The sequence below is a fragment of the Streptomyces spinoverrucosus genome (assembly GCF_015712165.1).
GTDB lineage: Bacteria > Actinomycetota > Actinomycetes > Streptomycetales > Streptomycetaceae > Streptomyces > Streptomyces spinoverrucosus_A.
In genome coordinates this window covers 7087501-7202843 of sequence record NZ_JADPZX010000001.1, presented here as the reverse complement: position 1 = coordinate 7202843, position 115343 = coordinate 7087501, and the positions used below count along the sequence as shown (strand labels likewise).

Genomic DNA, 115343 nt, shown 5'->3' with positions numbered 1-115343 from the left:
CCGCGGGGACCCGGCCGATGATCTGCTCGTCGGCCGGGTTCACCACCTCGATCACGTCCTGACCTGCGGCGGGGCGCCAGGCGCCGTCGATGTACATCCCGTCCCGGGCCTTCATGGCCTACCTCCCGAACTGCGGCGTCTTCGGCACCCAAACTAGCGGCGATAGTTTTTCCGCGCCAGGGCCCGCCGAGAGGGTACGGCAACGCCGCCGACCGGCTCAGAAGTCGACGCGCACCCGATCGTCCACGCGCCCGACCGACTCCTGCCCGAAGGCCTTCTCGTAGTCCCGGCGGATCTCCTCGATCTTCCGGTCACTGACCGCCGCCTCGCCCACCGGATAGAGCAGGATCAGCTCGTACGACCGCTCCTTCTCGATCGTGCCGCTCGCGTCCCGCCACTGCCCGCGCCCGCTCTGCACGGTCAGCCCGTCCGGGAAGTCCGGGGTCACCTCCTTGTCGACGAAGGCCATGAACTGCCGGTCCGTGACGGCCGGTCCGCCGTCGGGCCGCGCGGTGCCGAAGAGGAGCCGGGTCTCGGCGTACGCCTCGCCGCGCACCGGCGTGGGAGCGGCGACGGGGGCCTCCTCGCCCAGGGTGGCGTACGCGGTGGGCGCTCCGACGGCGAGCAGCGCGGCGGCGGTCGCCAAGGCGACACGGGTGCGGGTGAGTTGAAGAGTCATGCCCCATCCCTTACCGGGCTCGGCTCCTCAGGATGCGGCGACCGCGCCGAAGGACCGGAATCCGTTGGCTGTATGGGAGCGCAAGGGGGGCGCGTGGGGTGCGGGCGGGGGCGCTCGGGCTGTGGGCGGGGGCGCGTGCGGTGGGGTCGGGCGGGGCGCAGGCCGTGGGGTCGGGCGGGGCGCAGGCCGTGGGGTCGGGCGGGACGCAGGCCGTGAGGCCGGGCGGGACGCAGGCCGTGGGGTCGGGCGGGACGCAGGCCGTGAGGCCGGGCCAGGCGCAGACCATCGCACCGGACGGAGCGCAAGCCGTGACGCCCGGCGGAACACAGGCCATCACACCAGGCGAGGCGCAAGCCGTGACGCCGGGCCAGGCGCACGCCATCGCACCGGACGGAGCGCAAGCCGTAACGCCCGGCGGAACACAGGCCACCACACCAGGCGAGGCGCAAGCCGTGACGCAGGGCCAGGCGCACGCCATCGCACCGGACGGAGCGCAAGCCGTAACGCCCGGCGGAACACAGGCCACCACACCAGGCGAGGCCCAAGCCGTAACGCCGAGCCAGGCGCAGGCCATCGCACCGGACGGAGCGCAAGCCGTAACGCCCGGCGGAACACAGGCCATCACACCAGGCGAGGCCCAAGCCGTGACGCCGGGCCAGGCGCAGGACGTGAGGGCGCTTTCGTCCGCGAAGCGGAGCACTGCGAAACGCCGCTAAGCCGTGGCGCTTCGGCGCCGTCAGGTGCTGTTCCTGCCCCGCCCGCGCGCGGCCGGGCGGGATGGAGGGCGTCGGTCGGTGGACGGCGTGTCCTCGGACCTTCGCGTCGGTGAGCGCAGCGCGACCCCCGCCGACGCCAGCAACAGCCCGCCGAGCATCACGAACGGGGCCGCCACTCCGGCCACGCCGGCGATCAGGCCGGCCGTGGCGGGGGCCGCGACCTGGCCCAGGCGGTTGCCGGTCAGGCGGAGGGCGAGGGCGGTGGAGCGGGCGCCCTCCGGGGCGGCCTGGACGACCGTCGTCATCGAGAGGGGCTGACCGACGCCGAGGCAGAAGCCGAGCGCCGCGAGGACCAGAGCCAGCGCCCACACCGGCAGCGGCAGCGCGATGCCGGCGCACAGCAGCGCCGCCAGCAGACAGCTCAGGGTGAGCAGCAGGGTGCGGCCCAGCTTCAGCAGCGGGGTCAGCACCAGGCGGCAGGCGATGGTGGCCGCCGCGCGCAGGCTGAGCAGCAGGCCGATCACCGAGGGCGCGATACCCCGGTGCTCGCCGACCACCGGCAGGTAGGCGGTGAGCACGTCGGTCGCGGACAGCACGGAGAGGCTGATGAGGATGCCCGCGGGCACGCCCCGGGAACGCAGGATGCGGTGGACGGGGACGCGGTCGCCCCGCGCTGCCGCGGACTTGGGCGTCGTACGACGATCCTCTATGCGCCACAGCGACGTGAACGCCACCGCGGCGCCCGCGCCCGCGACGAGCAGGGCGAGCGCGCTGCTGCTCGCCATGTCGTGCCCGCCGATCAGCGCACCGGCCGCGATCGGGCCGACCAACTGGCCGAGGGAGGCGCCGATGGTGAAGTGGCCGAAGTTGCGGTCCTGTTCGTGCGGCGCGGACTGGCGGGCGACGAGGGACTGCGCGCCGATGACGAAGCTGAGGTGGCCGAGGCCCATCACACCGCTGCAGGCAGCCATCGCCCAGAGGGAGTCGGCGAGGCCGCTGAGCGCGCAGCCGCCGGAGATGAGGACCACTCCGACGGGCAGCAGGGGCGCGCAGCGGCCGTGGTCGGTACGGCGGCCCAGCGGGACGGCGACGAACAGCGGGAGCAGGGCGTACACGGCCGCGATCACACCGACCGCCCGTTCGTCCGCGCCCAGCGCGAGGGCCCGGTAGGAGACGGCGGGCCGGGCCATCGACACCGCCCCCTGCGCGAAGCTGAAGGCGATGACGAGGCGGAGCAGCCAGCCGCGGTTCCCACCGGGCCCCATGGTCGTGTACCTCCTGACGGAGTGGTCGTATGCCGACGGGTCAGATGATGCCGAACAGGATTCCGGCGCCGAGAATCACCAGGCTCGTCATGGCCGCCCACTTCACCACGAACCGCGTGTGGTCGCCGAACTCGACCTTCGCCATGCCGACCAGCACGTACACGGCCGGGACCAGCGGGCTCGACATGTGCAGCGGCTGGCCGACCAGCGAGGCGCGGGCCATCTCCAGCGGCGTGACGCCGTGCGCCGCGCCGGCCTCGGCGAGGACCGGCAGGACACCGAAGTAGAAGCCGTCGTTGGACATGAAGTAGGTGAGCGGGAGGCTCAGCACACCCGTGACCAGGGCCATGTGCGGGCCCATGCTGCCGGGGATGATGTCCACCAGCCACTTGGCCATGCTGTCGACCATGCCGGTGCCCTGCAGGACGCCGGTGAAGACGGCGGCGGCGAAGACCATGCCGGAGACGTTGAGGACGTTGTCGGCGTGCGCGGCGAGGCGGGCCTTCTGGTCCGGGATCTTCGGGAAGTTGACGGTGAGCGCGAGGGCGGCGCCGATCAGGAACAGCACCGGGATCGGCAGCACCTCCATGATCATCGCGGTGAGCAGGCCGACCGTGAGCAGCACGTTGAACCAGAGCAGCTTGGGCCGCAGGGTGGCGCGGTCGGGGTCGAGGCCCTGGAAGTCGTCGTCCTCCTCGGGGACTTCCGCGTCGGTGCCGGAGCCTCCGGTGGCGGTGGAGCCGTTGCCCTTGTCGAGGCGGACCTTGCCCGTGGCGCCGTCGGAGCCGTTGCCCACGAGGACCGTCTGCTTCTCCTCGACCGACTCCTCCTCCAGCACCTCGTCCAGCGTCAGCACACCGAGCCGGCGGCGCTCGCGCAGACCGAGGAAGTACGCCAGGACGATGACGAAGACCAGGCCGACGGCGAGGGCCGGGATCATCGGGACGAAGATGTCGCTGGCGTCCAGCTTCAGGGCGGTCGCGGCGCGGGCGGTCGGACCGCCCCAGGGCAGGGTGTTCATCACGCCGTTGGCGGTCGCGGCGACACCGGTCATCACGACCAGGCTCATCTTCAGCCGCTTGTACAGCGGGTACATCGCCGAGACCGTGATCATGAACGTGGTCGAGCCGTCGCCGTCCAGCGAGACGATCGCCGCGAGCAGGGCCGTACCGACGACGATCCGCATCGGGTCGGCCTTGCAGAACTTCAGGATGCCCCGGACGATCGGATCGAACAGACCGACGTCGATCATCACACCGAAGTAGACGATCGCGAACATCAGCATCGCCGCGGTGGGGGCGAGGCTGGAGACTCCGTCGATGACGTAGTCGCCGAGGTGCGCGCCCTTGCCGACGATGACACAGAACAGCGCGGGGATGAGCACGAGCGCCGCTATCGGCGACATCTTCTTCATCATGATCAGGACCAGGAAGGTCGCGATCATGGCGAAGCCGAGGATGGTCAGCATGAGTGGATACCTAACGTTCGCCCTTGAACTCCCACCAGGGCCGGCGGTGCGACGACGTTAGGTCCCGTCAAACGGCGTTAACAAGACGTTGACGTGCGAGCAATAAGCGCAAAACTCCTGGTCACAGCTTTGCGGAGGTCAGCGCGGTGAGCTTTTCGGTCACCGGGGCCACCTCCACCGGCACTCCGTTGAGGACCGCGTTGCCGGAGAGCGGGTCGAGGAGGCTGCCGTCGAGGAGCTGGTTGACGTTGACGCCGGGGTCGGTGGCGGCGTGTGTGAGCCGGGTGCCGGGACGGTCGTGCCCCCAGCCGTGCGGCAGGCTGACCACGCCGGGACGGACGGCGTCGGTGATCTCGGCGGGGGCGGTCACCTCTCCCCCGGCTCCCTTGATCCGCACCGGCGCCGCGCTGCGCACGCCGAGCCGTTCGGCGTCCTCGGGGTGGATGTGCAGGGTGCAGCGGTTGGTGCCGCCGGTCAGGGCGGGGACGTTGTGCATCCAGCTGTTGTTGGACCGCAGATGGCGGCGGCCGACGAGGACGAGGCCGTCGGCGCGCTCCGCCATGGCCTGCCGCAGCCGCGGCAGATCGTCGGCGATGGGGCGCGGCAGCAGCTCGACCTTCCCGCTCGCCGTCTTCAGCGGCTGCGGCAGGCGGGGCCGGAGAGGGCCGAGGTCCACGCCGTGCGGATGGGCGAGCAGCTTCTCCAGGGTCAGCCCGTCCGGTCGTACGCCGAAACCGTCGCCGTAGGGGCCGAGGCGCAGCATCATGTCGAGCCGCCGCTCGGGGCCGTTGTCGCCGGTGAGCTGGGCCGCGAGCTGCTTCGGGTCCCGGCCGCGCACCGGTGAGTGGGCCTCCTCGACCGCCTTGCCGAGGGTCTGGTCGATGACCATCGCGTCAACGGCTCCGGGGTCGGCTCCGTGCATGCCGGAGGCGGCCAGGACCAGCCGGGCGAGGATCTCGGTCTCGGCCATCCGGCCCGGCTCCAGCGGGACGGCGGGGCGGGTGTAGCGGACCTGGTTGCGCACGGCGAGGGTGTTGAAGGCGAAGTCGTGGTGGGCGCTCTGGGACGGCGGGGGCGGCGGCAGCACGACGTGGGCGTGGCGGGAGGTCTCGTTGAGGTAGGGGTCGACGCTGACCATGAAGTCGAGCGAGTCGAGGGCCTTGTCGAGCCGGTCCCCGTCGGGCGCGGACAGCACCGGGTTGGCGGCGATGGCGATCAGCGCCCGGATCGGCTCGCCCTCCTCGGTGGCGGTGTCGATCTCCTCGGCGAGCGCGGAGAGCGGCACCTCGCCCTTCGCCTCGGGGTGCTTGCTCACCCGGGACTGCCAGCGCCCGAGCGCGAAGCCGCGGCCGGGTCCGGCCGGGCGGGGTGTCTTGTCGGTGGCGGCCTGCGGGAAGAGGGCACCGCCCGGCCGGTCGAGGTTGCCGGTGAGGATGTTGACGACGTCGACGAGCCAGCTGGCGAGCGTGCCGTGCGGGACCGTGCAGCTGCCGATGCGGCCGTAGACGGCGGCGGTGGGGGCGGCGGCCAGTTCCCGGGCCAGGGCGCGCGTCACGGCGGGTTCGACGTCACAGGCGTCGGCGACGGCTTCGGGAGTGAAGTCCCGTACCGCTTCCCGGAGTTCGGCCAGTCCTTCGACGTGCGGCGCGAGGTCGCCGAGCGCGACCAGGTCCTCGTCGAAGAGCACCTGTGCCATCGCCGCGAGCAGCAGGGCGTCCGTGCCGGGCCGGATGGCGATGTGGCGGTCGGCGAGCTTGGCGGTGCGGGTGCGGCGCGGGTCGATCACGGTGAGTGTGCCGCCGCGCGCCTTGAGGGCCTTCAGCTTGCCGGGGAAGTCGGGCGCGGTGCACAGGCTGCCGTTGGACTCCAGCGGGTTGGCGCCGATGAGCAGCAGATGGTCGGTGCGGTCGAGGTCCGGCACGGGGATGGCGTTGGCGTCGCCGTACAGCAGCCCGCTGGAGACGTGCTTGGGCATCTGGTCGACCGTGGACGCGGTGAACACGCTCCTGGTGCCGAGGGCGCCGAGCAGGACGGGCGGATAGAGCGCGCCGGCCATGGTGTGCACGTTGGGGTTGCCGAGGACGACGCCGACGGAGTTCGCCCCGTACCGCTCGACGACCGGCCGGATCCCGGCCGCCACGACGTCGAACGCCTCCTCCCAACTGGCCTCCCGCAACTCCCCGTCCTCGCGCACGAGCGGTCCGCGCAGCCGGTCCGGGTCGCCGTCGACGGCTCCGAAGGAGGCGCCCTTGGGGCAGATGAACCCCTGGCTGAACACGTCGTCGCGGTCACCGCGGGCCCCGGTGACCCGGGTCCCCTCGATGGTGAGCGTGAGCCCGCAGGTGGCCTCGCACAGGGGGCAGATTCGCAGGGCGGTGCGGGACACGGGTCCTCCCGGGGTCTGGCGACAGCGGTGACGCACGGACGGGTCGAGCATACCGACCGGTATGCACGGAGGGGAGTCCCCGCGTGAAACGGATCCCCGACCCGTCAGTCCAGCACCCGCCCCAAATAGGCCCGCAGCATCTCCCGCATCTCCGCGATGATCGCCTCGTCCCCCTCCGGATCCACCCGGAACGCCAGCTGCACCAGCGCGTCCGCGGTCTCCACGGCGATCAGGAAGGCGCGGCGCAGTTCGGTGTCGGGTTCGCGGGTGAGGTAGTCCGCGAGGAGGGCGGTGAGCCGGTCGGCGACCCGGTGGTTGGGTTCGGCCTGGCGGGTGCCGACGGGGATCTGGTTGCCGAAGTCGACGAGGGAGAAGCCGGGCGCGGTGCGCTTCATGGCGAGGTACTCGTCGAGCACGGCGTCCATGGCGGCCCGCCAGTCGCCGCGCCGCGCGCCCTTCAGGCGTTCGGTGACGCGCTCGGCGTAGCGCTCCAGGTTGCGCTGGGCGAGCGCGTCGGCCATCTGCCGCTTGTTGCCGAAGAAGCGGTAGACGGAGCCGATGGGCACACCGGCGCGCTGGGCCACCGCGCGGGTGCTCAGGGCGTCGTAGCCGACCTCGTCGAGGAGGTCGGCGCAGGCATCGAGGATGCGGGTGAGGCGTTCGGCACTGCGCCGCTGGACGGGCGCACGGCGGAGGGTGGTCGGATCGGGCACGGGCTTCATGATGCCTTTCCGCCGGGATCGGGTGAACCTCGACCTCCAGTACGCACATCCGTGGCCGGTGCACTCATCGTGGCGGTCGACTCGCTCGGCTCGCTTCCCGACGCGGTGATGTCGGCCGTCGACTCGACGGGCTCGCCGTCCACCGCCCAGACGGTGCCGTCGTCGGCGTACAGCCGCGCGGTGACCTGGTGCGTGCCGCGCGGGACCAGTCCGGTGGCCAGGCGGTGCTCGGGGGCGCGCAGTTCGGCGACGGGGCGGCCGTCCAGGAAGAGGCGGGCGACGCCCCGGCCGGGCGACGCCTTCCGTGCCGTACCGGCCGGTGAGAGGCGGAAGTCGCGCAGCGTCAGCCGTACGTCCCACCCGGCGCCGGAGGTGTCGGGCTGCACCTCGACGCCCACCTCGGGCGCGTCCTCGCCCCGCACCTCGCGGTAGGGCCGCCCGGCCTCGTCGGTGTCGTCGAGCAGCCGGCCCACCGCCGGCGGCGACTCCCCGTTCTTGCGCTCTCCCGCATCACTGGTGCCGCAACCCGCGACTCCGGCCGGCAACAGGACACAGGCCACGAGCGCGGCACCAGATCGACGCGTCCACGACATGCCGAGGAGCGTAGAACACCGGTACGACACCTCGAATCCCCCTGGAGTCTGGTTCTCGTCCGCCCTCCGTCGTCCGTCGAGAGGAGGCCGAGAGGGGGCCGGCCGATACCGAGAGGAGGCCGAACATCCCCTTGCGCGACGGCAACCGCAATCCTACGGTGAACCATAGGAATCAGCGTGCAAGGGAGCAGCGATCATGAGCGCGGACGCCCGGAAGACCGCCGAACGGCTGGCCTACCTCTGCGGATTCGGCAACGAGCACAGCTCCGAGGCCGAGCCGGGCGCACTGCCCGAGGGCCGCAACTCACCGCAACGCGCCCCCCTCGGCCTGTACGCCGAGCAGCTCAGCGGTACGGCCTTCACCGAACCCCGCGCCCACAACCGCCGGTCATGGCTGTACCGCATCCGCCCCTCGGCCGCGCACCCGACGTTCACCCGCACCGACAACGGCGGCCTGCGCACGGCCCCCTTCGCCGAGACCGCGCCCGACCCGAACCGCCTGCGCTGGAACCCGCTGCCCGAGCCGCCGCCCGGCACCGACTTCCTGGCCGGCCTGTGGACGCTGGGCGGCAACGGCGACGCGGCCCAGCGCACCGGCATCGCCGTGCACCTGTACCACGCCAACGCCGACATGGACCGCGTCTTCAGCGATGCGGACGGCGAGCTGCTGATCGTCCCGGAGCGCGGCGGGCTGCTGCTGCGCACCGAGTTCGGGCTGCTGGGGGCGGAACCGGGGCATGTGGCGCTCGTTCCGCGCGGGGTGCGCTTCCGGGTGGAGCTCCTCGACGAGTCGGCCCGGGGATACGTCTGCGAGAACTACGGCGCCCCGTTCCGCCTCCCCGACCTCGGCCCGATCGGCGCCAACGGCCTCGCCAACCCCCGGGACTTCCGGGCGCCCGTCGCCGCTTACGAGGACGTCGAGGGCCCGGTGGAGGTGGTCAACAAGTTCTGCGGCAACCTCTGGACGGCGACGTACGACCACTCACCGCTCGACGTCGTCGCCTGGCACGGCAACCATGTGCCGTACCTCTACGACCTGCGCCGTTTCAATGTGCTCGGCACCATCTCGTACGACCACCCGGACCCGTCGATCTTCACGGTCCTCACCTCGCCGTCCGACACCCCCGGGCTCGCGGGCGTCGACTTCGTGGTCTTCGCGCCGCGCTGGCTGGTGGGCGAGGACACGTTCCGGCCGCCGTACTTCCATCGCAACGTCATGTCCGAGTACATGGGCCTCGTCGAGGGCGCGTACGACGCGAAGGCCGAGGGTTTCGTGCCGGGCGGCGGCTCGCTGCACAACATGATGTCGGCGCACGGCCCGGACCGGGAGACCTTCGACCGGGCGAGCGCCGCCGAGCTGCGACCGCAGAAGGTGGACGACGGGCTGGCGTTCATGTTCGAGACGCGCTGGCCGGTGACCCTGACACCGCAGGCGGCGCGCGCGGAACACCTGCAACAGCGCTACGACGACGTGTGGCAGGGCCTTCAGCGGCACTTCCGCCCGTTGTGACGGTCGCCCGCTTCTCAGGCGCGCCTTGCACTGACTCGTTCCTGCCGGTACGGATGGCCCCGTGACCTCCTTCGCCCCGGACTCGATCGTCCTGAACCGCAAGCTGCCGCTCTGGTACCAGGTGTCGCAGTCGCTGCGCGCCTCGATACTCGGCCGCTCGCCCCGGGACCCGCTGCGGCTGCCGACCGAGGAGCAGTTGGCGGGGCACTACGGCGTGAGCGTGCTGACCATGCGGCAGGCGCTGAAGGAGCTGGAGGACGAGGGCCTGATCACCCGGCACCGCAGGCGCGGCACGTTCATCGAGCCCAGCGCCAGGCGGGGCGCTCCGGTGCGGCTGCTGGGCTCGGTGGACGCGATCGTGGCCCAGCAGTCCGGCATGACCACCGAGCTGCTGGACCACGGCCACGCGCCGGTGCCCGCGGAACTCGCCGAGTACTTCCCGGACCTCGGCGAGGTGGCCACGTACCACCGGCTGCGCAGCGACGAGAAGACGGGCGAGCCGACCAACCACGCCCACAACCACGTCCGCCCCGAACTGGCCGACCGGATCGACCTGGACGATCTGACCCGCTGGCCGATGACCAAGGTGCTGCGGGACGTCGTCGGGGCGGACATCAGCCGCATCACGGACACGGTGGAGGCCCGGCTCGCGGACCCGGAGACGGCACGGCTGCTCAACGTGCCGCTGCTGAGCCCGATCCTGCACTACACGGGCGTGACGTACGATGCGTCCGGGCGGGTACTGGACGTGGCCGTCATCCACTACCGGGGGGACCGCTTCTCCTTCACGGTGACGCTGGACGCCACTTGACCCCCGTGGCCCCGACGCCTGTCGGCGGCACGTCGTACGATGCCCGGCGTGACGCACGACGACGCTCCGCTGTTGGCGGACCTCATGCCGTGGTCCGTCGCACCGCCGCGGCTCGGCCGGGGGTGGCCGACGGCCCCCGACCCGTCCTGTCTCAAGGCCCGCTGGGACGCCCTGATGAAGGCCGAGGGCGCGGACCGGGAGGCCCTGTTCGAGCCGACGCGCTCGCGCACCCTGCACTCGGCGGTCGGGCAGCTGCCGGGCCGGTCCACCGGAACGGAGAAGCTGCTGCGCGCGCAGGGCCCCTGCCCCGAGCCGGTCCGCGTGCTGTTGTCCCCCTTCGACGAGCAGTGGCTGATTCCGGACCACCGTCTGATCGACGCGGCGCGGCCGGAGTTGTGGCGGGTGGCCGACGAGCGACAGGTGTTCGTGGTCGAGAACCCGGAGGGCGGCGGCCCCCACCTGCTGGCCACCTCCCTGCTCCCGCTGCTCCGCCCCGGCCGCGTCCGCCCCCTGTTCCGCCGCCCCGGCGGCGCGGAACCGAACCTCGCCCCCGGCCTGCTGGAGCACCTGGCCCCGCGCCTCGGCCAGGCCCCCGACCCGGTCGACGTCCTGGCCTGGATCCTGGTCGCGGTACGGGCGGACCTCACCGTCCCGCTCACCGACGACCCCGGACTCTGGTCGCACGGCGTCGAGACGGGCCGCCGCATGCTCTGGCTGCTGCGCCGCGACGGTGACCGCCCCAAACTGCCCGGCGGCCGCCGCCCCTACGTCCGCGCCCCGCTCCCCGCCCGCCCCCGCACCCTCCACTACGACCGCGAGGAGGAGACCCTGCACCTCGACGAGGGCCGCATCTCCCCGGTGCCGTCCCCGGCCTGGGACTTCGAGGCGGGCGGGATCCGCGTCCTGGAGCAGTGGTTCGCGGCGCGCACGGCCGAGGGCGAGCCCGGCACGCTCCTCGCGATCCGCCCGGCGACCTGGCCCCAGGCGTGGACGTCGGAGCTGCTGGAGCTGATCACGGTCCTCACGCTGCTGGCCGAACTTCCGCCGGTGCAGGCGCAGTCGACCCTCACCGCGACCGACCTGCGCAGCGCCGGCGTCCTGCCGGTCCCGGCTTCCGCCCGCCGCCCCGCGTCGGTCCTGGACCACCACGAGGAGGGCCCGGAAGGCCAGTTCGCCCTGATCTAGGGCCTGTTGCGAAAGTGGCCTCGTCGCCCGGAGGGCGGCCGCGCGGCGTCCGGTGCGTGCTCTCGGCGTGCCGCCCGGAAGCCCTCGTACTGGGGTACTCGGGCTTTCGGGCGGTGCGCCGAGAGTGCGTGCCGGGCGTCGCGCGGCAGAGGCCACTTTCGCGACAGGCCCTAGGTGTGCTTGGGCCCGAAGGCGTCCAGCACCCGGGCCAGCGCCAGCTCGAAGACGGCCTCCAGATCGATCGGGCCCGGGTCCTCGGCGAACGCCGCCGCCATCCGGGGGTAGGCGCCACTCGCCACCTGGCTGCCCAGATAGGCGGCCCGTACCGCGTGCTCCTGCTCCTGCGACCACGGCAGCGACCGGGTGCGCTCGGCGGTGGCCAGTTCGTTCGCCACGTACGTCGTCACGACGCCGTTGAGCATCCCGATCAGCTGCATCTTCATGCCGTACGTCATGTCCAGCGGATCCAGACAGGCCAGGCAGTGCTCCAGATAGCGCAGGGCGTTGGGGCTGAAGCCGTGGACCGGCGACATCAACCTGGGCAGCCAGGGGTGGCGGTGCATCAGCGCGCGGGTCTGGCGCCCCACCCGAACCATGTCTGCCCGCCAGTCGCCGCTCGGCTCCCACAGCTCGTGCTCACCGCTGACGGCGTCCACCATCAGCTCGTGCAGGTCCTCCTTGCGGGGGACGTAGTTGTACAGCGACATCGTGCCGCAGCCCAGCTCGGCGGCGACCCGCCGCATCGAGACCGCGTCCAGTCCCTCGGCGTCCGCGATCCGCACCGCGGCCGCCGCGATGTCGGCGCGGCTGTACGCCGGCTTCGGCCCACGCCCCGTCCGCTCGGGACGCGCCCAGATCACTTCGGGTTCGGCCGCTCGGCCCGCCATCGGTCATCACCTCGGCCACCATCCTAGTTACGTACAGCGTACGTAGTGCGCTATGGTCACCCCATGACTTCTACGTACGCTGTACTTAGTGAAGGTCTGGAGAAACGCTTCGGGCAGATCCGTGCGGTGCGCGGCCTGGATCTCGCGGTGGCGACGGGGACGGTGTGCGGGGTCCTCGGACCGAACGGGGCCGGCAAGACCACGGCCGCACGCCTGCTGACCACGCTGCTCCGCCCGGACGCCGGCTCGGCGCGCGTCGCCGGGCACGACCTGGTGCGGGAGGCCGACGCCGTACGCCGCCGGATCGGTGTGACCGGGCAGTACGCGTCGGTGGACGGCGACCTCACCGGACGCGAGAACCTGCGCCTGTTCGCACGGCTGCACCGGGTGCGCGGCGCGGCCGCGCGCGCCGCCGAACTCCTGGACGACTTCGGGCTGACCGAGGCCGCCGACCGGCCGGCGTCCACCTACTCGGGCGGTATGCGACGGCGGCTGGATCTCGCGGCGAGCCTGGTCCGCCGCCCGGACGTGCTGTTCCTGGACGAGCCGACGACCGGGCTCGACCCGTCGGGCCGGAACCGGATCTGGGAGGCCGTACGGCGTCTGAAGGCGGACGGCACGACCGTGCTGCTCACCACGCAGTACCTGGAGGAGGCCGACCAACTCGCCGACACCGTCGCCCTGGTGGACGGGGGGCGGGTCACGCAGACCGGTTCACCGGCGGAGTTCAAGTCGCTCGTCGGGGCGTACGCGGAGGTTGTGGTCGCGGACGCGGAGGCCCTGCCCAAGGCCGCGGCCGTACTCGACCAGTTGACCGGCTCGCAGCCCGCGTTCGACCACGAACGGAACACCGTGGGCGCGGTCACCCGTGACGTCACCCTCACCTTGCCCCGGTTGGTGCGTGAACTCGACGCCGCGGGCGTGGCGTTGCTCGACGCCGGTCTGCGTCCGCCCACTCTCGACGACGCATTCGCCCGGCTGACGGAGCGTGCCGCATGAGCATGCTGGCGTACGACGGGACCGCGCTGCTGGGCCGCCAGTTGCGGCGGATGCGGAACAACCCGGGGCTGCTGATCCTCACCCAGACCATGCCGATCACGATGCTGCTGTTCTTCGCGTTCGTCCTCGGCAGCGCCCTGACGATGCCCGGCGCGGAGTACCGCTCGTACCTGGTGCCGGGCCTGCTGGTCGCGACGGCCGCGAACGGGATCATGACCGGCATGTTCCAGGCCGCCCAGGACACCCACCGGGGTGTGACGGACCGCCTGCGCAGTCTGCCGATCAGCCGGGCGGCGGTGCCGCTCGGGCAGGCGGTCGCGGACCTCGTGGTCACGGCGGCCGGGACCGTGCCGTTTCTGCTGGTCGGGCTCGCGGTGGGCTGGCGGATCGAGGGGAGCGCACTGGGGGCGGTGGGCGCGGTCGGCCTGTTGCTGCTGTTCCGGTTCGCCACCACCTGGGCCGGGATCCTGCTGGGCCTGCTCACCCGGAACGAGGAGGCCGCGGGGCAACTGGGCGGCGCCACCTTCGTGCTGCCGCTGCTGTCCAACGCCTACATCCCCACGGACGGCATGACCGGCTGGCTGCGCACGGTCGCCGAGTGGAACCCGGTCAGCGCCGTGACCACGGCCCTGCGGGACCTCTTCGGCAACGCCCCGGTGCCGGACGGAGCCGCCTGGCCGGTGGCACATCCGATCGCCGGGTCACTGGCCTGGTGCGCCGTGCTGTTGGCGGTGTGCGTCCCGCTCGCCGTCCGCCGGTACGCGCACGGTGAGGGCTGACGACCACGCCCGCTGACAAAGCGGCCGGGCTCGGGACATGATCCACCCCATGGATCGTCTCCCCCTGCCCCTGGAGGGCATCACCGTCGTCGCCGTCGAACAGGCCGTCGCCGCCCCCTTCGCCACCCGGCAGCTCGCCGACCTCGGCGCCCGGGTGATCAAGGTGGAACGGGTGGACGGCGGCGACTTCGCACGCGGCTACGACACCGCCGCGCGCGGCCTCGCCTCGCACTTCGTGTGGTGCAACCGCGGCAAGGAGTCCGTCGCTCTGGACCTGAAGGACCCGCGCGGACTGGACGTCGTACGGCGGCTGGTGGCCGACGCGGACGTGTTCGTGCAGAACCTCGCGCAGGGGGCGGCGGCGCGGCTCGGGCTCGACGCGGCCACGCTGTGCGCCGCGCACCCGCGGCTGATCGCCGTGGACATCTCCGGATACGGGGCATCGGGTCCGTACGCGGACAAGCGGGCGTACGACATGCTCGTGCAGTGCGAGGCCGGGCTGGTGTCGGTGACGGGGACGCCGGAGCAGCCGGTGAAGGCGGGGATCCCGGCGGCGGACATCGCGGCGGCCATGTACGCCTTCTCCGGCGTGCTGGCGGCGCTGGTGCGGCGCGGCGCCACCGGGCTCGGCGGGCCGGTGGAGGTGTCGATGCTGGAGGCGCTCGCGGAGTGGATGGGGCATCCGCTGCACCATGTGATGCACGACGGCACTCCCCCGGCGCGCACGGGCCTCGCGCACGCCGTCATCGCGCCCTACGACGCCTACGCCACGGCGGACGGCGGGCGGGTGCTGCTGTCGGTGCAGAACGACCGGGAGTGGCGGCGGCTCGCCGAACAGGTCATACGGCGGCCGGAGCTGGGGACTGATCCGGCGTTCGCGACGAACGCGGCGCGGGTGGCGAACCGGGAGCGGACGGACGCGGAGGTCGCGCGGGCGCTGCGGGCGCTCACCGCCGATGAGGCGCAGGCCCGGCTGGAGGGTGCGGGGATCGCGTGCGCCCGGCTGCGGGATGTCGGGGAGGTGGCGGAGCATCCGCAGCTGGCGGCCCGGGAGCGGTGGCGGGAGGTGGGCTCGCCGGTGGGGCCGCTGAGGGCGCTGCTGCCGCCGATCACCTGGCCGGGTGGGGAGCCGGCGCGGAGCGGGGACGTACCCGCGCTCGGGCAGCACACCGAAGCTTTGCTGCACGCCGTGGGGATGACGGACGGCGAGATCGCAGCGCTGCGCCGGGACGGTGTGACTGCCTGAGCGCGGGCCCTCGAAGGGTGCGTCGGGAGACGCTCGTGCGGGTCAGCGCCCGCCGAACAGCGAACGGCGCAGCCGGCGCAGCGGCGCGAAGAGCGAGACCCGGCTCACCCGGCGGCCCCGGTCGCTGCGCTCGTGCGCGGTGTCACGTGCAGTTATCTCGCGCATCAGCGAGGTCGCCTCGGCCGCCTCACGCTGCGGGACGGCAGGGCCCGCCAGCACCGAGAGATGGCGGTCGAGGCGCGAGCTGGTCGCGCTGCTCCCGCAGGTGATCGCAGGGACCCTTGCCCTGCTGCGCACTGTTATCTGTTCCATGTCACTCCCCACCCGTACGAGTCCACCCGGCCCGGGCAGGGTAACCCTATCTCCCCCTTGGGGCACGCGTGTATCGCGGTCTCAGGATTCACCTTCCCCGTAAGGCCGTTGACCATCCCTCGTCGATCACTCTCCGAATCCGACCGATTCCAGGGCGAGTTGGACAACCGGTTGAGTGGTTGGCTGGGCTGACCCGCCGTCGGGCTCGACGGTCACTGCGAGTGACGTGGCCGCCGTGTCCAGGCCGTTCGCGACGAAGGGCGTGTCGTCGTCGAGAAGACCCAAGGAGCGCGGTTGCGCCTGGGGGCGCATGAGCCACAGTTGGTGCACACGTCCGTCCGGCGGGTCGTCGTACCCGTTCAGCGTGACGATCGCACGCCCCTCGGAAGCGGAGGCGATCACTCCAAGCGTCCGTCCCTCGGCGTCCTTGCCGGTGGCCGCGCGGGCGTCGGGAGCGGCCAGGACGTGGGCGATCTCACGTGCCCGGTCCCGCTCGGCGGCCAGTTGCCGCTCGCTCCGGTCCGCCTGGACGGCGAACAGGGCGGCGACGACGAGGGCCGCGGCGGCGGTCGCGGTGGCGAACGGGACGAACAGGGGGCGCGTGCGGCGCGTACGGGTGCGCGCCGGTGGCGGCTGGGTGCCCCACACATGCGGGGGCAGCCGGTTCTCACGCGCGCGCGGGGGTTCCTGCGCGGTGGTGCGTACGGCGGCCAGCACCCGGTCGCGCAGGGCGGCCGGCGCGGGAGCGGCCGTGGACCAGGCGAGGCGCACGGCGTCCTCGGAGAGCGCCCGCACCTCCTGCGCACAGCGCGCGCAGCGCTCCAGGTGCTTCTCGAAACGGGCACGCTCGTCGCCTTCCAGGGCGTCGAGCGCGTAGGGCGCGGCGAGGCTGTGCGGATCGGCGCGGCCGGTGAGACGGTCGAGCAGGCTCATGCCGCACCCCCTCGGCCCTCGACCTGCGGACGGTCGAGCAGGCTCATGCCGCACCCCCTCGGCCCTCGATGTGCGAACGGCGGTCCAGGAAGCTCACGCGACTCCTCCGAGGCACTCGCGCAGCCGGGTCAGTCCGTCGCGCATCCGGGTCTTGACCGTGCCGAGCGGCAAAGAGAGCCGTTCGGCCACTTCACGGTAGGTGTAGCCGTCGTAGTAGGCGAGGGTGACGGACTCCCGCTGGAGGGCGGTGAGCCGGTCCAGGCAGCGGCGCACCCACTCGCGTTCGAGTCCGGCCTCCACCTCCTCGGCGACATGGTCGAAGGCGGGCGTCCCGGCGCGCAGTGCCTCGCGCTGCTCCCGCTCGCCGGCCGCGCGGGCGCTGCGCACCCGGTCGACGGCGCGGCGGTGAGCGAGGGTGAGGATCCAGGACAGGGCGCTGCCGCGGGCGGGGTCGAATCGGGCGGCGGACCGCCACAGTTCGAGCAGCACCTCCTGGGCCACCTCCTCGGACTGCGCCGGATCCCGCACCACGCGTTGGACGAGCCCGAACACCGGTCCGGACACCAGTGCGTAGAGCTCCTCGAACGCCATCTGGTCCCCGCCCGCGACGCGGATCAGCAGTCTGTCCGCCTCCACGCGCTCCCCCTCTCCCCGGCCGCACCCGGGCCGTCCCGTCACACCAGACATTCGCAACGCACGCACCTCCGGATGGGGTTACGGATCAGCGTGCCGAAAACGCGGGTCGAACAGGCGGGAAATCATTTTTCCCGACCGACCAATCCGGTCCGCCGTCGGCGCCGAATCCCGGGTGTCAGGCAAGTTGGCACTGAGGACGGACGGCATGACAGCTATCTCCAAGCGCGGCGCGGGACTCAGGAGCGTCGCCACCCTCGTCTGTGGTGCGCTGGCCGCCGGGGGGCTCGCAGCCGCCGGCGTGACCGCGCTGGAACCGGGGGAGGCGGAAGCCTCCAGCCACCGGGAGGCCCCGCTGATCTCGGGGACCCCGCAGTTCGACAACACCGACGTGTACGCGTTCGTCAGCCCGGACAAGCCGGACACGACGACGATCATCGCGAACTGGATCCCGTTCGAGGAGCCGGCCGGCGGACCGAACTTCTTCACGTTCGCCGAGGACGCGCAGTACGACATCCACGTCGACAACAACGGTGACGCGCAGGGCGAGCTGCTGTTCCGCTACACGTTCAAGACGCACGTCAAGAACAAGAAGACGTTCCTCTACAACACGGGCCCGGTCGAGAGCCTGGACGACCAGGACCTCAACGTCACGCAGACCTACGACATCGATCTGCTGCGGCTGAAGAAGCAGCACCTGGTGTCCCGCACGAAGATCGCGGACGATGTGCCGGTCGCGCCCTCCAACGTGGGCAAGGCGTCGATGCCGGACTACGCGGGGCTGCGCAAGCAGGCCGTGCACGAACTGGCCGGCGGCGCCACGACGTTCGCCGGGCAGGCCGACGACCCGTTCTTCCTGGACCTGCGCGTCTTCGACCTCCTCTACGGCGGGAACCTCTCCGAGGTCGGCAACGACACGCTCAAGGGCTACAACGTCAACTCCATCGCCCTTCAGGTGCCCAACCACCTGATCCAGGAGTCCGCGGACCAGCCGATCGTCGGCATCTGGTCGACGACCCAGCGCAAGAACGCCCAGGGCCACTTCCGGCAGGTCTCACGGCTCGGCAACCCGCTGGTCAACGAGGTCGTCAACCCGATCGAGGACAAGGACACCTTCAACGCGTCCGGGCCGTGGGACGACGCCCAGTTCCTGGACAACGTCACCAACCCCGAGTTGCCGAAGCTCATCGAGGCGATCTACAAGATCCCGGCGCCCAAGGAGCCCCGCAACGACCTGGTGGACGTCTTCCTCAAGGGCGTACCGGACCTCAACCAGCCGCCGCACGTGACCCCGTCCGAGATGCTGCGCCTGAACACGTCCATCGAGCCGGCCGCCGAACCGAAGCGGCTCGGCGTCCTGGACGGCGACAACGCGGGCTTCCCCAACGGCCGCCGCCTCACCGACGACGTGATCGACGCCGCACTCCAGGTCGTCGAGGGTGAACTGCTCGGTGCCAAGAACGACCTGGGCGACGCGGTCGACAAGAACGACAAGGAGTTCGAGAAGGCCTTCCCGTACGTGGCCCTGCCGACGGAGGGCTCACGCGGCCCGCTGGCCAAGGGCACCTCGGGCGGCAACGACGTCCGCAGCCAGATCGGCGACGCCCTCCAGCCCGCCGGCACGGACGACACGACCCTCATCGCCGCCTCCGCGGGCGCGGGTGCGGGCGGAATCCTGCTGATCGGCGCCGCCCTGATGTGGTGGCGCCGCATGCGCCGCCGCGCGTACTGACGCCCCCACCGACCGGCGCGGCCCGCACCTCCCCATCCCCCACGGCGCGGGCCGCGCCCCCCTACCGACATCCAGGCACACCGAGGAGAGGCATGGTCCCGCGTACGAACGACGACGACCCGGAACGCGAGAACGGCCGGAGGCCGGACGCCGGGGAGTGCGGGGTGAGGGAGGCTGCCAACAGCCCGGACACGACCGAGGCGGACGCCGACGAGCGGGTCGCCGCCCTGCGGCGGGTCTCGGCGGCCGGCCGCCGCTGGCGCCGTTCGCAACTCGCCGCGTGTGTCGTGCTGTTGGCCGTGGCGCTCACCGGAGGTTCGATCGCCCTCGGCAACACGCGGGACGACGGCGGGCCCGCCCTGGTCACGACGGGCGGCGGCACATCCCCCGCCGCCCTGCTCGGCAGCGGCGACCTCGACGCGAGCGTCTCCGCGCTCCAGGCCCATCTCCGCGCCCAGCCGAGGGACTTCGGCGCCTGGGCCACCCTCGGGCTCGCCTACGTCGAACAGGCCAGGGTCGACGGCGACCCCTCGCGCTACCCGCAGGCCGACAAGGCGCTGGACCGCTCCCTCGACCTCAGGCCCCGAGGCGACCAGGCCCTGGCCGGCCGGGCCGCCCTCGCCGCCGCCCGCCACGACTTCCCCGGCGCCCTGGACTTCGCCGACCGAGCCCTGAAGCAGAACCCCTACAACGAACGCGCCCTGTGCAGCCGTATCGACGCCCTGCTCGAACTCGGCCGGTACGAGGAGGCGGCGCGGGCCGCCGACACCGCCGACTCCCGGCGGCCGGGCATCCCCGTCTTCACGCGGTACGCGTACGTGCGCGAGCTGCGCGGCGACGTCGGCACCGCCCGCCGGGTCCTGGAGCAGGCCCTGGGCGCGGCCGCCACGCCCGCCGACACCGCGTACGTCGCCACCGCGCTCGGCCAACTCGCCTGGAACCAGGGCGACCACGACACCGCCCTGCGGCACTACGCCCGCGCCCTCGCCGCCGACGACGGCTACCTCCCCGCGCTGGAGGGACGCGCCCGGGCACAGGCCGCGAGCGGTGATCGTGCCGAGGCGGTGCGCGGCATGGAGGCGGTCGTCGCCCGCGCCCCGCTGCCGGGCACGCTCGTGGCTCTCGGGGAGCTGTACGAGGAGGGCGGCGACAAGGCCAAGGCCCGTGATCAGTACGCCCTCGTCCACGCCTGGACCGCCCTCGCGCGCACGGGCGGCGTCAACGTCGACCTCGACACCGCCCTCGCCGCCGCCGACCACGGCGACGCGCGGCTCGCCCTGCGCGCCGCCCGCGCCGAGTGGGACCGCCGCCGTACCGTGCACACCGCGGACGCCCTGGCCTGGGCGCTGCACGTCAACGGCCGCGACAAGGAGGCCCTGCCGTACGCCCGCCGGGCCACCGCCACCGGGTACCGCAACGCCACCTTCCTGTACCACCGCGGCATGATCGAGCTCGCCACGGGCCGCACGAAGGAGGCCCGCGCCTCGCTGACGGCGGCCCTGCAGCTGAACCCGGGCTTCTCCCCCGTGGGCGCCCGTGAGGCACGTGCCGCGCTGAAGACCCTGGAGGCGGCCGAGTGAAGCTCCCCCGTCTCCTCGCCGTCCTGGCCGCCACCGGCGCCCTGCTGCTCGTCCCCGTGGGCACCGCGTCCGCGCACCCGCTCGGCAACTTCACCGTCAACCACTACGACGGCCTGGTCGCCGCCCCCGGCGAACTCCGCGTCGACCACGTCGAGGACCTCGCCGAGATCCCGGCGACCCAGGCCGGACCGGACGTCGAACGGCTCGGTCTGCGCGCGTGGGCCGAGGAGCGGTGTGCGACCGCCGCCCGGGACAGCGAGGTCACCGTCGACGGACGCCCGGTCCCGCTCCGTCTCGCCGACAGCCACGCGCGCGTGCGGCCCGGTCAGGCGGGACTCGACACCCTGCGGGTGGAGTGCCGACTGACCGCTCCCCTCCCCGAGGGCGACTCGGCGACCGTCGGATTCCGGAGCGCGGGCGCCGACTCCGGCCCCGGCTGGCGGGAGGTCACCGCGCGCGGGGACCGTACGACGCTCACCGCGTCGGACGTGCCCAAGGAGTCGGCGTCGCGGGAACTGACCGCCTATCCGGAGGAGTTGCTGTCGTCCCCGGCCGACACCACCTCCGCGACCCTGCGTGTGCGGCCCGGCGGTCCCGTCCTGGCCGAGGAGCGGGGCGACGCGCCCGCCGCGTCCGTGCTGCCGCGCGGCGCCGACCGCTGGACGCGCGCCCTGGACTCCCTGGTCGCCCGGCACGACCTCACCGTCGGTTTCGCCGCCCTCGCCCTGCTCATCGCGATCGGCCTGGGCGCGATGCACGCCCTCGCACCGGGCCATGGCAAGACCCTGATGGCGGCCACCGCGGCGGCCCACGGCGGCCGGGCCCGCATGAAGGACGTCCTGCCCCTGGCCGCCTCCGTCACGGTCACCCACACCCTCGGCGTGGTCGCCCTCGGCCTCCTGGTCACGGCCGGCTCGGCGGCGGCCCCCTCGGTGGTCGCCTGGCTCGGCATCGCGAGCGGCGTGCTGGTGACGCTGGCGGGGGCGGGACTGGTCCGGCGGGCGGTGCGCGGTCGGGGACGCGTCCAGGCGCACGTACACACGCACGGCCACGACCATGGGCACAGCCACGAGCACGCGCATGCGCACGACCACCGCGACCACCGCGACCACCGCGACCACCAACACGAACACGACCACGACCACGGGGGGCACGATCATCCGCACCCGCACGACCACAGGGGACACGGCCACGGACACACGCACACCCACGGCGGCCACACCCACACCCACCCCATCGCCCCCACCTTCCGCGACACGATCCTCATGGGCTTCGCCGGTGGCATGGTCCCCAGTCCCTCCGCGGTCGTCGTTCTGGTCGGCGCCGCCGCCCTCGGGCACGCGTGGTTCGGGCTGCTGCTCGTCGTCGCGTACGGCGTCGGTCTGGCGCTCACCCTCACCGCGGCCGGTTTCGCCGTCGTGAGGTTCGGCGCCGGGGTCAGCCGCGCCCTGGTGCGGCGGCCGCGCTGGACCGCCAATCCACTGGCCGGGCTGGTCCGCCGCACCGCGCCGGTGGGTTCCGCGTTCGTCGTCGTGGCCCTGGGTGCCGGATTGGTGCTCAGGGGGGCGGCATCGGCATTCGGGTGAGCTACTTTTGGGGAGAAATCAGACGACACATCACTCGCGGCTGCGAATGGGGGCGCCCGTGTCCGTGCATCCGGGCAGTGAACGCGTGATCGCCGGCCGCTACCGCCTGCTGTCCCCGCTCGGCGAGGGCGGGATGGGGACGGTGTGGCGCGCCCGCGACGAGGTGCTGCACCGCGAGGTCGCCGTCAAGGAGGTGCGCGCCCTGGCCGGGCTGCCCGCCGCCGACGTGGAGCGGATGTACGCCCGCCTGGAGCGCGAGGCCTGGGCGGCGGCCCGGGTCGCGAACCGCAACGTCGTCACCGTGTACGACGTGGCCACGGACGAGGGCCGGCCCTGGATCGTGATGGAACTGGTCCGCGGTGTATCCCTCGCGGACTCGCTGGACGCCGAGGGGCCGCTGCCGCCGCAGCGCGCGGCGCACATCGGCGCCGAGGTGCTGTCCGCGCTGCGCGCCGCGCACGAGGCCGGGGTGCTGCACCGGGACGTCAAACCGGCCAACGTGCTGCTGTCGAACGACGGCCGGGTCGTCCTCACCGACTTCGGCATCGCGACGGTCGAGGGCAGTTCCGCGCTGACGATGACCGGCGAGGTCGTAGGCTCGCCCGAGTTCCTCGCGCCGGAGCGGGCGCTGGGCCGGACGCCGGGTCCGGAGTCCGACCTGTGGTCGCTGGGCGTGCTGTTGTACGCGGCGGTCGAGGGCCACTCCCCCTTCCGGCACGACACCCCGATCAGCACCCTGCGCGCGATCGTCGACGACGAGTTGCCGCAGCCGCACCGGGCCGGCCCGCTCACCCCCGTCATCGAGGGGCTGCTGCGCAAGGACCCGGTCGAGCGGCTGTCACCCCAACGGGCCGAGCAGGACCTGCGGTTGATCGGCGCGGGAGGCACACCCCGTGCGGACACCGCGCCGACGACGCCCTACGCCCCGTACCCGCCGACGATCGCCGACCACGAGCAGCCGCGGTCCCCCACCCCACCGCACCCTGTCCCGGCCGCGACCACGACGACCACCGAGCCCCACCGGGACCGGCGCACCCTCACCGTCCTGATCGCGGGCGTCGCGGCGCTGGCGCTGGCCGTCGGCGGGCTGACGTACGCGCTCCTGAACAACCGCGACGGCGGCGGCACGGCGCGCAGCACCGAGACGCCCGCCACGGAGACGGCACAGACGACGGAGACGACTCCGCAGGAGGAGACCACGGCACCCGGCGGGGAAGGACCCACCACCCCGACCCCGAGCGAGACCCCCACGTCCACTCCCCCGCCCCAGACGGTGACGGTCAGCCTCTCCGGTGAGCGCACCGACTACTCCGGGCCGTGCCCGCCGCAGAGCGGCCAGGCTCCCACGTTCACGGCGACGTTCACGGTGGGCCGACTGCCGGCGCAGGTCGACTACCGGTGGGTGACCAGGGACGGCGAGGTCGAGAGCTGGAAGACGCTGTCGTTCCCCGAGGGTGGGGAGCGGACCAGACAGGACCGGGTGATCCTGACGACGTACGAGGAGAGCGGGACGCTGGAGAACGAGCTCAGCGTCGAGGTCCGCGACCCGGTGCGCACCACGTCCAACGCGGTGCCGTTCTCGGTGACCTGTGTGACGGAGACCCCGACGGGCGGGGCCTCCGCTTCACCTTCGCCTACTCCCTGAGGTCAGGCGACGTTGCTGAGCACCGGCAGATAGCCGCCGGACTGTCCGTTGGCGGTCGGGTGGTACGACTCGCCGATGTTGAGCCAGTTGACGCTGTGCAGCCAGGAGGCGCCGGAGCAGATCTCATGGCCGGTGAAGGTGGAGCGGACGTCACCGAAGGTGAAGCCGTGGTTCAGGGCGCGCTTCTCGATGGCGGTGTTGAGGTGGTCGGAGGCGTCGTTGATGGCCTTGCGCTTCGTCTCGGACAGGCCCAGACAGGACTGGCCGAGCTTGTAGAAGCGGGGGTAACCGAGGACGACGACGTGAGCCGAGGGGGCCTTGCTGCGGATCGCCGAGTACACGTTGTCGAGCTTGCCGGGGAGCGTGGTGTCGACGTACGCCCGCGCGGTGTTGATGCGGGACACGCAGGCGCTGTCCGACTGGAGGACGCACGTCGTCATGACGTCCGCGAAGCCGGCGTCGTTGCCGCCGACGCTGATCGAGACCAGGCCGGTGCTCGTGTTGAGAGGCGCCAGCTGACTGGCGAGAACTTCATCCGTTCGGGCGCCCGAGCAGGCCGTGAAGTTGAAGGACGAGGGTGAGTTGGCGGCGGCCCAGAGGTACGGGTACGCGCGCGTGCTGCGCTTGCAGTCGCCGCTGGAGCTGATGTAGCTGCCCGCGCCGACACCGGAGGAGTAGGAGTCGCCCAGCGCCACATAGCCGGTGGCGGCGGCTTCCGAGGCCTGCGCCGAAGCGGCGCCGGTCAAGGCGGTTGAGGCGGCCAGGAGGAGTGAGCCGAGGAATACGACAATTCGGGAACGTCTCATGGAACCTCCCTTTAGCAGGATCTCTGCCTCAACCGTCGTACCAACTACGCGTGTTGAATGGAAGTGTCCATGCCAAGACTTTTCATCCGTCAACCGGATGGATCCTGTGAGTTCGCCATGCGTTCGATTACGTGCTCATGACAGATTTGTTGACAGCTGTTCAACTCCCTTGTTCTACCCCCGTAGAGAACCCAGGCTTTACCGCAGCCTCGGGCGGTACGCGACGCCCGCCGGCCGTGTGCGCGAAGACGCGCGCACCCCCCACACGCGCGCGCCCCCGACCAGGGGCGTGCGCCGCCTGGAGAGGACTCCCTCGCAATGGCACAACTGCGTAGCAGCAAGGTCCGGTTCGCCGCGGCGACGGGCCTTGCGACCGCCGCCCTCGTGGGCGGGCTCACCGCACTGCCCGCCCAGGCCGCCCCGGCCGAGGGCAGGGTCCTGGCGGCCGACTCCCCCACGGCCGTCAAGGACAGCTACATCGTCACGCTGAAGAAAGGCGCCGGCCTCAAGGCCGCGTCCAGCGCGGGCAAGAACCTCGTCAAGGAGTACGGCGGCTCGGTGAACCGCACGTTCGGCAAGGCGCTGAACGGCTACACCGCCACCCTCTCCGCGACCGAGGCGAAGAGACTGGCCGCCGACCCCGCCGTGGCGTCCGTCGAGCAGAACCAGCGCGTCCAGCTCGCCGCCACCCAGACCAACGCCCCCTGGGGCCTGGACCGTATAGACCAGACCTCACTGCCGCTGTCCGGCACCTACACCTACCCGGACAGTGCGGGCTCCGGCGTGACCGTCTACGTCATCGACACCGGCGTCCGCATCACCCACGCGCAGCTCGGCGGCCGTGCCACCTACGGCTACGACGCGGTCGACGGCGACACCACCGCCTCCGACGGCAACGGCCACGGCACCCACGTGGCCACCACGGTGGCGGGCACCACCTACGGCGTCGCCAAGCAGGCGAAGATCGTGGCCGTCCGGGTGCTGAACAACAGCGGCTCGGGCACCACGGCGGGTGTGATCGCGGGCATCGACTGGGTGACGCAGAACCACTCCGGCCCCTCGGTCGCCAACATGTCCCTCGGCGGCGGCGCGTCCGCCGCCCTGGACACGGCCGTACGCAACTCCATCGCCAGCGGCGTGACCTACGCCGTCGCGGCGGGCAACAGCAACACCACCGCCTCCTCGACCTCCCCCGCCCGGGTCAGCGAGGCCATCACGGTCGGCGCCACCACCAGCACGGACGCGCGGGCGAGCTACTCCAACTACGGCTCGGCGCTGGACCTCTTCGCCCCCGGCTCCTCCATCACGGCCGGCTGGCACACCGGCGACACCGCGACCAACACCATCTCCGGTACGTCGATGGCGACCCCGCACGTGGCGGGCGCGGCCGCGGTCTACCTCGCCGGCCACACCTCGGCCACCCCGGCCCAGGTGGCCTCGGCACTGACGAGCGGCGCGACCAGCGGCGCGGTCACCAGCCCGGGTTCGGGCTCCCCGAACCGACTGCTGAAGCTCGTCCCGTGACACCCATGAGCCTGATGTGACAGGCCGTTCCCCGGAGGCCGAACGCCGCCTCCGGGGAACGCTCGTTTGGGCCGCGAAGAGCGCATTCCCCGTCTTGACGGCCCCCGAGGGCTGCGCGACATTGAAGCCCGGCATCCGGCGCTTCGGGGGGCAAAGTCGCCAATGCAGACCATCCGTGGCAAGACAGATGCATCAGACGCACCAGACGGCGCCGAGCGGACACGGCCCGGTTCGGGGAGGGACCTGGGCTTCGTGCTCGCGGGCGCCGCGACCGCCGTCGGGGGGATCGGCGCGCTGCTCGCGCTCATCGAGTCCGACTCTCCGCTGCGCGGTCCGTTCACGCTGTTCTTCCTGCTGGCGGCGCCGGCCGTGGCCATCGCCGCCGCGCTCGACGGGCTGGATCCGCTCGGCCGCGCCATCGTGGCGCTGGCGGGCGCGATCGTGGTCGACATGCTGGTGGCCCAGGGCCTGCTGGCCCTGCACCTGTGGTCGGTACGCGGCGGCATCGCGGTCGTGACCGTCCTCAGCGCCCTCACTCTCCTGCTGGTTCTGGTACGGCGCTCCAGCGGCCGCACCGCGAGAAGACAGGGCTTGTGACGTGGACATCAGTGTGTACCGCCCCGGCGAGCTGACCGCCGCCGACCGGGCGGCCTGGACGGCGATGCAGGCCAAGGCCCATCTGCACGGTTCCCCGGAGCTGGCGAACCCGTTCCTGTCCCCGGAGTTCGCACTGGCCGTGGGCCGGTGCAGACGCGGCGTGCGGATCGCGGTGGTCCGCGAGGACGGCGAGCCCGTCGCGTTCCTCCCGTTCCAGAGATCGGCCGCCGGCGTCGGCCGGGCCGTCGGTCTCGGCGTCTCCGACGCGCAGGGCGTGGTACACCGCCCCGGGTTCACCTGGGACGCCCGCGAGCTGCTGCGGGTCTGCGGGCTCGCCGTATGGGAGTTCGACCACCTGGTGGAAGGCCAGCGGCCGTTCGAGGCGCACGCCTCCGGCACCTTCCCGTCCCCGGTCATCGACGTCGACGGGGGATTCGACGCGTATCTGGCCCACTTGCGCGACCAGGCGCCGAAGTTCACCAAGTCCACCCTCGCCAAGGGCCGCAAACTCGGCCGTGACGCCGGCGAAGTGGTGTACGTCCACGACGAGCGGGACCCCGCCGCCCTGCGCACGCTGATGGACTGGAAGTCCGCGCAGTACCGCAGGACCGGGCGCAGCGACCGCTTCGCGCACGACTGGATCACCCGGCTGGTGCAGCAGCTGTTCCACACCCGCTCCGAGCCGTTCGCCGGGATCCTGTCGGTGCTGTACGCGGGCGGCAGGCCGATCGCCGCGCACTTCGGGCTGCGCACCGAACGGGTGCTGGCCTGCTGGTTCCCGGCGTACGACCCCGCCTACTCGAAGTACTCCCCGGGGCTGGTACTGCATCTGCGGATGGCCGAGGCGGCCGCCGCCGACGGGATCGCGTATCTCGATCTCGGGCGTGGCCAGAAGGAATACAAGGACTCCCTGAAGACACGTGAGATCCACGTTTCCGAAGGGTGGGTGACTCGCCGTCACCCGGTCGCGTTCGGGCATCGCGCCCGGCGCGCGCCGGTGCGCGCGCTGCGCAATGTCGTGGTGTCCCGACCGGAACTGTTCGAGCCTGCGGACAAACTGCTGAAGCAAATGGGCAGGATCCGGTCAGGCCGAAAGTAACGGCCAAACCAACTAAAAGGTGAGGGCATGTCTCAGGTCTTGCCATAAGGAGTGATACGTCAATACCGTCATACATCTCATCCGCACCGGACCATCACCACAGCGGAACCAGGGGAGGGCTCAGGGCCCGCGGTGGTGTGACCGGAGCGGCGCGCGGTAGGGGGGTGCCGTGCTCGTTGACGTGTGCTGTGGCCCGCGTGATCGAGCCGTTCCGCGCAACCGGCTGCCCTTTTCGGGGCCGGTGAGCTTTGCCAGTGACAAACCCCCCTTTCGAACCGGACCAAGAGCCGAACCGCCCGGGGGTGGGCGGTCCACCGGACGAGAGGGACCAGACTCATGAGCTCTGTTCTGGGCTCGGCGACCACCGACCAGAATCCGACCACGGCCGGCGCCTACCGGCCGATTTCCACGCACCTGGCGATCACACCGCCGGTGAGCGTGGTGATTCCCGCCATGAACGAGGCGGAGAATCTCCCCTACGTCTTCAAGACCCTTCCGGACTGGATCCACGAAGTGGTTCTGGTGGACGGCAACTCCACCGACGACACCGTCGACGTCGCCCGTGAACTGTGGCCGGACGTGAAGGTCGTCGAGCAGCGCGGAAAGGGCAAGGGCGACGCGCTGATCACCGGGTTCGAGGCATGCACCGGCGACATCATCGTGATGGTCGACGCGGACGGCTCGGCCGACGGCAACGAGATCGTGTCGTATGTCTCCGCCCTCGTCTCCGGGGCGGACTTCGCCAAGGGGTCCCGGTTCGCCAACGGCGGCGGAACCGACGACATGACCTTCATCCGCAAGATGGGCAACCGCGCGCTGTGCGCGGTCGTCAACCGCAAGTTCGGGGCCCGCTACACCGATCTGTGCTACGGCTACAACGCCTTCTGGCGGCACTGCCTGGACAAGATCGACCTGGACTGCACCGGCTTCGAGGTCGAGACGCTGATGAACATCCGGGTGGTCAAGGCCGGGCTGAAGGTGCAGGAGATCCCCAGCCACGAGTACCTCCGCATCCACGGCACCAGCAACCTCAGCGCGGTGCGCGACGGGCTGCGGGTGCTGCGGGTGATCCTGCGCGAGCGCTCCAACCGGCGTGCGCTGCGCCGCCGCACCCAGCCCTCGCCGATGCTCGACACGGTCCGGGGAGAGGTGTCTTGAGCGGTCCCGACATCTCCGTCGTGATCTGCGTCTACACCGAGGACCGCTGGGAGGACATCCTCGCGGCGGTCGCCTCGGTGCGGGCGCAGTCCCGGCCGGCCCTGGAGACGCTGCTGGTCGTGGACCACAACCAGGCCCTCCTGGACCGACTGACCCGGGAGTACAAGGAAGCCAACGGTGTGCGGGTGCTCGCCAACGCGGGCCCTCGGGGCCTGTCCGCGGGCCGCAACACCGGCATCTCCGCCGCCCACGGTGACGTGATCGCCTTCCTCGACGACGACGCCGTCGCCGAACGCGACTGGCTGCGGCACTTCGCCTCGGCGTACGCCGACCCGCGCGTGATGGCGGTCGGCGGCCGCACGGTGCCCGTCTGGGCGTCGGGGCGCCGGCCGGTGTGGTTCCCGGAGGAGTTCGACTGGGTGGTCGGCTGCACCTACCGGGGTCTGCCGCCGGGCCTGGTCCGGGTGCGCAACGTCCTCGGCGGCAACGCGTCCTTCCGCCGCAGCGCGTTCGACGCGGCGGGCGGCTTCGCCACCGGCATCGGGCGGGACGGCGACAAGCGCCCGCTGGGCTGCGAGGAGACGGAACTGTGCATCCGCCTCACCCGCGCCCTGCCCGAGGCGGTCCTGCTGATCGACGACCGCGCGGTGATCCACCACCGGGTGCCGTCGGGCCGCGAGCGGTTCGGCTACTTCCGTACGCGCGCGTACGCCGAGGGCCTGTCGAAGGCGCTGGTGGCCCGGAGCGTGGGCGCGGAGAAGGGGCTGGAGTCCGAACGCCGGTACACCACCCGTGTCCTGCCGGCCGGGGTGGCGCGCGGCCTGCGGGACGCGCTGCTGGCCCGGCCGGGCGGTGCGGGCCGGGCGGGGGCGATCGTCGCGGGCGTCTGCGCGGCGGCCGGCGGCTACGTCGTGGGCAGCGTGCGGACCCGCAGGACCGGTACGACGTTCTCGGTGGCGCCGATCGAGGGGGACGGCAGACGTGACTGACACGCGCGTGCCGATACTGATGTACCACGCGGTCGCGACCGACCCGAACGAGCCGACTCGCGCCCTGTCGGTCACCCCCGAGGCCTTCGCCCGGCAGATGGAGGTCATCGGCGACCTGGGCCTCACCCCGGTGACCACGGCCGACCTCGCGGGGCGCTGGCGCTCCGGCCGTCCGCTGCCGCCCCGCCCGGTCCTGGTCACCTTCGACGACGGCTACGAGGGCGTCCACCGGCACGCTCTGCCCGTACTCACCAAGCTCGGCTTCCCGGCGACGCTGTTCGTCTCCACCGGCTGGATCAAGGGCGCCCACGACACCGGGGGCGCCCTCGACCACATGCTCGACTGGGACCAGGTGCGCGAACTGGCCGGGTCGGGCGTCGAGATCGGCGGCCACAGCCACAGCCACCCGCAGCTCGACCAGCTCGACGACGACGCCCTGCGCTTCGAGCTGACCCGCTGCCGGGACATAGTCGCCGGTGAACTGGGCGACCTGCCCGTGTCGTTCGCCTACCCGTACGGCTACTCCAGCCGCCGGGTCCGCGAGGAGGTCCGCAGGACCGGATACGCCCAGGCGCTCGCCGTCGGCAACGACCTCGCCCGGCGCGCCCAGGGGCCGTACGCCCTGCGCCGCGTCACCGTGCGCCGCAGCACCGGGATCGAGGAGTTCGAGCGGCTGGTCGAGGGCCGCGCGATCACCCGCACCTTCGTCAGGGACCGCACCCTCACCAAGGGGTACGCGATGGTCCGCCGAGCACGTCAGGTCCGCCGGAAGGCCACCCGTACCCGTGTCTGACACGACGACCACAGCACAGGCCGAACCGACCGGGAAGGAGGCCCCGGAGCAGCCCCGGCGCCGGCTGCGGCTGCCCGGGCTCGGCCGCTCGCCCGGCGGCGGCCAGCTGCTGCGCAACGCCTACGCGCTGATGCTGAACACCGGCATCTCCGCCGTACTCGGCCTGGGCTACTGGCTGCTCGCGGCCCGCTACTACTCCGAGGCGGCGGTCGGCCAGGGCTCCGCCGCGATCGCCGCGATGAAGCTCCTCGCGGGGCTCACCGCGGTCACACTCACCGGTGCCCTGGCCCGCTTCATCCCGGTCGCGGGCCGCGCCACCGGGCGCCTCGTCTTCCGTACCTACGCGGGCAGTTCGCTGGTGGTGGCGCTGGCGGCGGGGGTGTTCCTGCTGACGCTGGACGCGTGGGGGCCGTCGTACCGCTTCCTGCACTCGCCGCTGCCCGCCGCCGGTTTCGTGGTGGCGGTCGTCGCCTGGAATCTGCTCACCCTCCAGGACGGGGTGCTCACCGGGCTGCGCAGCGCGCTGTGGGTGCCGGTCGGGAACACCGTGTTCTCCGCGGTGAAGCTGGGGCTGCTGATCGCGTTCGCGGTGGCGATCCCGATGACCGGGGTCTTCGTGTCCTGGGTCGCGGCGATCGCCACGTCGGTGCTGCCGCTGGGCTGGCTGGTGTTCCGGCGGCTGGTGCCCCGGCATGTGGCGGAGACCGAGGAGCACGCGCGGCCGCCGACGATGAGGGAGGTCGGGCGGTTCCTGGCGGGCGACTACACCGGGTCGCTGTTCTCGCTCGCCGTGGTCTATCTCGTGCCGGTGATCGTGGCCGCGCAGGTCAGCGCCGAGGACAACGCGTACTTCTACATCACCGCCACCATCGGCGGCACCGTCAACCTGCTCGCCATCAACATGGGCGCCTCGCTGACCGTCGAGGGCTCGCACGACCCGGGCCGGCTCGCCGCCAACACCCGGGCCGCGCTGAAGCGGATGGCCCGGATCATGCTGCCGGTCGCCGCCGTGCTGTTCTTCGGGGCGCCCTGGATCCTCGGCGTGTTCGGCGCCGGGTACGCGGACGCCGCCACGCCGCTGCTGCGCTGGTTCGCGGTCGGGGCCGTGCTGCGGGTGGTGATGGAGACGTACTTCGCGGTGCTGCGCGCCCAGAGCCGTACCGCCGGACTGGCCTGGCTGCAAGGCCTGCTGTGCGCGCTGGTGCTCGGCCTGACGCTGGTGCTGCTGCCCCGGATGGGCCTGACCGGCGCGGGCGTCGCCGAGATCGCCAGCCTCGCGGTGATCGTGGCGATCGCCGCGCCCAGGCTGTACCGCACCGTCCGGGGCGCCGCGTCCGCCGACGTCCCGCCGGGCGCGGCACCCGACGGGGACCTCGCCGACCTGGCGCCTGTGCCGGAGGCGTCCGGGCCGGCTCGCAGGCGCGGGCCCGCCTGGGCGCTCGACAGCGACACCCTCGCGCTGGGCATCCCGGCCGACCTCGACCACCAGGAACGGCGGCCGGACGTCCGGCCGGGGCCGGGGACGCCGCCCACGGGGGTGCCCGTGGTGGCCGCGCCGCCGGTCGCGGTCGCTGAGATCGCTCCCCCGGAACTCCCTTCGCGGCAGCGTCCGATGCCCACCCGTCTCGGTGTGATCCTCGGCTGTCTGCTGGTCGCCGCGCTCCTGCTCTACTGGGTCCCGGCGTCCCGGCTCGGCGAGGCCGACCTGGACCGCATGGGCGGGCTCGGCCTGATCTCCGTACTGCCCACCCCGACCCTGGCCGGCGCCGCGCTGCTGGTCGTGGTGTTCGCCTCGCTGCTCTGGCTGAGCCGTGAGCACCGGACGTTGCTGCTGGTCACGCTGTTGGCGACGGTCGTGTCGCTGCACGCGCTGCCCGCCGTGATCGAGACCGAGCCGCGGTTCGCCACGGCCTGGCAGCACCTCGGCTTCCTCGACTACATCGACCGCACCGGCACGGCCGTACCCGACCTGGACGCGCGCTGGAGCTGGCCCGGCTTCTTCGCGGTGGCCGCCTTCGTCGCCCAGGCCTGCGGGGTCACCGACTTCACCGAGGTCATCCGCTGGTGGCCGCTGACCGTCCAACTGCTGTACCTGGCCCCGCTGTTCCTGCTGACCCGCGCGCTCCGGGCGAGCTGGCGCGCCAAGTGGACCGGCGTGTGGATCTTCGTGCTGAGTGGCTGGGTCGGCCAGGACTACTTCTCCCCGCAGGGCTTCACCTACCTGCTGTATCTCGTCCTCGTGGCGATCGTGCTGGTCTGGTTCCGCGCCCCGCGCGTGATCTGGACGAGGTTCCGCCCCGGAGAGGCGGAGGTGGAACCGGCGAACCGGCGGCAGCGGGTGGTGCTGCTGCTCGTCGTGATCGGGCTGTTCGCGGCGACCGTCCCGGCCCACCAGCTCACCCCGTTCGTGATGCTGGGCGTGCTCGCGGTCCTCGTCCTGATCGGCAGGTCCGAACTGCGTGGCCTGCCCGTGCTGTTCGGTGTGATGGTCGCGGCCTGGATCGGCTTCATGGCCGAGCCGTACTGGTCCGGGCACTTCGACGAGCTGTTCGGCGGGGTCGGGGGCGTCGGCGGCAATGTGTCGTCGTCGGTGTCCGGGCGGATCGAGGGCGGCAGTTCGACCCACCAGCTCGTGCTGTACGCGCGCGTGGCGCTGGCCGGCGGGGTGCTGGCCTTCGCCTGCTGGGGCTGGTGGCGGCGGCGCGAGCACAAGTACCGCGAGCGGTCGCTGCTGGTCCTGACCTTCGTGCCGTTCCTGGGCTTCGGCATGCAGTCGTACGGCGGTGAGATGGCGCTGCGCGTCTTCATGTTCGCGCTGCCGGGCGCCGCCCTGCTGGCGGGGCTCGCGCTGTTCCCGCGCACCGGCGTCACCGCCGAGGAACGCGACAAGGACCGGGTGAGCCTCGCCCCGCTGGCCGCGCTGATGGCGGGGCTGGTGCTGATGGGCGGGTTCCTGGTGGCGCGGTGGGGCAACGAGCCGTTCGAACGGGTGCGGCCCGGCGAGGTCGCCGCCATGGAGTTCGTGTACGCGCACGACGATCCGAGCGTGCGCCTGCTATGGCTCAGCGACGACCCGTTGGAGACCGTGACGCCCGCGATGCCGTGGGGCGCCCGGGACATGGAGAAGGTGCAGTACGTGCCGACGCTCGCGCCGACCGACCCGGTGCTGGTGGCGGGGCTGGTCAAGGAGTTGAAGGACGCCGGGCCGAACTCGTATCTGATGGTCAACCGCGCTCAGGTCACCTTTCTCCAGATGGATGTGGGCTACCCGGCGACCTGGGAGCCCCGGCTGATCCGGAACCTGGACCGGCGGCCCGAGCTGCGCAGGGTCTTCGTCAACGCGGACGTGACGCTCTACGCCCTGGCCACACAGCCCGCCGGGCCCGTCCCCGAGGCCGATCCCGGCCCGCCGGGGCCGCTGGTGACCTGGACACCCTGGTCGGTCGTCGGTGCCCTCGCGGCCGTCGCGCTGATCGTTCTGCTGTCGGCACGGGAGCTGGTCCGGGTGGGGATGCGGCCGAGCGTGCGGCGACTGCGGTGGCTGCAGAGCGGTTTGTGGTTCTCGCTGCCGCTGCTGGCGGTGCTGTGCGCGGCGCTGGTGCAGCGGTTCCTGACGATCAAGTAGCGGTCACCGCTCGATCCACTTCACGTCGTACGCCTGTAGGTCGACCCGCCTGCCGTCGACGTGCCCGCTGATCGCCCGGTCGCGGATGTTGACGACCAGGAGGGTCCGGTCGGTGGCGAGGACGCGTACGTCCGCCGGGGCGGCCACGGTCTCGTACGTCGTCCCCGGCGGGAACTCGGCGTTGAATCGGGCGACCAGGTCGTACATGGGCAGCTTCGCGCCCCCGCCCCCGCTGTCGGTCGGTGTCCACAGGCAGCCGGGGCAGCCGGGGCCGGTCTCCTCCTCGGGGTTCCAGTAGAAGCCGGAGGAGGCGCCGCCCTTGGTCATGGCGATCATCGCGGCGGCCTGGACGGCGCGGCGGCGGGGCTCGGACCAGCCGTGCCGGTCGTCGTTGCCGTCGGCGGGCTCGACGTAGTACTCGGCCCACCACAGCGGCAGGTCCTCGCCGGTCTGCCGCCGCACCCACGCTCCGACGGCCGTGAACTTGTCGGTGGCGGCGAACTCGTCCGGCAGGAGCTCGTCGTCCTTGGTGTAGCTGGAGCCGTCCACGACGACGAAGTCGGCGCCCGCCTTGTGCTCGTTCCAGTAGGAGAAGGCGTCCAGCACCCGCTGGTCGAGGGCGCCCCAGGGGCCCTTGAGGGTGGTGGAGGCGATCTCCGTGCGGCGCGGGTCGACGCTGTCCATCACCAGGTAGGGCCCGCCGACCATGATGTCCTCGTCGACCTTCTTCAGCGCCCGGTGGACGAGGTTGTACAGCTTGGTGTAGCCCTCGTAGTCCCAGCGCTGCTCGGCGTCGTTCCAGAACCCCTTGAACTCGTTCCAGACGATGAAGTGGCGTACGTCGGGATAGCGCTTGGCGACGGTCGCGGCGAGGGCGGCGAAGTCGGCGTAGTGCTCGGGCCGTGGGGCGGTCTCCAACGCGGCCTGGCTCCAGTCGGTGGCGCCGGCGCCGGCCTTGCCGCCCTTCATCCAGTCCGGGGCGCAGCACAGGGTGATGACCGGGGTACCGCCGGAGGCACGGACGAAGTCCACGCGGCGGTCGAGGGCGGCGAAGTCGTAACGGCCCTTCACCGGCTCGGGGTTGTCGGCGCCCCAGCCCATGATGTGCTGGTTCTGCGGCAGCGCCGACTGCCTGAGGTCGGCCCTGACGCGCCCGACGGCCGCGGCGGCGCCCACGTCGGCGCTGAACTGGGTGTGGGTGAAGCCCCAGCCGACGTCCGGTCGCGGCTCCTCGGGCGGCGTGGCGGGCGTGCCGTGCACCTTGTCGCCGTCGGGCGAGGTGCCGGCGGTGCTCGCGCCGCCGCCGGGAAGTGTGCTGACCAGGGTCACCACCAGGGCCACGAGGGCCGCCGACACGCCGAGCAGCGCGGTGAGCCGCCACCGCCGTGCCCCCGTACTCCACCCATGACGTCCCATCGAGGGCAACAGTAACGGCGGGGGTGGGGGTTGGGGCAGATGTCGTACATGTACGGCCCGGAAACAGGGCGTAGCGGGGCACAGCGGGAGGAGGGGCGTGCAGCCGACACTCCGCGCGCACCTCGGAAACCGGGTGCACGTGGCGCCGGTGTGCCCGATCATGGCGGCATGTCTGCGAACCCACACGACGCTCTGCCGATCCGGCTCCACGTCGACGACAGCGACTCGCCGTCCGACGTCGTCGACGCGCTGTTCCTCGGCCGCTTCGCGACGGGCGAGCAGCCGTACTCGCACGCGGCGAACATCGACCGCGTCCGCTCCGGGGCGACGCTGCTGCCGCCGGAGGCCCGGGTGCTGCGCGTGGCCCGCGACGACGACCGCAGCGCCACGCTCGCGGAGGGCGACGGCTGGACGCTGCTGGTCTCCCGCTGGAACCGGGGCGCGGACGTCACGGTGACCGCGACCACCGCCGACCTGGCGAAGAAGGTCCTCGACCAGGCGACGGACGGCGCTGCGGACGAGCCCGAGCCGCAGCCGGAGAACGTGACGATGGGCTTCTGGTACGTCTCCCCCAGGCGCGGCCCGCACCGGACGACCCGGCAGATCTCGGCGGGCACGTGGGACGAGGTGCGCGCGAACTACACGGCACCGGTCGCGGACGCGATGGACCGGCTGATGAAGACGACGCCGGAGGACATCGCGGGCCGACTGCTGCTGCTGCACGGCCCGCCGGGCACGGGCAAGACGTCGGCGCTGCGCACGCTGGCGCGGTCCTGGCGGGACTGGTGCCAGGTGGACTGCGTCCTGGACCCGGAGCGGCTGTTCAGTGACGTCGGCTATCTCATGGACATCGCGATCGGCGAGGACGACTCGACCGGCAAGGGCCGCTGGCGGCTGCTGTTGCTGGAGGACTGCGACGAGCTGATCCGCGGCGAGGCCAAGCACACGGCGGGGCAGGCGCTGTCGCGGCTGCTGAACCTGACGGACGGGCTGCTGGGCCAGGGCCGCAACGTCCTGGTGGGCGTGACGACCAACGAGGACCTCGAACGCCTCCACCCCGCCGTCGTCCGCCCCGGCCGCTGCCTGGCCCGTATCGAGGTGGGGCCGCTGACCCGGCGGGAGGCGGTCAACTGGCTGGGCAGCGAGGAGGGCGTCGGGCGGGAGGGGGCGACGCTGGCGGAGCTGTACGCGCTGCGCCGGGGCACGTCTCCGACGGCGCTGCCGGAGCCGCGGGGCGGGTCGGAGGCGGGGCTGTACCTGTAGGGGCTCGCCTGCGGTGCTTTGATGGACGTATGACCCTGTTCGTCGGCACGTCGGGGTGGCAGTACAAGGACTGGCGGGGGCTGCTGTACCCGGAGGGCTGCCCCACCCGGCTGTGGCTGGAGGAGTACGCCGAGGGGTTCGCCACGGTCGAGATCAACAACGCGTTCTACCGGCTGCCGACGCGGGAGAACTTCGAGGCGTGGCGGGAGCGGGTGCCGGACGACTTCGTGGTGGCGGTCAAGGCCAGCCGTTATCTGACGCACATCAAGCGCCTGAAGGACCCCGAGGAGCCGGTGCACCGCCTGATGACCCACGCGTCCGGCCTGGCCGACCGCCTGGGCCCGGTCCTCCTGCAGCTCCCGCCGAACCTGCGGGCGGATCCCGAGCTGCTGGACGCCTGCCTGGCCTGCTTCCCCTCCGGCACGAGGATCGCGGTGGAACCACGCCACGACTCCTGGTGGACGCGGGAGGTCGAGGAGGTCCTGCGGTCGCGGGGTGCGGCGCTGTGCTGGGCCGACGTGCAGGCCCGCCCGGCGACGCCGCTGTGGCGTACGACCGACTGGGGCTACGTCCGCTTCCACCAGGGGCGCGCCCGGCCGTGGCCGCACTACGGCCGCCAGTCGCTGCAGACGTGGGTCCACCGGATCGGGGAGGCGTTCTCCGACAGTCACGATGTGTACGCGTACTTCAACAACGACCCGGGTGGGGCGGCGGTGGGGGACGCGGTGACGTTCGCGGAGTTGGCGCGGGGAACGGGGTGGAGGGTGACGCGCACACCGAGGGAGCTGTCGGCCCGACGGTGACACGTCTTGACCGACCTCGCCCTACTGCAAGGGCGTGCCTCCCTGCTGCGGGGGCGCGCCGACCCGATGTCTCCGCTCAGCCGACCTCGCCCTACCGCGGCGGCGGCCGACTGGATTTCTCCGCCGCGACGGCGCCCAGCCGCCACGGAGCGGCCCGGCGGTGCCGAACTCCCTCAGCCCCGCTCCCCGTACGCCGCCCGCAGCGCATCCCGTACGGCATCCAGCGCCGCCTCCTCGCCGAGCCCCAGCCTGCGCACCCGCTCGGCGTAGGCCTGCGCAGCCCCCGCCGCCTCCCGATCCGCCGCCGGCCCCGCCGCGGCGACGAACGTCCCGTTGCGCCCCCGCGTCTCGATCACGCCGTCCGTCTCCAGCGCCCGGTACGCCTTCGCCACCGTGTTCGCGGCCAGCCCCAGCGACTCGGCCAGCCCTCGCACCGTCGGCAGCCGATACCCCACCGGCAGCACCCCCGACCGGGCCTGTTCGGAAATCTGCGCCCGCACCTGCTCGTACGGCGCCACCGCGGCGCTCTCATCAATGTGGATCTTCAAGGTCACGGCCCGATTGTCCCGTACCCGCCGGAAAATGAGAGGCATCCCGTCCCGTCGTCCGCGTAGCGTGCGCCCCCATGACAGTGATCATGCGCGACCTCCGCCCCGACGTCCGGACCGACCTGGAGGCTTTCGCCCGTGTGCGCCGGCTGGCTCTGCCTTTCATGCTGGCCACGCCGGAGTCCGTCGCCCACCATCTGACCCGGACCCACCCCGACGCCCACTTCCGTTCCCTCGTCGCGGAGGAGGACGGCGAGGTGGTCGGGACCGCACAGGTGAGCCTGGCGCACGACAGCCCGGAGCCCGGCCAGGGCTCCCTGAACGTCTACGTCCACCCGGAGCGGACCCGCCGTGGCGCCGGCTCGCTGCTGGTACGGGCGGCCGAGGAACACCTGGTGGCCCACGGGGCGACCAAGCTCTACTCCTGGGTCCTGGACGAGCCCGCCAACCGCGCCTTCGCCGAACGCCACGGCTACGGCGCGAGCCGCTCCGCGCACTTCCTCCGCCTCGACCTGGCACACCGCGCCCTGCCACCGCTCCAGGACCCGCCACCGGGTGTCGAACTGCGCACGGCCGCCGACTACGCGGACGACCCGCGTCCGATGTTCGAACTGGACGCGGAGACGACATCCGACGAACCCAGCGACATCGACACGGAGTTCACCGACTACGAGGCATGGATCGAGGAGACCTGGAAGCACCCGCTCCTCGACCTCGGCCTGACCTCGGTCGCGGTCGTCGACGGCCGCCCGGCCGCCTTCAGCATCGCCTACACGGACGGCACCCGCTACAGCACCGCCATGACCGGCACCGCCCGCGCCTTCCGCGGCCGGGGCCTGGCCAAGCTCGCCAAGAACGCCTCCCTGCACCGCGCCCGCGCCGCCGGGTACACGGAGGCGTTCACGGGCAACGACGCCGGCAACGGCCCGATGCTCGCGATCAACAAGTGGTTCGGGTACGAGATCTGCGCCACGGAGGTGCGCCATGTCCGCGAACGCGTCTGAGCCGGGCCGCCGGGTGGACGTCGTCCTGCTCAAGGCGGGCCGGACCAAGATCCGCTACCCGGCGGAGCTGCTCCGGGACGACGGCACCCGGATCGTGGTCCGCGCCCCCTTCGCGGGCACCGGCGTGCGCGACTTCGGCTTCGTACGCTTCGAGCCCGGGGACATCTTCACCGAGTACTACTGGCGGGACCGCTGGTACGCGGTGATGGAGGTGCGCGACCCGTCCGGTGTCCTCAAGGGCTGGTACTGCGACATCGCCCGCCCGGCGACCTTCTCGGGCACCGAGCTGGTCGTCGAGGACCTCGACCTGGACCTGTGGCGCTCCGCCGACGGCACGGACGTACGCCGCCTGGACGAGGACGAGTTCGCGGAGAGCGGCCTCACCGAAACGGACCCGGAGGCGGCCACCACGGCACTGGCTGCCCTGGACGAACTGGAGATTCTGGCCCGCGGCGACGACTTCGCGTCCCTGCTCGGCGACTGACCGTCACACCTGGGCGACGACCGCGTACCGCTCGTCGTCCACCCCCCTTCCCCACAGCGCCGCGTCCTGCGACAACCGCTCCACCCGCACCGACCGGGCGACGGGCGCGAGAAGCTCCCGAAGCCGGTCCGCCGCGATACCCACCGGCGCGACCGTCCCCCACACCCCCTCGACCAGCACCAGCCGCCCGCCGGGCCGCAGCAGCCCACGCCAGTGCCGCAGCGCCCGGCCGGGATCCGGCAACGTCCACAGCACATGCCGTACGAGCACCACGTCGAACCGCCGCTCCCCCACCGGCGGTGCCGCCGCGTCACCGAGCAGGAACACGGCGTCGTGTCCGGCGAGCTTCGCGCGGGCCAGTCCCACCATGGCCGGGGACAGGTCGACGCCGGTGACGCGATGTCCCTGCTCGGCCGCGAGGAGCGACAGGCTGCCGGTGCCACAGCCGAGGTCGAGGACGTCGCAGGCGGCGTCGGGCAGCCAGGAGCGCAGCCGCCGCGCCCAGGCGTCCCGCACGTCGGGATCGCGCAACCCGTGGTCCGGCTCGTTGTCGAAGGCGGCGGCGAGCGCGTCCCAGTCCTCGCCGTCCGCCGAGGTCAGAGCATTGCTGTCAACTGTCATGCCACTCAGGGTGACACCCGCCACTGACAGTCGAATGGTGACGGCCGCCACAGACATATCGGCAGCGATGAGGAACTCTCCCCGAAATGGTCTACCTCCGTGAGAACACGGAACCCGGTAGGCACTGAAGGAGGCAGCCATGCGCCGAGTCACAGTGCACAAGCCCCCGCGGAAGACGGAAGCCCGCCGACTCCGCGAGGAGACCGACGAGCCCACCTACGAACGCCGGCCCGAGGTGCGCAGGGACATCGCCCGCACCTGGTGGCCGGCGAACTGACCGTCCGCCTCAGCCCGACCACTTACCTCAGCGCAGTCTGAGCAGTCCCTTAAAGGGACCATAAGGATCTCCCTCAACCGCCTTCAGCAGGCGATTTCACGGTCGCTTCGGGCTAGCTTCTGAACGCCCCCCCACGGGATCACTTCCGGGATCAACCCCCGGATCAACCCAAGTGACCGCTACGAGGAGTTCCCCCATGCCCGCACGCCGCAAGGCCGCCGTCGTCGCCGCCGTCGGCATCGCCCCGCTCGCCCTGACCGCGCTGTCCACCGCGCCCGCATCCGCGCACGGCTCGATGGGCGACCCGGTCAGCCGGGTCTCCCAGTGCCACGCGGAGGGCCCGGAGAGCCCCAGGTCCGACGCGTGCAAGGCGGCGGTCGCGGCGGGCGGCACGCAGGCGCTGTACGACTGGAACGGCGTCCGCATCGGCAACGCGGCCGGGCAGCACCAGACGCTGATCCCGGACGGCAAGCTGTGCAGCGCGAACAACGAGGCGTTCAAGGGCCTCGACCTGGCCCGCGCCGACTGGCCGGCGACGTCCGTGAGCAGTGGGTCGTACACCTTCAAGTACCGCGTGACCGCCCCGCACAAGGGCACCTTCGAGGTCTATGTCACCAAGCCCGGTTACGACCCCGCCCAGCCGCTCGGCTGGGACGACCTGGACCTGGCGAACCCGGTGGCGACGGCCACCGACCCGGCCGCGTCGGGCGGTTTCTACACGTTCTCCGGCACCCTTCCGGAGCGCTCCGGCCAGCACGTCCTGTACGCGATCTGGCAGCGCTCGGACAGCCCGGAGGCCTTCTACTCCTGCTCCGACGTCACCTTCGGCGGCAGCAACAGCGCCGGAAACGACGGCGGAAGCGGCTCTGGCGACAACGCCGGTGACAGCGGCGACGACAGCGGCAGCAGCAGCGAGGACAGCGGCAGCGACAACGGCTCCACGGCCCCCGTTTCCGCCCCCACCGCCTCCGCCCCCACCGACGAGCAGATCGAGGCCGCCGCCGAGCACTCCACCATCGAGAACCACGGTCACGGCGACAACGACCCCAGCACGTCCGCCGCCCCGGACGCCCCCACCGCCAACCAGCCGAAGGCCGCGGCCGCCGGGACCTCGGAGAACCTCGCCGAGACCGGCGGCGACAGCAGCACCACGTACCTCGCCGTCGGCGGCGCGGCCGCGCTCGCGCTCGGCTCGGCGGCCCTGTTCGCGTCGGTCCGCCGACGTGCGGCGAGCGGCGGCCGGCACGGCCGCTGACCAGGGTTCCGGGGCCTGACGGGCGGCTCAGGCCGGTCAGGCCCCGGCGATGCTCAACTGAACACCGAGGCGCAGGTGGTCGGCCTGGCCCGCGCCGGATCGAGGGCGTTGGCGACTTCATGGAAGGCGATCCGGTCGAACAGGCCGATCGCCAGATGCTCGGAGAGATCGACCGGACACAGGTCCTGGAGCAGCACGTTGCGCACGTCCGGTCCGTCCAGGTACTGACTCCGATACGGCGTGACCACCTGGTCGTACTTCGTCGCGATGACCGTGTAGCGCACACCGGGCACGGTGTCGCCGCCCGCGTTGAGCTTGGTGAGGAAGGCGGATCCGGCGATCTGGTCGGCGAGGGCCGGGGTGGCGGTGGAGAGGAGTTCCTCGGCGCCCGGGAAGTACGGCAGCAGGTGGGTGAGGCCAGACAGGGTCGTGCCGTGGTTGTCGGGGGCGATGCCGACGAGGGCGTTCACCTCGGCCGCTCCGCCGAGGAACTTGAGGTAGTAGCGGGGCATCATGCCGCCCTGCGAGTGCCCGACGAGGTCGGCCTCGGCGGCGCCAGTCGCGGCGAGCACTTTGTCGACGAACGCGTCGAGCTGTTCGGCCGACTTCTCGATGGGCCCGAGGCCGTGGAAGAACGGGACGCCGGGCAGTTGGCCGTAGTCGAGGGAGAAGACGCAGTACCCACGCTTCGTCAGATACGGGGCGAGTCCCAGCCAGTTGTCGACGGAGTTGCCGAACGTGCCGTGGACCAGGACGACGGGGCGGGGATGAGCGGCTGACGGCTTGCAGGAGTAGTCGTTCCAACCGCTGCTGGGAGCGGTGGCGGAGGCGTTGGCGGCGTTGGCGGTGGTGGCGGCGGGGAGGGCGGCGATGGCGGCGGTCAGCAGCAGCGCGACCACGGGTCTGAGCACTCGTTTCCAGGGCAGCATCGGGTGATCTCCTTGCGGCTCAAGGGAGTTGCGAGGGCCTTACGCCCTGTGATCCGGATCACGAGGATGCTGTTCACTCGTCAAGTTACGGACGAGTAGTTCAAGTGGGAAGTTACGTGTCAGTAAAAACTTCCAGTGATAACCAGGAATGGGTGTAAAGCCCCTGGCACATCGTCACCAGACGGGCTTGACGGGACCATCGGGCGCAATGCGCACCAACCGGTCACGCAACGCCCGCACCTCACTCTCACCGAGCAGCTCCACCCAGCCCCGCACGGCGTCCGCCGCAGCCTCCTCCGCAGCCCGGGTAGAGGCCCACCCCCGCTCGGTCAGGACGATCAGCCGTGCGCGCGCGTCGCCGGGATGCGGCCGCCGCTCGACGTACCCCTTGCGCACCAGCTCGTCGACGAGCTGACTGGCGGCCTGCTTGGTCACGCCGAGATGGACCGCGAGGTCGGTGACCGTGGCGCCGCCCGGGGCGAGCCGGGTGAAGGCGAAGCCATAGGCCGGCCGACCCTCGAACCCCCGGGCGACGACACCGTCGTTGATGCGCTGGGTGAGCTCTCCGGCAGCGGCGAGCAGGGCGGCGGACAGGGACAGGGCTTCGGAGTTCTGCACGCCCGCATTGAAACACCTTGACGAACTGGTCAAGAAGCTTGACCATGGGCCTATAGTCAAGTTACTTGACCATTTGATTTCAGGGGGACCGCTCATGCCCGTCATCCGCTCGTCCGAAGCCGTGGTCCACGAGATCCACGGCGCCCGCTTCGTCTCGTACGCCACACCCCTCACCGGCAGCAAAGAGCTGTGCGCCTGGCGCGGCGAGGTTCCGCCGGGGACCAAGGCGCCGGCGCACACCGTGAACAAGGAGGAGATCCTGCACGTCCTGATCGGCACACTGCGCGTCACTCTGGACGGCCGCACGGACGACGTGGCGGCGGGCGACACGCTGATCATCAACCCCGGTTCGACCCTCGCCGTCGAGAATCCGACCGATCAGACCGCGCTGACCTGGGTCACCACGTCCATCGGCCTGGAGGCGGAACTCGCCGACGGCACGCGGATCACTCCGCCGTGGGCCAACTGACCGACACCGGCAGCAGTTCGGAGCGGATCAGCTCCAACAGGCGGCCGACCCAGCACCTCGGCCGGCTCGGGGTGCTGGGTGAACTTGGCGCGCAACAGCCCGCCCATGACCGCGAGACGCAGCTCCGGCCAGCCGTCCCGGCGCTCGGCCCGGCCGCCCAGCTCCTGCGCCTCGTCCGGGGTGGCGGCGGGCCCTGGTACACGCTCACGCCGCCAATGACCCCGGAGTCACCGCTCGCGGCCCGAACTTCGCCCGCGCGCGGTCCGCGACCTCCTCGATCCGGCGGACCTTCTCGTCCACGGGGTCGAAGGTCAACTGGTGGGAGACCTGCTCGGCGGGCGTGAGCCCCTCCGCACGCAGGGCGATCGCCCGAACCCGGGCGCGCTGGAGGCCGAGCGCCTCGTACATCCCGTACGCCGCGCGCGTCAGCGCCGGCGAGTGCGCGGTCGGTTCTTTCAGGGTGCGGCTGCGGGTGGTCGAGGAGCGGTCGGCGTAGCGGACGGTGAGGGTGAGGGTGCGGCAGACCTTCTCCACGGCGCGCAGCCGGGTGCCCAGTTCCTCGGCGGCCGAGAGCAGCGCCCGGCGGTGCCGTTCGGGGTCCAGTTCGTCGCGCGGGAAGGGGCGTTCGGCGGCCAGCGAACGGGACACGGCGTTCGGGACCACCCGGCCGCGGTCGATGCCGTTCGCCTTCTCGTGCAGCTCACGGCCCGCCTTCGCGCCGATCAGCCGCTGCAGCGTGGACAGCGGCGCGACAGCGACCCGGCCGAGGGTGTCGAGGCCGTAGTCGCACAGCGTACGGGCGGTCGCGGCCCCGACGCCGGGCAGCACGGCGACGGGCTTGTCGGCGAGGAACTCCGCGATGGCGTCCGGCTCCTCCGGCACCACGCAGGTCACCCCGGGTTCGGCGTATCGCAGCGCCACGCGGGCCAGCATCGGTCCGGGCCCGGCGCCGATCGCGCAGTCGACACCGTGGTGGGCGAGCGCCCGGACCCGGATCACCGACGCCAGCTCCACGGCGCTGCGCCCGAAGTACCGCTCGGCGCCCCGCAGATCGGCCAGCGCCCCGTCCGGTGGCAACGCCTCGACGACCGGCGTGAAGTCCTCCAGCAACCCCAGCAGCTGGGGCAGGGCCGCCTCGTACATCGGCGGCAGCTGGAAACGTACGCAGAGGATGGTCATCCCGCACTCCCCGGACTCTGGTGCCACAACTTCCTTGCCTTCGAGGGCCCTTGTGAGGCCTCTTCGCCCGCCGGACGCAGATCGGCCCACGGATGCATCTCGTATCCGGTGGGCATACGGATCCGCCGCCCCTGCGTCGGATCGCCCCCGGAACCGCCGTCGCCCCTGGATTCCCCGGAACCGCCGTCGCCCCGGGAGTCCCCGGAACCGCCCGAGCCGTCCGCCCCGTCCGCCGCGGGCTCCGGCCGCCCCGCCCCCGTCTCGGCCAACCGCGTCGCCACCACGTCGAGCCCGCCCTGCGCACGCAGCTCGACCAGCTCGGCGAGGTTCCAGGCGGCGGACCCCACCACGCTGAGGCTGCGCGGCCCGCGCCGCTGCACCACTCCGCGCACCAGCAGCAGCCAGGAGTGGAAGACGGTGTGCGCGCAGGCGTCGTGCGAGTCGTCGAAGAAGGCGAGGTCGACCAGACCCGTACCGTCGTCCAGCGTGGTGAAGATGACCCGCTTGCCGGACCGGATCGGTGGCGTCTGGGTCGCCGCCTTGGCGCCCGCGACCAGCACCGTCTCACCGTGCCGGGCGTCGCGCAGCCGCCGCGCCGACACCACGCCCAACTCGTCGAGGAAGGCGCGGTAGTCGTCCATCAGGTTGCGTGAGGCGTCCATGGACAGCACGCCCAGCTCGGCGCTGAGCCGCTCCGCCGCGGAGAGGTCGGGCAGCCCGGCCGACGCGGTCTTCCGCCCGCCGGACAGAGGGAGTTGGGCCCCGCCCCGGCTCCGGGCGACCCGGTGCAGCTCGGTCAGGTGCAGTTGCAGGTCACGGCGGTTGGCGCCGAAGGAGTCCAGGGCGCCGACCTGGGCCAGCCGCTGCGCCAGCGGCCGGCTGGGCCGCGCCCGCTCCCAGAAGTCCACCAGTGAGGCGTACGGCTGCCCGTCCGCGACCCGCGCCGCCTCGGCCTCGCTGATGCCGTGCACGTCGGAGAGGGCCAACCGGAGCCCCCACACCCCAGATTCAGACACCAGTTCGATCCGGTGTGCGACCCCCGACTTGTTCACGTCCAACGGCAGGATCGGCACCCCCCGCCGCCGCGCGTCCGCCAGCAGCAACCGCTTCGGATACATCCCGGGGTCGTGCGTGAGCAACCCCGCGTAGAAAGCGGCGGGGTGATGCGCCTTCAGCCACGCCGACTGGTACGTCGGTACGGCGAAGGCGACCGCGTGCGCCTTGCAGAAGCCGTACGAACCGAACGCCTCGACGATCTCCCAGGTGCGCTGAATCGTTTCCGCGTCGTAGCCACGCGCCGCCGCGTGCTGTGCGAACCACACCTTGATCCGCCCCTGCGACTCCGGGTCGGACAGCCCGCGCCGCACCCGGTCCGCCTCGTCGCGCCCGCAGCCGGTCATGATGTCGACGATGTGGATGATCTGCTCGTGGAAGACGACGACTCCGTACGTCTCCCGCAGCGGCCCCTCCAGGTCGGGGTGCGGATAGCGGATCGGCGCCCGCCCGTGCCGCGCCTCGATGAACGGCCGCACCATGTCGGCGGCGACCGGCCCGGGCCGGAAGAGCGAGATGTCGACGACCAGATCGTGGAAGGTGGCGGGCTGCAGCCGCCCGACCAGGTCCCGCTGCCCCGGCGACTCGATCTGGAAGCAGCCGAGCGTCTCGGCGGAGCGGATCAGGTTGTACGTCGCCGGGTCGCCGTCCTGCACCGCGTCCAGGTCGATCCGCTCCCCCGTCGCCCGCTCCACCTCGGCGACCGCGTGCGCCATCGCCGACTGCATCCGCACCCCGAGCACGTCCAGCTTGAGCAGCCCGAGGTCCTCGACGTCGTCCTTGTCGAACTGCGACATGGGCAGCCCCTCGCCGCTGGTCGGCATGACCGGCGTACGGGACAGGAGGGAGGCGTCGGACAGGAGCACCCCGCAGGGGTGCATGGCGACCCCGCGCGGGAGGGCGTCCAGGGCCTCGACCAGCTCCCACAGCTTCCCGTAGCGCTCCCTCTCTCCCGCCAGCTGCTTGAGCTCGGGCAGCTCGTCGAGGGCGGCGCGGGCGTCCCGCGCGCGGATGTGCGGGAAGGACTTGGCGATGCGGTCGATGTCGGCGGGGTCCATGGACAGGGCGGCGCCCACGTCACGGATGGCGTGCCGGACGCGGTACGTCTCCGGCATCGCGACCGTCGCGACCCGCTCGGCGCCGAACCGGTCGATGATCGCCCGGTAGACCTCCAGACGGCGCGCGGACTCCACGTCGATGTCGATGTCCGGCAGGACCAGGCGGCGCTTGGACAGGAAGCGCTCCATCAGCAGCCCGTGCTCGACCGGGTCGGCGTGGGCGATGCCGAGCAGGTGGTTGACGAGGGAGCCGGCGCCGGAGCCGCGGGCGGCGACCCGGACGCCCATCCTCTTCACGTCGTCGACGACCTGGGCGACCGTGAGGAAGTAGGAGGCGAAGCCGTGGTGGGCGATGATGTCCAGCTCGTCGTGCATCCGCTCCCAGTACGCACGTCGGCCGGCGTAGCCGTGCAGCACCATTCCCGCCGCCGCCCGGGAGGCGAGCACGCGCTGTGCGCTGCGCCGGTCCGCGCCGACGAGATGCGGCTCGGGGAAGTGCACGGTGCCGATGCCGAGGTCGTCCTCGGGGTCGACCAGGCACTCGGCGGCGGTCGCCTGCGTCTGCTCCAGCAGCCGGTGCGCGGTGTCCCGCCGGAAGCCCGCGGCCTCGACGACCCGCTCCGCCACCCCGAGCATGGCGCCCGCGTTCTTCAGCCAGGCCTCGCCGGAGTCCAGTTCCTTGGTCGGGTCGATCGGCACCAGGCGGCGGGCGGCGTCCAGGACGTCGGCGACCTGTCCCATGCCGGGGTCGGCGTACCGGACGGCGTTGCTGAGCACGGGCCGGATCCGCTGCTCGGCGGCGAAGCCGACGGTGCGGGCGGCCAGGCGCAGGGAGCCGGGACCGGTGCCCTCGCGGCCGTGCCAGACGGCCTCCAGGCGCAGGGCGTCGCCGTAGATCTCCCGCCAGGGGACGAGGAGCTTCGCGGCGCGGTCCGGGCGGCCCGCGGCGAGGGCGCGGCCTACGTCGGAGTCGGGGCCGAGCAGGACGGTGAGGCCGTCGGCGTGGTTGGCGGACCAGGGCAGCAGGGGCGTGCCCTCGCTCTCATGCGCCGCCGTGACGAGTCCGCACAGCTCGGCCCAGCCGCGAGCGCCGTCCCGGGCGAGGAAGGTGACGCGCGGTGTCGACTCGTCGATGAAGGCACCGCCGCGTACGGGGGTGCGGCGTCGCCGGTCCTGCCGTACGCGGTCGGGCTCGGGGGGCCCGTCCACCGCCAGCTCCGCCCCGAACAGTGGACGTACGCCCGCCTTCGCGCAGGCCTTGGCGAAGCGGACGGTGCCGGCGAGGGTGTCGCGGTCGGTGAGCGCGAGGGCGTCCATGCCCCGCTCGGAGGCGCGCTCGGCCAGCCGCTCCGGGTGCGAGGCGCCGTGGCGCAGGGAGAACCCGGAGACGGTGTGCAGATGCGTGAAGCCCGGCACACGCACCTCCCGCACTCGCGAGCCCGAACAAGCTCTCGAACATCAGTTCCCAACTCTCCCACCCCCACCATAGACCAATTTCCGAACGTCTGTGCGACATCTGTTCGGGCGCGTCCCACCTGCGCAAACGCGCCTCTGCCGGACGGTGGGGACATGACACGGACAGGGCGCGGCGCGGCACCCCAGGGGCGTTGTCAGACCCGTCTGTCAGCCTGGACGCATGATCCGCACTCTCGCCGTCGAGAACTACCGCTCCCTGCGCCGCCTGATCGTCCCCCTGGAGAGACTGAACGTGATCACGGGGGCGAACGGCACGGGCAAGTCGAGCCTGTACCGCGCCCTGCGGCTGCTCGCCGAGTCCGCGCGCGGCGGCGCGATCGCGGCGCTGGCCCAGGAGGGCGGCCTGCCGTCGGTGCTGTGGGCCGGGCCGGAGAAGATCAGCCGTGCGGTGCGCGAGGGCCGCCACCCGGTGCAGGGCACGGTCCGCTCGGGCCCGGTCAGCCTGCGGCTGGGATTCGCGGGGGACGAGTTCGGCTACGCCGTCGACTTCGGCCACCCGAGCCCGGCCGGCGGTCCCTCCATGTTCGACCTCGACCCGGAGATCAAGCGCGAGTGCATCTGGAGCGGTCCCGTGCTGCGCCCCGCCGCCGTGCTCTCGGACCGCGCGGGCCCGGCCGTGAAGCTGCGCGGCGCGAGCGGCAGCTGGTCCCGGGCGCACGGGGCGCTGCGGCCGTACGACAGCATGCTCGGCGAGCTCGCCGACCCACAGCACGCGCCCGACGTGCTGGCGGTGCGGGAGTTCATCCGGTCCTGGCGGTTCTACGACCATGTCCGCACCGACGCCCACGCGCCGGCCCGCGCCGCCCGCATCGGCACCCGCACGCCGGTCCTCAGCGGCGACGGCTCGGACCTGGCGGCCGCGCTCCAGACGATCCGGGAGACGGGCGACGCCGACGCGCTGGACGCGGCGGTCGACGCGGCCTTCCCGGGCAGCCGGGTCACGGTCGCCAACCACGGCGGACGCTTCGAACTCGCCCTGCGCCAGCACGGCCTGCTGCGCCCGCTCACCGCCGCCGAACTCTCCGACGGCACCCTGCGCTACCTGCTCTGGGCGGCCGCCCTACTGACCCCGCGCCCTCCGTCCCTCCTCGTCCTCAACGAGCCGGAGACCAGCCTCCACCCCGACCTGGTCCCGCACCTCGCCGACCTGATCCTCACCGCCACCCGGGACACCCAGATCATCGTGGTCACCCACGCCCGCCCACTCGCCGAGGCACTGGCCAAGGGCCAGATACATCACCGTCTCGACGTCAACTCCGTCGAACTGGTGAAGGAGTTCGGACAGACGGAGGTGGCAGGCCGGGAGGGCCCACTGGACGAACCACTGTGGCACTGGCCAAAACGCTGAACGGACGGAACCGCACGCCGGTAAGGAAACGGCGCGGAAAAGCAGGCGGGACCGCACGCCGATAAGGGGCGCGGGGAACTGCGCGGCCAGCCCACGACCACCCGCACCGAACCCACCGCGACAACCCCCACGGCGAACACACCCCACCGCCACGCCCCCGCACGCAAAAGTCCCGCCCCTCACACCCGGGGCGGGACTCCAGCAGAACCCGTAGCGACGGATCAGCCGATCTGCGTACCGGTCACCGACAGCGCCTCGGTCACCGGCTGGAAGAACGTCTCCCCGCCGGACGTGCAGTCACCGCTGCCGCCAGAGGTGAGGCCGATCGCGTTGCTGCCGGAGAACAGCGAGCCGCCACTGTCCCCGGGCTCGGCGCAGACGTCGGTCTGGATGAGCCCGTTGACGATGTCGCCGTTGCCGTAGTTCACGGTGGCGTCCAGGCCGGTGACCGTGCCGGAGTGCACCTGCGTGGTCGAACCGCTCCGGGTGACCTGCATGCCGACGGTCGCCTCGGCCGCGCCGGTGATCTGCTGCGTCGAGCCGTTGTAGAGGTTGACCTCGCTCGGGTGGTCGACGTCGGCCGTGTACTTGACGAGGCCGTAGTCGTCGCCCGGGAAGCTGGAGGCCTCGTTCTCGCCGATGACGTTGCCGGACGAGTCGGACCAGGTGGAGATGCCCTCGGTGCAGTGACCGGCGGTCAGGAAGAACGGCTCGCCGCCCTTGACCACGTTGAAGCCGAGCGAGCAGCGCCCGCCGCCGCCGGTGATCGCGTCACCACCGGCGATGAAGGGCTTGAACTCCCCCTTGGTGCGCTGGAGTTCGGCCGTGCCGCCGAGCCCCTCGACGACCTGGGTCAGCTTCTTCCACTCGGCCGCGGAGACGGTGCGGTCGGCGGTCACCACGACCTTGTTGGTGGTCGGGTCGGTCACCCAGGCGGTGCCGGGGATGGTCGCGTCCTGCGTGAGGGTGGTACGCGCGCTCTTCAGCTCGGCGAGGGAGTTCTCGACGATTCTCGCCTTGGCTCCGGCCTCCTCGACCAGCTGGGCGGCGGCCTCGTCGAGCACGTTCACCACGAGGCTCTTCGCCTTGGCGTCGTAGAACGTTCCCGCCGCGTCGGCGCCGAGGTCCCGGTCGAGCGTCGAGGCGAGCTTTCCGGCCGCCAGGGCCGACAGCGTCTTGACCTCCGGGGTGTCCGGGGTCTCGCTGGCGTTCGCACTCTGGAAGGTCACTCCCGCAGCGACCAGTGCGGCGATGCCCGCACCTGCCACGGCGATCCGCCGCCTGGGTATGCGTCGGTGCTTCAACTCACGTCCTCCTGTGGGGGGTTGATCCGGGGAGGTAGTGGGGACCTCACGGATCAGAAGGTCTGTGGACTGGGCGCCCACTATTCCGAGACCCACAGGGAGCACACAAGGTCGACTTCAGGACGCGCGTACGACAACTGACGTGCGCCCCCTACGCCTTGCACCACCTTGACTGTCCACGGTCACCGCCGGAATCTTCGCACTGCAAACACTACGTGCGAGTAACCGGTATGCGGTCCGTGAGGTCTAGTCCTGTCTTGAAATCGCCCCTAGGGGCCGGATCCAGCCAGGCGCACACACGGATGTGCCCCCGCACACCAATCGCATGCGGGGGCACATGTAATGCCGATTGCGCCAACGCCCTCAAGGGGCGCGGGGAACTGCGCGACAAGCCACAGACAACCTGCGGCCGCCCACAGCCCTCACCGACGCGGCGCTCAGTACACGCTCACGCCATACGCGCTCAGCGCCTCGGTAACAGGCTGGAAGAACGTCGTACCACCGGAGGTGCAGTTGCCGCTGCCGCCGGAGGTCAGACCGTACGCGGTGCCGTTGCTGCCGTAGAGCGAACCGCCGGAGTCACCGGGCTCGGCGCAGACGTTGGTCTGGATCATGCCGTAGACGATGTCGCCGCCGCCGTAGTTGACGGTCGCGTTCAGGGCGGTGACCCGGCCGCTGTGCGTACCGGTGGTGGAGCCGTCACGGATGACGGTGGTGCCCACGCTCGGGGTGGCCGCGCGGGTGATGTCCACGCCGTTGGCGGTGCCGGGCCGGCTGACGGACCCGCTGTAGCGCACGATGCCGTAGTCGTTGGTCGGGAAGCTGGACCCGGCGGTCGAGCCGATGACCTGGGTACGGCCGGAGTTGGAGTACCAGGTGCCGGCGCCGTCGGTGCAGTGACCGGCGGTCAGGAAGTACTGGTTGCCGCTGCTGTCCTGGACGTTGAAGCCCAGCGAGCAGCGCCAGCTACTCGCATAGATGGCGTCGCCGCCCTGGATGAACTTGCTGAACTTGCCGGGGGTGCGCTTGATCGTGAGCGCGTCGGCGTTGACCCCGGCCTGTTCCTTGATCTTCGCAATCTCCGCCTGGGAGACCGTGCTGTCGACGGTGAGCAGCACGCGGTTGGTCTTGCTGTCGACGGCCCAGGCGGTGCCCGGGACGTCGGCCTTGAGCACCGCGTTGCCGGCGCTCTTCAGCTCGTTGGCGCTGAACGTGGTGACGTCGGACGCGTTGGCGCTGGGGACCGCGAACGCGGCTGCGGCCGCGAGGCCGGAGGCAACGGCGATCAGCCGGGTCCGTCTCGCGATTCCGCTGCGGGGGGTGGTGCGCTTGATCCTCACTTTTTCGTTCCTCCACATGGGAAGTCGGGGGGCCCGCGTGGGGTCGGGGCCCGTGAGGCGCAGCCAGTGGCACTGTCGTCCGGATTCCGAACGCGTCGTGCCCCTGACAAGCGCTGAGGGGGAGTATTCGGCCGCGCGACCGACGGGCGCAAGGGCGCCTTTCGGCCGTCAAGTTTTGAACCAACTGTGCGGAATGGCCGAGCCTGCACCAACGCCCCTGAGGGACGCGGGCCGTATCGACAGGCCGCTCCGCCGCTTGAGCACGACAGGCCACAGCCGACCCGCGGCCGCCCGCGGGCCACCGCGGCATCGTCGGCCACCCACGACCCGGCATGTCCGGAAGTCGCCCTCCGGATGGGCGTCGAGCCAGGCGGCGCTGACGCCCCCTCAGCAGTTGCACCCGCAGTCGCACCCATCGCACCCACAGCTGTCGCAGCAGTCACAGCAGTTGCAGCCGCAGTCGGCGCAGTCGCAGCTGTCGCAAGGCCCCTGCTTCCGCTCCCGCGTCCACGGGTCCTCGTAGGTGCCACAGCACAACTGGCACGTACAGGCCAGCCCCAGCCACACGGCGCACCCGGCGAACAGACCGCGCCGGTCGCGGCGCGGCGGCCCGGGCGGCAGCGGCGCGCCCGGACCTGCCGGTCCGCCGGGCGGCGCGTAGGGCCCGGCGAGTTCGGGCCGATGCCCGCAGGAGGCGGTGCCGAAGGCACGGTCGACCGAGGCGGGCAGCTCATGCACGAGCAGCCGGTGCGCCAGCCGCCCGTCCGAGAACTCCACCTCGCGCAGCGCGAGCCGAATCCCGTGCACGGCGTCGTCGGCCAGCCGCCGCGCCTCCGGCACGGAGGTCCCGGTCGCGGCGAGCGGGTTCCAGGCACCCGATGCGGCGTCGGCCTCCCGGTCCTCCACGGCGTCCAGCAGATGCGCCAGCCGTCCGAACAGCCGCCCGGCCTCGGCGAGCGGCTCGGCGTTGGCCGGCCGTCCGGCCAGGACAGCGGTGTGCGCGAAGGCGGCGGCGGTCGCGGTCTCGGTCGGCTCGGTGACCGCGAGGACCGGCGTACCGGGCCCGGCGAGCGCCTCGATGCCGGCCTGCCGGTCCACGGCGTCGACCAGCAGCGCCGTGTCGAAGCCGACGACCGCCCCGCCACGGGCCCCCGCGCGCCCCCAGCTGTCCGCGACCCGGCGCGCGGCGAGCGCCACGGGGCGCCGGGCCAGCAGCCCGTCCCCGTCGGCCACATGGTCGCGCACCTTGGCCGAGGCGAGCACGAGCGAGACGGCGGCCGCCAGCCGCGCACCCTCACCCCGCGCGACGGACGCGGTCCGCATCCCGCGCAACGGGCACGGCCCGGCCGTACGCCGCCATCCGTCCCGCCCGGTGCGTTCGGCCTGAGCCTCCGTCAAAACGGAGACCAGCAGCCCGTCGTAATTGGTGACCACCCGCGCGAACTGCCCGTGGTCGCCGCGCAGGGCGAGACACAGCCCGCACAAATGCGCCATCCACTCGTTTCTGAGCCGCTCCCCCAGCCGATGCCGGCACGGCCTGACGATTCCGAACACGACGATCCCCCGTGATACACGCGTTGTTGAGCGGCCGCATCGTATCGCCGTCGAACACCTTCCCGGATCGACGTCAGATTGACGTCAGATCGGCGTCGTATCGACTGATTTTCACATCGGCTTGACCGTCACGGTTCACCCGTACGCCCCGCCGCTCACCCGTACGCCAGGAAGAATCATATTTCACTCACAGTCAGCAGCTGTGTATGGCAACACCCTTGGGGTATCCGGGCTCTCGACGTATCCGCCGTGCACCAGTACCGTCACAAACCCCCCGCGCGGCGTCTATCCACTTGGCGCGCCGTCCGCATCATGGATGACCATAGGGATGCGGAAAGCAAAAAAGACCGCTGTGAGAGGAGGCGTCCATGGGATCGGTGCGCAAGGCGAGTGCGTGGCTCGGCCTCGTCGACGACAACGATGACGAGCGTTACTACGACGACGAGTACTCCGAGGGGACCGAGTCCGGCGACGCCTGGGTCACGGACCCGCGGGTGAAGGTGGCCGCGGACACGGCCGAGCAGAAGGAGCGCCGGATCGCCACGGTGACCCCGGACAGCTTCCGGGACGCCCGTGCCATCGGCGAGCTGTTCCGGGACGGCGTCCCGGTCATCATGAACCTGACGGCCATGGAGGCCGCCGACGCCAAGCGTGTGGTGGACTTCGCGGCCGGCCTGATCTTCGGGCTGCGCGGTTCGATCGACCGCGTGTCCAACCGGGTGTTCCTGCTGACCCCCGCCGACACGGAGATCATCAGCGGGGAGCCGGCCGCCCACCGAACGGACGGATTCTTCAACCAGAGCTGAGGCAGGGCCGCTCACCGGAAGCCGCCCCCGCGCGCGGGCTACCGGAAGGCATCGAGTCCGGTGAGCGCCTTGCCCAGCACGAGCTGATGCATCTCGACGGTGCCCTCATAGGTGAGCACCGACTCCAGATTGGTCGCGTGCCGCATCACCGGGTATTCCAGTGAGATCCCGTTGGCACCGAGGATCGTCCGGGCCGTACGGCAGATCTCGATGGCCTCCCGTACGTTGTTGAGCTTGCCGAAGCTGACCTGCTCCGGCCGCAGCCGCCCGGCGTCCATCCGCCGCCCGAGATGATGGGCGAGCAGAATCCCCTTGTGCAGTTCGACCGCCATGTCGGCGAGCTTGGCCTGGGTGAGCTGGAATCCCCCGATGGGCCGCCCGAACTGCTCCCGGGTCTTCGCGTAGTCGACAGCGGCCTCGAAACAGGCCCGAGCCGCGCCCATGGCCCCCCACACGATCCCGTACCGCGCGTGCGACAGACAGCTGAGCGGACCGCGCAGCCCGATCACCTCCGGCAATACGGCATCGGCGGGCAACCGCACGTCATCAAGCACCAGTTCGCTGGTGACACTCGCCCGCAACGACCACTTGTGCTTGATCTCGGGCGCCGAGAACCCGGGGACGTCGGTGGGCACGACGAACCCACGAATCCCCTCCTCGGTCTGCGCCCACACCACGGCCACCCCGGCCACGGACCCGTTGGTGATCCACATCTTGCGCCCGCTCAGCACCCAGTCGCCGCCGTCCCGCTTGGCGTACGTCCGCATGGAGGCCGGGTCGGACCCGTGGTCGGGCTCGGTCAGCCCGAAGCACCCGATGACCTCCCCGGCGGCCATGGCCGGCAGCCACCGCTGCTTCTGCTCCTCGGAGCCGAACCGATGGATGGCGTACATGGCCAGCGACCCCTGCACGGACACCAGCGACCGGATCCCGGAGTCGGCGGCCTCCAGCTCCAGACAGGCGAGCCCGTACTGCACGGCACTGGCCCCCGCGCACCCGTACCCGCTGAGCGACATCCCGAGGGCCCCGATCCGGCCGAGCTCCCCGGCCAGCTCCCGGATCCCCGGCAGCTCGCCCGCCTCGTACCACTCGGCGACGTAGGGCAACACCCGCTCCGCCGCCCACCGGCGCACGGTCTCCCGAACGGCGAGATCCTCGGGCTCCAGCAGCTCGTCGATCCCGAGCGGATCCGACGGATCAAAGGGGGGCAACTTCGAGGCCACGGACACCCTCCGACGACTCAAACTAGCACCGCTAGTCACGGACTGGGGGTGACGCTACGACGCGGGAACCCGCGAGGCAACCACCCGCGGCCGCCGACGGCGATCACCCCCACAGGCGACGCCCACCCCTCAACGAACCCGCACGGGTGGTGCGTGGGTCGGAGACCCGACGCCGGCACGAGGCGACGGCACCTCCAAGGCAACGTCAGCCTCACACTGCATCACCCGAGGCAACCGCAGCGCCATAACCGCACCCAAAAGCAGCAGCCCCGCACTCACCAGCAACGTCACATGCAGCCCATGCACAAAACAGTCCCGAGCAGCCCGCCGCAGAGCAACCCCCGCCGACCCCCCGAGCTCCCCGGCCACGTCATACGCCTCCCCCAGCGAATGCCCAGCAGCAGCCGAAGCCGACGCCGGCACACCGGGCACGGAGGACAACCCAGGCGTATACGCCGCGTTCATCACAGTCCCCAGCAGCGCGATCCCGATCCCCGCCCCCAGCTGGTACGAGGTCTCACCGATCGCCGCCGCACCCCCCGCCTGCTCCGACGGCGCCTCGCTCAGCATGGACTCGTACGCCCCGAACAGCGTCGTCTCCAGCCCGAACCCCAGCAGCACGAACCCGGCCAGCATCAACGGAGCGTTGTCCTCCCGCCCCAGCGCCGTGAGCAGCACGACCGCCAGCGCGGTCAGACAGAATCCCGCGCAGACCATCCGCCGGGGCCCGAACCGCCGCAGCATCCGCGCCCCGAACAGCCCCGCCGCCATCGCCGCCACGGTCAGCGGCAGCAGCCTGAGCCCCGTCTCCAGCGGCGACAGCCCGAGCACCAGCTGCAGATACTGCGCAGCGATCAGCTCCAGCCCCACCAGGGCGAGCATCGCCAGCACGATGCACCCGACCGACGTACTGAACGCCGGCCGCGCGAACATCCGCAGGTCCACCAGGGGATGCTTGCGCCGCCGCTGACGCCGTACGAACAGCGCGAGCAGCACCGCACCGGCCACGAGCGGCACCACGGTGAGCACGCTCCCGGCCGGTTCCCCGCCGCCCAGGCGCTTGACCCCGAGCACCACTCCGAACAGCCCGCCCGCGGCCATCAGCGCACCGACCACGTCCCAGGGCCCGTCCTCGCTCCCCGTCGACTCGGGCAGCAGAAGTCGCCCCACCGGCAGGCTGACCAGCATCAACGGGATGTTGACGAGGAACACCGACCCCCACCAGAAGTGCTCCAGCAAGAAGCCGCCGAGCAGCGGGCCGACCGCCGCGCCGACCGCGGCCACCGCACTCCAGACGCCGATCGCGAGCGCCCGCTCACGCCGGTCCGGAAAGACCTGCCGCAGGATCGACAGCGTCGCGGGCATGATCATCGCGCCGCCGACACCGAGCAGCGCCCGCGCCAGGATCAGCAGCTGCGGATCCTGAGCGACGGCCGCCAGGGCAGAGGCGACGCCGAAGAGGGCGTATCCGAGCAGCAGGATCCGTCTGCGGCCCACCCGGTCACCGAGGGTGCCGAAGAGGATCAGCAGCGAGGCGCAGACGAGCGGGTAGGTGTCGACGATCCAGAGCAGCTCTATCGCGCTGGGCTTGAGGTCCTCGGTGACGGCGGGCACCGCCACGTGCAGCACGGTCGCGTCGACCGCGACCAGCAGCAGGCTGGTGCAGAGGACGACGAGAACGACCCAGCGGTTGGCACCGGCCCCGGCCGCCCGACGGCGCAGCCCGACGGCGGCCGTGGTCGTCCCGGACATGTACGTACCTCCCAGATGTTCCCTCGCGTTCGGCGGGCTCACGGGGGCGGGGGACCTCCCGCGACTCGGCCGGAGAGGAGCGGTGGTCTCCGGCCCGCGCAACGACTGGCGAGTGACACGTCAGCGTACGCGAGTTCCCGCCGGGGTCGCGTGGCGGACCTCTCATACGAATGGCGGAACAGTGTGGCGTGTGCCACTACCTTCCCCTTCCACCACGCCGGGTCCGGCGGCCCGGTTGCGCACGCCGTCGATAATCGAGCCCGTGACCGATCTTGAAACACGCGTGGCGTCCCCGGGTGTCAGGAGGGCGGCCCCCGCCCTGCTCGGGTACGCGGCCGTCCGCGCCCTCGGCCTGCTCGTACTGGCCGTGTGGAGTGCCGCGCGCGACAAGAGCGCGTACACGCTGCTGACCGCCCGCTGGGACTCCCTCTGGTACACCAGGGTCGCCGAGCTGGGCTACGGCTACGAGGTGCGCCTGCCGAACGGCGACGTGCACTCCAACCTCGCCTTCTTCCCGCTGCTGCCCTGGCTGGAGCGGCTGCTGCAGGCGGTGAGCCCGCTGTCGTACGCCGACGCCGGCTTCGTCGTCAGCCTGCTCGCCTCGCTCGCCGCGGCCTGGGGGATCTTCGCGGTCGCCGACCGTCTGTACGGGCGACGGGCGGGCCTCTGCGCGGTGCTGCTGTGGGCCGTGCTGCCGGTGGGGATCGTGCAGTCGATGGCGTACAGCGAGTCCCTGTTCACCGCGCTGGCCGCCTGGTCGCTGTACGCGGTCCTCACCGGCCGCTGGCTCACCGCGGGCACGCTGGCGCTGCTGGCGGGTCTGACCCGGCCCGTGGGGCTGGCGGTGGTCGCGGCGGTGTGGGCGGCCGGCATCGCCGCGTTCGTACGGGACCGGCGCCTTGGCACTGCTCCGTCCGCGCACCACCGCAGCACGACGCCCACCCCCGGCGCGCACCCGGCCGAACACGCCCCCTTACTCACCCGGCACCCGGACCACGACGGCGCACCGGCCTGGCGGCGCGCCCTCGGCATGCTCCTCGCCCCCCTCGGCGCCGCCGGGTACGTCCTGTGGGTCGGCCATCACACCGGCAGGGGTCCGCTCGGCTATCTCGACGTCCAGGCGGGCTGGCGCAACGGCTTCGACGGCGGGTACGCCTTCGCCCGCTTCGTCGCCGAAAAGTTCACGTCGTTTCCGTCGGCCCTGGCCGGCCTGGGGCTCGTCACCGGAGTGGCCCTGGTGATCTGGCTGTACATCGTCTGTGTCCGGCAGCGTCAGCCGCTTCCGCTCCTGGTGTACGCGGGGGTAGTCACCGCCCTCGCACTGTGCGCGTCGAGTTACTTCGGCTCGAAACCGCGCCTGCTGCTCCCGGCGTTCCCGCTGCTGCTGCCCCTCGCCCTCGCCCTCTCCCGGCTGCACACCACCACGTCCGCGCTGGTCGTGGGTGCTGTCGCGGTGGGGTCGGCGGTGTACGGGGCGTTCTGGCTGAACGGCTCCGGCCCGCCGTGACCGCTTCGGGCGCCGGATGAGCAAGCGGAGAATTGCACCCCTTGATCGGGTGAACGATTCCATAAGCGGGCCAAAACACTACCCTTGGAATGATCAAAGGAATTGAAGGGAAGGGGCGCCGCCTATTGCCGGATTCCTTGGAAATAAACCGTTCCTGAGAGCAATCCCACATCACATCGTCATTACAACCCCGGTGATTCGGCGGGGAACAGAGCTCACTCGCTGTAACGTCGATTGCGTGCGTACCGAACCAAAGCTGACCCGGCTCGACCGGATCTTCGCCCGGCTGGACCGTGAACCCGAGCGGCCGGTCCTCGACGTGCCGCGTATGACGCGGCACCGGGTGGTGCTCTTCGGCGCGACGCTCGCCTTCTACCTGACCATCGTCCTGGCCGTGGTGACCACCTCGTGGCTGGTCCGTTTCGACTGGCAGGCGATGCTCTTCCGGCCGTACCAGCAGTGGCCCGAGATCCACGCCTTCCTGGACTACTGGGTGGTCCTGGGCCAGCGCGGGCCGACCGCCGTGATGGTCGCCGCCTGGCTCGGCTGGCGCTCCTGGCGGCAGCACACCCTGCGGCCGCTGCTGGCCTTCGGTGCGGCGCTGCTGTTGCTGAACGTGAGCGTGGGCGCCGTGAAGTACGGCCTGGGCCGCTCGGGCCCGCACTACGCGACCGAGGTCGGCTCCAACGAGATGTGGCACTGGTTCCAGGCCGGCAGTGACATATTTCCCTCCGGACACACCGCGAACGCCGTCGTGACCTGGGGCATCCTCGCCTACCTGGCCACCTCGCCGCGGGCCCGGCGCTGGCTGTCGGCCCTGTCGGCCGTGCTGTCGCTCAGCGTCGGCCTGACCACGGTGTACCTCGGTACGCACTGGCTGAGCGATGTGCTGCTGGGCTGGGCGGCGGGTCTGCTGATCCTGCTGGGGCTGCCGTGGTTCGAGCCGCCGATCGCCCGCGCCGAGGCCTGGCTGCTGGACCTGCGCGAGCGCTGGCTCGCGGGCGCGAGCCGTACGACGCCGCAGGCCACGCCGGTACCGGCCGCGGCGCCGGTCGCGGTCACCCCGCTGGCGGCGGCCGCGGAGGAGGTGCCGTCGCGCGAAACCGTCTCGTCGCGCGAGACCGTCTCCCAGTCGGCGGCCCGCGCCCCGCGTGCGCCGGTCTACCTGGCGCCGGGCCCGCACACCACCCGCGCGGAGCGCACACCGGTCACCCCGGCCGGCAGCCGCCGTCCGCCGTACCCCGAGCGCGTCACGCGCGGCTCGGCCCCGGCGGCCCGCCCGCTCACGGGCGGCTGACCAGCACGGACGCACGGCGAAGGCCCCGGTTCCCACTCCAGGAACCGGGGCCTTTCGCCGCGTCGCCTTCGGTCAGCCCTTCCAGGCCCGTGTCACCGTGCCGTCCTTGACCTCGAAGTTCAGCCGACCGGCCCGGTACTCCATCGTGATGATCGTCCCCGGCGCCAGCGAACGCACAGTCGTCCAGCCGTGTCCACGCGCGCGTTCCTCGGCGTCGGCCTGGGCGAGGCCGACGTAGGTCTCGGGGTCGTCATCGGGTTCGGATGTCGAGAACGGTGCCATGCCGCCACGCTAGGCGCTGGGCGGCGGACGGGGAAGTGGAAGCCGTGCACGGGCGGTCACCGATCCCTCTCCGGTCACACTTCTGTCACAGGATCACGACACGCGTTTCAGTGGAACTCCGTCACACGGATGGACGGTTCCGTGCACCATACGGACGTATTCGAACGCAATTCCCGCGCGGCGGCGCGGCGCTCCGAATTGCCCGCCGGAAAGCCCGCACAGAACTGTCGCCGGACGCCTTTTCCTTCCCATTCCGGACGGGCTCGCGAGATGCAGGAAACGCACAGGAAATGCACGCATCCGGCACAGAATCCCCGTACGCCCTCTGTCGTCACCGCGGCCGCGCGAGCATCATGGCGCGGCATGGGGGTGGTGTGGGCGCACCACATGTTCGCGACCGCTCCGACTCCCCGGCGTTCGACCTGCACCACCCGGAGTACGCGGAGCGCCATGTCGTTCGGGAGCCCGGCGTTCCAGAGCCCGGCTCAGTCGGTCCCGGGCGGCCGTGATCGCCTCGGTCAGCTCGGGCGGCTCCAGCACCTCGAATTCGAAGCCCAGCAGCGTCACGTGAATGACCATCACGTCCAGGCTCCCCGCCCCGGTGCGCAGGATGCAGGCGTCGTCGCCGTCGGGCTCCAGCGTCCCGTCGGACGGCGAGATGTGGGCGGCGGCCTCCTCCAGGGGCACCAGCAGCCGGACGACGGCGTGCGTGGCGTACACGCGCCGGGAGACTCCGTCCGAGACGTACGCGGCCAGGTCCTCGGCGGGCGGCGTACGCGGGGTGAATCGCGGGCCGTGCGGCGGCCTGGGGGTGATGCGATCGACGCGGAACGTCCGCCAGTCGCCCCGGTCGAGGTCCCAGGCGACCAGGTACCAGCGGCGCTCGGTGCACACCAGGCGGTGCGGTTCGACGGTACGGCGGCTGGCGGCACCCTCGTGGTCGAGGTACTCGAAGCGCAGCCGCTCGGCGTCCCGGCACAGTCCCGCCAACTCGGTCAGCAGGGCCGGGTCGACAACGGCCTGCGGCCCCCTGAGCATCGGCACCGTGAAGGCGTTGAGCGTGCCGACCCTGCGGCGCAGCCGGTTCGGCAGCACCTGCTCCAGCTTGGACAGCGCCCGCACGGAGGACTCGCCGATGCCCTCGATGCCCTGCCCGGCGGCCGTGCGCAGGCCGACGGCGACCGCGACGGCCTCGTCGTCGTCCAGCAGCAGCGGCGGCAACTCGGCGCCCGCGCCCAGCTGGTAGCCGCCGCCGGTGCCGGGGCTGGCGTTGACCGGGTAGCCGAGCTCGCGCAGCCGTTCGACGTCCCGGCGCACGGTGCGCGGGGTGACACCGAGGCGTTCGGCCAGCTCGGCGCCGGACCACTCACGGTGGGCCTGGAGCAGGGACAGCAGGCGCAGGAGGCGGGCGGAGGTTTCGAGCACGGGCTCGAGTATCACCTACTGGGACGCCGGCTCAGGTCCGCGCCGACCAGTCCCAGCAGTTCGTCCTCCAGCACCGGGGTGAGCGCCTCGACGTAGTCGTCGGCGAGGTGACCGGCGTCTCGGTAGACCATGGTGTTGCCCACGAGGACCGGGCAGGTGCCGGAGGGCGCGCAGACCCAGGGGGTGGGGTCGACCACCGGCACGTTCTCGGCCTTCGCCGCCGCCTTGATCGCGCTGGTGACGGCGGCGTTCTTGTCGGCCTCGGAGCGGTCACGGGCACACGAGCTCAGGTTCTCCGGGTTGGACACCGCGCAGTCCACCGCGTTGTTCTTCGGCCAGGGCTGTCCAGCAGCGTCAGCACCCGGGTACTGCCCTGCCGCAGCATCCGGTAGGTCTCGACCTGGCCCTCGCCCCACGCCTTCGGCAGGCTGCCGCCGCCGTACAGCCAGCCCGAGTTGGCGTTCGCGGTGATGACGAGGTCGGGCTCCAGTTCCCGGATCCGGTCGATCGTCGCCGCCCGCCACTTGTCGCAGGCGGCGTAGGGGCCGCCGTTCTCGGCCCTTGTGGTGATCTGGGTGATCTTGCAGGCGTTCTTGGTGTACGAGTACAGCCGCCAGTGGTGCTTGCGGGCGATCGAGTCCAACGCCGGGAACCACTGCGCGGCATGCGAGTCGCCGAACAGGACCACCGTACGGCCGGCATCGGTGTCGCCGTACAGACAGGGATGCTTCTGTACCGACTGAGGGATCGCCAGGGCACAGCCGTCGGTGTACACCTCGGAGCGCTCGTAGGCGGTGTCCCGCATGCTCGGCTCGAGGTTGGCCGGGACCTCGTCCACCGGCTGTTCCAGCAGCTCGGTCAGCGCGGTGCGCGGGTCGGACGCGGCGGCGAGCGTCTCCTTGGTGTCCTGCCGTGTCCCGCCCGAGGCCAGGCCCGGCGGGAACTGCACGGCGACCAGCGCGGCCGCGGCCGCGACCGCCGACAGGCCGAGGCCCAGGGCGAGTCCACGGCCGGCCCGGGCCTTGAAAGCGCGGTGGAAGCGCATCGGGTTCTCGACCAGGTGCAGCGTCAGCCAGGCCAGCGGGACACCGCACAGCGCGGCGATCAGCCTGAGCGGCCCGTCGTGCTCGCCGAAGCCCGCGGCTGCCGGGACGATCAGGATCAGCGGCCAGTGCCACAGGTACCAGGCGTACGAGATCCCGCCGATCCACACGGCCGGGCGCAGTGAGAGCAGCGCGCCCGCGCCCCAGCGGCCGCCCGCCGACCCGCAGGCCAGCACGGCGGCGGCGCCGAGCACCGGGATCAGCGCGTTGTGGCCGGGGAACGGGGTGCTCTCGTCGAAGACCAGCGTCGCGTACCCGATGGCGGCGAGCCCCGCCCAGCTGACGACCGCCGCGACCGGGCGCGGAATGTCGTCGAGCCGGTGCGCCACCACGGCGAGCAGGGCGCCGACCGCCAGCTCCCAGAGCCGACCCTGCGAGCCGAAGTACGCCCAGGAGGGGGAGCTTTCGGTCAGGTGCAGGTTCACCGCGAACGAGGCGGCGGCCAGGGCAAGCAGCGGAATCGCCAGCAGGGCCCGGCGCCGGAAGAGCTTGAGCGCGACGATCAGCAGGACAGGCCAGATCAGGTAGAACTGCTCCTCGACCGCCAGTGACCAGAAGTGCTGGAACGGCGAGGGCGGCACGTCCGTGTTGAAGTAGTCGGTCCCGGCCTCGGCCAGCCGGAAGTTGACGACGTACCAGGCGGAGGCGATGGCGTCCTTGGCGTAGTCCGCGAAGCGCAGCGGCCCCAGGAAGAGCCAGGAGCCCGCCAGCGTCGCCAGGACGACGAGGGTGGAGGCGGGCAGCAGGCGCAGCGCCCGGCGGGCGTAGAAGCGGCCCAGTGAGATCCGGCCCTCGCGGCTCCATTCGCGCAGCATCAGCGAGGTGATGAGGAACCCGGAGATGACGAAGAAGACGTCCACGCCGATGTATCCACCGGCCACGTAGGGCACCCCGGCGTGGGAGAGCACCACGAGCGAGACGGCCACCGCGCGCAAACCCTGGATGTCCAGTCTCAGTCCCGCACCCTCGCTCCGTTTCGGAACGGCCGGGAGGTCGTCGGAAGCAGGCCGCGTGGGATGCACGAGGTGGCGGACGGGCACCGTGAAAATCTCCTTGCTCTGGCGGCGTCACCCGGCTGGTGCCGGTGATCGTCCCGGAGCCGGACGCTCGAACTTACCCTCGACCGGGTCCGCGACTGATGACATTGTCATTACGTAGCCATAACAAGCAAATGGATCAGGTTTGAACAGGGAGTGAAGCAGGGGTTCTACGGCTCATAGGGCAGCTGCGGCACCTCGAAGCAGTTCGAGGTCATCTCCCCCTGCGTCACCCAGCCTTCGCCGTCCTGCCAGCGCGCCACCGACAGGCAGTTCCGCCGGGTTTTCGGCGGCTCGGGCAGCGGTTCGAACGTGACGGGGAGGAGCAGCCCGCCGGCGGTGTAGCCGTCGCCGCGGCGCACGAAGCCGTCGACGCACGCGCGCGTGATGCCCGTGTCGGCACAGGACCGCGCCGCGTCCGTGAACCATTGTGCCGCCGCCCAGCCCTCCAGCTGCCACTGCGAGTGCGCCGGCAGTCCCTCGGTGGCGTCCCGGAACTCCCGTACGGCCCGGTGGCCGGTGTCTTCGTAGTTGCGGCTGGACCCGGTGGCCCACAGGGCGTTGCGGCAGCGCGGGGCGTCCTTGTAGTCCTCGGGGACGGTGGACGTCCAGTTCTGGACGTTCGTCACCTTGGCGATGACCTCGGCGCCGACGTCGTCCATCGCCTGGCAGAGCCGGGCGTTGCCGTGCGTGTCGATGGCGTCGAAGACGAGGTCGGCGCCCTGCTGCTTCAGATCGGCGGCCACCGCACGGAAGTTGGGCAGCGCGAAGTCGACCTGCTCGCTGACGACCTTGTACCCCTCGGCCTTCAGCCCCCGCTCCACCAGGCGCGCGTAGGCGGCGGAGGCGGCCTGGTTGTACGAGACCACGGCGGCCGTACGGGCCCCGTGCTCGCGCCTGAAGTAGCGGTAGACCTCCGTGCCGCCGTAGAGCTGCCCGCCCCAGCCCGGCGTGCCGTCGCGGGGCGCCTGGCTGCCGTAGATGCCGTACAGGTGTGGATGGGTGTCGTAGGCGGCGCCGATGGGCTGGCCGCCGATGTCGGGCACGCGCGCGTGGGAGATGCGGGAGGCGCCGGCGTAGTCCAGGGCGGAGGTGGCGACCAGGGCGACGACCTTGTCCTCGTCGATCAGCCGGTGCACGCACTCGTTGTTGCCGACGCCGCTGCCGCCGTCGTCGCACAGCCGCACCTCGACGCGGCGGCCGTCGATGCCCCCGCGCGCGTTGAGGCGTTCGAAGTAGGCCCGGGCGCCGTCGCGCGGGCCGGTGAAGGCGTCGCCGCCGACCGGGCTGGTGGCGCTGGTGATGATGCCGACCCGCACCGGCGCGGCTGCCTCCGTCGGCGTGGTCGTGCGCCCGTCGTGCTCGAAGTCGCTCTCCGGGAGGCGGCTGCCGCAGGCCGCGCCCAGGAGGGCCAGCAGCGCTGCGGCGGCGGCCTCAACAGCCCGGCAGCGGCGTCGCATCGCCGGTCTGGTTCAGCGCGACCAGGCCGCACAGGGTCTTGACGGACACCTTCCAGGTGCCGTCCTGCTCGACCGCCGTCCCGGCGGCGTCCGGCAGCGCGGTGGCACCGTTGAGGGTCAGGGTGTACGTGACGTTCGCCTCGGTCGGTGCGGTGAACTCGACCTCGGCGACCCTGGCCCCGACCTGCGATCCGCGTTCGTCGCCGCTGAAGGCCTGGAGCACCGGGGCCATCCGGTCGCCGTTCTCCAGGTAGTTCTCCTTGTCCCGCAGAGAGGTGGCGGGATCGAAGAACTTCTGCCAGTTCTGCCTGACCTCCCGCTCGGCCGCCGCCGGGTCGGCGGGTGCCGTGGCCGCCGGGCCGCTGGTCTCCTCCACGCTCGGCGTGGGAGGCGGGCTGTCGCCGCCACCGCCGGCGTCGTCGCCGCACGCGGCGAGTGCCGGGGCGAGGAAGAGCAGCAGGGCGGCCGCAACTGCCGTACCGCGTCCCGTGTTCCTGCGCCCGAGGTCGCTCCCGAGAACCATCTGGCTCACCACCGGATGTCGGTCCGGGCGGTGCGCGCCCGGAGGTTTCAGGGTCGGCTTCCAGAAGGCATAGTGCAAGCCATCGGCTGACACAGCCAGACGCGCGACGTGTGGGAGCCATCGATGCGGACGTCCCGACTGCGATCCGTGCACCCCGTCCTGTGGGCCGGCTGGGCCGCGCTCGCGGCGGGCGCGGTGCTGTGCGTGCTCGGCTGGTACGGCGTCTCCGGCGAGCGGTTCGCCGAGCGGCAGTTGCCCTACCTGGCCTCCTGCACGATCCCCGGCGCCGCGCTCGTCGTCGCCGGGGCGGTGCTGCTCACCCACGGCCGCACCACCGTCGCGGCGGCGCGCGTGGAGGAGCTGTACGGGCTGCTGGTGGCCGCCGAGCCGGCCGACGCGGACGAGCCGGGGCAGGCGGCGGCCGTGCCGGTCGCGGTCGGCGGGGAGTTGCTGATGGTGCCGGGCGGGACGCTGTTCCACCGCGCGGACTGCCCGCTGGCGACCGGCAAGGCGGAGGCCGTACCGGTGGACGCCAAGCTGCTCGCGGGCGGCGAGTTGGGGCCCTGCCCGATCTGCGAGCCCGCCGAAGCGGCCCCCTGATGTCCTCGCTCACCTACGACCTGACGCTCGCCGGGCTGTCGGTGGGCAGCGCCGCCGCGCTCACCGGGATCGGGCTGATCGTGACCTACCGCGCGACCGGCGTGCTCAACTTCGCGCACGGGGCGATCGCGATGGTGTGCGCCTACGTGCTGCGGCAGTGCGTGGTCGAGTGGGACTGGCCGTTGTGGTCGGGCGCGGTGGTGACGCTGGTCGTGGTCGCTCCTGCCCTCGGTGTGGCGCTGGAGCGTTGGGTGTTCCGGCCACTGGCAGTGCTGGGCGGCGATCCGGCGCAGACGCTGGTGGCGTCCATCGGCGTGTTCGTGCTGCTGGTGGGCGGTGCGGCGCTGCTGTGGGGGCAGGGGGCGCGGGACGACGCGCCGGTGCTGGTGCCGGACGAGCCGTGGGGGCAGCTCGCGGTCGTGGTGGTGCTGGCGGCCGGGGTGGCGGCCGTGATCCGGTGGACGCGGTTCGGGCGGGAGCTGCGGGCGGTCGTGGACGACCGGCAACTCGCCGTGCTGGGTGGGATCGACGCGGACCGGGTGGCGGCGGCGGGGTGGGCGTTCGGGGCGTGCACGGCGGGTCTGACGGGCGTGCTGCTGGCGCCGTACGTGCGCCTGGACCCGTACGGCATGCCGCTGCTGGTCATGGAGGTGGTGGCGGTCGCGGTGGCCGCGCGGATGCGCGGTCTGGCGGTCGCCGTGGTGGTGGCGCTGGGCATCGGGGTGGCGCAGGCGCAGCTGACCCGGCTTCATCCGGGAGGCTGGGGCGAGCCGTTGCTCCAGGCGGTCGGCGCCAACCTGTTCGTGGTCGCGCTGCTGGTGGCCGCGCTGGTGCTGCCCGGCGTCGGCACCTGGGACGCGCTGCCGCGCACCGCCACCGCGCGCGTGCCCACGCCGGCCGGCGCCTGGATCGTCGCCGCGGTGCTGTTCCTGCTGCCGCTGGGCTTCGCGGGCCGGGACCTGCACACGTCGGTGCAGGTCCCGGCGCTGGGCGTGGTGCTGCTGTCCCTGGTCGTCGTCACCGGACGCGGCGGCCAGATCTCGCTGGGGCAGGCGGCGTACGCGGGGCTGGGCGCCCTGTTCACGGCCCTGCTCGCGGCCGGCCGTTTCCCGGGCCTGCCCCGGCTGCCGGAACTGGCCGCGCTGGCGGTCGCCGTCCTGCTGGTGGCCCCGCTCGGCCTGCTGACCGGCTGGCCCGCGATCGGCCGCCAGGGCCTGGCCCTCGCGCTGGCGACGTTCGCGGTGGGCGTCGGGGTGAGCCGCTTCGTCTTCGACCAGCCGTACGCCACGGCGGGCCTCTCCCTGGGCCGTCCCGCGGGCTTCGAGGGCGACCGCGCCTACTACGTCCTGGAACTGGCCCTCCTGGCCGCCGCGCTGCTGGTGACGCACGCCCTGCGCCGGGGCCGCACGGGCCGGGCCCTCGCGGCCATGCGGGACCACCGGGGGGGCGCGCAGGCGGCCGGGGTCCGCGTCCCCTCCCTGAAGCTGCTCGCGTTCGTCGCGGGCGCCGCGCTGGCCGCCCTCGGCGGCGGCATGCTCGGCATGGGCCTGCGCGCCTTCGACCCCGCCGCCTACGACCCCGTCCGGGGTCTGATGTGGTTCGCCGCGATCGTCGTCCTCGGCGCCGACAGCACCCTCGGCGCGCTGACCGCCGCCGCCCTCCTGGTCGGCCTCGACGCGGGCACCCGAGGCGGCGTCGCGGCCGCCCTGATCGGCCTGCTGGCCGTCCTCGTCGGCCGTTTCCCCGGCGGCCCGTACGACGCCCTGCGCAGGGCCGCGACAGGGCTGCGGCTGCGGCGGAGGGCGAGGCTGACGCCGTTGGGGGCGCGGGTGCGCGAGCGAATACGGCCGCCGGAACCGGCGGCCGCCCCCGGCCCGAGGACTGCCCTGGCCCGCCCGGCCCCGCACCCTCCGCCCGCGAAGACCGCCACCGCACCGACGCTCCGGGCACGCGGTCTGCACGCCCGCTACGGCGGCTTCACCGCCCTCGACGGCGTCGACCTGGACCTCCCGCCCGGACAGGTCACCGCGATCGTCGGCCCCAACGGCGCCGGAAAGAGCACCCTCTTCCACTGCCTCGCCGGAACCCTGCGCCCCGCGCGCGGGCGTGTGCTGCTCGGCGGGCGGGACATCACCCGGCTGCCCGCCCACGCCCGTACCCGGCTCGGTGTCGCGCGGACCTTTCAGCAGCTGGCCGTGTTCCCCTCGCTGACCGTGGCCGACAACGTGCGCGTGGGTGCCGAGCAGGGGCGGATCGCCGATCCGGGGGCCGTGGAGCGGTCGCTGCGGCTGTTCGGGCTGGACGGGCCGGTACGGGCGCTGCCCGCCGCCGGGCTGCCCACCGGCACCCTGCGCCGGGTCGAACTGGCCCGGGCGTTCGCGGGCGCCCCGCGCGTGCTGCTGCTCGACGAGCCCGCCGCCGGTCTGGACAGCGCCGAAGTGACCGCGCTGGCCCGCGTACTGAGGGCGCTCGCCGCCGACGGCACCGCCCTGCTCGTGGTCGAGCACGACCTCGACCTGGTCGCCGGCCTCGCCGACGTCGTGCACGTGATGACAGCCGGACGGATCGTCGCCGTCGGCCCGCCCCGCCACGTCCTCGACGCCCTCGACGCGCGGGAGGCCACCTCGTGACCATCGCCCTGCGCCACGCGCGCGTGCGCTACGGCCCCCTGGAAGCCCTGCACGGCATCACGCTCGCCGCCCCCTCCCCCGGCCTGACCGTCCTGCTCGGCCGCAACGGCTCCGGCCGTACGACGGCCCTGCGCGCGCTCGCCGGAACGGTGCCGCTGTCGGGCGGCTCGGTCGTGTGGGACGGCGCCGACGTGACCCATGCGCCTGCCTTCGAGCGAGCCCGCCGGGGACTGTGCCTGATACCCGAACGACAGGCCGTGTTCGGCTCGCTCACGGTGCGGGAGAACCTGGAACTCGCCGCGCCGTCCCACGACACCGCCCTCGCCGCCTACCCCCAGCTGGAGCCCCTGCTCGCGCGCCGCGCCGGCACGCTCTCCGGCGGCGAGCAGCGGATGCTCGCCCTCTCCCGGGCCCTGTCGGCACGCGCGCGCGTGGTGCTCGTCGACGAACCCGCCCAGGGCATGTCCCCGGCGATCGCGACGCGGACGTACGAACTGCTGGCGGCACTGGACGCGTGCGTGGTGGTCGCCGAGCAGCGGATGCCGCCCGCGCTGCGCGGCCGGCCGGCACTGGTGTACGAACTGAGTCGTGGTGCCGTCGTCTTCGGCGGCGAGGCGGGCGAGCTGCTCACGGGGGAAGCGGGGGGCCGAACTCCGCGGGCGTGCCCTGTTGACGGGCGGGGTTCCCGGGGATGACCAGCGTCATACCGACCTCGATCAGCCCCGGACTGGGCCCGATGGTGTGGCTGTTGGCGTTGTAGAGGGCCTTCCAGCCGCCCGCGGTCTCGTACTTGCGGGCGATCGCGGACAGCGTGTCGCCGCGCTTCACGGTGTACCAGCGGCCCTTGAGGCCGTACCGCTGCGCACAGACCGGCCAGGCCTGCCAGCCCTGCGCGGCGACCACCTCGCGGGCGACCGCGATCTGCTGCTCGCGGGTGGCGAGGTCCGCGCGCTTGGCGTACTTCAGGCCACCGTAGGCCCGCCAGGTGGGCTGCGAGAACTGCAGGCCACCGTAGTAGCCGTTCCCGGTGTTGAGCTTCCAGCGTCCGCCGCTCTCGCACTTGGCGACGCACCCCCACGGCCACTGGTCGTCGACGCACGAGGCGGGCGCGTGCCGGGCGGACGGTGCGGGGGCCGAGGGCGGAGGTGCCGCGTGGGCGGCGGCGACGGGGGTGAGGACGGTGAGCAGGGCGGCGGTGAAAGCGACGGTGAAATATTTACGGTGCATCGGCTCACGCTAGGCGGCGCGCCGCGCGTGCCGGTCGAGCCGCGCCCGGTACGCCCGAGGGCCCCACCCGGTCGGCGGACCGGGCGGAGCCCCTTGGTGCGTTCGGGAGGGAGCGGCTCAGAGGACGAGGCGCTGCCCGGGCACGATCACGTCGGGATCACCGCCGATGACGGCCTTGTTGGCGGCGTGGAGCCGCTGCCAGGTGGTGCCGTTCTGGGCCGCGATGCCGCTCAGCGTGTCGCCCTGACGGACGGTGTAGTCACCCCGGGACGCGTCCCGGTCGGTGTGCCCCGACTCGCGGACCGGCTCCTGCGCGGGCTGCGACGACCGGGGCTGGGGCTGGGCCGACTGGGATCGGGACGACTGCGTCGGGGCCGAGTTTCCGGCGGACGCCCCGGATGCGGCCGGCGCGCTGCCGTACGCCCCGGCACGCGCGGAACAGGTCGGCCAGGCGCCCCAGCCCTGGGCGCGCTGGACCTTGGTGGCGACGGCGATCTGCTGCTCCCTGGAGGCCTGGTCGGCGGTCGGCGCGTAGGCCGTGCCGCCGTACGCGCGCCAGGTGTCGGCGGAGAACTGGAGTCCGCCGTAGTAGCCGTTGCCGGTGTTGATGTGCCAGTTGCCGCCGCTCTCGCACTGGGCGATGCGGTCCCACACTCCGCCGTCCGCCGCCGCGGCGTTGCCGCTCGCGGCCAGCAGCCCCAGCGGGGCCAGCAGGGCCGCCCCGGCGAGAACCGCCGCCGTACGGGTCTTACGGACGTTGTTGCGGGTGGTATCGGCACAATCGGACATGTAGTTCCCTCTCCACGGACCCGGGGTCCCCGGACGAGGCGCGCTCTCCGCGCATGGGCGCGGCCGGCGTGCTCCGTCCCGTCCGCCGAGGGGCGTGCTGTGGTGCCGGCTGGTGCGGTGGCGGACGTACCCGAGCGGTGCTCGTTGCACACGGCCGAGGAATGTACGGAGCATGACGAGCCCGGATCAACCAACTGCCCGTCTCTCCAGGCCAGTTCGCAGTTACCCGAGGTAGCGGCGATTTCCGGCCACCCACTTCATTCGCCGATTTCCGGATTTGTCGACCACCCCCCATGTCGCCATGTGACCCACCTCACCACCCCAAGTCCCCTGTGGACACGGCGACTTGACGGAGAGTGTTCGATTCCGTGCCAGCCGTGACCGTGTGCGGTGGATGGTTCGATTCCGTTCGCCGTGCAGCGTGACTACCGCCACAGCTCGCCCGTTGTCTTCTTCATGAGCCGGGGAACCTTCCCCGGAGCACAGGCCGGGAGCCACCCGGCCTCGCCACGCACCGCATCCCGAGGGAGCCACCCGTGCCGCGCATGCTCGACGTCAGCGACGAGGTACGCGCCGAGATCGGCGACGAAGAAGCCGACCGGCTGCTCGCCGGAGACAACGCCCCGGGCAGTTACGACTGCACGTCCTGCCGCACCCCGGGCGACTCCGAGCGCGAGCGCACCAGCACCGTCCTGTTCATCGGCGACGAGACCGCCGTGCTCGCCTTCGCCCACGCCGGCTGCCTGCCCTCGCAGGTCGTTCAGGTCACCGAGGAACAGCTCCAGGGCGCCGTGAGGTCCATCAGCGGCGACACCGTCGACCTGGAGCCCGAGAAGGTCGTGCCCGAGCAGGCGGTGCTCGGGGTGACCAGCGGACTCGTGCTGATCGCCGGCGAGTTGCACCCGGCCCTGGTCGTCGAACCCACCGGGCCCATCGTGCGTCCCGGCTCCACCGCCGCCGGGGACGACTTCCTGCCGCTGCTGATCGAGCAGGGCTTCATGCCGGTGACCGAGCTGAACTCCGTACCGCCGGTGCTGCACGGCTGGTCCGTCCTGCTCGCCATGGGGCAGCTGCACGCGGTGCTCCAGCCGGGGGCGAACGGCGGACAACCGGTGGCCTGGTGGCAGGCGCACCAGCCGTTGCAGGTCACCGACGGGTGGCGGGCCGCCGCCAACAAGCACCAGCAGGTCCTGATGTTCGCGGCGCCGGTGGGATCCATCGGGCGGCAGCCCCGGGAGGATCTGCTGCGGGAGGCACTGGACAAGGCCGCGGCGAACGGGAAGCTGGTGGCGAGTGTGCTGCCGCTCGCGGGGACCTGATAGCGCGGTTCCCCGCGCCCTTCAGGCGTACTGCCCCGACCGCATCTCTTCCGGCTCGGGGTCGTTTGGACATACGTGCACGCATACGACGTTCCCCGCCGCCAGTCCTTGCAGCCGATTCCGTCCGCTCGGTCCGGTCAGGATCATTCCGGCGGGCCATCGGCCACGCCGATCTACGACGCGCTCTACGCCGAGTACGTCAAGAACTTCCGTGCGCTGCCGGGCGACCGTCGCGGCGAGGAGAACCTGGGGTTCACCGCCTTCGGAAACCTCTCGCACGGCTCGGGCTCGTACAACAGCTCGTACAGCGCCTACAGCGCGGGCGCGCAGAGCACCCGGCACACCAGTGGGCACCAGCCGACGTGGCAGCGGGTCGGGACGATCGGTCAGCAGCACTCCACCGGGATGCACCACATCCCCGCGCTGCCACCCGGACCCCGCCGGGGAATCTGAAAGGGCGGCCCCGCCGGGGCCGCCCTTGTGTCACTTCTTCTTCGCGCCGCGCTTCTCGCGCACCCGCACCGAGATATGGATCGGCGTGCCCTCGAAGCCGAACTCCTCGCGCAGTCGGCGTTCGATGAAGCGCCGGTAGCCCGCCTCGATGAAGCCGGAGGCGAAGAGCACGAACCGCGGCGGCTTCGTCCCGGCCTGGGTGCCGAACAGGATGCGCGGCTGCTTGCCGCCCCGCACCGGGTGCGGATGGGCGGAGACCAGCTCGCCGAGGAAGGCGTTCAGCCGGCCCGTCGGGACCCGGGTCTCCCAGCCCGCCAGGGCCGTCTCGATCGCCGGGACCAGCTTCTCCATGTGCCGCCCGGTGCGCGCCGAGACGTTCACGCGGGGCGCCCAGGAGACCTGGCCCATCTCGGTCTCGATCTCCCGCTCCAGGTAGTAGCGGCGCTCCTCGTCGAGGGTGTCCCACTTGTTGTACGCGACGACCAGCGCGCGGCCCGCCTCCACGGCCATGGTGACGATCCGCTGGTCCTGCACCGAGATCGACTCGGCGCCGTCGATGAGGACGACGGCCACCTCGGCCTTCTCGACCGCGGCGGCGGTGCGCAGCGAGGCGTAGTAGTCGGCGCCCTGCTGGAGGTGGACGCGCTTGCGGATGCCGGCGGTGTCGACGAACTTCCAGGTCTTGCCGCCGAGTTCGATCAGCTCGTCGACGGGGTCGCGGGTGGTGCCGGCGAGTTCGTTGACGACGACGCGCTCCTCGCCGGCCACCTTGTTCAGCAGCGAGGACTTGCCGACGTTCGGGCGGCCGATCAGGGCGACGCGGCGCGGGCCGCCGATGCCGGCCCCGCCGAAGGCCTCGCGCGGCGCCTCCGGCAGCGCCTCCAGGACGGCGTCCAGCATGTCGCCGGTGCCCCGGCCGTGCAGCGCGGACACGGGGTGCGGCTCGCCGAGGCCGAGGGACCACAGGTAGGCCGCGTCGGCCTCGCCGCTCGGGCCGTCCACCTTGTTGGCACACAGCACGACGGGCTTGCCGGCCTTGCGCAGCAGTCGTACGACCGCCTCGTCGGTGTCGGTGGCGCCCACCTTGGCGTCTACCACGAAGACCACCGCGTCGGCCGCCTCGATGGCGAACTCGGCCTGGGCGGCCACGGAGGCGTCGATGCCGAAGACGTCCTGCTCCCAGCCGCCGGTGTCGACGACCTTGAAGCGGCGGCCCGCCCACTCGGCCTCGTAGGTGACGCGGTCGCGGGTGACTCCGGGTTTGTCCTCGACGACGGCCTCGCGTCGGCCGATGATGCGGTTCACGAGAGTCGACTTGCCGACATTCGGGCGGCCGACCACGGCGAGGACGGGCAGCGGTCCGTGCCCGGCCGCCTCGATGGCGCCCTCGACCTCCTCCAGGTCGAAGCCCTCTTCGGCGGCGAGCTCCATGAACTCCGCGTACTCGGCGTCGCCGAGCGCCCCGTGATCGTGCTCGTGCGCGTCCTCGTACGCGTCCGAGCCGTCGGGCTGGATCTGGTCGTTCATGAAGTCCGTACCTCGTCGTTCATCGTGGTGATCGGTGGAGTATCCCGGTTCGGGGTGATCCACTACTCAGTGTCGCTCAGCGCCCGGTGAGGCGCCTGGCGTTTTCCAGGTGCTCCGTGAGCTGCTTCTGGATGCGTTCGGTCGCCTCGTCCAGCGCCGTGCGCGTACGCCGCCCGCTGCCGTCGCCCGCCTCGAACGGTTCGCCGAAGACGACGTCGATGCGGTGCCGCAGCGGAGGCAGTCCCTTTATCAACCGTCCCCGCCGCTCGGAACTTCCCAGCACGGCCACCGGGACGACCGGGGCGCCGCTGCGCACGGCGAAGTACGCGAGCCCGGCACGCAGCGAGGCGAAGTCGCCCTCGCCCCGGGTGCCCTCCGGGAATATCCCCAGCACGCCGCCGGCCGCCAGCGCGTCCAGCGCCCGGGTGACGGCCGTGCGGTCGGTGCTCTGCCGGTCCACCTTGACCTGGCCGATCCTGGTCAGGAAGGGGTCGAGCGGGCCGACGAACGCCTCCTTCTTGATCAGGAAGTGCACCGGCCGGGGCGCCACGCCCATCACCATCGGGCCGTCGATGTTGTGCGAGTGGTTGACGGCGAGGATGACCGGGCCGGTCGCCGGGACCTTCCAGGCACCCAGCACCCGGGGCCGCCACAGCCCGTGCATCAGCGCAAGGCCGATGCGCCGGCCGGTCTCCGCGCCCCGCTGGGACGGTGCCTCGGTCACTTCGCCGCCCGCTTCTCCTCGACGAGGGTGACGACGCACTCGATGACCTGCGCCAGCGTGAGGTCGGTGGTGTCCACCTCGAACGCGTCGTCGGCCTTGGCGAGCGGCGAGGCCTTCCGGCTGGAGTCGGCGGCGTCCCGCTTGATCAGGGCCTCGCGGGTGGCGTCGACGTCCGCGTTCTTCAGCTCACCGCTGCGCCGGGCGGCGCGGGCCTCCGGGGAGGCGGTGAGGAAGATCTTCAGGTCGGCGTCCGGCAGCACCGTCGTACCGATGTCGCGGCCCTCGACGACGATGCCCTTCTCGGCGCCGGCCGCGATCGAACGCTGCAGCTCGGTGATCCGGGCGCGCACCTCGGGCACCGCGCTGACCGCGCTGACCTTGGAGGTGACCTCCTGGGTGCGGATCGGACCGGCGACGTCCACACCGTCGACCGTGATCGTCGGGCCCGCCGGGTCGGTGCCGGAGACGATGTCCGGCTTGCCTGCCACGGCGGCGATCTGCGACGGGTCGGTGACGTCGATGCCGTTGGTCACCATCCACCAGGTGATCGCCCGGTACTGGGCACCGGTGTCCAGGTAGCTCAGACCGAGCTGCGCCGCCACCGCCTTCGACGTGCTCGACTTGCCCGTGCCGGAGGGGCCGTCGATGGCGACAATCACTGCCGGGGCGCTTTCCACTGTGGGGACCTTCCTGGGCCGGGGTGGTGTGGGGCGGGACGGTGCCCCGCACAAGGTTACTGGGTGCGGGTCACTCGTCCGGCCGCACGCGCGCCCAGCCCTACTGACGGATCGCCCACCCTCGCTCCCGCAGGGCCGCCGTCAGCAGCGGCGCCGCCTTCGGCTCCACCATCAGCTGCACGAGACCGGCCTGCTGTCCCGTCGCGTGCTCGATGCGTACGTCCTCGATGTTGACGCCGGCCTGCCCGGCGTCCGCGAAGATGCGGGCCAGCTGGCCGGGCTGGTCGTCGATGAGCACCGCGACGACCTCGTACGCCCGCGGCGCGGACCCGTGCTTGCCGGGAACCCGGACCTGCCCGGCGTTGCCGCGCCGCAGCACGTCCTCGATGCCGACGGTCCCCTCCCGGCGCTTGGCCTCGTCGGAGGACTGCAGGGCGCGCAGCGCCTGGACGGTCTCACCGAGGTCGGCGGCGACGTCGCTGAGCAGGTCGGCGACCGGCCCGGGGTTCGCGGAGAGGATGTCGATCCACATCCGCGGGTCGGACGCGGCGATCCGGGTCACGTCCCGGATGCCCTGCCCGCACAGCCGTACGGCCGCCTCCTCGGCGTTCTCCAGACGGGCGGCGACCATGCTGGAGACCAGATGGGGCATGTGCGAGACCAGGGCCACGGCCCGGTCGTGGGCGTCGGCGTCCATGACGACCGGCACGGCACGGCAGTGCGAGACCAGCTCCAGGGCGAGGTTCAGCACCTCGGTGTCGGTGTCCCGCGTGGGCGTGAGCACCCAGGGGCGGCCCTCGAAGAGATCGCCGGTCGCGGCCAGGGGGCCGGACTTCTCCCGGCCGGACATGGGGTGCGTGCCGAGGTACCACGTCAGGTCGAGACCGAGCGCCTCCAGCTCGCGACGCGGGCCGCCCTTGACGCTGGCCACGTCGACGTACCCGCGTGCGAGGCCGCGCCGCATGGCGTCGGCGAGCACGGCGGCGACGTGCGCGGGCGGGGCGGCGACGATCGCGAGGTCGACGGGTCCCTCGGGCGCCTCGTCCGTGCCGGCGCCGAGCGCGGCCGCCGTACGGGCCTGCTCGGGGTCGTGGTCGGCGAGGTGGACGACGACACCGCGCTGGGCGAGGGCCAGGGCGACGGAGGTGCCGATGAGCCCGGTGCCGATGACGAGTGCGGTTCTCACTGGGCGATGTCCTTGCGCAGAGCGGCGGCGGCGCCGAGGTAGACGTGGCTGATGTCGGCGCGCGGCTTGTCGCAGTCGATGTGCGCGAGCACCCGGACGACCCGGGGCATCGCCCCGGCGATGTCCAGTTCCTGGGCGCAGATCAGCGGCACGTCGAGGATGCCGAGCTTGCGGGCGGCGGCGGCCGGGAAGTCGCTGTGCAGGTCGGGCGTGGCCGTGAACCAGATGCTGATCAGGTCGTCGGTGGTCAGTCCGTTCCGCTCCAGGATGGCGGTGAGAAGAGCCCCGACCTGCTCGTCCATGTGGCCGGCCTCGTCCACCTCGAGTTGGACGGCGCCCCGGACCGCTCGTACCGCCACGGCGATGCTCCTTGCTGCTGTGCGAATCGGCTCTACGTCCGTCAAGCCTAGTCAGCCCGCTACGGACAGGTGCGGGGCGCTCGCCCGCTGAGACGGGGCACGGCCTCAGATGTCCCAGAGCGCACCCAGCGTCACCAGCTCACCCCGGTACTCGATCCGGTCCGCCCACTCCGTCGGCCAGGCCTCGGCGCCGAGGTAGGCGCCCGCGAAGGCGCCGGCGAGGCACGCGATGGAATCGGAGTCGCCGGCGGTGCAGGCCGCCCGGCGCAGCGCCGTCAGCGGCTCGTCCACGAACTGCAAGAAGCACAGCAGCCCGGTGGCCAGCGCCTCCTCGGCGATCCAGCCCTCACCCGTGGCCAGGCACGGGTCGGTCTCCGGCGAGATCGTCCCTACGGCGTCCCGCAGCCGGTCGAGCACCCCGAGGCACTCGTCCCAGCCGCGCGCGATGAACCGCTCCGGCGTGGCGTCCTCCGCCCGCGTCCACAGATCGCCCAGCCACCGCTCGTGGTAGCGCTCGCGGTTCTCATAGGCGTACGACCGCAGCAGCCCCACCAGTCCGGTCGGCTCGGCGCCCTGTGCGAGCAGTCGTACGGCGTGCGCGGTGAGGTCGGAGGCGGCGAGGCCTGTCGGGTGCCCGTGCGTGAGGGCGGCCTGCAACTGGGCTGCGCCGGCCCGCTGTTCGTCACTCAGGCCGGGGACCAGGCCGATCGGCGCGACACGCATGTTGGCGCCGCAGCCCTTGGAGTTGATCTGGCTGGCGTCCTGCCAGGCGCGGTCCGTGTCCTCCAGCAGGACACAGGCCCTGATGCAGGTGTTGCCGGGAGCCCGGTTGTTCTCCGGGGAGCGGTTCCAGGCGATGAACTCCTGCCGTACGGGCGCGGCCAGTTCGGCGGGCCCGAGCACCCCCCGGTCCATCGCCGTGCGCAGCCCCCGCGCCAGCGCCAGAGTCATCTGGGTGTCGTCGGTGACGAGCGCCGGCGTGGGCAGCTCCATCCGCCGCCACGGGCCGAACCTGTCGAGGATCGACGGCACGTTGTGGAACTCGGTCGGGAAGCCGAGCGCGTCCCCGAGGGCGAGGCCGATCAGGGAGCCGGTGGCGGCGCGCTTGCGGACGGTGGTCGTGGTCATGCGGGGCGTCCTTCCCGGGACGGGCGGAGGAGGGGCGGGTGCAGGGCGGCGGCGCCGCCCGCGCGGTAGAGGGCGGCGGGTTTGCCGCGGCCGCCGGTCAGGCGCGCGGCACCGGGGACCGGTTCGACGAAGCCGGGGGTGGCGAGCACCTTGCGCCGGAAGTTGGGCCGGTCGAGCGGGGTGCCCCACACGGTCTCGTAGACCTGCTGAAGCTCGCCGAGGGTGAACTCGGGCGGACAGAAGGCGGTCGCGAGGCCCGTGTATTCCAGCCGCGCGCCGACCCTTTCGTGCGCGTCGGCCAGGATCCGGTCGTGGTCGAAGGCCAGCGGCCGGGCCGTGTCGTACGGCACCCAGCGGGCCTGCGCGGCGTCGCCGCCGCCGTGCGGCTCGGGTGGGTCGGGCAGCAGGGCGGTGAAGGCGACGGACACGACCCGCATGCGGGGATCGCGGTCCGGCTCGCTGTAGGTCCGCAACTGCTCCAGGTGCGGCCCGGAGACGTCGGACAGGCCGGTCTCCTCGGCGAGTTCCCGCCGGGCGGCCGTCTCGGCGGACTCCTCCGGCAGCACGAAGCCACCGGGCAGCGCCCAGCGACCGGCGTACGGCTCCTGTCCGCGCTCGACGAGCAGCACGTGCAGCGCGCCGGCGCGGACGGTGAGGACGGCGAGGTCGACGGTGACGGCGAAGGGTTCGTACGCGTACTTGTCGTAGCCCCGCATACGTCGCCACCCCCTTAATAGTCGTACTGACTATAAAAGGGGGTGGCTGTCACTCACAAGGGGCCGGGTACCTGTACCGCCTAGAGGTCCACTTCCTTCATCAGCATCCCGACCTCGGTGTTGGACAGCCGGCGCAGCCAGCCCGACTTCTGGTCGCCCAGGGTGATCGGGCCGAAGGCGACGCGCACCAGCTTGTCGACCGGGAAGCCGGCCTCCGCCAGCATCCGCCGCACGATGTGCTTGCGGCCCTCGTGCAGCGTGACCTCGACGAGGTAGTTCTTGCCGGTCTGCTCGACGACCCGGAAGTGGTCCGCGCGCGCGTACCCGTCATCCAGCTGGATGCCGTCCTTCAGCCGCTTGCCCAGGTCGCGCGGGATCGGGCCGACGATGTGCGCGAGGTAGGTCTTCTTCACGCCGTACTTGGGGTGGGTCAGCCGGTGGGCCAGCTCGCCGTGGTTGGTGAGGAGGATGACGCCCTCGGTCTCGGTGTCGAGCCGGCCGACGTGGAAGAGCCGCGTCTCGCGGTTGGTGACGTAGTCGCCGAGGCACTGGCGCCCCTCGGGGTCCTCCATCGTGGAGACGACTCCGGCGGGCTTGTTCAGCGAGAAGAACTGGTACGACTGGGTCGCGACGGTCAGGCCGTCGACCTTGACCTCGTCCTTCTCCGGGTCGACCCGCTTGCCCTGCTCCAGCACGATCTCGCCGTTGACCTCGACCCGGGCCTGCTCGATCAGCTCCTCGCAGGCGCGCCGGGAGCCGTAGCCCGCGCGCGCGAGCACCTTCTGCAGCCGCTCGCCCTCCTGCTCGGCGCCCGGGAAGGTCTTGGGCAGCTTGATGTCCTTCTTGCCCGCGTACCGCTCCCGGTTGCGCTCCTCGACCCGCGTCTCGTACTCACGCGAGCGGGCAGGCTCGCTGCGCCCGCCCTGCTGGGGCTTCCTGGGGCCGCCCTTGGCGCCGCCGCGGGCCGCGCCGCCACGCCCCGCCTTGGGGCCGTCCTTGGTCGCCCCGGGCCCCACGTCGTAGCGGCGCTCCTCGGGGCGGGGCTTGCGGGGGCGGCCCTGCCCCTGCTTCTGGTCCCTGTTGTTACCGGCACCGCGGTAGTTGCCGCGCCCGCCGGTCCCGCCACTCTTGCCACTGCCGCTGCTTCGCATCAAAGTTCCGTCGTCTTGTCGTCTGCGTCCTCGGGATCCGGAGCGTCCGGATCGAACGACGGCACGCCTTCCTGCGTCTCGGCCTCGATCGCCGCCGCCTCCGGGAGGAAGGGCGCGAGCTCCGGGAGCTCGTCCAGGCCGCGCAGGCCCATCCGCTCCAGGAAGTAGTTCGTCGTCGTGTACAGGATCGCACCTGTTTCGGGTTCCGTGCCCGCCTCCTGCACCAGACCGCGCTGGAGCAGGGTGCGCATGACGCCGTCGCAGTTCACTCCGCGCACGGCGGAGACCCGGCTACGGCTGACCGGCTGGCGGTACGCCACGACCGCGAGCGTCTCCAGCGCGGCCTGGGTGAGCCGGGCGGTCTGGCCCTCCAGCGCGAGCCGCTCGACGGCCGGCGCGTACTCGGGGCGGGTGTAGAAACGCCAGCCGCCCGCGACGTGCCGCAGCTCGAAGCCGCGCCCCTGCGCGGTGTAGTCGTCGGCCAGTTCGCGCAGCGCCTTGCTGATCTGCCGCTTGGGCCGCTCCAGTATCTTCGCGAGGTGCTCCACGGTCGCGGGCTCGTCCACGACCATCAGGACGGCCTCCAGGGCGGGCTTCAGCTCCAGGTCGGCGACGGCACGCAGCCCGGCCGGCAGTTCGGTGGTCTCCTCACTCACTCCTTCTCCTCCTGCTCCTTGGGCTGCTCGGGGGGCTGCTCGGGCGGTCGGTCGAACTCGTCGGTCACCATCGGCGCCGCGTCCCCCGCACCGCCGGTCCAGCGCACCAGCAGCTCCCCGAGGGCGGTCTCCTGCTCCAGCGCGACGGCCTTCTCGCGGTACAGCTCCAGCAGTGCCAGGAACCTCGCGACGACGGTGAGGGTGTCGTCGGTGTCCTCGACGAGCGTGCGGAAGCTGGCCTCGCCGAGTTCCTTCAGCCGCGCGACGACGATCCCGGCCTGCTCCTGCACACTCACCAGCGGCGCGTGAATGTGGTCGACGTACACCTGGGGCTTGGGCTTCGGCTGCATCGCCTTGACCGCGAGCTTCGCGAACCCCTCCGGGCCGATGCTGATGACGACCTCCGGGAGCAGCTCGGCGTGCTCCGGTTCGAGGCCGACGGTACGGGGGTAGCGGCGGGCCTCGTCGTCGAGGCGGCTGTTGAAGATCTCGGCGACCTGTTTGTACGCGCGGTACTGCAGGAGCCGCGCGAACAGCAGGTCGCGGGCCTCCAGGAGCGCCAGGTCGGCCTCGTCCTCCACCTGGGCGGAGGGCAGCAGCCGCGCCGCCTTCAGGTCGAGCAGGGTGGCGGCGACGACCAGGAACTCGGTCGTCTCGTCCAGGTCCCAGTCCGGCCCCATGGCCCGGATGTGCGCCATGAACTCGTCGGTCACCTTGGACAGGGCGACCTCGGTGACGTCGAGCTTGTGCTTGGAGATCAGCTGGAGCAGCAGGTCGAAGGGGCCCTCGAAGTTCGAGAGCCGCACCTTGAAGCCGCCGGACTCGCCCTCCACGGGCTCCACGGGCTCCACGGGCTCCGGCCCAGGTTCCGGCGCCACGACCTCGGGGACCTCGACTTCCGGCTCCACGGGAGCGACAGGCGGTGCCTGCACAGGAACCGAAGCCTCAACGGGTGGCGCCGGGGCCTCAACAGGCTCCGCCGGAGCCCCTGGCCCCCTCCCCAGCGCACGTCGACGGCCCGACGGGCCGGAGGCGGGGACTGGGGAGCCGTTCGAGGTCATAGCCCCCGCAGGCTACCGCTACCGCCCACGGAGCCGTCGTACGAGGATGCTGGCGTCCCCCCGGGTCTCCAGGTCGGCCAGCACCACGGCGACCGCCTCGCGCACGATGCGCCCCCGGTCGACGGCCAGCCCGTGCTCGCCCCGCAGCACGAGGCGCGCGTGCTCCAGATCCATGAGCTCCTCGGCGGACACGTACACCGTGATCTTCTCGTCGTGCCGCTCACGCCCACTGGGCCGCCGCGCGGCCGCCCGTCCGCGCTTGCGGGGCGTCGCCGCGGCAGAACCTTCCTGCGCCGCCGCCTGTCCCTGGCGCCGCGAGGAGCGCTCCGCGCCCCGGCTGCGCGACTCGGCGTCGGCCGGCTCCGCGTCGGCCGCGACATGCTCCGCGCCCTCGCCGTCCCCGCCCTGCGCGGGAACGGCCTGTGGCGCGTCCTCCGTGGCGGCGGCCGCCGTGTCGCCCTCCCCCGCGGGAGGCGGCACCCGGGCCTCGCCGTTGGCGCCACGCCGGGGAGTGGATGCCTGGAGCGCCATTCCCCCTGTCGTACGGAACAGTTCGTCGGCCCCCGGCAGACTCACTCGGCGTGACACCGGGCGAGCACCTCCCTGGCGAGCTGGCGATAGGCGGCGGCACCGACGGAGTTGGACGCGTACGTGGTGATCGGCTCTCCGGCGACCGTGGTCTCCGGGAAGCGGACCGTGCGCCCGATGACCGTGTGGTAGACGTGGTCGTCGAACGCCTCGACGACGCGCGCGAGCACCTCGCGGCTGTGCACGGTGCGCGAGTCGTACATCGTGGCGAGGATCCCGTCGAGCTCCAGCTCCGGGTTCAGCCGCTCCTGGACCTTCTCGATGGTCTCGGTCAGCAGCGCCACACCGCGCAGGGCGAAGAACTCGCACTCCAGCGGCACGATCACCTTGTGAGCGGCCGTCAGGGCGTTCACGGTGAGCAGGCCGAGCGAGGGCTGACAGTCGATCACGATGTAGTCGTAGTCCGGCAGCAGCGGTTTCAGCGCGCGCTGCAGCGACGACTCGCGGGCCACCTCGGAGACCAGCTGGACCTCGGCCGCCGACAGGTCGATGTTGCTGGGCAGCAGGTCCATGTTGGGGACCGCGGTCTTCAGCAGCACCTCGTCGGCCGCCAGGCCCCGCTCCATGAGCAGGTTGTAGACGGTGAGGTCCAGCTCCATGGGGTTGACGCCGAGACCGACCGACAGCGCGCCCTGCGGGTCGAAGTCCACCAGCAGCACCCGGCGTCCGTACTCCGCGAGCGCGGCACCCAGATTGATGGTGGACGTCGTCTTGCCGACGCCGCCCTTCTGGTTGCACATCGCGATGATCGTCGCGGGCCCGTGGTCGGTCAGCGGGCCCGGGATCGGGAAGTACGGCAGCGGGCGCCCGGTCGGGCCGATGCGCTCACGGCGCTGGCGGGCCGCGTCGGGCGCGAGCGTGGCCGCGTACTCCGGGTCGGGCTCGTACTCGGCGTCCGGGTCGTAGAAGTGCCCTTCGGGCAGTTCCTCGTAGTCGGCGAAGTGGTTGTGGGGCGCGCCACTTCCGTCGCCGGCCATGGCGTTCACGTGATGGCCATCCATGCTCTGGTGTGCTGGCTGAGTCACCCCTGACTTGTGGTGACTCTGGTGGGCTGCGAAGGTGCGCACCGCTACGGAGCCGACAGCCTCGAACCCCGCGGGAGCCTGGCCCCGCGCAGGGCTTCCTGGTTGACCACCCCCGGGAGAAAATGTCGACTCATTCACAAGTCGTCTTACCTCCTTGGTGACCAGGAAACTTCTAGACAGGTCAGCGTGGCACCATGCCGACGGTTGGCGACTCTATGGCGTGTCGGGCGTCCGCAGCAACACAATCCGCCGGACCCGGCAGGATGTGTCGGCAATGAAACATCCCTCTGTCAAGGGCGTACGGCCGTCGCACGGCAGGTTTCACCGGTGTGCGAATCGGTTCAAGGGTTACGTTCGAGGCGAGTTGACCGAGCGTCGCAAAGTGACCATACACACATCCGGCCGGACCTCGTCGGGCAAGGTCCGGCCGGATGCTGTCGGTTGACGACCTGTGTTGACGTATCGCCTTTACGAAAAGGTGACTTAGCCGAGCAGGGACTCCAGCTCCACGTGGTCCAGCCCGTGCGCCTCGGCGACCTCGCGGTAAACCACCTTGCCGTCATGCGTGTTGAGACCCTTGGCCAGCGCCGGGTCACGGCGCAGCGCCTCGGCCCAGCCGCGGTTGGCGAGCTCCACGATGTAGGGGAGCGTGGCGTTGGTGAGGGCGTTCGTGGAGGTGTTCGGCACCGCGCCCGGCATGTTGGCGACGCAGTAGAAGACCGACTGGTGGACCTGGAAGGTCGGCTCGGCGTGCGTGGTGGGGCGGGAGTCCTCGAAGCAACCGCCCTGGTCGATCGCGATGTCGACAAGGACACTTCCCGGCTTCATCCGGGAGACCAGCTCGTTGGTGACGAGCTTCGGCGCCTTGGCGCCGGGGATGAGCACCGCGCCGATGACGAGGTCGGCGTCGAGGACGGCCTTCTCCAGCTCGAAGGAGTTGGACATGATCGCCTTGACCTTCGTACCGAAGATCCGGTCGGCCTCGCGCAGCTTGTTGATGTCGCGGTCCAGCAGGGTCACCTCGAAGCCCATGCCGACGGCGATCTGGGTGGCGTTCCAGCCGGAGACGCCACCGCCGATGACGACGGCCTTGGCCGGGGTCACGCCCGGCACACCACCCGGCAGCACACCGCGGCCGCCGGCCGCGCGCATCAGGTGGTAGGCGCCGACCTGCGGGGCGAGCCGGCCCGCGACCTCGGACATCGGGGCGAGCAGCGGCAGCGCGCGGCTGGGCAGCTCGACGGTCTCGTAGGCGATGGCGGTGGTGCCGGACTCCAGCAGGGCGTCCGTGCACTCCTTGGAGGCGGCCAGGTGCAGGTAGGTGAAGAGCGTCTGGTCCTTGCGCAGGCGGTGATATTCCTCGGCGATGGGCTCCTTGACCTTCAGCAGCAGGTCGGCGGAGGCCCACACCTCGTCGGCCGTCTCCAGGATCTGCGCGCCGGCGGCCACGTACTCGGCGTCCGTGATCGAGGAGCCGAGACCGGCGCCGCGCTCGATGACGACCTGGTGGCCGTTGCGCACCAGCTCGTGCACGCCGGCGGGGGTGATGGCCACCCGGAACTCGTTGTTCTTGACCTCGCGGGGGATGCCGACCTTCACGTCGATCACGGTCCTTGGCTCAGAGGGGGGTGTATTACGCGACATACCCGGATGTACAGGGCACACCGGGAGACACCGCAGGAGAACGTGCGGCAGAGCCAGTCTAATGAAGGCGTTCCCGCTGTCTAGCCTTTCATTGCATCAATCTTCAGCGGATGTACTACGGATTTCGCAGGCGTTAGCGGCTTGTTCCGTGGCTGGATCTGGCGTTTCGGCCTCCTGGATCTCATCCCCCAGCATGCGCTCGGCGGCGCTGCGGTGCAGCAGGGCGGCCGTCGGATCACCTAGATGCTCCAGCGTGTCGGCCAGCCGCAGATGCAGCGCGGCCTGCAGCCGGGCGTCCTCCGCGCGCCGCGCCCACTCGACGGCTTCCTGGCAGGTACGCAGCGACTCCTCGGGCCGCCCCGCGTACTCCTGCACCCGCGCCAACTCGCTCAACGCCCGGGCATGGGCGGCCACGTCGCCCAGTTTCCGGTACCCGGCGATGGCGGCCCGCCAGTTGCGCTGCGCCTCGCCGTAGTGGCCCGCGTAGGTGTACGCCGTCCCGATCCGGCCGTACAGCCGGGCGGCCTCCTCGCGCTCCCCGCGGGCCAAGCGCTCGGCCAGGGCCCGGCCGAACCAGTCGGCGGCCCGGTCGTGATCCCCGAGCTCCTGGTGTGCGCCCCCTACGGATTCCATCGCGCGACCGGTCGCATACGGGTCGTTCGCCCGGCGCCCGGCGTCCAGCGCGGCCCGGTAGCGGGCCAGGGCGTCGGCCGTCCGGCCGGTCCTGGCGTCCAGATCGCCCAGATTCAGCAGCGCCGCCGCCTGCTCCCGGGGCAGATCCCGGCGCACGGCCACATCGAGGACGAGCCGGTGGATGCCGTACAGGTCGGGGGCGGCGGCCTGCATCCCGAAGTGGGCCACCATCGCCCGCACCAGCTGGGACATCAGCCGCCGGGCCAGCGTGTCCAGCTCCCCGTCGGCCACCGCGAGCCGGGCCGAGGCGAGCAGGGCCGGGCGGCGCAGGCGCAGCCAGTCGGCGGCCGCCCGGGGACTGGGAAAGCGCAGGGCACGCGGGGTGCCGGCCAGCTTCTCGCGGGCCTGCGGGTTGTCCGTCTCGGTGATCGCCCGGCAGGACTGCAGCAGCCGTACCGTCCGCTCCAGCAGCCGGGCGCGGGCCAGCTGCAGCTCGGCGGGGCGGTCCTCGGCCTCGGTGACGGCGCGCAGCAGCGGGTGCAGACAGCCGGGCACCTCGTACTCCGGCAGCTGCGGGTCGCTGCTGCGCAGCAGGCCGAGGGCGACGAAGTCGTCCAGGGTGTGCCGGGCGCCGTTGACCGAGCAGCCGGCGAGCGCGGAGGCGGTGTGCGGGTCGATGCAGCCGGCGGGGGCGAGGGAGAGCAGCCGCAGGATCCGGGCGGCGGAGCCGGGCAGCGAGGAGTAGACCAACCGGAAGACCCGGCTGAGCGGTGTCCCGTCCTGGCTCTCGGCGTGCAGTTGCTTGGTGAGGTCGGCCACGGCCGACTGGGGGCGGGCGGCGAGCCAGCCGCCGGCCAGCACCAGCGCGGCGGGCTGGGCCTGGCACGCCTCGACGAGTCCCTCCGCCGCCCGTGGGTCGACGGTGATCCGGACGGAGCCGGTGTGCTGGGACAGCAGTTCGACGGCGGACTTGGTGTCGAGGCCGCCGAGGGTGCACGGGCGGACGTCCGAGATACCGGTCAGCGGACCCTGCGCGACGGCGACGACCAGGCAGTCCGGGGTGTCCGGGAGCAGGGCGTCGACCTGCTCGGCGTCGGCCGCGTCGTCCAGCAGGAGCAGGACCCGGCGGCCGGTCAGGGCCTCACGGAGCGCCGCCGTGAGGTCGTCCTCGGCGGCCCCGGGCGGGGTCGGCAGGTCCAGGGCGGTGAGCAGGTCCGCCGCGGTGCGGGCGACCGGTACGGGGGTGCCGTCGGGTTCGCTGAGCCGGGCGCGCAGCACCCCGTCCGGGTAGCGGCCGGCGACCTGTCGTACCAGCTCCTCGGCGAGGGCCGTACGGCCGGAGCCGGGGCGGCCCGCGATCAGCAGTACGCGCGCGCGTGGGGCCTTGCGGCCGGAGAGGGTGTCCAGTCCCGCACGCTCGATGTCGGCGCGCAGTTCCTTCAACTCCCGTGTGCGGCCCAGGAACTGGCTCTTCGCAGACCTGCCCGGCACCTGTACGCCGTCTGTGTCCACCGCCTGATCCGTCACGGGCCACACTCCCGTCCCACCACACGCGCAAAAGCCCGCCGGGACTCCGGTTCGGGCGTTTCAAGAGCCTAGTTCACGCTCTGCGACGAACCGGGCGGAGCACGGCGGGCACATCCCCCGATCGGATCAGGCGATCGTCACACCGGAGGATCCGGGTGCCCCGGACGGCGGCTCAGGCTTCGAAGGGGCGGGCCGGCCACGGCGCCTGCGCCGGACGCAGCGCGTCGAGCCCGTCGCCCCGCTCCGCGGCGACCAGCGACAGCACGCCCACGACCAGGCAGGTGTTGTGCAGCTCACCGGCCAGGATGCCGCGTACCAGCTCCTCGAGGGGGACCCGCGCGAGCTCCAGGTCGATCTCCTCGTGCTCGGCCTCGAACCGCTCACCCTCGGCGTCGGACAGGCCGCGGGCGAGGAAGATGCGCACGGCCTCGTCGCAGCCGCCGGGCGTGGTGTAGACGTCGGTCAGCACCCGCCAGTCCTCGGCCTTGACGTGCGCCTCCTCGTACAGCTCGCGCTGGGCGGCGTGCAGCGGGTTCTCGCCGGGCACGTCGAGCAGGCCGGCCGGGATCTCCCACAGCTTCTGGCGCACCGGGTGCCGGTACTGCCGCAGCACCAGCACCCGGCCGGCGTCGTCGAGGGCGAGGACCGCCACCGAGCCGGGGTGGACCTGGTAGTCGCGGCGCACGACCGTGCCGTCGGGCATGACCACGTCGTCCGTGCGGACCGAGGTCTTGTTGCCCACGAAGGGGGTGTCCGTCGCCCGGATCTCCCACTCCTCGCGGGTGTCCCTGATCGTCATGCCCTGTCCTTCCGGAGGTACCGCCAGTCGTGCAAAAAGCAGTCGTGCAAAAACCAGATGTGCAAAAAACAGCCGGGGTGCTCACCTTTGAAGATATGCACCCCGGCCACCGTACAACTGGTGTGTTACTTCGAGTTCTTCCGCTCGACCGCGGCCTTCACCAGCCCGGCGAACAGCGGGTGCGGACGCGTCGGCCGGGAGCGCAGCTCCGGGTGGGCCTGGGTGGCGACCAGGTACGGGTGGACCTCGCGCGGGTACTCCACGTACTCGACGAGCTTGCCGTCCGGGGAGGTGCCCGAGAAGAGGATGCCTGCCTTCTTCTCCAGCTCCGAGCGGTAGGCGTTGTTCACCTCGTAGCGGTGCCGGTGCCGCTCCTCGACGTACTCCTTGCCGTCGTACACCTCACGCACGATGGAGCCCTCGGCCAGCTTGGCCGGGTACATGCCCAGGCGCATCGTTCCGCCCATGTCGCCCTCACCGGCGACGATGTCGAGCTGCTCGGCCATGGTGGAGATGACCGGGTGGGAGGTGGCCGGGTCGAACTCGGTGGAGTTGGCGTCGGCGATGCCGGCCAGGTTGCGCGCGGCCTCGATCACGATGCACTGCAGGCCGAGGCAGAGGCCGAGCAGCGGGATCCGGTTCTCGCGGGCGTACTGGATGGCGCCGACCTTGCCGGAGACGCCGCGGTCGCCGAAGCCGCCCGGGACGCAGATCGCGTCGACGTCGGACAGCTGCGCCTCGGCGTCGGCCGGGGTCCGGCAGTCGTCGGAGGTGACCCACTTGATCTTCACGCGGGTCTTGTTGGCGAAGCCGCCCGCGCGCAGCGCCTCGGTGACCGAGAGATAGGCGTCGGGCAGGTCGATGTACTTGCCGACGAGGGCGAGGGTGATCTCGTGGTTCGGGCTGTGGACGCGGTCGAGCAGGTCGTCCCAGGTCGTCCAGTCGACGTCCCGGAACGGCAGGTCGAGGCGGCGGACGGCGTAGGCGTCCAGGCCCTCGGAGTGCACGACCTTGGGGATGTCGTAGATGGACGGCGCGTCGGGGCAGGCCACGACGGCGGCCTCGTCGACGTCGCACATCAGCGAGATCTTGCGCTTGATGGCGGTCGGCACCTCGCGGTCGCAGCGCAGCACGATGGCGTCCGGCTGGATACCGATGTTGCGCAGGGCGGCGACCGAGTGCTGGGTCGGCTTCGTCTTCAGCTCTCCCGAGGGGCCGATGTACGGCAGCAGCGAGATGTGCACCACGAAGACGTTGTCGCGGCCGACCTCGTGCCGGACCTGGCGGACGGTCTCCAGGAACGGCAGCGACTCGATGTCGCCGACCGTGCCGCCGACCTCGGTGATGACGACGTCGACGTCGTCGGTGGCCATGCGGCGGATGCGGTGCTTGATCTCGTTGGTGATGTGCGGGATGACCTGCACGGTGTCGCCCAGATACTCGCCGCGCCGCTCCTTGGCGATCACCGTCGAGTAGACCTGGCCGGTGGTGACGTTGGCGGAGCCGTCCAGGTCGCGGTCGAGGAAGCGCTCGTAGTGGCCGATGTCCAGGTCGGTCTCGGCGCCGTCGTTGGTGACGAACACCTCACCGTGCTGGAAGGGGTTCATCGTGCCCGGGTCGACGTTGATGTACGGGTCGAGCTTCTGCATCACGACGCGCAGACCCCGGGCCTTGAGCAGCATGCCGAGGCTGGAGGCGGTCAGGCCCTTGCCGAGAGAGGAGGCGACACCCCCGGTGACGAAGATGTGCTTGGTCGTCGAAGATTTGGGCGGCATGGCCAAGAGGAGGCTCCCGTGGTCTCGGTCTGGGGGTGCGGTGCGGCTGCCGTGCCGGGCGGTGCCGGGGGTGCCGTCGCTGCGGTTCGGGGGTTTCAAGCCCACCGGTCCACGGGCTACCAGGGTAACAGCGCCAGGGCCCGATGGCGCCCGGCCACTCTGCGCGCACGGCCCGCCACGTACGCGTACCGCTCACCTGTTTCTCACCCGGTGCTCACTCGTTCGGCGCAGGCGCGTTGCCCGGAGCGGCACGCAGATCATCTACGTGCGTCGTATCCTGCTCGGACACTCGCTGCCGAGCCGGCCGGCAACACGGCACCACCCCCGCCCGTAAGCACCGGAACAACACGAGCTCGTCAGATCGTTGAGCAACGACGGTCGTTTTGCCTCCGGGCAGAGCGACGGTTTTACTTCACAGCTCAACGACGCATTACAACGACCCCTTGACCGCACTAGCGAAAGCCCCCTGTGGGGCGACGTGGCCGTTCGACTGGAGTTGCACGTGGCCGGGCGCATCGAAGACTACGCACTCATCGGAGACATGCAGACCGCTGCCCTGGTCTGCCGGGACGGCACAGTCGACTGGCTGTGCCTGCCCCGCTTCGACTCGCACGCCATCTTCGCCGGTCTGCTGGGCACCGAGGAACACGGCTTCTGGCGGATCGGCCCCGCGCACGCCGCCGACGCCGAGCCGCCGACCGCCGCCCGGCGGGGCTACCGCGGCGACTCGCTGATCCTGGAATCCGAGTGGGACACCCCGCGCGGCACGGTCCGCGTGATCGACTTCATGCCGCCGCGTGACGGTGCCCCGCAGCTGATCCGGATCGTGGAGGGCGTCTCGGGGCGGGTGCCGATGCGGTCGGCGCTGCGGATGCGTTTCTCGTACGGCCGGATCGTCCCGTGGGTGCACAAGCACGAGGGGCGCACGGTCGCGGTCGCGGGCCCGGACTCCGTGTGGTTCGACACCTCCACCGAGACCTACGGCAAGGCGCTGACCACGTACGCGGACTTCACGGTCGCGCCCGGCGACCGGATCGCGTTCACCATCTCCTGGCAGCCCTCGCACAAGCAGCCGCCGCCGCTGCCGGAACCCGAGCAGTCGCTGGAGGCGACGGAGGACTTCTGGCGCGAGTGGGTCGAGCACTGCACGTACCACGGGCCGTACCGCGAGGCGGTGGTCCGCTCGCTGATCACGCTGAAGGCTCTGACGTACGCGCCCACGGGCGGCATCGTCGCCGCGCCCACGACCTCGCTCCCGGAGGAGATCGGGGGCGTGCGCAACTGGGACTACCGCTACACCTGGCTCCGGGACGCCGCGATCACCCTGTCCTCGCTGCTGCGCACCGGCTACCGCGAGGAGGCCCGCGCCTGGCGCGAGTGGCTGCTGCGCGCGGTCGCCGGCGACCCGGAGAACCTGCAGATCATGTACGGCATCGCCGGTGAGCGCGAGCTGGGCGAGGCGGAACTGGACTGGCTGCCCGGCTACGAGGACTCCGCGCCGGTCCGCGTCGGCAACGGCGCCGCCCACCAGCTCCAGCTCGACGTGTACGGCGAGGTCACCGAGGCCCTGCACCTGGCCCACATGACGGGCCTGGCCCGCAGCGACTACGCCTCGCTGCTGCAGCTGAAGCTGATCCGCTACCTGGAGGACCACTGGCAGGAGCCGGACGAGGGCATCTGGGAGGTGCGCGGCCCCCGCCGGCACTTCGTGCACTCCAAGGTCATGGCCTGGGTCGCCGTCGACCGCACGATCAAGCTGCTGGAGTCCGGCGACGCGGACGGCCCGCTGGAGCGCTGGAAGGAGCTGCGCGACGACATCCACCGGGACGTGTGCGAGAAGGGCTACGACAAGGAGCGCAACACCTTCACGCAGTCCTACGGCTCGAAGGAGCTGGACGCCTCGCTGCTGCTGATCCCGCAGATGGGCTTCCTGCCGCCGGACGACAAGCGGGTCATCGGCACCATCGAGGCCATCCAGCGCGAGCTGTCCACGCCGGACGGCTTCATCCTGCGCTACCCGACCTCCGGCGAGGACGCCGGCGTCGACGGCCTCCCCGGCGACGAGGGCGCCTTCCTCGCCTGCTCGTTCTGGATGGCCGACGACCTGGCGATGATCGGCCGCGTCGACGAGGCCCGCAAGCTGTTCGAGAAGCTGCTGTCGCTGCGCAACGACCTCGGCCTGCTCGCCGAGGAGTGGGACCCGCGCCTGCAGCGCCAGGTGGGCAACTTCCCCCAGGCCTTCAGCCACGTCCCCCTGATCGACACGGCCCTGCGCCTGACGGCTTCGGGGGCGTACGGCGGCTGAGCGGGCCCACGACCGCTAAGCACGCCGCACGGGCTGTGCCCGCCTAGGCTGGAAGCGCACCCGCCCTTACAGGGAAGGGGGGCCATGTCCTCCAAGGCGCACACAGCCCTCGTCGACCTTCGCGAGGATCTCGACGGCGACGTGTTCGCCCCGTGGGATCCGGGCTACGACGCGGCACGGGCCGTCTTCAACGCCATGATCGACCGGCGGCCGGCGGTGATCGCGCGGTGCGCGCACGAGGCCGACGTCGTCCGGGCGGTGCGGTTCGGCCGGGATCTGGACCTCAACATCGCGGTGCGCGGCGGCGGGCACAGCGTCGCCGGCATGGGGACGAACGACGCCGGTCTGGTCGTCGATCTGCGCCGGATGCACGGCGTGACCGTCGACCCCGCCGCAGAGGCCGTGCGGGTCGAGGGCGGCGCCACGACGAGCCACCTGGACCGCGCGACCCAGCCCTACGGCCTGGCCACCACCGGCGCGCGGGCCTCCACCACCGGCGTCGCAGGCTGCGTGCTGGGCGGCGGCAGCGGCTGGCTGGAGCGCACCTGCGGCCTCGCCGCCGACAACCTGCTCGGCGTCGAGCTGGTCACCGCGCACGGCGACCGGACCCACGCGAGCGCCGACGAGAACCCGGAGCTGTTCTGGGCCCTGCACGGCGGCGGCGGCAACTTCGGCATCGTCACCGCGCTCACCCTCAAGCTGTACGAGGTGCCGGAGTTCGCCCTCGCCCTCGTGCTGTACCTCCCGGAGCACGCCCGCGAGGCGATCCGCACCTACCGGGAGGTCATCGACTCCGGCCCGCTGGAGGCGAGCGGCGCCGTCGTCTGGCAGTGCGGCCCGCGCGCGGAGTTCGTACCGCCGCCGCTGGTCGGCCGGCCGCTGTGCTGTGTGCTGCTGACGTACGCGGGGTCCGAGGAGGACCTGCGCAAGGTGGCCGAGCCGCTGCTGGCGCTGCCGCACGAGTCGGAGGTCGTCACCGCGCTCCCGTACGCCGACGCCCAGTGCCTGCTAGACGCCCCGCCCGGCCTGCGCAACCACTGGTCGGCGGAGTATCTGTCCGGCGCGCCGGACGACTTCGTGGACGTCTTCTGCGCCCTCGCGGACTCCCTGCCGGTGCCGACGGCCACCCGGCACACGCTGTTCCCGCTGGGCGGCGCGGTCGCCGACGCCCCGGCCGACCACCCGGTGTCGTACCGGGACGCGGCCTGGGCCGTGCATCCCTTCGGCAGCTGGGCGGACCCCGCGGACGACGAGCGGTGCATGGGCTGGGTCAGGGACGTGCGCGCCGCCGTCCGGCCGTGGAGCACCGGCGCGGTCCACCTCAACTTCGTCGGCGACGAGGGACGGGACCGGGTGCGGGCCGGCCTGGGCCCCCACAACATGTGGCGGCTGGGTGCGCTGAAGCGGCGGTACGACCCGGACAACGTCTTCCGCTTCAACCACAACATCCGGCCGCTGTAGGCCTGTTCAGACCGTCGCGGAGGCCTCGGTGACAGCGTCGTCGTCCGTGCGTTCGGTCGCGTCCTCCAGGACGATCCGGCCGATGACCTCGTAGCGCTCCGGCCGCCGCGCCTTCAGGTACCAGCCGAGCCCGAGCCCGCCGAAGAAGACCAGCCCCACGATCCACGGGATGGCCTTGAAGAAGACCGAGTCGGCCGCCGTACCGGCCGCCGCGTCCAGGTTGGTCACCAGCAGCCCCACGACCGCGATCATCCCGACCCCGCCGAGCAGCGGAGCCGTGAGGGTGCGGAACCAGTGCCGGTCCTCGGGGTGGTTGCGGCGGAAGTAGCCGATGACCGCGAAGGAGCACAGCGTCTGCACGATGAGGATCGCCATCGTGCCGAGGATGGCCAGCAGCGTGTACAGGTGGACGTACGGATCCTGGCCGGTCAGCCAGAACGCCCCGACGAGCACGACCGCGATCACCGACTGCGCGAAGGACGCGATGTACGGCGAGCCGTGCCTCACGTGCGTACGCCCCAGCGCCGGATGCAGGAACCCCTCCCGGCCGACGGCGTACAGATAGCGGGCCGCGCACTGGTGGAAGGCCATCCCGCAGGCGAACGAGCCGGTGATCAGCAGCCACTGGAAGGCGTCCACCGCCCAGGCGCCGATGAAGGAGCGCGCCGGGTCGAAGAACAGGTCCAGCGGGCTGGTCCCCGAGGAGACCTTCACCGAGCCGGCCAGGCCGTTGCCCGCGATCGTCATCCAGGAGACGTAGATGTAGAAGACGCCGACGCCGACCACGGAGACGAGAGTGGCGCGCGGGATGACCCGCTTGGGGTCGCGGGACTCCTCGCCGTACATCGCCGTCGACTCGAAGCCGACCCACGACCAGAACGCGAAGAACAGTCCGAGCCCGGCGGAGGTGCCGGTGAAGGCGTTCGCCGGGTCGAGGGGCTCGACGGGGATGCCGTCCGGGCCGCCGCCGTTCAGGAGGACGGCGGTGGCGACCGCGAAGAGCACCGCGATCTCGGCGATCAGCATCACGCCGAGGGCCTTGGCGGTCAGGTTGATGTCGAAGTACGCCAGCACGGCGGTCACCAGCAGCATGGCGGCGGCGTAGAGGATCCAGGGCAGGTCGACGCCGAGCTGGTCGTGGACGGTGGTCCGCGCGAAGTAGGAGAACACCCCCACGATGGACGCCTCGAAGACGACGTACGCCAGCACCGCGAGCATCCCGGAGGCCATGCCGGCGATGCGGCCCAGGCCGTGCGAGATGTAGCCGTAGAAGGCGCCCGCGGCGGTGATCCGGCGGGCCATGGCGACGTACCCGACGGAGAACACCGTCAGCACCAGCGTCGCGAAGAGATAGCCGGCCGGTGCGCCGGTGCCGTTGCCGAAGCCGACGGCGATGGGCAGGTTGCCGGTCATCGCGGTGATCGGCGCTGCGGTCGCGACGGCCATGAAGACGACGCCGACCAGGCCGACGGAGTTCGCCCTGAGCCGCTGGACTTCGCGCCCGGGTGCCGCGCCCTTGGGTGTCTCTGCCATTCCCGCCCCTCTCCGGGCCCTGCCACGACGAAAACCGAAGATCCAACGGGGTTGCCCCCGCGGATGCCACAGTCTGGCGAGGCAGTGACGGACGCCACAATCGGCACGCGGTAGCGCAATGGGGCGCGGGAGACGACGGAATGTCGCGCCGCGCGGCCCGGTGATCGTTCCCGAAACCGCCCGGAGATGTCGCCGGAACGTGGGCGCGGGTAGCGTCCGCTGCATGGACAGCCGATTCGACAGCACGGGCGCCGGGATCACCGTTCAACGGGCACTGGAACTGCCCGGCCTGCGCAGCGGGCTCCCGGAGGTGCTCGCGGGCGCGGAGCGGCTGCAGCGGACCGTGCGCTGGGTGCACGCGGGCGAGGTGCCGAACATCGCCTCGCTGCTGAAGGGCGGCGAACTGCTGCTGACCACGGGGTACGGCCTCGGCACCCGCCCGGCTGACCAGCGCGCCTTCGTCCGCACCCTGGCCGAGCGCGGCATCGCGGCCCTCGTCGTCGAGCTCGGCCCCCGCTTCACCCGCCTGCCCGCCGCGCTGGTCGAGACGGCCCGCACGGCCGGGCTCCCGCTGGTCCAGCTGCACCGCGAGGTGCCGTTCGTGACGGTCACCGAGGAGATCCACACCGAGATCGTCAACGGCCACTACGCGCTGCTCCAGCGCGCCGAGGAGGTGCACCGCCGCTGCACTCAGGCCCTGCTGGGCGGCGGCGGCATCCCGCAGGTCCTCGGCATCCTGGCCGACTTCAGCGGCAACCCGGTCTTCCTGGAGACCACGGACGGCCAGCTGCTGTACGCCGCCGGGGCCGGGCCGGAGGGGGCGGAACCGCTCCAGGTGTGGGAGGGGCTGCGCGGCCAGCACAAGGACGCCCCGCCGGCCGGGTCGGTGCTGGTGGACGTGCCGGGCGGCGGGCCGGGGACGGGGTCGGTGCGGGCGAGGCTGGCGCTGCTGCCGGTTCGTGCGCCGCTCGCGCCGGTGCACCGGATCGCCGCCGAGCGAACCGCGGGCATCCTCGCCGTGGTGCTGATGCAGGCCCGCCAGGAGGAGGAGCTGGCCGCGCGCGGGCGCGGCGACTTCCTCACCGACCTCGCCGAGGGCCGGATCTCCGCCGAGGACGCCCCGGCGCAGGCGCGGGTGCTGGGCTTCAAGCCGGGCGGCAGCCCGCTGCTGCCGGTGGTGATGCGACTCGGCGACGCGCTCTCTCCCGGCGGCGGCTGGGCGGTGCTCGCGCGCGCCGTCTCGGAGGAGCTGGCCTCGGTGGGCGTGCCGGTCCTGCTCGGCGTACGGCCGGTGGAGGGCCGTGTCCTGGTGCTGCTCGGTCTGCGCTCGGAGTCGGAGCGCTCGGCGGTCGCCGACCGGGTCGCGGCGGCGCTGCGGGCCGGTGTGGAGCGGGCCGGGATGCAGCGTCCGGGGGCGCAGCCGCCCATCGTGGTCGTCGGCGTGGCCGGTGGCTGGGCGGCGGCGTCGGCGGGGCTGCGGCACGCGGCGGAGACGGCGACCGCCGCACAGGGGCTCACGGACCGACCCTGGTACGACGCCCGTCGCCTGGACATCGACCTGTTGCTGTGGCGGTTGCGGGACCATCCCGACCTGGCGGCGTTCGTGGACCGGGCGATCGGGCCGGTCCGGGACCACGACAGCCGGTCCAGGCCGCCCCTGCTGCCCACCCTGGAGACCTACCTCGCACACGCGGGACGCAAGGCGGAGACGGCCCGCGAGCTGCACCTCAACCGGCAGACGCTGTACAACCGCCTCGCCCGCATCGGTGAGTTGCTGGGCACCGACCTCGACGACCCGCACACGGTACTGGCGTTGAGCCTCGCCCTGCGGGCCCGCCGGCACGTCGGTCAGGTCAGCGGCGTCGGTTAGACCAGGAGCGGCCGGTCAGATCAGCGGCCGGGGCTGCGTCAACTCGTCGTACACACTGAGCACTTGGGCGACCGTCTCGTCCTCGGTCGGCCAGGTCGCCGCCTGTCGCTGCCCCTTCTCCCGCAGCAGCTCCCGCCGCCCGGGATCGCCGAGCAGCCGTACGACGGCGTCGGCGAACGCCTGCGCGTCCCCGGGCGGGACGAGTTCGGCCGCGTCGCCGACGAGTTCGGGGACACCGCCGACGGAGGTGGCGACCAGCGGCACGCGCGCGTGCAGGGCCTCCTGCGCCAGCACGGACCGCGACTCCCACCAGCTCGGCAGCAGCGCCAGATCGGCGGCCGCGAGCAGCTCGCCCACGTCGTCGCGCCGTCCGATGAGCCGCACCGGCAGCGCCTCGTCCTCGATCCGGCGCTGCAGCACCGTGCGCAGCGGCCCCTCGCCCGCGATGGCGACCAGCGGCACGGGATCGAGGCCCCGCCAGGCGCGGGCGGCGTCGAGCAGGACGTCGTAGCCGCGCTGCGGGTCGAGGGAGCCGACGGCCATCAGCAACGGGCGTCCGATGGCGCCGAGTTCGGCCCGGATCTTGGGGCGCGCGGGGTCGGGTTCGTCGGACTCGGCGACCGTGCGGCGCCCGGGCAGGGCGACGGCGGCGAGCCGGGCGTCGCGCGCACCCGCCTGCCGTGCCCGGTCGACGAGATCGGAGGTGGTGCCGAGCACCACGGCGGCCGCCCGCACCACCCGGCGCTCCAGCAGGCGCAGAAACTGGGCGCGCGCCCCCTCCGCGTGGGCGCGGCTGTGCCAGGTGACGATCAGCGGGGTGCGCCGTCCGGCCAGGGCGAGCACGGCCCGGAACGAGGCGTGCAGCCCGTGCGCGTGCACCAGGTCGGCGCCGGTGCAGGCGGCTCGCAGTGCCGCCACCGACCCCGGGTCGCTGCTGCGCGGCACGTGCACATGCTCGGCGCCGGCGCCGCTGAAGTCGTAGGTGCGATCGGCCTCGGCGGGGGCGCACACCGTGACTCGCACGCCCCGCGCGACGAGCCCCGCGGCCAGCGAGCGCACGTGTGCGCTGCTGCCGGCGTTGCCTCCGCCCAGCACCTGCACGGTGCGCAGCGTCGACTGGCCGTGCGGAGAGTGGCTGCTCGCGGGGGTCACGTGGCCGGGGCTCCTGGGTTCGGCGTGGGACGGTCACGACGGTCACGGAGAAACGTACAGAAGGATGCGGCGGAGGAGGTGTACCGCGCGACTTCCTCCGCGTTCCCGCCCAAGGATGCCAGGACGTACGGCCGTTCCGGCAACGCCGGAGATCACACGCTCCCACACGCCGGGGCAACGCGCCGCTTCGCGTCACTCACCCGAGTGACCTCGCAAGCCCGCTCACCCGGCCCCCGCACACCACCGCGACCACGACACCGACGGCGTGACCGACCAACCCGGCCCGCCCGTTGGCCGCGACGACCGCCGCCCCGAGAGCGGCACCCAGCGCGTGCGCCCCCGTGTCCCCAATCATCACGCGCTCCCCGAGATCGTCGGGCAGCACGGTCCCGGCCGCCCCCATCGCGACGGCGGCCAACTCGGCCGCCCCCGGCCCCTTGCGCAGCAGCCCGGGCGCCGCCAGCGCGACGACCGCCCCGGCGGCCCTGCCCGGCCGCACATCCACGAGGTTGACGAAGTGTGCCGCCCCGGCGATCACGATCCCGGCCAGCACCTTGTCGAGCGGCCGCTCCTTGAGCGCGGCGCCCGCGAGCAGCCCCGCCGCGCCGATCCCGAACAGCTTGACGGCCCCGCTGGTGACCTCGCCGTCCCGCAGCGCGGCCAAGTGAGCCCGGAAGCCGCGCCGATGATCCCCGGCCACGTCGTCGTACGCCCCACAGCCGCCGACGGCGACCATCGCGGCCCCGGCGAGCGGGTTCACCCGCCCGACGCCGACGGCCGTGGCGAGGGCGGTGGCGGGACCGGCGTACAACTCCACGGTCCGCCCGGCGTAGTTCTGCCGCTCCCAGCGCGTACGACCGCCGGGGGCGGTGGCGCGCAGGGCGCCGAGTGCGGCGCGGGTGAGGGCGGCGGTGACAGCGAGGGAGGTGATCCTCGACGTGCGACTCGAACGGGTGATCATCGCATCACCGTACGTCCTGCTACCCGTCCGCCCGAGCCGTCTCCAGCAGTTCCTCCGCGTGCGCCCGCGCCGTCTGGGAGTCCTCCTGACCGGCCAGCATCCGGGACAGCTCCCGGATCCGGTCCTCTCCCTCCAGCACCTTCACGCCGGACCGGGTCACCGACCCGTCGTTCCGCTTCTCGACCAGCAACTGCCGGTCGGCGAAGGCGGCCACCTGCGGCAGGTGCGTCACCACGACCACCTGCGCGGTCTTCGCCAGCCGGGCCAGCCGCCGCCCGATCTCCACCGCGGCCTTGCCACCCACACCGGCGTCCACCTCGTCGAAGAGGTACGTCGGCACCGGATCCGTCCCCGCGAACACGACCTCCACGGCGAGCATCACGCGCGACAGCTCACCGCCGGACGCGCCCTTGGCGATGGGCCGCGGCGGCGCACCCGGGTGGGGCGCCAGCAGCAGCTCCACCTCGTCGGCACCGGACGGCCCGTACGCCACCGTACGGCCGCCGACCTCGACACCCTCCGGGTCCTCGGTCTGCCGGATGGCGAACGACACGCGCGCGTGCGGCATGGCGAGCGAGGCCAGCTCGGCGGTCACGGCGGCCGCGAACCGTTCGGCCGCGTCCGTCCGCGCGTCCGTCAAGGCCTGAGCCAGCCCGCCCAGTTCGGCGCGCAGCGCGTCCCGCTCGGCGGTCAGCTCCCCGATCCGCTCGTCGTCGCCGTCGAGTTCGGTGAGCCGCGCGGCACCCTGCTCGGCCCACACGAGCACCGCGTTGATGTCCTCGCCGTACTTCCGGGTCAGCCCGGTCAGCGCGGCCCGCCGCTCCTCGACCGCGGCCAGCCGCAGCGGATCGGCGTCCAGATCGTCGGCGTATCCCGCCAGCTCGCCCGCCACATCGCCCAGCAGGATCCCGATCTCCCCGATCCGGTCGGCGAGCGCGGCCAGCGCCGGATCGTGGGACCGTACGGCTTCCAACGCCCGATGCGCCCCCGCGACGAGCGTCGAGGCGTCGACGCCCTCCGGATCCTCCGGATTCCCGGCGAGCGCCGCATGAGCGGCCGTGGCGGCGGACGCCAGCGCCTCCGCGTGCCCCAGCCGCTCGGCCTCCTCGGCCAGCTCCACGTCCTCACCGGCCCGCGGCTCGACGGCGGCGACCTCGTCGAGCCCGTAGCGCAGCATGTCGGCTTCCTGGGCCCGCTCCCGCGCGCGCGTGGTGATCTCGTCGAGCTCGACGGCGACGGCCCGCAGCCGCCGGTAGGCCTCGGAGTACTTGGCCAGCGGCGCGGCCACCGCGTCACCGGCGTACCGGTCGAGCGCCTGCCGCTGCCGTGACAGCTTCAGCAACCCCTGCTGGTCGGTCTGCCCGTGCACGGCGACCAACTCGTCGGCGAGCTCGGCCAGCACCCCCACGGGCACGGACCGCCCACCGAGATGCGCCCGGGACCGCCCCTCGGCGGACACGGTACGGCTGATCAGCAGGGCACCGTCGTCGAGCTCGGCCCCGGCCTCCTCGGCCCGTACGGCGACCGAGGCGTCCGCGGGCACGGTGATCCGCCCCTCCACGACCGCCTTGTCGGCCCCGATCCGCACGAGCGCCGGATCCGCCCGCCCACCCAGCAACAGCCCCAGGCTGGTGACCACCATGGTCTTGCCCGCACCCGTCTCACCGGTGACAGCGGTGAACCCCGGCGACAACTCGACGACGGCATCGTCGATGACTCCGAGCGACCGTATCCGCATCTCCTCCAACACGGACACGACCATACGAGGTCCGGCCCCCAGAGCGCGACGCCGGTCCCCCTTGTCACTCACGCGAGTGCACGCCGGGCAGGGGCGCGGGGAACTGCGCGATCAACCACAACGATCCCGCAGCCGCCCACGCACCGATGCCCGTATGGCGAACCGCTAGTGCGGAGCCCCCCGCCACCCAGAAACCGGCAACGCGAACTTCGCCACCAGCCGATCAGTGAACGAGGCATGATGCAACCGAGCCAGCCGCACCGGCACAGCCCCCCGCCGCACCTCGACCCGTGCCCCGGCGGGCAACTCCACGGTCCGCCGCCCGTCACACCACAGCACCCCCGGCGGAATGTGCGGCAGAACCTCCACGGCCAGCACAGAGTCCGGCGACGTCACCAACGGCTTCGCGAACAGCGCGTGCGCGGAGATCGGCACCATCAACAACGCCTCCACCTCGGGCCACACCACGGGCCCACCAGCGGAAAACGCATACGCGGTCGACCCAGTGGGCGTCGACAGCACAATCCCGTCACACCCGAACCCCGTCACCGGCCGCCCGTCGATCTCCAGCACGACCTCGAGCAGCTTCTCGGCCCCGGCCTTCTGCACCGCCGCCTCGTTCAGCGCCCAGTCCGTGTGCACGATGTCGCCGTTGCTGTGCACGACGACGTCGACGGTCATCCGCTCCTCGACCTCGTACGCCCGCGTCACCACCCGGTCGACAACCTTGTCGAGATCGTCCCGCTCGGCCTCCGCGAGGAACCCGACCCGCCCGAGGTTGACGCCGAGCATCGGCACCCCGGACGCCCGCGCGAACTCCGCGCCGCGCAGCAGCGTCCCGTCACCGCCCAGCACGATCAGCAGTTCGCACCCGTCGAGGCACTGCGGCGTCGCCTCCTTGACCAGCCGCACCTCGTCCGGCAGCGGCAGGTCGGCCGCCTCCGCCTCCAGCACCCGCACGCCGATACCGGAGCGCAGCAGCCCCTTGACCACCAGCTCGGCGCTGCGCACGGCCGCGGGCCGTCCGGTGTGGGCGAGCAGAAAAACAGTACGAGCTCGGTTCGCTGTCAACGCGGCCCCTCCGCAACTGCACGGTCGACGTCGGCCGGGTCCAGACGGGGAGCCCCGGCCCGCAGCCACAGAAAGTACTCGACATTCCCCGAGGGCCCGGGCAACGGACTGGCCGTCACGCCCTTCGCCCCGAGCCCCAGCTCCCAGGCCCGCTCGGCCACCCCGCGCACGGCCTCGGCCCGCAGCTGCGGACTCCGTACCACTCCCCCGCTGCCCAGCCGTTCCCTGCCCACCTCGAACTGCGGCTTGACCATCATCACCAGGTCGGCGTCCGGCCGTACACAGCGCACGAGGGCGGGCAGGACCAGCCCGAGCGGGATGAAGGACAGATCCCCCACCACAAGATCCACAGGTTCCCCATCGATCGCTTCAAGCGTCAACTCCCGTACGTTCGTACGGTCCTTGACGGTGACGCGTTCATCGCTCTGCAGAGTCCAGGCGAGTTGTCCGTATCCGACGTCCACGGCGACGACGTGCGCGGCCCCCGCCCGCAGCAGCACATCGGTGAAACCGCCGGTGGAGGCCCCGGCGTCCAGCGCCCGCCGCCCCTTGACGGCCAGGCCCTGCGGTACGAAGACCTCCAGTGCGCCTGCGAGCTTGTGGCCGCCGCGGGACACGTAGTCGGGATCGCTGTCGTCGGCCGCGACGACGATCGCCGCGGCGGTCTCCACCTGGGTGGCCGGCTTGGTCGCGACCGTCTTGCCGACGCTGACCCGGCCGGCGGCGATCAGCTGGCCGGCGTGCTCGCGCGAGCGCGCGAGCTTCCGGCGGACCAGCTCCGCGTCGAGACGGCGGCGTGCGACTCCTGCCACGTTCGGTTCAGCTCCCCTGTCGATACGTCGATGGGGGCGCCGGAGGTCCCGGGCGGGCGTCGAGCGCGGTGAGCGCGTCGCGCAGCCCCCGATGTACATCCTCGTACACCTCGACGTGTCCGTCGGTGGCCAGGTGGTCGGCGTCGCCGAGCCGCTCCATCTGGGCGTCCACCTCGGCGTTGCCGGTGGGGGTGCGGGGCACGCCGAGCGGGGCTGGCGCGGCGGGGTCGTGCTCGGGTTCGACCGCGGGACCGCCCTCCGCGGCCGTCGGGTGCTCGGGCGCTGAGTCGTTCATGCTCCGACGCTACCCCGAAGCCCTGCGGTACCGTCGGTCACAATGGCAACGATCGAGGAATGCCGCTCGGCACTGGAGCAGCTCTCGGACAACATGCAGCACGCCGAGGGCGACGTCGGTGCGGCTGCCGCGATGGACCGGTCCGTGAGCTGCCACATCACCGACCTGGACATCACCTTCGTCGGCCGTATGCGGGACAGGCGGATCACGGTGCACGACACCGTCCAGGGCCCGCCGCCCGAGAAGGCCCAGATCAGGCTCGCCATGGCAGGAGACGATCTGGTGGCGCTGGTGGACGGCGAGCTGCATTTCGCCAAGGCCTGGGGGTCGGGCCGGGTGAAGCTGGAGGCGAGCCTGTTGGACCTGTTCCGCCTCAGGAAGCTTCTCTAGCGGCCGCAGCAGCCGTAGCAGCGACTTTCCTGATGTCGGCCCGCGCCTTGCGCGCCGCCGGTACCACCAGCGGCGTCCCCGTCTCCGGGTCGTCGATGACCTGGCAGCGCAGCCCGAAGACGTCCTCCACCAGTTCGGCGGTGACGATGTCGTTCGGCGCGCCCTCGGCGATCACCTCGCCGCCGCGCAGCGCGATGAGGTGCGTGGCGTACCGGGCGGCGTGGTTGAGGTCGTGCAGCACGGCGACGAGCGTGCGCCCCTGCTCCTCGTGCAGCTCCGCGCAGAGATCCAGTACGTCGATCTGGTGCTGGATGTCCAGATACGTCGTCGGCTCGTCCAGGAGCAGCAGCGGCGTCTGCTGGGCCAGCGCCATCGCGATCCACACCCGCTGCCGCTGACCGCCGGACAACTCGTCGACATAGCGATCCGCGAGTTCGGCGACCCCGGTCTGCGCCATGGACTCCTGCACGACCCGCTCGTCCTCGGCCGACCACTGCCGCAGGATCCCCTGGTGCGGATACCGCCCCCGACCCACCAGGTCGGCGACCGTGATCCCGTCCGGCGCGATCGACGACTGGGGCAGCAGACCGAGCGTCCGGGCGACCTTCTTCGCCGGCATCGACTGGATGACCTGCCCGTCCAGCAGGACCCGGCCCTGGCTCGGCTTGAGCATCCGCGACAGCGCGCGCAGCAGCGTGGACTTGCCGCAGGCGTTCGGGCCGACGATCACGGTGAACGAGTTGTCGGGGATCTCCACCGACAACCGCTCGGCGATGACGCGCTGGTCGTAGGCGAGGGTGACGTTCTCGGCGGACAGGCGGTTCACGGTGCTCCTTTGGATGTTCTGGTGCGCGGGGGCGCTCGCGGGGGCGCTCATATCCGCCCCGCCCTGCGCTCGGTGACCAGCAGCCACAGCAGGTAGACGCCACCGAGCACGCCGGTGACCACGCCCACGGGCAGCTGGTCGGCGCCGAAGACGCGCTGCGAGACCCAGTCGGCGGTGACCAGGAGGGTCGCGCCCATGCACAGCGACGGCAGCAGGTTCGGGCCGGGCGAGCGGGTCAGCCGGCGCGCCAGCTGCGGCGCGGTGAGGGCCACGAAGCTGACGGGGCCGGCGGCGGCGGTGGCGGTGGCGGTGAGCAGCACGGCGGCCACCAGCAGCAGCATCCGTACCCGTTCGACGCGCACCCCGAGGGAGTACGACACGTCGTCGCCCATCTCCAGCATCCGCAGCCCGCGCGCATTGGCGAGGACGAGCGGTACGAGGACGGCGCACAGCGCGAGCAGCGGCCAGACCTGCGCCCAGTCACGGCCACTGAGCGAGCCGGTCATCCACACGACGGCCCGGGCCGCGTCGACGAGGTCGGCCTTGGTCAGCAGATAGCCGTTGACGGCGGTCATGATGGCGGACATACCGATACCGACCAGCACCAGCCGGTACCCGTGCACGCCCTGCTTCCACGCCAGCGCGTAGATGGCGAGCCCGGCCCCCAGACAGCCCACCAGCGCGCCGGCTGTGACCGCGTTCGCGCTCCCGGAGAACAGCACGATCACCGTGAGCGCCCCAGCCGTCGCGCCCTGCCCGAGGCCGAGTACGTCCGGACTGCCCAGCGGGTTGCGGGAGATGGACTGGAACAGCGCACCGCCGAGCCCGAGCGAGGCACCGACCAGCAGCCCGACCAGGACCCGCGGCAGCCGCAGCTCGCCCACGATGAACTCCTGCCCGGCGTCCCCGTTGCCGACCAGCGTCCTCAACACGTCGGCGGCGGGGATCGGGAAGTCGCCGGTGCCGATCAGCGCCACACTCGCGGCGAGGGCGGCGAGCAACAGCAGGACGACGACGGTGAGGGCCCGGACGTCCAGGCGCACGGACAGCCCGCCCGGCGTCCGTACGGCACGGTTGGCACGGTTGGTGGTCACAGCTGGGCCGTCCTCCGCCGTCGTACGAGAAAGATGAAGACCGGGCCGCCGAGGATCGCGGTCACGATGCCGACCTGGAGCTCCGCGGGCCGCGCGACGATCCGGCCGAGTACGTCGGCGCCGAGCAGCAGCACGGGCGACAGGATGGCCGCGTACGGCAGGATCCAGCGCAGGTCGGGCCCGGTGAAGGACCGTACGACGTGCGGCACCATCAGCCCGACGAACACGATCGGCCCGCAGGCGGCGGTCGCCGCCCCGCACAGCACGGTGGCGGCGAGCATGGACAGCGCCCGGGTGCGGTTGAGGTTGGCGCCGAGGGCCTTGGCGGTGTCGTCGCCCATGGCCATCGCGTTCAGCGGGCGGGCGAGGGCGAGCGCGAGGACCGAGCCGGCCACCAGGAACGGCAGCACCTGCGTGATGGTGTGGTCGGTCGCCGCGCTCAGCGAACCGACCGTCCAGAAGCGCATCCGGTCCAGCGCCGCGTCGTCCAGGATCATCAGGGCCTGGAGATAGCCGTAGAGCGCGGCGCTGATCGCCGTACCGGCGAGGGCGAGTCGCACCGGCGTGGCGCCCCGGCTGCCGCCCAGGAACCACACCAGCGCGCCGACCGCGGCCGCGCCGAAGAACGCGAACCACACATAGCCGCTGAGGCTGGTGACACCGAAGAAGGTGATGGCGGTGACGACCGCCGCGGACGCGCCCGCGTTGATGCCGAGCAGTCCGGGGTCGGCCAGCGGATTACGGGTGAGCGCCTGCAGGACGGCCCCGGACAGACCGAGCGCGGCGCCGGCGAGCAGCCCGAGCAGGGTCCGGGACAGCCGCTCGCCGACCACGACGTCGCCGTATGTCCCCGAATCCTGGAACAGACCGTGCCAAACCTGCCCGAGGGACAGCTCCTTGGCACCGACGGCGATGCTCGCCAATGCGACGAGCACCATGATCAGCACGGCGAGGAGCAGCCCAAAGGCACGTATCGCCCGACGGGTTGGGGGCGCGGCGGCGACTTCCGCGCGCGGTTCGGGGGGACTCTCAACCAACACGCAGTTAGGTTAGCCTACCCTCGCATTGGATCAAGATCCCGACCGGATCCCGGCCACGCCCCTGGCCCTCACAACGCCAGCCGCGCCAACGCCTTCCCCCCGTCCAGCTCACAAACCCCCTCCCCGGCCGCCGTCCAGGCAGCCGCACACAGCGCCCGCAACCCGTCCAGCGCCTCCCCGTCGCCCTCCAGCTCCAGCTCCGCGTCCCCGGCCGTCGCCGTCCAGCCACCACATCGGAAGCCCGCACCTGCCTCGACGACCTCCGGCTGCCCGGTGAGCATCCCCCTTAGATCCGCGTCGACATAGGTCGGCCGGTGCCGCGGCGGCGCCGCGAGCAGCTGCGGCCCGTCGGTCACGCCGGTCAGGACGAGCAGCGAGTCGACGCTCCCGTTGAACGCCCCCTCGATGTCCGTGTCCAGCCGGTCCCCCACCACCAGCGGCCGCTGCGCGCCCGTCCGCAGGATCGTCTCCCGGTGCATCGGCGGCAGCGGCTTGCCCGCCACCTGCGGCTCGGCGCCGGTCGCGATCCGCACCACGGCCACCGCCGCCCCGTTCCCCGGCGCGATGCCGCGCGCACTCGGAATCGTCAGGTCGGTGTTGGACGCGAACCAGGGCACCCCGCGCGCGATGGCATAACACGCCTCGGCGAACCGCCCCCACGGCAACTCCGGCCCGCCATACCCCTGTACGACCGCCGCCGGATCGTCGTCCGCCGACTCCACCGGCACGAGCCCCCGCTCCCGCAGCGCCACCCGCAACCCCTCGCCACCCACCACCAGCACCCGCGCCCCCGCCGGCACCTGCTCGGCGATCAGCCGCGCGACCGCCTGCGCCGAGGTGATGACATCACTGGCCTCGGCCGGTATCCCCAGCTCCGTCAGATGCGCGGCCACGGCATCCGGCGTCCGCAGCGCGTTGTTCGTGACATACGCCAGATGCATCCCGCCGACACGCGCGGCACCGAGCGACTCGACGGCGTACGCGATCGCCTCTCCGCCCGCGTACACCACCCCGTCCAGGTCGAGCAGCGCCGTGTCGTACGCCTCGCTCAGCGCCCGCCCGCTGCCCTCGGGCCTGGTCCTGACCTGCTGGCTCATTCCCCACCGCTCCTCGGTCCACCGGCTTTTCCTCGATCATGCCTCATGCCACTGACACACGCGGTGCACGTACGATGCCGGGATGAACACAGCAGGTCACCCGGAAGCAACGACGCGCCGAGGCCTCGAACTCACCCCGTTCCGAGGACTTCGCTACGACCCCGACCGGGTCGGCAGCCTGGCGGCCGTGACATCCCCGCCGTACGACGTCGTCGTACGCCCCGACGGCGTGCACCAGCTGCAGTCGGCAGACCCGCACAACATCGTCCGGCTGATCCTCCCCGAGGCCGCCACCCCCAGCGTGCGCAACGCCCAGGCCGCCGACACCCTGCACCGCTGGCTCACCGAGGGCGTGCTGACCGCCGACCCCGAACCCGGCCTCTACGTCTACGAACAGCACGACGGCAACGGCATGCTCCAGCGCGGGATCATCGGCGCCCTGCGTGTCTCCGATCCGTCGGAGGGTGTGGTCCTGCCGCACGAGGACGTGATGCCGCACATCGTCGCCGACCGCGCCGACCTGATGCGCGCCACCTCCGCGAACCTCGAACCCCTCCTGCTGACCTACCGCGGCAGCGGCCGGGCGGGCGCGAGCGAGGTCGTCGAACGGACCGCCGAAAAACCCCCGCTCCTCGCCACCACCACCGAGGACGGCTTCAGCCACCGCCTCTGGTCCGTCACCGACGCCCACGACGTGGCCCGCGTCCAGTCCGACCTCGCCCACCACCAGGCCCTCATCGCCGACGGCCACCACCGCTGGGCCACCTACCGCCTCCTGCGCGCCGAGCACCCCTCCCCCAGCCCCTGGGACTACGGCCTGGTCCTCCTCGTCGACACCGCCCGCTACCCGCTGCGCGTCCGCGCCATCCACCGCCTCCTGCACGGCCTGCGGGTGCCCGACGCCCTGTCAGCCCTCCACGGCCACTTCAACGTACGCCACGTGGACGCACCGCTCCCCAGAGCCCTCATGGCCCTCGCCGAAGCCGCGGTCTCGGGCAACGCCTTCCTGCTCGCCGGCGACGGCACGTTCCACCTGGTCGACCGCCCCGACCCGGACCTGCTGGCGCGCACGATCCCCTCGGACCGCCCCAAGGCATGGCGCACGCTGGACGCCACGGTCCTGCACGCCACCCTCCTCGACCACATCTGGCACGTCCCCGAGGACTCCCCCGCCCACATCGCCTACATCCACGACGCGGCGGCCACGGTCCGCAAGGCGGAACGCGACGGCAGTACGGCCGTCCTGCTGCACCCCGTCCACGAGGACGTCGTACGAGCCCTCGCCCGCCAGGGCGTGACCATGCCCCGCAAGTCCACGTCGTTCGGGCCCAAGCCGGCGTCGGGTCTGGTGTTCCGCGCGCTGGACCTCTGACGCACGCCGGGTACGAAAGTGGGCGGGACCCCCGAACCAGGGTTCCCGCCCATTCTCAAACCCGCACGTCAGTCCCGGTCGCCGCCCTCGGCGGAAGCCGAGTCGTCCTTGGCCTCGCCCTCGGCGCCGTCGACCTCCTCGCTGTCGTCGAGGGCGTCGACGAACTCCACCCCGTCCAGCTCGGCCAGCCGGTCCGAGGCGTCCGTGCTGCCGTCCCGGTCGGCCTCCACGGCCTTCGCGAACCACTCCCGAGCCTCACGCTCCCGCCCGGCCGCGAGCAGCGCGTCGGCGTACGCGTACCGCAGCCGCGCGGTCCACGGCTGTACGGAACTGGAGGCCAGCTCCGGGCTCTGCAGCGTCACGATGGCCGCGTCGAGCTGCCCCATGTCACGGCGGGCGCCGGCCGCGACGAGCCGCATCTCCACCTGCCCGGCCTTGTCGAGCTTCTGCACCTCGGGCGCCCCGGCCATGTCCAGCGCCTTCTCCGGACGCCCGAGCCCACGCTCGCAGTCGGCCATGACAGGCCACAGTTCCACGGTGCCGGTCATCCGCCGCGCCGCTCGGAACTCGGCCAGCGCCTCCGCGTACTTCTGGTTCGCATACGCCGCGAATCCGGCTGCCTCCCGTACGGCGGCGACGCGCGACGCCAGCCGCAGGGCGACCCTGGAGTAGCCGTACGCCCCCTCGGGGTCCTCGTCGATCAGCCGCGCGACCATGACGAGGTTCTTGGCGACATCCTCCGCGAGCGTCTTCGGCAGGCTCTGCAGCTCCTGCCGTACGTCCTTGTCGATCTCGTCGCCGGTCACGTCCTCCGGGATCGGCAGCCGCTTGATCGGCTCACGGTCCCGCTCGCGCTCCTCACGGAACCGACCGCCGGCGCCACCGCGCCGGTCGTCACGCCCACGGAAGCCACCGGGCCGACCGCCCCGGTCGTCCCGACGGGGACCGCGTCCACGGTCGTCCCGCCCCCGGAACCCGCCACGCTCACCCCGGTCGTCACGCCGACCGTATCCGCCACGGTCCCCACGCTCGTCCCGCCGGAAACCACGGTCGCGGTCATCACGCCGGTCATCACGACGCTCGTCCCGCCGGCCGTATCCGCCACGGTCGCTGTCACGCCGGTCATCACGCCTGTCGTCGCGACGGAACCCACCACGATCGTCACCGCGCCGGTCATCACGCCTGTCATCGCGACGGAACCCACCACGATCGTCACCGCGCCGGTCATCACGCCTGTCATCGCGACGGAACCCACCACGGTCATCGCCACGCCGGTCATCACGCCTGTCATCGCGACGGAACCCACCACGGTCATCGCCACGCCGGTCATCACGCCTGTCATCGCGACGGAACCCACCACGATCGTCGCCACGCCGGTCATCACGCCTGTCATCGCGACGGAACCCACCACGGTCATCGCCACGCCGGTCATCACGCCTGTCGTCCCGACGGAACCCACCACGATCGTCACCGCGCCGGTCATCACGCCTGTCGTCCCGACGGAACCCACCACGGTCATCGCCACGCCGGTCATCACGCCTGTCATCGCGACGGAACCCACCACGATCGTCACCGCGCCGGTCATCACGCCTGTCGTCCCGACGGAACCCACCACGATCGTCGCCACGCCGGTCATCACGGCGCTCCCCGCGGTCGTCGCGGCGGAAGGTCGGGCGGTCACCTCGGTCGTCCCTGCGGAACCCACTGGGCCGACCGCCCCGGTCGTCCCGACGGGGCCCACGATCACGGTCGTCACGCCGATCGTCGCGTCGGCCGTGCCCACCGCGGTCGCCACCACGGTCGCCGTCCCGGTCGCCGTCCCGACGGCCGTATCCGCCACGGTCGTTGTCCCGCCGGAACCCGCCCCGGTCACCGCGGTCACTGCGCTCGCGCCGGAAGCCGCCGCGGTCGCCGCGATCGCCACCATCCCGTCGCCGCTGGTCGCGCTCCGGTCGATCTTCGGGAGAGTTGGTGGACATCGGTGACTCCTGTCTTCGGTACCGCAAGCATTGTAAAAACAAAAGGACCCCTGGTCCCAGCTGAACGCTGGGACCAGGGGTCCTCCAAAGATTGTTCGGCGGCGTCCTACTCTCCCACAGGGTCCCCCCTGCAGTACCATCGGCGCTGTAAGGCTTAGCTTCCGGGTTCGGAATGTAACCGGGCGTTTCCCTCACGCTATGGCCACCGAAACCCTAATGGTTTCGAGCGAACAAGCACACTCTTCTGTTATGCGTTCTGCTCAAAGCCGGCAACGGTCGTTGCCTCAGAACTAACACAGTGGACGCGAGCAACTGAGGACAAGCCCTCGGCCTATTAGTACCGGTCAACTCCACACGTTACCGTGCTTCCATATCCGGCCTATCAACCCAGTCGTCTACTGGGAGCCTTACCCCATCAAGTGGGTGGGAGTCCTCATCTCGAAGCAGGCTTCCCGCTTAGATGCTTTCAGCGGTTATCCCTCCCGAACGTAGCCAACCAGCCATGCCCTTGGCAGAACAACTGGCACACCAGAGGTTCGTCCGTCCCGGTCCTCTCGTACTAGGGACAGCCCTTCTCAAGACTCCTACGCGCACAGCGGATAGGGACCGAACTGTCTCACGACGTTCTAAACCCAGCTCGCGTACCGCTTTAATGGGCGAACAGCCCAACCCTTGGGACCGACTCCAGCCCCAGGATGCGACGAGCCGACATCGAGGTGCCAAACCATCCCGTCGATATGGACTCTTGGGGAAGATCAGCCTGTTATCCCCGGGGTACCTTTTATCCGTTGAGCGACGGCGCTTCCACAAGCCACCGCCGGATCACTAGTCCCGACTTTCGTCCCTGCTCGACCCGTCGGTCTCACAGTCAAGCTCCCTTGTGCACTTACACTCAACACCTGATTGCCAACCAGGCTGAGGGAACCTTTGGGCGCCTCCGTTACCCTTTAGGAGGCAACCGCCCCAGTTAAACTACCCATCAGACACTGTCCCTGATCCGGATCACGGACCCAGGTTAGACATCCAGCACGACCAGACTGGTATTTCAACGACGACTCCACACGAACTGGCGTCCGCGTTTCAAAGTCTCCCAGCTATCCTACACAAGCCGAACCGAACACCAATATCAAACTGTAGTAAAGGTCCCGGGGTCTTTCCGTCCTGCTGCGCGAAACGAGCATCTTTACTCGTAGTGCAATTTCACCGGGCCTATGGTTGAGACAGTCGAGAAGTCGTTACGCCATTCGTGCAGGTCGGAACTTACCCGACAAGGAATTTCGCTACCTTAGGATGGTTATAGTTACCACCGCCGTTTACTGGCGCTTAAGTTCTCAGCTTCGCCCCACCGAAATGGAGCTAACCGGTCCCCTTAACGTTCCAGCACCGGGCAGGCGTCAGTCCGTATACATCGCCTTACGGCTTCGCACGGACCTGTGTTTTTAGTAAACAGTCGCTTCTCGCTGGTCTCTGCGGCCACCCCCAGCTCCGGCAGCAAGTGCCGTCACCGGATGTGGCCCCCCTTCTCCCGAAGTTACGGGGGCATTTTGCCGAGTTCCTTAACCATAGTTCACCCGAACGCCTCGGTATTCTCTACCTGACCACCTGAGTCGGTTTAGGGTACGGGCCGCCATGAAACTCGCTAGAGGCTTTTCTCGACAGCATAGGATCATCCACTTCACCACAATCGGCTCGGCATCAGGTCTCAGCCTTATGTGCGACGGATTTACCTATCGCACGGCCTACACCCTTACCCCGGGACAACCACCGCCCGGGATGGACTACCTTCCTGCGTCACCCCATCACTCACCTACTACCAGCTCGGGTCACCGGCTCCACCACTCCCCCTCACTCCGAAGAGATCAGGGGCGGCTTCACGGGCTTAGCATCACTGGATTCAATGTTTGACGCTTCACGGCGGGTACCGGAATATCAACCGGTTATCCATCGACTACGCCTGTCGGCCTCGCCTTAGGTCCCGACTTACCCTGGGCAGATCAGCTTGACCCAGGAACCCTTAGTCAATCGGCGCAAACGTTTCTCACGTTTGTATCGCTACTCATGCCTGCATTCTCACTCGTCAACCGTCCACAACTCGCTTACGCGGCTGCTTCACCCGGCAGACGACGCTCCCCTACCCATCAACACCCTCGTTGGAGGTACATGTGTCAATGACACGACTTCGGCGGTACGCTTGAGCCCCGCTACATTGTCGGCGCGGAATCACTTGACCAGTGAGCTATTACGCACTCTTTCAAGGGTGGCTGCTTCTAAGCCAACCTCCTGGTTGTCTGTGCGACTCCACATCCTTTCCCACTTAGCGTACGCTTAGGGGCCTTAGTCGATGCTCTGGGCTGTTTCCCTCTCGACCATGGAGCTTATCCCCCACAGTCTCACTGCCGCGCTCTCACTTACCGGCATTCGGAGTTTGGCTAAGGTCAGTAACCCGGTAGGGCCCATCGCCTATCCAGTGCTCTACCTCCGGCAAGAAACACACGACGCTGCACCTAAATGCATTTCGGGGAGAACCAGCTATCACGGAGTTTGATTGGCCTTTCACCCCTAACCACAGGTCATCCCCCAGGTTTTCAACCCTGGTGGGTTCGGTCCTCCACGAAGTCTTACCTCCGCTTCAACCTGCCCATGGCTAGATCACTCCGCTTCGGGTCTTGAGCGCGCTACTGAAACGCCCTATTCGGACTCGCTTTCGCTACGGCTACCCCACCCGGGTTAACCTCGCAACACACCGCAAACTCGCAGGCTCATTCTTCAAAAGGCACGCAGTCACGAGATACAGCAAGCTGCATCCGACGCTCCCACGGCTTGTAGGCACACGGTTTCAGGTACTATTTCACTCCCCTCCCGGGGTACTTTTCACCATTCCCTCACGGTACTATCCGCTATCGGTCACCAGGGAATATTTAGGCTTAGCGGGTGGTCCCGCCAGATTCACACGGGATTTCTCGGGCCCCGTGCTACTTGGGTGTCTCTCAAACGAGCCGCTGACGTTTCGACTACGGGGGTCTTACCCTCTACGCCGGACCTTTCGCATGTCCTTCGCCTACATCAACGGTTTCTGACTCGTCCCACGGCCGGCAGACCGTGGAAGAGAGATCCCACAACCCCGCATACGCAACCCCTGCCGGGTCTCACACGCATACGGTTTGGCCTCATCCAGTTTCGCTCGCCACTACTCCCGGAATCACGGTTGTTTTCTCTTCCTGCGGGTACTGAGATGTTTCACTTCCCCGCGTTCCCTCCACACTGCCTATGTGTTCAGCAGCGGGTGACAGCCCATGACGACTGCCGGGTTTCCCCATTCGGAAACCCCCGGATCAAAGCCTGGTTGACGACTCCCCGGGGACTATCGCGGCCTCCCACGTCCTTCATCGGTTCCTGGTGCCAAGGCATCCACCGTGCGCCCTTAAAAACTTGGCCACAGATGCTCGCGTCCACTGTGCAGTTCTCAAACAACGACCAGCCA

The 115343-nt window shown here is 71.7% G+C and carries 100 protein-coding genes and 2 rRNA genes (1 of these 102 running past the window's edge); 39 read left to right on the top strand and 63 right to left on the bottom strand.

Features of this window, described 5'->3' with window-relative positions; genetic code table 11:
• The 7 genes from I2W78_RS32740 to I2W78_RS32710 all read right to left on the bottom strand — a co-directional run.
• On the bottom strand, positions 1-115 hold the 5' portion of the coding sequence (locus I2W78_RS32740) for an aldehyde dehydrogenase family protein (protein WP_196463859.1). It extends 1274 nt beyond the left edge of the window; 115 of the gene's 1389 nt are visible here — the first part of the coding sequence; it begins with the start codon at positions 113-115; its stop codon lies beyond the left edge, outside the window.
• Positions 116-217: 102 nt separating this feature from the next.
• Positions 218-679, bottom strand: a complete 462-nt coding sequence (locus tag I2W78_RS32735) for a DUF3574 domain-containing protein (protein WP_196463858.1) — start codon at positions 677-679, stop codon at positions 218-220.
• 736 nt (positions 680-1415) lie between these two features.
• Complete coding sequence (locus I2W78_RS32730; protein ID WP_196463857.1) at positions 1416-2660, bottom strand: MFS transporter; 1245 nt, start codon at positions 2658-2660, stop codon at positions 1416-1418.
• 40 nt (positions 2661-2700) lie between these two features.
• A complete protein-coding gene (locus I2W78_RS32725) occupies positions 2701-4128 on the bottom strand; it encodes a CitMHS family transporter (protein ID WP_196463856.1) in 1428 nt (475 codons plus the stop codon).
• A gap of 121 nt (positions 4129-4249) precedes the next feature.
• Positions 4250-6514, bottom strand: coding sequence for a molybdopterin oxidoreductase family protein (locus I2W78_RS32720; protein ID WP_196463855.1), 2265 nt, complete (start codon positions 6512-6514; stop codon positions 4250-4252).
• A gap of 104 nt (positions 6515-6618) precedes the next feature.
• A complete protein-coding gene (locus tag I2W78_RS32715) occupies positions 6619-7236 on the bottom strand; it encodes a TetR/AcrR family transcriptional regulator (protein ID WP_196463854.1) in 618 nt (205 codons plus the stop codon).
• Complete coding sequence (locus I2W78_RS32710; RefSeq protein ID WP_196463853.1) at positions 7233-7829, bottom strand: hypothetical protein; 597 nt, start codon at positions 7827-7829, stop codon at positions 7233-7235. The genes I2W78_RS32715 and I2W78_RS32710 overlap by 4 nt, the downstream gene beginning before the upstream one ends.
• 196 nt (positions 7830-8025) lie before the next feature.
• Here I2W78_RS32710 and hmgA point away from each other — a divergent pair, with 196 nt between their 5' ends.
• From hmgA to I2W78_RS32695, 3 genes are all read left to right on the top strand, one after another.
• Positions 8026-9339: a homogentisate 1,2-dioxygenase gene (gene hmgA, locus I2W78_RS32705; protein ID WP_196463852.1), complete on the top strand. Its 1314-nt coding sequence runs from the start codon at positions 8026-8028 to the stop codon at positions 9337-9339.
• 61 nt (positions 9340-9400) lie between these two features.
• Positions 9401-10150 (top strand): GntR family transcriptional regulator, encoded by a 750-nt coding sequence (locus I2W78_RS32700; RefSeq protein ID WP_196463851.1) that lies wholly within the window; start codon positions 9401-9403, stop codon positions 10148-10150.
• 39 nt (positions 10151-10189) lie between these two features.
• On the top strand, positions 10190-11335 hold the full coding sequence (locus tag I2W78_RS32695) for a type ISP restriction/modification enzyme (protein WP_196463850.1): 1146 nt from the start codon (positions 10190-10192) through the stop codon (positions 11333-11335).
• Positions 11336-11505: 170 nt separating this feature from the next.
• Here the strand turns inward: I2W78_RS32695 and I2W78_RS32690 are convergent, their stop codons facing one another.
• Complete coding sequence (locus I2W78_RS32690; RefSeq protein ID WP_196463849.1) at positions 11506-12222, bottom strand: TetR/AcrR family transcriptional regulator; 717 nt, start codon at positions 12220-12222, stop codon at positions 11506-11508.
• 63 nt (positions 12223-12285) lie between these two features.
• Here I2W78_RS32690 and I2W78_RS32685 point away from each other — a divergent pair, with 63 nt between their 5' ends.
• Genes I2W78_RS32685 through I2W78_RS32675 form a run of 3 tightly spaced genes read left to right on the top strand, consistent with a single transcriptional unit; the run spans position 12286 to position 15246 of the window.
• On the top strand, positions 12286-13221 hold the full coding sequence (locus I2W78_RS32685) for an ATP-binding cassette domain-containing protein (protein WP_196463848.1): 936 nt from the start codon (positions 12286-12288) through the stop codon (positions 13219-13221).
• Complete coding sequence (locus I2W78_RS32680) at positions 13218-14000, top strand: ABC transporter permease (protein WP_196463847.1); 783 nt, start codon at positions 13218-13220, stop codon at positions 13998-14000. Before I2W78_RS32685 ends, I2W78_RS32680 begins: the two co-directional genes overlap by 4 nt.
• A gap of 49 nt (positions 14001-14049) precedes the next feature.
• Positions 14050-15246 carry a CaiB/BaiF CoA transferase family protein gene (locus I2W78_RS32675; protein ID WP_230885666.1) on the top strand — a complete coding sequence of 399 codons (1197 nt, stop codon included), beginning with the start codon at positions 14050-14052 and terminating at the stop codon, positions 15244-15246.
• Positions 15247-15288: 42 nt separating this feature from the next.
• Here I2W78_RS32675 and I2W78_RS32670 read toward each other — a convergent pair whose 3' ends face one another.
• The 3 genes from I2W78_RS32670 to I2W78_RS32660 form a co-directional block, all read right to left on the bottom strand.
• Positions 15289-15558 carry a hypothetical protein gene (locus I2W78_RS32670; protein WP_196463845.1) on the bottom strand — a complete coding sequence of 90 codons (270 nt, stop codon included), beginning with the start codon at positions 15556-15558 and terminating at the stop codon, positions 15289-15291.
• Between the two features lie 126 nt (positions 15559-15684).
• The gene (locus tag I2W78_RS32665) at positions 15685-16491 is read right to left on the bottom strand and encodes an anti-sigma factor (RefSeq protein WP_196463844.1); all 807 of its coding nucleotides are present in this window, start codon (positions 16489-16491) and stop codon (positions 15685-15687) included.
• A 93-nt stretch (positions 16492-16584) separates the two neighbouring features.
• Complete coding sequence (locus I2W78_RS32660; RefSeq protein WP_196463843.1) at positions 16585-17127, bottom strand: sigma-70 family RNA polymerase sigma factor; 543 nt, start codon at positions 17125-17127, stop codon at positions 16585-16587.
• A gap of 205 nt (positions 17128-17332) precedes the next feature.
• Here I2W78_RS32660 and I2W78_RS32655 point away from each other — a divergent pair, with 205 nt between their 5' ends.
• The 4 genes from I2W78_RS32655 to I2W78_RS32640 all read left to right on the top strand — a co-directional run bounded on the left by I2W78_RS32655 (position 17333) and on the right by I2W78_RS32640 (position 23667).
• Complete coding sequence (locus I2W78_RS32655) at positions 17333-18856, top strand: DUF4331 domain-containing protein (protein WP_196463842.1); 1524 nt, start codon at positions 17333-17335, stop codon at positions 18854-18856.
• Positions 18857-18948: 92 nt separating this feature from the next.
• Positions 18949-20436 carry a tetratricopeptide repeat protein gene (locus I2W78_RS32650; protein WP_196463841.1) on the top strand — a complete coding sequence of 496 codons (1488 nt, stop codon included), beginning with the start codon at positions 18949-18951 and terminating at the stop codon, positions 20434-20436.
• Positions 20433-22022, top strand: a complete 1590-nt coding sequence (locus I2W78_RS32645; RefSeq protein WP_196463840.1) for a HoxN/HupN/NixA family nickel/cobalt transporter — start codon at positions 20433-20435, stop codon at positions 22020-22022. Before I2W78_RS32650 ends, I2W78_RS32645 begins: the two co-directional genes overlap by 4 nt.
• Before the next feature lie 58 nt (positions 22023-22080).
• Positions 22081-23667, top strand: coding sequence for a serine/threonine-protein kinase (locus I2W78_RS32640; protein ID WP_196463839.1), 1587 nt, complete (start codon positions 22081-22083; stop codon positions 23665-23667).
• A gap of 2 nt (positions 23668-23669) precedes the next feature.
• Here I2W78_RS32640 and I2W78_RS32635 read toward each other — a convergent pair whose 3' ends face one another.
• A complete protein-coding gene (locus tag I2W78_RS32635) occupies positions 23670-24473 on the bottom strand; it encodes an SGNH/GDSL hydrolase family protein (RefSeq protein WP_196463838.1) in 804 nt (267 codons plus the stop codon).
• Between the two features lie 318 nt (positions 24474-24791).
• Here I2W78_RS32635 and I2W78_RS32630 point away from each other — a divergent pair, with 318 nt between their 5' ends.
• From I2W78_RS32630 to I2W78_RS32600, 7 genes are all read left to right on the top strand, one after another.
• Complete coding sequence (locus I2W78_RS32630; protein ID WP_196463837.1) at positions 24792-25997, top strand: S8 family peptidase; 1206 nt, start codon at positions 24792-24794, stop codon at positions 25995-25997.
• Positions 25998-26159: 162 nt separating this feature from the next.
• Positions 26160-26594, top strand: a complete 435-nt coding sequence (locus I2W78_RS32625) for a hypothetical protein (protein WP_230885663.1) — start codon at positions 26160-26162, stop codon at positions 26592-26594.
• A 1-nt stretch (position 26595) separates the two neighbouring features.
• Positions 26596-27693, top strand: coding sequence for a GNAT family N-acetyltransferase (locus tag I2W78_RS32620; protein ID WP_196463836.1), 1098 nt, complete (start codon positions 26596-26598; stop codon positions 27691-27693).
• Positions 27694-28029: 336 nt separating this feature from the next.
• A complete protein-coding gene (locus I2W78_RS32615; RefSeq protein WP_196463835.1) occupies positions 28030-28851 on the top strand; it encodes a glycosyltransferase family 2 protein in 822 nt (273 codons plus the stop codon).
• Positions 28848-29840 carry a glycosyltransferase family 2 protein gene (locus I2W78_RS32610; RefSeq protein ID WP_196463834.1) on the top strand — a complete coding sequence of 331 codons (993 nt, stop codon included), beginning with the start codon at positions 28848-28850 and terminating at the stop codon, positions 29838-29840. Before I2W78_RS32615 ends, I2W78_RS32610 begins: the two co-directional genes overlap by 4 nt.
• Complete coding sequence (locus I2W78_RS32605; RefSeq protein ID WP_307783888.1) at positions 29833-30633, top strand: polysaccharide deacetylase family protein; 801 nt, start codon at positions 29833-29835, stop codon at positions 30631-30633. Before I2W78_RS32610 ends, I2W78_RS32605 begins: the two co-directional genes overlap by 8 nt.
• Positions 30626-34258, top strand: a complete 3633-nt coding sequence (locus I2W78_RS32600; RefSeq protein WP_196463833.1) for a lipopolysaccharide biosynthesis protein — start codon at positions 30626-30628, stop codon at positions 34256-34258. Before I2W78_RS32605 ends, I2W78_RS32600 begins: the two co-directional genes overlap by 8 nt.
• A 3-nt stretch (positions 34259-34261) precedes the next feature.
• On the opposite strand, the gene I2W78_RS32595 is transcribed toward I2W78_RS32600, so the two are convergent.
• Complete coding sequence (locus tag I2W78_RS32595) at positions 34262-35674, bottom strand: GH39 family glycosyl hydrolase (RefSeq protein ID WP_196463832.1); 1413 nt, start codon at positions 35672-35674, stop codon at positions 34262-34264.
• 168 nt (positions 35675-35842) lie between these two features.
• Here I2W78_RS32595 and I2W78_RS32590 point away from each other — a divergent pair, with 168 nt between their 5' ends.
• Both I2W78_RS32590 and I2W78_RS32585 read left to right on the top strand, forming a co-directional pair.
• Complete coding sequence (locus I2W78_RS32590) at positions 35843-36937, top strand: DUF5925 domain-containing protein (protein ID WP_196463831.1); 1095 nt, start codon at positions 35843-35845, stop codon at positions 36935-36937.
• 29 nt (positions 36938-36966) lie between these two features.
• Positions 36967-37740: a DUF72 domain-containing protein gene (locus I2W78_RS32585; RefSeq protein ID WP_196463830.1), complete on the top strand. Its 774-nt coding sequence runs from the start codon at positions 36967-36969 to the stop codon at positions 37738-37740.
• Between the two features lie 173 nt (positions 37741-37913).
• Here the strand turns inward: I2W78_RS32585 and I2W78_RS32580 are convergent, their stop codons facing one another.
• On the bottom strand, positions 37914-38294 hold the full coding sequence (locus tag I2W78_RS32580; protein ID WP_196463829.1) for a GntR family transcriptional regulator: 381 nt from the start codon (positions 38292-38294) through the stop codon (positions 37914-37916).
• A gap of 71 nt (positions 38295-38365) precedes the next feature.
• On the opposite strand from I2W78_RS32580, the gene I2W78_RS32575 reads away from it, so the two are divergent.
• Together I2W78_RS32575 and I2W78_RS32570 are read left to right on the top strand one after the other, a co-directional pair.
• Positions 38366-39292, top strand: a complete 927-nt coding sequence (locus I2W78_RS32575; protein ID WP_196463828.1) for a GNAT family N-acetyltransferase — start codon at positions 38366-38368, stop codon at positions 39290-39292.
• A complete protein-coding gene (locus tag I2W78_RS32570; protein ID WP_196463827.1) occupies positions 39273-39776 on the top strand; it encodes a DUF402 domain-containing protein in 504 nt (167 codons plus the stop codon). Before I2W78_RS32575 ends, I2W78_RS32570 begins: the two co-directional genes overlap by 20 nt.
• Before the next feature lie 3 nt (positions 39777-39779).
• Here I2W78_RS32570 and I2W78_RS32565 read toward each other — a convergent pair whose 3' ends face one another.
• Positions 39780-40397 carry a class I SAM-dependent methyltransferase gene (locus tag I2W78_RS32565; protein WP_196463826.1) on the bottom strand — a complete coding sequence of 206 codons (618 nt, stop codon included), beginning with the start codon at positions 40395-40397 and terminating at the stop codon, positions 39780-39782.
• A gap of 139 nt (positions 40398-40536) precedes the next feature.
• Between I2W78_RS32565 and I2W78_RS32560 the strand changes: the two genes are divergently transcribed.
• Both I2W78_RS32560 and I2W78_RS32555 read left to right on the top strand, forming a co-directional pair.
• The gene (locus I2W78_RS32560; protein WP_196463825.1) at positions 40537-40674 is read left to right on the top strand and encodes a hypothetical protein; all 138 of its coding nucleotides are present in this window, start codon (positions 40537-40539) and stop codon (positions 40672-40674) included.
• Positions 40675-40870: 196 nt separating this feature from the next.
• Positions 40871-41929 carry a lytic polysaccharide monooxygenase auxiliary activity family 9 protein gene (locus I2W78_RS32555; protein WP_196463824.1) on the top strand — a complete coding sequence of 353 codons (1059 nt, stop codon included), beginning with the start codon at positions 40871-40873 and terminating at the stop codon, positions 41927-41929.
• A 53-nt stretch (positions 41930-41982) separates the two neighbouring features.
• On the opposite strand, the gene I2W78_RS32550 is transcribed toward I2W78_RS32555, so the two are convergent.
• The gene (locus tag I2W78_RS32550) at positions 41983-42858 is read right to left on the bottom strand and encodes an esterase/lipase family protein (protein WP_196463823.1); all 876 of its coding nucleotides are present in this window, start codon (positions 42856-42858) and stop codon (positions 41983-41985) included.
• 174 nt (positions 42859-43032) lie between these two features.
• Positions 43033-43476: a MarR family winged helix-turn-helix transcriptional regulator gene (locus I2W78_RS32545; protein WP_196463822.1), complete on the bottom strand. Its 444-nt coding sequence runs from the start codon at positions 43474-43476 to the stop codon at positions 43033-43035.
• 94 nt (positions 43477-43570) lie between these two features.
• On the opposite strand from I2W78_RS32545, the gene I2W78_RS32540 reads away from it, so the two are divergent.
• Positions 43571-43945 (top strand): cupin domain-containing protein, encoded by a 375-nt coding sequence (locus tag I2W78_RS32540; RefSeq protein WP_196463821.1) that lies wholly within the window; start codon positions 43571-43573, stop codon positions 43943-43945.
• A 204-nt stretch (positions 43946-44149) separates the two neighbouring features.
• Here the strand turns inward: I2W78_RS32540 and I2W78_RS32535 are convergent, their stop codons facing one another.
• Positions 44150-45124, bottom strand: coding sequence for a DNA polymerase Y family protein (locus tag I2W78_RS32535; RefSeq protein WP_196463820.1), 975 nt, complete (start codon positions 45122-45124; stop codon positions 44150-44152).
• The gene (locus I2W78_RS32530) at positions 45121-48651 is read right to left on the bottom strand and encodes a DNA polymerase III subunit alpha (protein ID WP_196463819.1); all 3531 of its coding nucleotides are present in this window, start codon (positions 48649-48651) and stop codon (positions 45121-45123) included. Before I2W78_RS32530 ends, I2W78_RS32535 begins: the two co-directional genes overlap by 4 nt.
• A gap of 220 nt (positions 48652-48871) precedes the next feature.
• Here I2W78_RS32530 and I2W78_RS32525 point away from each other — a divergent pair, with 220 nt between their 5' ends.
• A complete protein-coding gene (locus I2W78_RS32525) occupies positions 48872-50059 on the top strand; it encodes an AAA family ATPase (protein WP_196463818.1) in 1188 nt (395 codons plus the stop codon).
• Positions 50060-50280: 221 nt separating this feature from the next.
• On the opposite strand, the gene I2W78_RS32520 is transcribed toward I2W78_RS32525, so the two are convergent.
• The 3 genes from I2W78_RS32520 to I2W78_RS32510 form a co-directional block, all read right to left on the bottom strand.
• On the bottom strand, positions 50281-51363 hold the full coding sequence (locus I2W78_RS32520) for a S1 family peptidase (protein WP_196463817.1): 1083 nt from the start codon (positions 51361-51363) through the stop codon (positions 50281-50283).
• 437 nt (positions 51364-51800) lie between these two features.
• Positions 51801-52703: a S1 family peptidase gene (locus tag I2W78_RS32515; RefSeq protein ID WP_196463816.1), complete on the bottom strand. Its 903-nt coding sequence runs from the start codon at positions 52701-52703 to the stop codon at positions 51801-51803.
• Positions 52704-53090: 387 nt separating this feature from the next.
• On the bottom strand, positions 53091-54257 hold the full coding sequence (locus I2W78_RS32510) for a DUF5685 family protein (protein ID WP_196463815.1): 1167 nt from the start codon (positions 54255-54257) through the stop codon (positions 53091-53093).
• Positions 54258-54625: 368 nt separating this feature from the next.
• On the opposite strand from I2W78_RS32510, the gene I2W78_RS32505 reads away from it, so the two are divergent.
• Positions 54626-55063: a cell division protein SepF gene (locus I2W78_RS32505; RefSeq protein WP_196463814.1), complete on the top strand. Its 438-nt coding sequence runs from the start codon at positions 54626-54628 to the stop codon at positions 55061-55063.
• Between the two features lie 38 nt (positions 55064-55101).
• Here I2W78_RS32505 and I2W78_RS32500 read toward each other — a convergent pair whose 3' ends face one another.
• Both I2W78_RS32500 and I2W78_RS32495 read right to left on the bottom strand, forming a co-directional pair.
• Positions 55102-56292 carry an acyl-CoA dehydrogenase family protein gene (locus I2W78_RS32500; RefSeq protein ID WP_196463813.1) on the bottom strand — a complete coding sequence of 397 codons (1191 nt, stop codon included), beginning with the start codon at positions 56290-56292 and terminating at the stop codon, positions 55102-55104.
• 123 nt (positions 56293-56415) lie between these two features.
• Positions 56416-58038, bottom strand: a complete 1623-nt coding sequence (locus tag I2W78_RS32495; protein WP_196463812.1) for an MFS transporter — start codon at positions 58036-58038, stop codon at positions 56416-56418.
• Between the two features lie 262 nt (positions 58039-58300).
• Between I2W78_RS32495 and I2W78_RS32490 the strand changes: the two genes are divergently transcribed.
• A complete protein-coding gene (locus tag I2W78_RS32490) occupies positions 58301-59545 on the top strand; it encodes a mannosyltransferase family protein (RefSeq protein WP_196463811.1) in 1245 nt (414 codons plus the stop codon).
• 238 nt (positions 59546-59783) lie between these two features.
• Complete coding sequence (locus I2W78_RS32485; protein ID WP_196463810.1) at positions 59784-60842, top strand: phosphatase PAP2 family protein; 1059 nt, start codon at positions 59784-59786, stop codon at positions 60840-60842.
• A gap of 72 nt (positions 60843-60914) precedes the next feature.
• Here the strand turns inward: I2W78_RS32485 and I2W78_RS32480 are convergent, their stop codons facing one another.
• The 6 genes from I2W78_RS32480 to I2W78_RS32460 all read right to left on the bottom strand — a co-directional run bounded on the left by I2W78_RS32480 (position 60915) and on the right by I2W78_RS32460 (position 66672).
• Entirely contained in the window at positions 60915-61124 is a 210-nt protein-coding gene (locus tag I2W78_RS32480) for an I78 family peptidase inhibitor (RefSeq protein ID WP_196463809.1), read from the bottom strand.
• Between the two features lie 351 nt (positions 61125-61475).
• A complete protein-coding gene (locus I2W78_RS32475) occupies positions 61476-62549 on the bottom strand; it encodes a helix-turn-helix transcriptional regulator (protein WP_196463808.1) in 1074 nt (357 codons plus the stop codon).
• A gap of 11 nt (positions 62550-62560) precedes the next feature.
• The gene (locus I2W78_RS40850) at positions 62561-62857 is read right to left on the bottom strand and encodes an SGNH hydrolase domain-containing protein (RefSeq protein WP_307783886.1); all 297 of its coding nucleotides are present in this window, start codon (positions 62855-62857) and stop codon (positions 62561-62563) included.
• Entirely contained in the window at positions 62836-64578 is a 1743-nt protein-coding gene (locus I2W78_RS32470) for an acyltransferase family protein (protein WP_307783884.1), read from the bottom strand. The genes I2W78_RS40850 and I2W78_RS32470 overlap by 22 nt, the downstream gene beginning before the upstream one ends.
• A 281-nt stretch (positions 64579-64859) precedes the next feature.
• Positions 64860-66149, bottom strand: a complete 1290-nt coding sequence (locus I2W78_RS32465; protein ID WP_196463807.1) for an ABC transporter substrate-binding protein — start codon at positions 66147-66149, stop codon at positions 64860-64862.
• Positions 66124-66672 carry a hypothetical protein gene (locus I2W78_RS32460; protein WP_196463806.1) on the bottom strand — a complete coding sequence of 183 codons (549 nt, stop codon included), beginning with the start codon at positions 66670-66672 and terminating at the stop codon, positions 66124-66126. Before I2W78_RS32460 ends, I2W78_RS32465 begins: the two co-directional genes overlap by 26 nt.
• 123 nt (positions 66673-66795) lie before the next feature.
• Here I2W78_RS32460 and I2W78_RS32455 point away from each other — a divergent pair, with 123 nt between their 5' ends.
• The 3 genes from I2W78_RS32455 to I2W78_RS32445 are packed head-to-tail and all read left to right on the top strand — an operon-like array spanning position 66796 to position 70597.
• Positions 66796-67272 carry a hypothetical protein gene (locus I2W78_RS32455; protein ID WP_196463805.1) on the top strand — a complete coding sequence of 159 codons (477 nt, stop codon included), beginning with the start codon at positions 66796-66798 and terminating at the stop codon, positions 67270-67272.
• A complete protein-coding gene (locus tag I2W78_RS32450; protein WP_196463804.1) occupies positions 67272-69902 on the top strand; it encodes an ABC transporter permease subunit in 2631 nt (876 codons plus the stop codon). The genes I2W78_RS32455 and I2W78_RS32450 overlap by 1 nt, the downstream gene beginning before the upstream one ends.
• Positions 69899-70597 carry an ATP-binding cassette domain-containing protein gene (locus tag I2W78_RS32445; protein WP_196463803.1) on the top strand — a complete coding sequence of 233 codons (699 nt, stop codon included), beginning with the start codon at positions 69899-69901 and terminating at the stop codon, positions 70595-70597. Before I2W78_RS32450 ends, I2W78_RS32445 begins: the two co-directional genes overlap by 4 nt.
• On the opposite strand, the gene I2W78_RS32440 is transcribed toward I2W78_RS32445, so the two are convergent.
• Entirely contained in the window at positions 70530-71129 is a 600-nt protein-coding gene (locus I2W78_RS32440) for a LysM peptidoglycan-binding domain-containing protein (protein WP_196463802.1), read from the bottom strand. The two genes, I2W78_RS32445 and I2W78_RS32440, sit on opposite strands and share 68 nt — an antisense overlap.
• Positions 71130-71246: 117 nt before the next feature.
• Positions 71247-71918 carry a LysM peptidoglycan-binding domain-containing protein gene (locus I2W78_RS32435; protein WP_196463801.1) on the bottom strand — a complete coding sequence of 224 codons (672 nt, stop codon included), beginning with the start codon at positions 71916-71918 and terminating at the stop codon, positions 71247-71249.
• A 536-nt stretch (positions 71919-72454) separates the two neighbouring features.
• Here I2W78_RS32435 and I2W78_RS32430 point away from each other — a divergent pair.
• On the top strand, positions 72455-73237 hold the full coding sequence (locus tag I2W78_RS32430) for a hypothetical protein (protein ID WP_196463800.1): 783 nt from the start codon (positions 72455-72457) through the stop codon (positions 73235-73237).
• 75 nt (positions 73238-73312) lie between these two features.
• The gene (locus tag I2W78_RS32425) at positions 73313-73690 is read left to right on the top strand and encodes a hypothetical protein (RefSeq protein WP_196463799.1); all 378 of its coding nucleotides are present in this window, start codon (positions 73313-73315) and stop codon (positions 73688-73690) included.
• Between the two features lie 30 nt (positions 73691-73720).
• On the opposite strand, the gene der is transcribed toward I2W78_RS32425, so the two are convergent.
• The 16 genes from der to I2W78_RS32345 all read right to left on the bottom strand — a co-directional run bounded on the left by der (position 73721) and on the right by I2W78_RS32345 (position 90866).
• Positions 73721-75217: a ribosome biogenesis GTPase Der gene (der, locus tag I2W78_RS32420; RefSeq protein WP_196463798.1), complete on the bottom strand. Its 1497-nt coding sequence runs from the start codon at positions 75215-75217 to the stop codon at positions 73721-73723.
• Positions 75218-75293: 76 nt separating this feature from the next.
• Positions 75294-75980 carry a lysophospholipid acyltransferase family protein gene (locus tag I2W78_RS32415; RefSeq protein ID WP_374222711.1) on the bottom strand — a complete coding sequence of 229 codons (687 nt, stop codon included), beginning with the start codon at positions 75978-75980 and terminating at the stop codon, positions 75294-75296.
• On the bottom strand, positions 75938-76618 hold the full coding sequence (cmk, locus tag I2W78_RS32410) for a (d)CMP kinase (protein WP_196463796.1): 681 nt from the start codon (positions 76616-76618) through the stop codon (positions 75938-75940). Before cmk ends, I2W78_RS32415 begins: the two co-directional genes overlap by 43 nt.
• Positions 76619-76718: 100 nt before the next feature.
• On the bottom strand, positions 76719-77804 hold the full coding sequence (locus I2W78_RS32405) for a prephenate dehydrogenase (RefSeq protein ID WP_196463795.1): 1086 nt from the start codon (positions 77802-77804) through the stop codon (positions 76719-76721).
• Positions 77801-78163 (bottom strand): chorismate mutase, encoded by a 363-nt coding sequence (aroH, locus tag I2W78_RS32400; protein WP_196463794.1) that lies wholly within the window; start codon positions 78161-78163, stop codon positions 77801-77803. The genes I2W78_RS32405 and aroH overlap by 4 nt, the downstream gene beginning before the upstream one ends.
• 105 nt (positions 78164-78268) lie before the next feature.
• Positions 78269-79291, bottom strand: coding sequence for an ADP-ribosylglycohydrolase family protein (locus I2W78_RS32395; RefSeq protein WP_196463793.1), 1023 nt, complete (start codon positions 79289-79291; stop codon positions 78269-78271).
• Positions 79288-80007, bottom strand: a complete 720-nt coding sequence (locus tag I2W78_RS32390) for an NUDIX hydrolase (protein WP_196463792.1) — start codon at positions 80005-80007, stop codon at positions 79288-79290. The genes I2W78_RS32395 and I2W78_RS32390 overlap by 4 nt, the downstream gene beginning before the upstream one ends.
• Positions 80008-80087: 80 nt before the next feature.
• Positions 80088-81158 carry a pseudouridine synthase gene (locus tag I2W78_RS32385; RefSeq protein WP_196463791.1) on the bottom strand — a complete coding sequence of 357 codons (1071 nt, stop codon included), beginning with the start codon at positions 81156-81158 and terminating at the stop codon, positions 80088-80090.
• Entirely contained in the window at positions 81158-81814 is a 657-nt protein-coding gene (scpB, locus tag I2W78_RS32380; protein WP_196463790.1) for an SMC-Scp complex subunit ScpB, read from the bottom strand. Before scpB ends, I2W78_RS32385 begins: the two co-directional genes overlap by 1 nt.
• On the bottom strand, positions 81811-82875 hold the full coding sequence (locus I2W78_RS32375; protein ID WP_196463789.1) for a segregation and condensation protein A: 1065 nt from the start codon (positions 82873-82875) through the stop codon (positions 81811-81813). The genes scpB and I2W78_RS32375 overlap by 4 nt, the downstream gene beginning before the upstream one ends.
• Positions 82876-82893: 18 nt before the next feature.
• Positions 82894-83463, bottom strand: a complete 570-nt coding sequence (locus I2W78_RS32370; RefSeq protein ID WP_196463788.1) for a hypothetical protein — start codon at positions 83461-83463, stop codon at positions 82894-82896.
• Positions 83448-84626 (bottom strand): ParA family protein, encoded by a 1179-nt coding sequence (locus I2W78_RS32365; protein WP_196463787.1) that lies wholly within the window; start codon positions 84624-84626, stop codon positions 83448-83450. Before I2W78_RS32365 ends, I2W78_RS32370 begins: the two co-directional genes overlap by 16 nt.
• A gap of 345 nt (positions 84627-84971) precedes the next feature.
• Complete coding sequence (gene ald, locus I2W78_RS32360) at positions 84972-86096, bottom strand: alanine dehydrogenase (protein ID WP_196463786.1); 1125 nt, start codon at positions 86094-86096, stop codon at positions 84972-84974.
• A gap of 132 nt (positions 86097-86228) precedes the next feature.
• Positions 86229-88292 (bottom strand): tetratricopeptide repeat protein, encoded by a 2064-nt coding sequence (locus I2W78_RS32355; protein ID WP_196463785.1) that lies wholly within the window; start codon positions 88290-88292, stop codon positions 86229-86231.
• A gap of 172 nt (positions 88293-88464) precedes the next feature.
• Positions 88465-89091: an NUDIX domain-containing protein gene (locus tag I2W78_RS32350; RefSeq protein ID WP_196463784.1), complete on the bottom strand. Its 627-nt coding sequence runs from the start codon at positions 89089-89091 to the stop codon at positions 88465-88467.
• Between the two features lie 125 nt (positions 89092-89216).
• Entirely contained in the window at positions 89217-90866 is a 1650-nt protein-coding gene (locus I2W78_RS32345) for a CTP synthase (protein ID WP_196463783.1), read from the bottom strand.
• 502 nt (positions 90867-91368) lie between these two features.
• On the opposite strand from I2W78_RS32345, the gene I2W78_RS32340 reads away from it, so the two are divergent.
• Together I2W78_RS32340 and I2W78_RS32335 are read left to right on the top strand one after the other, a co-directional pair.
• Positions 91369-93171, top strand: coding sequence for a glycoside hydrolase family 15 protein (locus I2W78_RS32340; RefSeq protein ID WP_196463782.1), 1803 nt, complete (start codon positions 91369-91371; stop codon positions 93169-93171).
• An 84-nt stretch (positions 93172-93255) separates the two neighbouring features.
• On the top strand, positions 93256-94632 hold the full coding sequence (locus I2W78_RS32335; protein WP_196463781.1) for an FAD-binding oxidoreductase: 1377 nt from the start codon (positions 93256-93258) through the stop codon (positions 94630-94632).
• 6 nt (positions 94633-94638) lie between these two features.
• On the opposite strand, the gene I2W78_RS32330 is transcribed toward I2W78_RS32335, so the two are convergent.
• Complete coding sequence (locus I2W78_RS32330) at positions 94639-96165, bottom strand: APC family permease (RefSeq protein WP_196463780.1); 1527 nt, start codon at positions 96163-96165, stop codon at positions 94639-94641.
• Between the two features lie 223 nt (positions 96166-96388).
• Here I2W78_RS32330 and I2W78_RS32325 point away from each other — a divergent pair, with 223 nt between their 5' ends.
• Entirely contained in the window at positions 96389-98035 is a 1647-nt protein-coding gene (locus I2W78_RS32325) for a PucR family transcriptional regulator (protein WP_196463779.1), read from the top strand.
• Positions 98036-98050: 15 nt separating this feature from the next.
• Here I2W78_RS32325 and I2W78_RS32320 read toward each other — a convergent pair whose 3' ends face one another.
• The 6 genes from I2W78_RS32320 to I2W78_RS32295 all read right to left on the bottom strand — a co-directional run bounded on the left by I2W78_RS32320 (position 98051) and on the right by I2W78_RS32295 (position 104064).
• Positions 98051-99187, bottom strand: a complete 1137-nt coding sequence (locus I2W78_RS32320) for a glycosyltransferase family 4 protein (protein ID WP_196463778.1) — start codon at positions 99185-99187, stop codon at positions 98051-98053.
• Between the two features lie 196 nt (positions 99188-99383).
• Entirely contained in the window at positions 99384-100148 is a 765-nt protein-coding gene (locus I2W78_RS32315) for a hypothetical protein (RefSeq protein ID WP_196463777.1), read from the bottom strand.
• Between the two features lie 19 nt (positions 100149-100167).
• The gene (gene recN, locus I2W78_RS32310) at positions 100168-101910 is read right to left on the bottom strand and encodes a DNA repair protein RecN (RefSeq protein ID WP_196463776.1); all 1743 of its coding nucleotides are present in this window, start codon (positions 101908-101910) and stop codon (positions 100168-100170) included.
• Positions 101911-102051: 141 nt separating this feature from the next.
• Positions 102052-102957, bottom strand: coding sequence for an NAD kinase (locus tag I2W78_RS32305; RefSeq protein WP_196463775.1), 906 nt, complete (start codon positions 102955-102957; stop codon positions 102052-102054).
• Positions 102954-103769: a TlyA family RNA methyltransferase gene (locus I2W78_RS32300; protein WP_196463774.1), complete on the bottom strand. Its 816-nt coding sequence runs from the start codon at positions 103767-103769 to the stop codon at positions 102954-102956. The genes I2W78_RS32305 and I2W78_RS32300 overlap by 4 nt, the downstream gene beginning before the upstream one ends.
• A gap of 7 nt (positions 103770-103776) precedes the next feature.
• On the bottom strand, positions 103777-104064 hold the full coding sequence (locus tag I2W78_RS32295; RefSeq protein WP_196463773.1) for a hypothetical protein: 288 nt from the start codon (positions 104062-104064) through the stop codon (positions 103777-103779).
• 42 nt (positions 104065-104106) lie between these two features.
• On the opposite strand from I2W78_RS32295, the gene I2W78_RS32290 reads away from it, so the two are divergent.
• Positions 104107-104454, top strand: a complete 348-nt coding sequence (locus I2W78_RS32290; protein WP_196463772.1) for an SCP2 sterol-binding domain-containing protein — start codon at positions 104107-104109, stop codon at positions 104452-104454.
• Here I2W78_RS32290 and I2W78_RS32285 read toward each other — a convergent pair.
• The 4 genes from I2W78_RS32285 to I2W78_RS32270 form a co-directional block, all read right to left on the bottom strand.
• Positions 104438-105331, bottom strand: coding sequence for an ABC transporter ATP-binding protein (locus I2W78_RS32285; RefSeq protein ID WP_196463771.1), 894 nt, complete (start codon positions 105329-105331; stop codon positions 104438-104440). The two genes, I2W78_RS32290 and I2W78_RS32285, sit on opposite strands and share 17 nt — an antisense overlap.
• Positions 105328-106374, bottom strand: a complete 1047-nt coding sequence (locus tag I2W78_RS32280) for a FecCD family ABC transporter permease (RefSeq protein WP_196463770.1) — start codon at positions 106372-106374, stop codon at positions 105328-105330. The genes I2W78_RS32285 and I2W78_RS32280 overlap by 4 nt, the downstream gene beginning before the upstream one ends.
• Positions 106371-107414 carry a FecCD family ABC transporter permease gene (locus I2W78_RS32275; protein ID WP_196463769.1) on the bottom strand — a complete coding sequence of 348 codons (1044 nt, stop codon included), beginning with the start codon at positions 107412-107414 and terminating at the stop codon, positions 106371-106373. The genes I2W78_RS32280 and I2W78_RS32275 overlap by 4 nt, the downstream gene beginning before the upstream one ends.
• A 68-nt stretch (positions 107415-107482) precedes the next feature.
• Positions 107483-108511, bottom strand: coding sequence for an HAD hydrolase-like protein (locus I2W78_RS32270; RefSeq protein WP_196463768.1), 1029 nt, complete (start codon positions 108509-108511; stop codon positions 107483-107485).
• 82 nt (positions 108512-108593) lie between these two features.
• Here I2W78_RS32270 and I2W78_RS32265 point away from each other — a divergent pair, with 82 nt between their 5' ends.
• Positions 108594-109883, top strand: a complete 1290-nt coding sequence (locus tag I2W78_RS32265; RefSeq protein ID WP_196463767.1) for a DUF1015 family protein — start codon at positions 108594-108596, stop codon at positions 109881-109883.
• A 68-nt stretch (positions 109884-109951) separates the two neighbouring features.
• Here the strand turns inward: I2W78_RS32265 and I2W78_RS32260 are convergent, their stop codons facing one another.
• Positions 109952-110707, bottom strand: coding sequence for a tetratricopeptide repeat protein (locus I2W78_RS32260; protein WP_196464804.1), 756 nt, complete (start codon positions 110705-110707; stop codon positions 109952-109954).
• Positions 110686-111519 carry a hypothetical protein gene (locus tag I2W78_RS32255; protein WP_196464851.1) on the bottom strand — a complete coding sequence of 278 codons (834 nt, stop codon included), beginning with the start codon at positions 111517-111519 and terminating at the stop codon, positions 110686-110688. Before I2W78_RS32255 ends, I2W78_RS32260 begins: the two co-directional genes overlap by 22 nt.
• 139 nt (positions 111520-111658) lie before the next feature.
• On the opposite strand from I2W78_RS32255, the gene I2W78_RS32250 reads away from it, so the two are divergent.
• Entirely contained in the window at positions 111659-111868 is a 210-nt protein-coding gene (locus tag I2W78_RS32250; protein ID WP_196464850.1) for a hypothetical protein, read from the top strand.
• Between the two features lie 87 nt (positions 111869-111955).
• Here I2W78_RS32250 and rrf read toward each other — a convergent pair.
• Together rrf and I2W78_RS32240 are read right to left on the bottom strand one after the other, a co-directional pair.
• A 5S ribosomal RNA gene (gene rrf, locus I2W78_RS32245) occupies positions 111956-112072 on the bottom strand.
• Positions 112073-112176: 104 nt separating this feature from the next.
• Positions 112177-115297, bottom strand: a 23S ribosomal RNA gene (locus tag I2W78_RS32240).
• Between the last annotated feature and the right edge of the window lie 46 nt (positions 115298-115343).

What these genes read in the sequence shown, in the direction of transcription:
- I2W78_RS32670 (WP_196463845.1), bottom strand. Translation starts at nt 15,558, where the DNA reads ATGGAACAGATAACAGTGCGCAGCAGGGCAAGGGTCCCTGCGATCACC.
- I2W78_RS32480 (WP_196463809.1), bottom strand. Translation starts at nt 61,124, where the DNA reads ATGGCACCGTTCTCGACATCCGAACCCGATGACGACCCCGAGACCTAC.
- I2W78_RS32345 (WP_196463783.1), bottom strand. Translation starts at nt 90,866, where the DNA reads ATGCCGCCCAAATCTTCGACGACCAAGCACATCTTCGTCACCGGGGGT.
- I2W78_RS32330 (WP_196463780.1), bottom strand. Translation starts at nt 96,165, where the DNA reads ATGGCAGAGACACCCAAGGGCGCGGCACCCGGGCGCGAAGTCCAGCGG.
- I2W78_RS32385 (WP_196463791.1), bottom strand. Translation starts at nt 81,158, where the DNA reads ATGCGAAGCAGCGGCAGTGGCAAGAGTGGCGGGACCGGCGGGCGCGGC.
- I2W78_RS32695 (WP_196463850.1), top strand. Translation starts at nt 10,190, where the DNA reads ATGCCCGGCGTGACGCACGACGACGCTCCGCTGTTGGCGGACCTCATG.
- recN (WP_196463776.1), bottom strand. Translation starts at nt 101,910, where the DNA reads ATGGTCGTGTCCGTGTTGGAGGAGATGCGGATACGGTCGCTCGGAGTC.
- I2W78_RS32625 (WP_230885663.1), top strand. Translation starts at nt 26,160, where the DNA reads ATGCAGACCATCCGTGGCAAGACAGATGCATCAGACGCACCAGACGGC.
- I2W78_RS32555 (WP_196463824.1), top strand. Translation starts at nt 40,871, where the DNA reads ATGCCCGCACGCCGCAAGGCCGCCGTCGTCGCCGCCGTCGGCATCGCC.
- I2W78_RS32455 (WP_196463805.1), top strand. Translation starts at nt 66,796, where the DNA reads ATGCGGACGTCCCGACTGCGATCCGTGCACCCCGTCCTGTGGGCCGGC.
- I2W78_RS32650 (WP_196463841.1), top strand. Translation starts at nt 18,949, where the DNA reads ATGGTCCCGCGTACGAACGACGACGACCCGGAACGCGAGAACGGCCGG.
- I2W78_RS32675 (WP_230885666.1), top strand. Translation starts at nt 14,050, where the DNA reads ATGGATCGTCTCCCCCTGCCCCTGGAGGGCATCACCGTCGTCGCCGTC.
- I2W78_RS32390 (WP_196463792.1), bottom strand. Translation starts at nt 80,007, where the DNA reads ATGCGGGGCTACGACAAGTACGCGTACGAACCCTTCGCCGTCACCGTC.
- I2W78_RS32635 (WP_196463838.1), bottom strand. Translation starts at nt 24,473, where the DNA reads ATGAGACGTTCCCGAATTGTCGTATTCCTCGGCTCACTCCTCCTGGCC.
- I2W78_RS32560 (WP_196463825.1), top strand. Translation starts at nt 40,537, where the DNA reads ATGCGCCGAGTCACAGTGCACAAGCCCCCGCGGAAGACGGAAGCCCGC.
- I2W78_RS32565 (WP_196463826.1), bottom strand. Translation starts at nt 40,397, where the DNA reads ATGACAGTTGACAGCAATGCTCTGACCTCGGCGGACGGCGAGGACTGG.
- I2W78_RS32335 (WP_196463781.1), top strand. Translation starts at nt 93,256, where the DNA reads ATGTCCTCCAAGGCGCACACAGCCCTCGTCGACCTTCGCGAGGATCTC.
- I2W78_RS32440 (WP_196463802.1), bottom strand. Translation starts at nt 71,129, where the DNA reads ATGCACCGTAAATATTTCACCGTCGCTTTCACCGCCGCCCTGCTCACC.
- I2W78_RS32315 (WP_196463777.1), bottom strand. Translation starts at nt 100,148, where the DNA reads ATGATCACCCGTTCGAGTCGCACGTCGAGGATCACCTCCCTCGCTGTC.
- I2W78_RS32325 (WP_196463779.1), top strand. Translation starts at nt 96,389, where the DNA reads ATGGACAGCCGATTCGACAGCACGGGCGCCGGGATCACCGTTCAACGG.
- I2W78_RS32285 (WP_196463771.1), bottom strand. Translation starts at nt 105,331, where the DNA reads ATGAGCGCCCCCGCGAGCGCCCCCGCGCACCAGAACATCCAAAGGAGC.
- I2W78_RS32505 (WP_196463814.1), top strand. Translation starts at nt 54,626, where the DNA reads ATGGGATCGGTGCGCAAGGCGAGTGCGTGGCTCGGCCTCGTCGACGAC.
- I2W78_RS32735 (WP_196463858.1), bottom strand. Translation starts at nt 679, where the DNA reads ATGACTCTTCAACTCACCCGCACCCGTGTCGCCTTGGCGACCGCCGCC.
- I2W78_RS32375 (WP_196463789.1), bottom strand. Translation starts at nt 82,875, where the DNA reads ATGACCTCGAACGGCTCCCCAGTCCCCGCCTCCGGCCCGTCGGGCCGT.
- I2W78_RS32575 (WP_196463828.1), top strand. Translation starts at nt 38,366, where the DNA reads ATGACAGTGATCATGCGCGACCTCCGCCCCGACGTCCGGACCGACCTG.
- I2W78_RS32550 (WP_196463823.1), bottom strand. Translation starts at nt 42,858, where the DNA reads ATGCTGCCCTGGAAACGAGTGCTCAGACCCGTGGTCGCGCTGCTGCTG.
- I2W78_RS32450 (WP_196463804.1), top strand. Translation starts at nt 67,272, where the DNA reads ATGTCCTCGCTCACCTACGACCTGACGCTCGCCGGGCTGTCGGTGGGC.
- I2W78_RS32665 (WP_196463844.1), bottom strand. Translation starts at nt 16,491, where the DNA reads ATGAGCCTGCTCGACCGTCTCACCGGCCGCGCCGATCCGCACAGCCTC.
- I2W78_RS32680 (WP_196463847.1), top strand. Translation starts at nt 13,218, where the DNA reads ATGAGCATGCTGGCGTACGACGGGACCGCGCTGCTGGGCCGCCAGTTG.
- I2W78_RS32595 (WP_196463832.1), bottom strand. Translation starts at nt 35,674, where the DNA reads ATGGGACGTCATGGGTGGAGTACGGGGGCACGGCGGTGGCGGCTCACC.
- I2W78_RS32255 (WP_196464851.1), bottom strand. Translation starts at nt 111,519, where the DNA reads ATGACCGGCGTGGCGACGATCGTGGTGGGTTCCGTCGGGACGACAGGC.
- I2W78_RS32495 (WP_196463812.1), bottom strand. Translation starts at nt 58,038, where the DNA reads ATGTCCGGGACGACCACGGCCGCCGTCGGGCTGCGCCGTCGGGCGGCC.
- I2W78_RS32295 (WP_196463773.1), bottom strand. Translation starts at nt 104,064, where the DNA reads ATGAACGACTCAGCGCCCGAGCACCCGACGGCCGCGGAGGGCGGTCCC.
- hmgA (WP_196463852.1), top strand. Translation starts at nt 8,026, where the DNA reads ATGAGCGCGGACGCCCGGAAGACCGCCGAACGGCTGGCCTACCTCTGC.
- I2W78_RS32460 (WP_196463806.1), bottom strand. Translation starts at nt 66,672, where the DNA reads ATGGTTCTCGGGAGCGACCTCGGGCGCAGGAACACGGGACGCGGTACG.
- I2W78_RS32465 (WP_196463807.1), bottom strand. Translation starts at nt 66,149, where the DNA reads ATGCGACGCCGCTGCCGGGCTGTTGAGGCCGCCGCCGCAGCGCTGCTG.
- I2W78_RS32715 (WP_196463854.1), bottom strand. Translation starts at nt 7,236, where the DNA reads ATGAAGCCCGTGCCCGATCCGACCACCCTCCGCCGTGCGCCCGTCCAG.
- I2W78_RS32730 (WP_196463857.1), bottom strand. Translation starts at nt 2,660, where the DNA reads ATGGGGCCCGGTGGGAACCGCGGCTGGCTGCTCCGCCTCGTCATCGCC.
- I2W78_RS32435 (WP_196463801.1), bottom strand. Translation starts at nt 71,918, where the DNA reads ATGTCCGATTGTGCCGATACCACCCGCAACAACGTCCGTAAGACCCGT.
- I2W78_RS32290 (WP_196463772.1), top strand. Translation starts at nt 104,107, where the DNA reads ATGGCAACGATCGAGGAATGCCGCTCGGCACTGGAGCAGCTCTCGGAC.
- I2W78_RS32725 (WP_196463856.1), bottom strand. Translation starts at nt 4,128, where the DNA reads ATGCTGACCATCCTCGGCTTCGCCATGATCGCGACCTTCCTGGTCCTG.
- I2W78_RS32590 (WP_196463831.1), top strand. Translation starts at nt 35,843, where the DNA reads ATGTCTGCGAACCCACACGACGCTCTGCCGATCCGGCTCCACGTCGAC.
- I2W78_RS32535 (WP_196463820.1), bottom strand. Translation starts at nt 45,124, where the DNA reads ATGACCATCCTCTGCGTACGTTTCCAGCTGCCGCCGATGTACGAGGCG.
- I2W78_RS32630 (WP_196463837.1), top strand. Translation starts at nt 24,792, where the DNA reads ATGGCACAACTGCGTAGCAGCAAGGTCCGGTTCGCCGCGGCGACGGGC.
- I2W78_RS32585 (WP_196463830.1), top strand. Translation starts at nt 36,967, where the DNA reads ATGACCCTGTTCGTCGGCACGTCGGGGTGGCAGTACAAGGACTGGCGG.
- I2W78_RS32655 (WP_196463842.1), top strand. Translation starts at nt 17,333, where the DNA reads ATGACAGCTATCTCCAAGCGCGGCGCGGGACTCAGGAGCGTCGCCACC.
- I2W78_RS32690 (WP_196463849.1), bottom strand. Translation starts at nt 12,222, where the DNA reads ATGGCGGGCCGAGCGGCCGAACCCGAAGTGATCTGGGCGCGTCCCGAG.
- I2W78_RS32570 (WP_196463827.1), top strand. Translation starts at nt 39,273, where the DNA reads ATGTCCGCGAACGCGTCTGAGCCGGGCCGCCGGGTGGACGTCGTCCTG.
- I2W78_RS32350 (WP_196463784.1), bottom strand. Translation starts at nt 89,091, where the DNA reads ATGACGATCAGGGACACCCGCGAGGAGTGGGAGATCCGGGCGACGGAC.
- der (WP_196463798.1), bottom strand. Translation starts at nt 75,217, where the DNA reads ATGAACGACCAGATCCAGCCCGACGGCTCGGACGCGTACGAGGACGCG.
- I2W78_RS32395 (WP_196463793.1), bottom strand. Translation starts at nt 79,291, where the DNA reads ATGACCACGACCACCGTCCGCAAGCGCGCCGCCACCGGCTCCCTGATC.
- I2W78_RS32525 (WP_196463818.1), top strand. Translation starts at nt 48,872, where the DNA reads ATGATCCGCACTCTCGCCGTCGAGAACTACCGCTCCCTGCGCCGCCTG.
- I2W78_RS32710 (WP_196463853.1), bottom strand. Translation starts at nt 7,829, where the DNA reads ATGTCGTGGACGCGTCGATCTGGTGCCGCGCTCGTGGCCTGTGTCCTG.
- I2W78_RS32685 (WP_196463848.1), top strand. Translation starts at nt 12,286, where the DNA reads ATGACTTCTACGTACGCTGTACTTAGTGAAGGTCTGGAGAAACGCTTC.
- I2W78_RS32540 (WP_196463821.1), top strand. Translation starts at nt 43,571, where the DNA reads ATGCCCGTCATCCGCTCGTCCGAAGCCGTGGTCCACGAGATCCACGGC.
- I2W78_RS32265 (WP_196463767.1), top strand. Translation starts at nt 108,594, where the DNA reads ATGAACACAGCAGGTCACCCGGAAGCAACGACGCGCCGAGGCCTCGAA.
- I2W78_RS32615 (WP_196463835.1), top strand. Translation starts at nt 28,030, where the DNA reads ATGAGCTCTGTTCTGGGCTCGGCGACCACCGACCAGAATCCGACCACG.
- I2W78_RS32270 (WP_196463768.1), bottom strand. Translation starts at nt 108,511, where the DNA reads ATGAGCCAGCAGGTCAGGACCAGGCCCGAGGGCAGCGGGCGGGCGCTG.